At 61.7% G+C, this 115343-nt stretch carries 105 protein-coding genes, 1 tRNA gene and 1 pseudogene; 65 read left to right on the top strand and 42 right to left on the bottom strand.

What is annotated here, in order from left to right:
- The first annotated feature begins 3 nt into the window (after positions 1 to 3).
- Together G3N95_RS04895 and G3N95_RS04890 are read left to right on the top strand one after the other, a co-directional pair.
- The gene (locus G3N95_RS04895; RefSeq protein WP_205968866.1) at positions 4 to 498 is read left to right on the top strand and encodes a hypothetical protein; all 495 of its coding nucleotides are present in this window, start codon (positions 4 to 6) and stop codon (positions 496 to 498) included.
- 1 nt (position 499) lies between these two features.
- Positions 500 to 1246: a beta-ketoacyl-ACP reductase gene (locus G3N95_RS04890; protein ID WP_205968865.1), complete on the top strand. Its 747-nt coding sequence runs from the start codon at positions 500 to 502 to the stop codon at positions 1244 to 1246.
- Between the two features lie 320 nt (positions 1247 to 1566).
- Here G3N95_RS04890 and G3N95_RS04885 read toward each other — a convergent pair whose 3' ends face one another.
- A complete protein-coding gene (locus G3N95_RS04885) occupies positions 1567 to 2181 on the bottom strand; it encodes a LemA family protein (RefSeq protein WP_205968864.1) in 615 nt (204 codons plus the stop codon).
- Between the two features lie 219 nt (positions 2182 to 2400).
- Here G3N95_RS04885 and atpD point away from each other — a divergent pair, with 219 nt between their 5' ends.
- The 12 genes from atpD to G3N95_RS04825 all read left to right on the top strand — a co-directional run bounded on the left by atpD (position 2401) and on the right by G3N95_RS04825 (position 10956).
- Entirely contained in the window at positions 2401 to 3876 is a 1476-nt protein-coding gene (gene atpD, locus G3N95_RS04880) for a F0F1 ATP synthase subunit beta (protein ID WP_205968863.1), read from the top strand.
- A gap of 12 nt (positions 3877 to 3888) precedes the next feature.
- Positions 3889 to 4320, top strand: a complete 432-nt coding sequence (locus G3N95_RS04875; RefSeq protein ID WP_205968862.1) for a F0F1 ATP synthase subunit epsilon — start codon at positions 3889 to 3891, stop codon at positions 4318 to 4320.
- Positions 4317 to 4631: an AtpZ/AtpI family protein gene (locus G3N95_RS04870; protein ID WP_205968861.1), complete on the top strand. Its 315-nt coding sequence runs from the start codon at positions 4317 to 4319 to the stop codon at positions 4629 to 4631. Before G3N95_RS04875 ends, G3N95_RS04870 begins: the two co-directional genes overlap by 4 nt.
- Complete coding sequence (locus tag G3N95_RS04865; protein ID WP_205968860.1) at positions 4624 to 4917, top strand: ATP synthase subunit I; 294 nt, start codon at positions 4624 to 4626, stop codon at positions 4915 to 4917. The genes G3N95_RS04870 and G3N95_RS04865 overlap by 8 nt, the downstream gene beginning before the upstream one ends.
- Positions 4914 to 5612, top strand: a complete 699-nt coding sequence (locus G3N95_RS04860; RefSeq protein WP_205968859.1) for a F0F1 ATP synthase subunit A — start codon at positions 4914 to 4916, stop codon at positions 5610 to 5612. Before G3N95_RS04865 ends, G3N95_RS04860 begins: the two co-directional genes overlap by 4 nt.
- The gene (locus G3N95_RS04855; RefSeq protein ID WP_205968858.1) at positions 5609 to 5854 is read left to right on the top strand and encodes a F0F1 ATP synthase subunit C; all 246 of its coding nucleotides are present in this window, start codon (positions 5609 to 5611) and stop codon (positions 5852 to 5854) included. The genes G3N95_RS04860 and G3N95_RS04855 overlap by 4 nt, the downstream gene beginning before the upstream one ends.
- A 7-nt stretch (positions 5855 to 5861) precedes the next feature.
- Positions 5862 to 6605, top strand: a complete 744-nt coding sequence (locus tag G3N95_RS04850) for a F0F1 ATP synthase subunit B (RefSeq protein WP_205968857.1) — start codon at positions 5862 to 5864, stop codon at positions 6603 to 6605.
- Positions 6592 to 8169, top strand: coding sequence for a F0F1 ATP synthase subunit alpha (locus G3N95_RS04845; RefSeq protein ID WP_205968856.1), 1578 nt, complete (start codon positions 6592 to 6594; stop codon positions 8167 to 8169). The genes G3N95_RS04850 and G3N95_RS04845 overlap by 14 nt, the downstream gene beginning before the upstream one ends.
- The gene (locus G3N95_RS04840; RefSeq protein ID WP_205968855.1) at positions 8150 to 9031 is read left to right on the top strand and encodes a FoF1 ATP synthase subunit gamma; all 882 of its coding nucleotides are present in this window, start codon (positions 8150 to 8152) and stop codon (positions 9029 to 9031) included. The genes G3N95_RS04845 and G3N95_RS04840 overlap by 20 nt, the downstream gene beginning before the upstream one ends.
- Positions 9028 to 9480 carry a hypothetical protein gene (locus tag G3N95_RS04835; RefSeq protein ID WP_205968854.1) on the top strand — a complete coding sequence of 151 codons (453 nt, stop codon included), beginning with the start codon at positions 9028 to 9030 and terminating at the stop codon, positions 9478 to 9480. The genes G3N95_RS04840 and G3N95_RS04835 overlap by 4 nt, the downstream gene beginning before the upstream one ends.
- Positions 9481 to 9689: 209 nt before the next feature.
- Positions 9690 to 9938, top strand: coding sequence for a hypothetical protein (locus G3N95_RS04830; RefSeq protein WP_205968853.1), 249 nt, complete (start codon positions 9690 to 9692; stop codon positions 9936 to 9938).
- 178 nt (positions 9939 to 10116) lie between these two features.
- Entirely contained in the window at positions 10117 to 10956 is an 840-nt protein-coding gene (locus tag G3N95_RS04825) for a potassium channel family protein (RefSeq protein ID WP_205968852.1), read from the top strand.
- Positions 10957 to 10969: 13 nt separating this feature from the next.
- Here G3N95_RS04825 and G3N95_RS04820 read toward each other — a convergent pair whose 3' ends face one another.
- Positions 10970 to 11386: a hypothetical protein gene (locus tag G3N95_RS04820; RefSeq protein ID WP_205968851.1), complete on the bottom strand. Its 417-nt coding sequence runs from the start codon at positions 11384 to 11386 to the stop codon at positions 10970 to 10972.
- A gap of 250 nt (positions 11387 to 11636) precedes the next feature.
- On the opposite strand from G3N95_RS04820, the gene G3N95_RS04815 reads away from it, so the two are divergent.
- From G3N95_RS04815 to G3N95_RS04795, 5 genes are all read left to right on the top strand, one after another.
- On the top strand, positions 11637 to 12107 hold the full coding sequence (locus G3N95_RS04815) for a universal stress protein (RefSeq protein ID WP_205968850.1): 471 nt from the start codon (positions 11637 to 11639) through the stop codon (positions 12105 to 12107).
- Between the two features lie 68 nt (positions 12108 to 12175).
- Positions 12176 to 13312, top strand: a complete 1137-nt coding sequence (locus G3N95_RS04810; protein ID WP_205968849.1) for an ABC transporter permease — start codon at positions 12176 to 12178, stop codon at positions 13310 to 13312.
- A 2-nt stretch (positions 13313 to 13314) separates the two neighbouring features.
- On the top strand, positions 13315 to 14013 hold the full coding sequence (locus tag G3N95_RS04805; RefSeq protein ID WP_205968848.1) for an ABC transporter ATP-binding protein: 699 nt from the start codon (positions 13315 to 13317) through the stop codon (positions 14011 to 14013).
- Positions 14010 to 15095, top strand: a complete 1086-nt coding sequence (locus G3N95_RS04800; RefSeq protein WP_205968847.1) for a biotin/lipoyl-binding protein — start codon at positions 14010 to 14012, stop codon at positions 15093 to 15095. The genes G3N95_RS04805 and G3N95_RS04800 overlap by 4 nt, the downstream gene beginning before the upstream one ends.
- Positions 15073 to 16554: an efflux transporter outer membrane subunit gene (locus G3N95_RS04795; RefSeq protein ID WP_205968846.1), complete on the top strand. Its 1482-nt coding sequence runs from the start codon at positions 15073 to 15075 to the stop codon at positions 16552 to 16554. The genes G3N95_RS04800 and G3N95_RS04795 overlap by 23 nt, the downstream gene beginning before the upstream one ends.
- Before the next feature lie 48 nt (positions 16555 to 16602).
- On the opposite strand, the gene G3N95_RS04790 is transcribed toward G3N95_RS04795, so the two are convergent.
- Positions 16603 to 17046, bottom strand: coding sequence for a hypothetical protein (locus tag G3N95_RS04790; protein WP_205968845.1), 444 nt, complete (start codon positions 17044 to 17046; stop codon positions 16603 to 16605).
- Positions 17047 to 17257: 211 nt separating this feature from the next.
- Here G3N95_RS04790 and G3N95_RS04785 point away from each other — a divergent pair, with 211 nt between their 5' ends.
- Positions 17258 to 17533, top strand: a complete 276-nt coding sequence (locus G3N95_RS04785; protein WP_205968844.1) for a DUF1488 domain-containing protein — start codon at positions 17258 to 17260, stop codon at positions 17531 to 17533.
- On the opposite strand, the gene G3N95_RS04780 is transcribed toward G3N95_RS04785, so the two are convergent.
- The 3 genes from G3N95_RS04780 to groL all read right to left on the bottom strand — a co-directional run bounded on the left by G3N95_RS04780 (position 17427) and on the right by groL (position 22344).
- A complete protein-coding gene (locus tag G3N95_RS04780) occupies positions 17427 to 19211 on the bottom strand; it encodes a bifunctional aminoglycoside phosphotransferase/ATP-binding protein (RefSeq protein WP_205968843.1) in 1785 nt (594 codons plus the stop codon). The genes G3N95_RS04785 and G3N95_RS04780 overlap by 107 nt on opposite strands.
- Positions 19208 to 20425, bottom strand: coding sequence for a polyhydroxyalkanoate depolymerase (gene phaZ / locus G3N95_RS04775; protein ID WP_346778354.1), 1218 nt, complete (start codon positions 20423 to 20425; stop codon positions 19208 to 19210). The genes G3N95_RS04780 and phaZ overlap by 4 nt, the downstream gene beginning before the upstream one ends.
- 296 nt (positions 20426 to 20721) lie before the next feature.
- Positions 20722 to 22344, bottom strand: coding sequence for a chaperonin GroEL (groL, locus tag G3N95_RS04770; RefSeq protein WP_205968842.1), 1623 nt, complete (start codon positions 22342 to 22344; stop codon positions 20722 to 20724).
- A 254-nt stretch (positions 22345 to 22598) separates the two neighbouring features.
- On the opposite strand from groL, the gene ftsH reads away from it, so the two are divergent.
- Positions 22599 to 24482 (top strand): ATP-dependent zinc metalloprotease FtsH, encoded by a 1884-nt coding sequence (ftsH, locus tag G3N95_RS04765; protein ID WP_241018265.1) that lies wholly within the window; start codon positions 22599 to 22601, stop codon positions 24480 to 24482.
- A 353-nt stretch (positions 24483 to 24835) separates the two neighbouring features.
- Complete coding sequence (locus G3N95_RS04760) at positions 24836 to 25273, top strand: Hsp20/alpha crystallin family protein (protein ID WP_205968840.1); 438 nt, start codon at positions 24836 to 24838, stop codon at positions 25271 to 25273.
- A gap of 206 nt (positions 25274 to 25479) precedes the next feature.
- Here G3N95_RS04760 and G3N95_RS04755 read toward each other — a convergent pair whose 3' ends face one another.
- Positions 25480 to 26148, bottom strand: a complete 669-nt coding sequence (locus G3N95_RS04755) for a SagB/ThcOx family dehydrogenase (protein ID WP_205968839.1) — start codon at positions 26146 to 26148, stop codon at positions 25480 to 25482.
- Positions 26149 to 26430: 282 nt separating this feature from the next.
- Here G3N95_RS04755 and G3N95_RS04750 point away from each other — a divergent pair, with 282 nt between their 5' ends.
- The 3 genes from G3N95_RS04750 to G3N95_RS04740 all read left to right on the top strand — a co-directional run bounded on the left by G3N95_RS04750 (position 26431) and on the right by G3N95_RS04740 (position 29339).
- The gene (locus G3N95_RS04750) at positions 26431 to 27081 is read left to right on the top strand and encodes a BON domain-containing protein (protein WP_205968838.1); all 651 of its coding nucleotides are present in this window, start codon (positions 26431 to 26433) and stop codon (positions 27079 to 27081) included.
- Between the two features lie 63 nt (positions 27082 to 27144).
- Entirely contained in the window at positions 27145 to 27384 is a 240-nt protein-coding gene (locus tag G3N95_RS04745) for a hypothetical protein (protein ID WP_205968837.1), read from the top strand.
- Between the two features lie 98 nt (positions 27385 to 27482).
- Complete coding sequence (locus G3N95_RS04740) at positions 27483 to 29339, top strand: alpha/beta fold hydrolase (protein WP_205968836.1); 1857 nt, start codon at positions 27483 to 27485, stop codon at positions 29337 to 29339.
- Between the two features lie 31 nt (positions 29340 to 29370).
- Here the strand turns inward: G3N95_RS04740 and G3N95_RS04735 are convergent, their stop codons facing one another.
- Positions 29371 to 30735, bottom strand: a complete 1365-nt coding sequence (locus G3N95_RS04735) for an MBL fold metallo-hydrolase (RefSeq protein WP_205968835.1) — start codon at positions 30733 to 30735, stop codon at positions 29371 to 29373.
- A gap of 347 nt (positions 30736 to 31082) precedes the next feature.
- Between G3N95_RS04735 and G3N95_RS04730 the strand changes: the two genes are divergently transcribed.
- On the top strand, positions 31083 to 31571 hold the full coding sequence (locus G3N95_RS04730; protein WP_241018245.1) for a FimB/Mfa2 family fimbrial subunit: 489 nt from the start codon (positions 31083 to 31085) through the stop codon (positions 31569 to 31571).
- A 4-nt stretch (positions 31572 to 31575) separates the two neighbouring features.
- Entirely contained in the window at positions 31576 to 34026 is a 2451-nt protein-coding gene (locus G3N95_RS04725; protein WP_241018244.1) for a cation-translocating P-type ATPase, read from the top strand.
- 89 nt (positions 34027 to 34115) lie between these two features.
- Here G3N95_RS04725 and G3N95_RS04720 read toward each other — a convergent pair whose 3' ends face one another.
- Entirely contained in the window at positions 34116 to 35081 is a 966-nt protein-coding gene (locus tag G3N95_RS04720) for a universal stress protein (RefSeq protein ID WP_205968834.1), read from the bottom strand.
- A 226-nt stretch (positions 35082 to 35307) separates the two neighbouring features.
- On the opposite strand from G3N95_RS04720, the gene G3N95_RS04715 reads away from it, so the two are divergent.
- The 4 genes from G3N95_RS04715 to G3N95_RS04700 are packed head-to-tail and all read left to right on the top strand — an operon-like array spanning position 35308 to position 39973.
- Complete coding sequence (locus G3N95_RS04715) at positions 35308 to 35958, top strand: BON domain-containing protein (protein WP_205969045.1); 651 nt, start codon at positions 35308 to 35310, stop codon at positions 35956 to 35958.
- Between the two features lie 52 nt (positions 35959 to 36010).
- Entirely contained in the window at positions 36011 to 36481 is a 471-nt protein-coding gene (locus G3N95_RS04710) for a hypothetical protein (RefSeq protein ID WP_205968833.1), read from the top strand.
- Positions 36482 to 36523: 42 nt separating this feature from the next.
- Positions 36524 to 38962 carry a phosphoenolpyruvate synthase gene (ppsA, locus tag G3N95_RS04705; protein ID WP_205968832.1) on the top strand — a complete coding sequence of 813 codons (2439 nt, stop codon included), beginning with the start codon at positions 36524 to 36526 and terminating at the stop codon, positions 38960 to 38962.
- Between the two features lie 9 nt (positions 38963 to 38971).
- Positions 38972 to 39973 (top strand): 1-phosphofructokinase family hexose kinase, encoded by a 1002-nt coding sequence (locus G3N95_RS04700; RefSeq protein WP_205968831.1) that lies wholly within the window; start codon positions 38972 to 38974, stop codon positions 39971 to 39973.
- Positions 39974 to 40035: 62 nt separating this feature from the next.
- Here G3N95_RS04700 and mgtA read toward each other — a convergent pair whose 3' ends face one another.
- The 4 genes from mgtA to G3N95_RS04680 all read right to left on the bottom strand — a co-directional run bounded on the left by mgtA (position 40036) and on the right by G3N95_RS04680 (position 44812).
- A complete protein-coding gene (mgtA, locus tag G3N95_RS04695; protein ID WP_205968830.1) occupies positions 40036 to 42705 on the bottom strand; it encodes a magnesium-translocating P-type ATPase in 2670 nt (889 codons plus the stop codon).
- Positions 42706 to 42839: 134 nt separating this feature from the next.
- Positions 42840 to 43082, bottom strand: coding sequence for a hypothetical protein (locus tag G3N95_RS04690; protein ID WP_346778362.1), 243 nt, complete (start codon positions 43080 to 43082; stop codon positions 42840 to 42842).
- Positions 43083 to 43302: 220 nt separating this feature from the next.
- Positions 43303 to 44130: an LOG family protein gene (locus tag G3N95_RS04685; protein WP_205968828.1), complete on the bottom strand. Its 828-nt coding sequence runs from the start codon at positions 44128 to 44130 to the stop codon at positions 43303 to 43305.
- A 154-nt stretch (positions 44131 to 44284) separates the two neighbouring features.
- Positions 44285 to 44812, bottom strand: coding sequence for a hypothetical protein (locus G3N95_RS04680; RefSeq protein WP_205968827.1), 528 nt, complete (start codon positions 44810 to 44812; stop codon positions 44285 to 44287).
- A gap of 323 nt (positions 44813 to 45135) precedes the next feature.
- Between G3N95_RS04680 and G3N95_RS04675 the strand changes: the two genes are divergently transcribed.
- The 3 genes from G3N95_RS04675 to G3N95_RS04665 all read left to right on the top strand — a co-directional run bounded on the left by G3N95_RS04675 (position 45136) and on the right by G3N95_RS04665 (position 47886).
- On the top strand, positions 45136 to 45828 hold the full coding sequence (locus tag G3N95_RS04675) for a CBS domain-containing protein (RefSeq protein ID WP_205968826.1): 693 nt from the start codon (positions 45136 to 45138) through the stop codon (positions 45826 to 45828).
- A 216-nt stretch (positions 45829 to 46044) separates the two neighbouring features.
- Positions 46045 to 46308, top strand: coding sequence for a hypothetical protein (locus tag G3N95_RS04670; protein WP_205968825.1), 264 nt, complete (start codon positions 46045 to 46047; stop codon positions 46306 to 46308).
- A 96-nt stretch (positions 46309 to 46404) separates the two neighbouring features.
- On the top strand, positions 46405 to 47886 hold the full coding sequence (locus G3N95_RS04665) for a PAS domain S-box protein (protein WP_241018264.1): 1482 nt from the start codon (positions 46405 to 46407) through the stop codon (positions 47884 to 47886).
- Between the two features lie 383 nt (positions 47887 to 48269).
- Here G3N95_RS04665 and arcA read toward each other — a convergent pair whose 3' ends face one another.
- From arcA to G3N95_RS04650, 3 genes are all read right to left on the bottom strand, one after another.
- Positions 48270 to 49526: an arginine deiminase gene (arcA, locus tag G3N95_RS04660; protein WP_205969044.1), complete on the bottom strand. Its 1257-nt coding sequence runs from the start codon at positions 49524 to 49526 to the stop codon at positions 48270 to 48272.
- Between the two features lie 16 nt (positions 49527 to 49542).
- Positions 49543 to 51024, bottom strand: a complete 1482-nt coding sequence (gene arcD, locus G3N95_RS04655; protein ID WP_277397988.1) for an arginine-ornithine antiporter — start codon at positions 51022 to 51024, stop codon at positions 49543 to 49545.
- 278 nt (positions 51025 to 51302) lie between these two features.
- Complete coding sequence (locus G3N95_RS04650) at positions 51303 to 52109, bottom strand: transporter (RefSeq protein WP_346778353.1); 807 nt, start codon at positions 52107 to 52109, stop codon at positions 51303 to 51305.
- 367 nt (positions 52110 to 52476) lie between these two features.
- On the opposite strand from G3N95_RS04650, the gene G3N95_RS04645 reads away from it, so the two are divergent.
- The 8 genes from G3N95_RS04645 to G3N95_RS04610 all read left to right on the top strand — a co-directional run bounded on the left by G3N95_RS04645 (position 52477) and on the right by G3N95_RS04610 (position 62413).
- Positions 52477 to 53898, top strand: a complete 1422-nt coding sequence (locus G3N95_RS04645; protein WP_205968823.1) for a DUF2252 domain-containing protein — start codon at positions 52477 to 52479, stop codon at positions 53896 to 53898.
- Positions 53899 to 53982: 84 nt separating this feature from the next.
- Entirely contained in the window at positions 53983 to 54714 is a 732-nt protein-coding gene (locus tag G3N95_RS04640; RefSeq protein ID WP_205968822.1) for a carboxypeptidase-like regulatory domain-containing protein, read from the top strand.
- 78 nt (positions 54715 to 54792) lie between these two features.
- Positions 54793 to 56583: a SulP family inorganic anion transporter gene (locus G3N95_RS04635; protein ID WP_205968821.1), complete on the top strand. Its 1791-nt coding sequence runs from the start codon at positions 54793 to 54795 to the stop codon at positions 56581 to 56583.
- A 65-nt stretch (positions 56584 to 56648) separates the two neighbouring features.
- On the top strand, positions 56649 to 58085 hold the full coding sequence (locus tag G3N95_RS04630) for a DUF2254 domain-containing protein (protein ID WP_205968820.1): 1437 nt from the start codon (positions 56649 to 56651) through the stop codon (positions 58083 to 58085).
- A 422-nt stretch (positions 58086 to 58507) separates the two neighbouring features.
- On the top strand, positions 58508 to 59221 hold the full coding sequence (locus G3N95_RS04625; RefSeq protein ID WP_241018243.1) for a hypothetical protein: 714 nt from the start codon (positions 58508 to 58510) through the stop codon (positions 59219 to 59221).
- Between the two features lie 420 nt (positions 59222 to 59641).
- Positions 59642 to 60247 (top strand): hypothetical protein, encoded by a 606-nt coding sequence (locus G3N95_RS04620; protein ID WP_205968819.1) that lies wholly within the window; start codon positions 59642 to 59644, stop codon positions 60245 to 60247.
- A 217-nt stretch (positions 60248 to 60464) separates the two neighbouring features.
- Positions 60465 to 61709 (top strand): hypothetical protein, encoded by a 1245-nt coding sequence (locus tag G3N95_RS04615; RefSeq protein ID WP_205968818.1) that lies wholly within the window; start codon positions 60465 to 60467, stop codon positions 61707 to 61709.
- 47 nt (positions 61710 to 61756) lie between these two features.
- Entirely contained in the window at positions 61757 to 62413 is a 657-nt protein-coding gene (locus G3N95_RS04610) for a hypothetical protein (RefSeq protein WP_205968817.1), read from the top strand.
- 682 nt (positions 62414 to 63095) lie between these two features.
- On the opposite strand, the gene G3N95_RS04605 is transcribed toward G3N95_RS04610, so the two are convergent.
- Both G3N95_RS04605 and G3N95_RS04600 read right to left on the bottom strand, forming a co-directional pair.
- The gene (locus G3N95_RS04605) at positions 63096 to 63815 is read right to left on the bottom strand and encodes an anti-sigma factor (RefSeq protein ID WP_205968816.1); all 720 of its coding nucleotides are present in this window, start codon (positions 63813 to 63815) and stop codon (positions 63096 to 63098) included.
- Positions 63812 to 64414, bottom strand: a complete 603-nt coding sequence (locus G3N95_RS04600) for a sigma-70 family RNA polymerase sigma factor (RefSeq protein ID WP_205968815.1) — start codon at positions 64412 to 64414, stop codon at positions 63812 to 63814. The genes G3N95_RS04605 and G3N95_RS04600 overlap by 4 nt, the downstream gene beginning before the upstream one ends.
- 443 nt (positions 64415 to 64857) lie before the next feature.
- Here G3N95_RS04600 and G3N95_RS04595 point away from each other — a divergent pair, with 443 nt between their 5' ends.
- The 5 genes from G3N95_RS04595 (at position 64858) to G3N95_RS04575 (ending at position 69947) form a co-directional block, all read left to right on the top strand.
- Entirely contained in the window at positions 64858 to 65823 is a 966-nt protein-coding gene (locus G3N95_RS04595; protein WP_205968814.1) for a ferritin-like domain-containing protein, read from the top strand.
- A 98-nt stretch (positions 65824 to 65921) separates the two neighbouring features.
- Positions 65922 to 67220 (top strand): Nramp family divalent metal transporter, encoded by a 1299-nt coding sequence (locus G3N95_RS04590; RefSeq protein WP_205968813.1) that lies wholly within the window; start codon positions 65922 to 65924, stop codon positions 67218 to 67220.
- Between the two features lie 184 nt (positions 67221 to 67404).
- Positions 67405 to 68184: a DUF1295 domain-containing protein gene (locus G3N95_RS04585; protein WP_205968812.1), complete on the top strand. Its 780-nt coding sequence runs from the start codon at positions 67405 to 67407 to the stop codon at positions 68182 to 68184.
- A 49-nt stretch (positions 68185 to 68233) separates the two neighbouring features.
- Positions 68234 to 69331 carry a cyclopropane-fatty-acyl-phospholipid synthase family protein gene (locus G3N95_RS04580; protein WP_205968811.1) on the top strand — a complete coding sequence of 366 codons (1098 nt, stop codon included), beginning with the start codon at positions 68234 to 68236 and terminating at the stop codon, positions 69329 to 69331.
- Between the two features lie 73 nt (positions 69332 to 69404).
- Entirely contained in the window at positions 69405 to 69947 is a 543-nt protein-coding gene (locus tag G3N95_RS04575; protein WP_241018242.1) for a lipocalin family protein, read from the top strand.
- A 31-nt stretch (positions 69948 to 69978) separates the two neighbouring features.
- Here G3N95_RS04575 and G3N95_RS04570 read toward each other — a convergent pair whose 3' ends face one another.
- From G3N95_RS04570 to G3N95_RS04545, 7 genes are all read right to left on the bottom strand, one after another.
- Positions 69979 to 71190, bottom strand: coding sequence for a cyclopropane-fatty-acyl-phospholipid synthase family protein (locus G3N95_RS04570; protein ID WP_205969039.1), 1212 nt, complete (start codon positions 71188 to 71190; stop codon positions 69979 to 69981).
- Positions 71191 to 71192: 2 nt separating this feature from the next.
- Positions 71193 to 71990, bottom strand: a complete 798-nt coding sequence (locus G3N95_RS04565; RefSeq protein ID WP_205968810.1) for a DUF1365 domain-containing protein — start codon at positions 71988 to 71990, stop codon at positions 71193 to 71195.
- Positions 71987 to 73285, bottom strand: coding sequence for an FAD-dependent oxidoreductase (locus tag G3N95_RS04560; RefSeq protein WP_205968809.1), 1299 nt, complete (start codon positions 73283 to 73285; stop codon positions 71987 to 71989). Before G3N95_RS04560 ends, G3N95_RS04565 begins: the two co-directional genes overlap by 4 nt.
- Before the next feature lie 558 nt (positions 73286 to 73843).
- Positions 73844 to 74140, bottom strand: a complete 297-nt coding sequence (locus tag G3N95_RS40995; RefSeq protein ID WP_346778361.1) for an Arm DNA-binding domain-containing protein — start codon at positions 74138 to 74140, stop codon at positions 73844 to 73846.
- Between the two features lie 260 nt (positions 74141 to 74400).
- Positions 74401 to 74485 (bottom strand) — tRNA-Leu (locus G3N95_RS04555).
- A gap of 148 nt (positions 74486 to 74633) precedes the next feature.
- On the bottom strand, positions 74634 to 75629 hold the full coding sequence (locus G3N95_RS04550; RefSeq protein ID WP_205968808.1) for a 2-hydroxyacid dehydrogenase: 996 nt from the start codon (positions 75627 to 75629) through the stop codon (positions 74634 to 74636).
- A gap of 91 nt (positions 75630 to 75720) precedes the next feature.
- Positions 75721 to 77076, bottom strand: coding sequence for an MFS transporter (locus tag G3N95_RS04545; RefSeq protein WP_205968807.1), 1356 nt, complete (start codon positions 77074 to 77076; stop codon positions 75721 to 75723).
- A gap of 170 nt (positions 77077 to 77246) precedes the next feature.
- Between G3N95_RS04545 and G3N95_RS04540 the strand changes: the two genes are divergently transcribed.
- Positions 77247 to 78398: a citrate synthase family protein gene (locus G3N95_RS04540; RefSeq protein WP_205969038.1), complete on the top strand. Its 1152-nt coding sequence runs from the start codon at positions 77247 to 77249 to the stop codon at positions 78396 to 78398.
- 4 nt (positions 78399 to 78402) lie between these two features.
- On the opposite strand, the gene G3N95_RS04535 is transcribed toward G3N95_RS04540, so the two are convergent.
- Complete coding sequence (locus G3N95_RS04535; protein WP_205968806.1) at positions 78403 to 80805, bottom strand: glucose/quinate/shikimate family membrane-bound PQQ-dependent dehydrogenase; 2403 nt, start codon at positions 80803 to 80805, stop codon at positions 78403 to 78405.
- Positions 80806 to 81179: 374 nt separating this feature from the next.
- On the opposite strand from G3N95_RS04535, the gene G3N95_RS04530 reads away from it, so the two are divergent.
- From G3N95_RS04530 to G3N95_RS04520, 3 genes are read left to right on the top strand one after another with little or no spacing between them, the layout of a single operon-like run.
- Positions 81180 to 82022 carry a DUF4118 domain-containing protein gene (locus G3N95_RS04530; RefSeq protein ID WP_205968805.1) on the top strand — a complete coding sequence of 281 codons (843 nt, stop codon included), beginning with the start codon at positions 81180 to 81182 and terminating at the stop codon, positions 82020 to 82022.
- Positions 82023 to 82027: 5 nt separating this feature from the next.
- Positions 82028 to 82918 (top strand): alpha/beta fold hydrolase, encoded by an 891-nt coding sequence (locus G3N95_RS04525; protein WP_205968804.1) that lies wholly within the window; start codon positions 82028 to 82030, stop codon positions 82916 to 82918.
- Positions 82918 to 83775 carry a MipA/OmpV family protein gene (locus G3N95_RS04520; RefSeq protein ID WP_205968803.1) on the top strand — a complete coding sequence of 286 codons (858 nt, stop codon included), beginning with the start codon at positions 82918 to 82920 and terminating at the stop codon, positions 83773 to 83775. The genes G3N95_RS04525 and G3N95_RS04520 overlap by 1 nt, the downstream gene beginning before the upstream one ends.
- A gap of 65 nt (positions 83776 to 83840) precedes the next feature.
- Here G3N95_RS04520 and G3N95_RS04515 read toward each other — a convergent pair whose 3' ends face one another.
- The 5 genes from G3N95_RS04515 to G3N95_RS04495 all read right to left on the bottom strand — a co-directional run bounded on the left by G3N95_RS04515 (position 83841) and on the right by G3N95_RS04495 (position 90514).
- Entirely contained in the window at positions 83841 to 84746 is a 906-nt protein-coding gene (locus G3N95_RS04515; RefSeq protein ID WP_205968802.1) for a LysR family transcriptional regulator, read from the bottom strand.
- A 122-nt stretch (positions 84747 to 84868) separates the two neighbouring features.
- Complete coding sequence (locus tag G3N95_RS04510; protein ID WP_205968801.1) at positions 84869 to 86941, bottom strand: pyridoxamine 5'-phosphate oxidase family protein; 2073 nt, start codon at positions 86939 to 86941, stop codon at positions 84869 to 84871.
- A gap of 74 nt (positions 86942 to 87015) precedes the next feature.
- Complete coding sequence (locus G3N95_RS04505; RefSeq protein ID WP_205968800.1) at positions 87016 to 87633, bottom strand: glutathione S-transferase; 618 nt, start codon at positions 87631 to 87633, stop codon at positions 87016 to 87018.
- Positions 87634 to 87770: 137 nt separating this feature from the next.
- Positions 87771 to 89663, bottom strand: a complete 1893-nt coding sequence (locus G3N95_RS04500; RefSeq protein ID WP_205969037.1) for a methyl-accepting chemotaxis protein — start codon at positions 89661 to 89663, stop codon at positions 87771 to 87773.
- A gap of 233 nt (positions 89664 to 89896) precedes the next feature.
- A complete protein-coding gene (locus G3N95_RS04495; RefSeq protein ID WP_205968799.1) occupies positions 89897 to 90514 on the bottom strand; it encodes a DJ-1/PfpI family protein in 618 nt (205 codons plus the stop codon).
- A gap of 87 nt (positions 90515 to 90601) precedes the next feature.
- Here G3N95_RS04495 and G3N95_RS04490 point away from each other — a divergent pair, with 87 nt between their 5' ends.
- Positions 90602 to 91936 (top strand): PLP-dependent aminotransferase family protein, encoded by a 1335-nt coding sequence (locus tag G3N95_RS04490; RefSeq protein WP_205968798.1) that lies wholly within the window; start codon positions 90602 to 90604, stop codon positions 91934 to 91936.
- Positions 91937 to 91956: 20 nt separating this feature from the next.
- Here the strand turns inward: G3N95_RS04490 and proP are convergent, their stop codons facing one another.
- Positions 91957 to 93423 carry a glycine betaine/L-proline transporter ProP gene (gene proP / locus G3N95_RS04485; protein ID WP_205968797.1) on the bottom strand — a complete coding sequence of 489 codons (1467 nt, stop codon included), beginning with the start codon at positions 93421 to 93423 and terminating at the stop codon, positions 91957 to 91959.
- Between the two features lie 273 nt (positions 93424 to 93696).
- On the opposite strand from proP, the gene G3N95_RS04480 reads away from it, so the two are divergent.
- Together G3N95_RS04480 and G3N95_RS04475 are read left to right on the top strand one after the other, a co-directional pair.
- The gene (locus G3N95_RS04480) at positions 93697 to 94206 is read left to right on the top strand and encodes a GNAT family N-acetyltransferase (RefSeq protein ID WP_205968796.1); all 510 of its coding nucleotides are present in this window, start codon (positions 93697 to 93699) and stop codon (positions 94204 to 94206) included.
- Between the two features lie 148 nt (positions 94207 to 94354).
- Positions 94355 to 95008, top strand: coding sequence for a DUF4148 domain-containing protein (locus tag G3N95_RS04475; RefSeq protein ID WP_205968795.1), 654 nt, complete (start codon positions 94355 to 94357; stop codon positions 95006 to 95008).
- Positions 95009 to 95041: 33 nt separating this feature from the next.
- On the opposite strand, the pseudogene G3N95_RS04470 reads toward G3N95_RS04475, so the two are convergent.
- The 5 genes and pseudogenes from G3N95_RS04470 to G3N95_RS04450 all read right to left on the bottom strand — a co-directional run.
- Positions 95042 to 95406: pseudogene (locus G3N95_RS04470) on the bottom strand (thiamine pyrophosphate-dependent enzyme); the annotation flags it as partial.
- Between the two features lie 64 nt (positions 95407 to 95470).
- Positions 95471 to 95896, bottom strand: coding sequence for an SRPBCC family protein (locus G3N95_RS04465; RefSeq protein ID WP_205968794.1), 426 nt, complete (start codon positions 95894 to 95896; stop codon positions 95471 to 95473).
- Between the two features lie 16 nt (positions 95897 to 95912).
- The gene (locus tag G3N95_RS04460; RefSeq protein ID WP_205968793.1) at positions 95913 to 96911 is read right to left on the bottom strand and encodes an aldo/keto reductase; all 999 of its coding nucleotides are present in this window, start codon (positions 96909 to 96911) and stop codon (positions 95913 to 95915) included.
- A 38-nt stretch (positions 96912 to 96949) separates the two neighbouring features.
- Positions 96950 to 97756, bottom strand: coding sequence for a 2,5-didehydrogluconate reductase DkgB (gene dkgB / locus G3N95_RS04455; RefSeq protein WP_205969036.1), 807 nt, complete (start codon positions 97754 to 97756; stop codon positions 96950 to 96952).
- A gap of 37 nt (positions 97757 to 97793) precedes the next feature.
- Positions 97794 to 98996 carry an MFS transporter gene (locus G3N95_RS04450; RefSeq protein ID WP_205968792.1) on the bottom strand — a complete coding sequence of 401 codons (1203 nt, stop codon included), beginning with the start codon at positions 98994 to 98996 and terminating at the stop codon, positions 97794 to 97796.
- 102 nt (positions 98997 to 99098) lie between these two features.
- On the opposite strand from G3N95_RS04450, the gene G3N95_RS04445 reads away from it, so the two are divergent.
- Both G3N95_RS04445 and G3N95_RS04440 read left to right on the top strand, forming a co-directional pair.
- Complete coding sequence (locus G3N95_RS04445) at positions 99099 to 100001, top strand: LysR substrate-binding domain-containing protein (protein ID WP_205968791.1); 903 nt, start codon at positions 99099 to 99101, stop codon at positions 99999 to 100001.
- Between the two features lie 253 nt (positions 100002 to 100254).
- Positions 100255 to 101460 (top strand): FAD-dependent oxidoreductase, encoded by a 1206-nt coding sequence (locus tag G3N95_RS04440; RefSeq protein ID WP_205968790.1) that lies wholly within the window; start codon positions 100255 to 100257, stop codon positions 101458 to 101460.
- Positions 101461 to 101675: 215 nt separating this feature from the next.
- Here the strand turns inward: G3N95_RS04440 and G3N95_RS04435 are convergent, their stop codons facing one another.
- On the bottom strand, positions 101676 to 102026 hold the full coding sequence (locus G3N95_RS04435; RefSeq protein WP_205968789.1) for a DUF3331 domain-containing protein: 351 nt from the start codon (positions 102024 to 102026) through the stop codon (positions 101676 to 101678).
- Between the two features lie 268 nt (positions 102027 to 102294).
- On the opposite strand from G3N95_RS04435, the gene G3N95_RS04430 reads away from it, so the two are divergent.
- Positions 102295 to 103050: an SDR family oxidoreductase gene (locus G3N95_RS04430; RefSeq protein ID WP_205968788.1), complete on the top strand. Its 756-nt coding sequence runs from the start codon at positions 102295 to 102297 to the stop codon at positions 103048 to 103050.
- A gap of 13 nt (positions 103051 to 103063) precedes the next feature.
- Here G3N95_RS04430 and G3N95_RS04425 read toward each other — a convergent pair whose 3' ends face one another.
- The gene (locus tag G3N95_RS04425) at positions 103064 to 103981 is read right to left on the bottom strand and encodes a LysR substrate-binding domain-containing protein (RefSeq protein ID WP_205968787.1); all 918 of its coding nucleotides are present in this window, start codon (positions 103979 to 103981) and stop codon (positions 103064 to 103066) included.
- A 134-nt stretch (positions 103982 to 104115) separates the two neighbouring features.
- Here G3N95_RS04425 and G3N95_RS04420 point away from each other — a divergent pair, with 134 nt between their 5' ends.
- Both G3N95_RS04420 and G3N95_RS04415 read left to right on the top strand, forming a co-directional pair.
- The gene (locus G3N95_RS04420; protein ID WP_205968786.1) at positions 104116 to 104949 is read left to right on the top strand and encodes an amidohydrolase family protein; all 834 of its coding nucleotides are present in this window, start codon (positions 104116 to 104118) and stop codon (positions 104947 to 104949) included.
- Positions 104950 to 105006: 57 nt separating this feature from the next.
- Positions 105007 to 105837: an aldo/keto reductase gene (locus G3N95_RS04415; RefSeq protein ID WP_205968785.1), complete on the top strand. Its 831-nt coding sequence runs from the start codon at positions 105007 to 105009 to the stop codon at positions 105835 to 105837.
- Positions 105838 to 105844: 7 nt separating this feature from the next.
- Here the strand turns inward: G3N95_RS04415 and G3N95_RS04410 are convergent, their stop codons facing one another.
- Complete coding sequence (locus G3N95_RS04410; protein ID WP_205968784.1) at positions 105845 to 106858, bottom strand: porin; 1014 nt, start codon at positions 106856 to 106858, stop codon at positions 105845 to 105847.
- Positions 106859 to 106981: 123 nt separating this feature from the next.
- Entirely contained in the window at positions 106982 to 109402 is a 2421-nt protein-coding gene (locus tag G3N95_RS04405; protein WP_205968783.1) for a membrane-bound PQQ-dependent dehydrogenase, glucose/quinate/shikimate family, read from the bottom strand.
- Between the two features lie 770 nt (positions 109403 to 110172).
- Between G3N95_RS04405 and G3N95_RS04400 the strand changes: the two genes are divergently transcribed.
- From G3N95_RS04400 to G3N95_RS04380, 5 genes are all read left to right on the top strand, one after another.
- Positions 110173 to 111414 (top strand): SpoIIE family protein phosphatase, encoded by a 1242-nt coding sequence (locus G3N95_RS04400; RefSeq protein ID WP_205968782.1) that lies wholly within the window; start codon positions 110173 to 110175, stop codon positions 111412 to 111414.
- A 2-nt stretch (positions 111415 to 111416) separates the two neighbouring features.
- Complete coding sequence (locus G3N95_RS04395; RefSeq protein ID WP_205968781.1) at positions 111417 to 111980, top strand: SiaB family protein kinase; 564 nt, start codon at positions 111417 to 111419, stop codon at positions 111978 to 111980.
- A gap of 18 nt (positions 111981 to 111998) precedes the next feature.
- Positions 111999 to 112394 carry a DUF1987 domain-containing protein gene (locus G3N95_RS04390; RefSeq protein ID WP_205968780.1) on the top strand — a complete coding sequence of 132 codons (396 nt, stop codon included), beginning with the start codon at positions 111999 to 112001 and terminating at the stop codon, positions 112392 to 112394.
- Between the two features lies 1 nt (position 112395).
- Positions 112396 to 113121, top strand: a complete 726-nt coding sequence (locus G3N95_RS04385; protein WP_205968779.1) for a GGDEF domain-containing protein — start codon at positions 112396 to 112398, stop codon at positions 113119 to 113121.
- Between the two features lie 284 nt (positions 113122 to 113405).
- Positions 113406 to 113987, top strand: a complete 582-nt coding sequence (locus G3N95_RS04380) for an NnrU family protein (protein WP_205968778.1) — start codon at positions 113406 to 113408, stop codon at positions 113985 to 113987.
- A gap of 1 nt (position 113988) precedes the next feature.
- Here the strand turns inward: G3N95_RS04380 and G3N95_RS04375 are convergent, their stop codons facing one another.
- On the bottom strand, positions 113989 to 114885 hold the full coding sequence (locus tag G3N95_RS04375; RefSeq protein WP_205968777.1) for a LysR family transcriptional regulator: 897 nt from the start codon (positions 114883 to 114885) through the stop codon (positions 113989 to 113991).
- A gap of 199 nt (positions 114886 to 115084) precedes the next feature.
- Between G3N95_RS04375 and sdhC the strand changes: the two genes are divergently transcribed.
- A partial coding sequence (gene sdhC / locus G3N95_RS04370) for a succinate dehydrogenase, cytochrome b556 subunit (protein ID WP_205968776.1) occupies positions 115085 to 115343 on the top strand: 259 nt, incomplete at its 3' end.

Raw genomic sequence — 115343 nt, 5'->3', positions numbered from 1 at the left:
ATCATGAACCGCTTACCGGACGCTGCTGCACCGTTAGAGATTTGCCGGGCCGAACTCGCTGAGCCGATCCGGCTGACGGAACTCGCGGAAGACTGGCGGCGTGATCTGAACGCATTGGAGAGCCGTAGCATCAGACGGGATCGTGATGCCGTACGTCGCATCGAGGCGGCGCTGGCGCAATCGGGCGACTTGTATGCGTTTACGTCCGCCCTGCAGTGCGCGATGCAGGCCTATGCGAACGAGACCCTTTCAATCTGGGGCGACGCTGCGTTGAACACCGCACAGCATCAGGCTCGACTGATCGACGAACTCACGCAACTTTCGGGCGCATGGCGGGTGTTCTGTTTCGCTCCGCTGCAAAAGCTGCCCGGTGCCGATGCCCCTCCGGGAACTTTCAGCGCATGGCTGCGTGCCTGTCAGGACGAAATGCTGAGCGTCGTGCGCTCGTCTGCGGCGCAGTCGCGCGTGCCGGCCAGTACGGTAACGACAGGAGGCTGAGATGAAAACAGACCGTGTGGCGTTCGTCACGGGTGGCATGGGCGGCCTGGGCGCAGCGATCAGCAAGGCGCTTCACGACGCGGGAATCAACGTGGCGATGTCATATTCGGCACGAAACGATCACGTCGCGACATGGCTGATGAAGGAGCGCGACGCTGGCCGCAACTTTCATGCATACGAAGCCGACGTTGCCGACTTCGATTCATGCGAGCGCTGCGCGCGCCGCGTGCTCGACGAACTCGGTTCGGTCGACATCCTCGTCAACAATGCGGGCATCACGCGTGACACGACCTTCGCGCGCATGAGCAAGACCGATTGGGACAGCGTGCTGCGAACGGATCTTGACGGTTTGTTCAACATGACGAAGCCGTTCTTGCCGGGCATGGTCGAACGCGGGTTTGGACGTATCGTCAACATCGGATCGGTGAACGGGTCGCGGGGTGCGTTCGGACAGACTAACTATTCGGCGGCCAAGGCGGGTGTTCATGGTTTTACGAAGGCGCTCGCGCTGGAAGTCGCAAAGCGCGGCGTCACGGTCAACACCGTATCGCCGGGCTATCTCGCAACGGCGATGGTCGAAGCGGTGCCGCGCGAGATCATGGAAGCGAAAATCTTGCCGCAGATTCCCGTTGGGCGTCTTGGACGGCCGGAGGAAGTGGCTGCTCTCGTCGCGTTTCTATGTTCCGATAGCGCGGCTTTCATCACAGGAGCCGACCTGGCCATCAACGGCGGCATGCACATGGAATGACGGCTTCGGGCTCATCGGATTGCACGGTGGCTTCCAGATGGAGATGACACGCATGTCGGAGGCTCGCAGCGCATTTCTTGTCGTGTGCTACTCGCCGCGCAGCAGCAGGGCCTGACGTATCGCCGCCGAAATGCTGGCCTCGGAAGTCGGTGCTCCGGACTCTCGAACGACAGCGGTTTTCAGGTAGGTCGCGGGTCGTGTGATGCTCCTCGGAGAAGGGTACGTGCCGTGTTGTGCAAGCGGACAGCGCGCGATCGATTCAGATCGACGGGTTTCGTCCGCAGAGCCGGAAAATCGGCGTGCCCGTTTGCCTTGCCCGATCAGACACGCAGCGAGCCGCGCAGCGTACCGAAGTCTGTGCGCGGACGGCGATGCACTGGCGAGCTGTCCGGGGTGGAGAAGGTGGGTTTGTCCTGATCGGCATGAAGGGCTTCAGCCAGATCGAGCGGAAAGCGATGCAGCGACGCATTGTATTGAAGCGCCGCATCGTCGTAGCGCTCTCGCGCAGCCGCGATGCGGGCCGCCGACGCCGCAAGCCGCATTTGCAGCGTCCGGAAGCGGGGCGATGTGTCGAGCCGGCGCACGGACTCGCACACGACCATGAGTTGCGAGATCGCCTCCGTCATCTGACGTTGCGCGACATCGAAGCGTTCGAACAACGCGGGCTCGTCCACGACAGCAGGTGTCGCATGCAAGGCTTCGATGGCTGAACGGGCGTCGACTATGTCTTTGAGTGTGGATGCCTCTGCGGGCAGATAGTGGCGGGCGAGGGCGGTGGCCTCGTCGGCCAGGCCGAGACGTTCGTCATAGATCGCGATGACATCGGAGAAAGCTGCCCTGACCTGGTCATCCGCATGGAGCGACGGAGCAATTCCACAGCCTGCCAGTGCATGGAGGGCAAACAGGACGGGGATGATCAGGATGGCTTTCATCATGTCGACCGTGCTCCCGGTGTGTTGTCCATCAGATCGAGCGTAGACGGGTCCGCACATATCGGATTGATCGCTGTCAATCGACTCACATTTTCAGAGGGACATGCTGGATGTCGTTCGCGCGATGCGGACCATGCGTGCAGTCATTGATCAGGATCAGTTGTGACAAGGCGCCGGCCGTTATCTTGAAAGGGTTCAGGAATTCGGTGTGGAGCATAAGACGTGTCGATTCGCGACAGTGGGGAAGCCAGCCAGGCCGCAAGCAACGTTGCGACGGGACGCGTGATTGCAGCGCGCGGCGCCGTTGTCGATGTCGATTTCGCCGGCGATGTGCTGCCGCCCGTCGACACGGCCATGTTCATCTCGACGCGCGATGGCCGACAGCCGATTCTCGCGGAAGTACAGGCACACGTCAGCGACACGGTGGTGCGTGCGCTCGCGCTGCAATCCACGGCAGGGGTTGCGCGCGGCATGCCTGTGCATGCGACTGGCCGGCCGATCGAGGTTCCCGTGGGCCCCTTGACGCTCGGGCGGCTATTCGACGTGTCGGGATCTGTCCGGGATTCGGGCGCCCCGCTGCCGCGAAGCGTCGAGCGTCGTCCGATTCACCGTGCACCGCCGGCGCTGTCCGCGCAACGCGGCGCGACTCGGGTGTTTGCGACCGGGATCAAGATGATCGATCTGCTCACACCGCTCGCGCATGGCGGCAAGGCGGCGATGTTCGGCGGTGCCGGTGTGGGAAAGACCGTGCTGGTGATGGAACTGATTCATGCGATGGCCGAGCAGCACAGCGGGATCTCTGTTTTTGCAGGCGTCGGCGAGCGCTCGCGCGAAGGCCACGAGATGCTTTCTGACATGCGCAGTTCGGGCGTGCTGCCGCGCGCCGTGCTGGTCTACGGACAGATGAACGAGCCGCCGGGGGCTCGCTGGCGAGTGCCGCTGACGGCGCTGACGATCGCCGAGTACTTCCGCGACGAACGCCATCAGAACGTGCTGCTGCTGATGGACAACGTGTTCCGGTTCGTGCAGGCGGGGGCGGAAGTTTCAGGGCTGCTAGGGCGCATGCCGTCGCGGGTTGGCTATCAGCCGACGCTCGCGAGCGAGGTTGCCGCGCTGCAGGAGCGGATCGCGTCGGTGGGCGAGGCGGCCGTGACGGCGATCGAAGCTGTCTACGTTCCCGCCGACGATTTCACCGATCCTGCCGTGACGACGATTTCGTCGCACGTCGACAGCATGGTGGTGCTGTCGCGTGCGCAGGCGGCCGAAGGCATGTACCCCGCAATCGATCCGATCGCCTCGACGTCGATCCTGCTCGATCCGCTTGTGGTCGGCGATGAGCACGCAAACGTCGCCAATGCCGTGCGACGTGTGATCGAGCATCAGCGCGAACTGCAGGACGTGATCGCGCTGCTCGGCATCGAGGAGCTCGGTGCGGACGACCGCCGGATCGTGACGCGGGCTCGCCGTCTGCAGCGCTTCCTGACGCAGCCGTTCTCGGTGACGGAGGCGTTCTCCGGGCAGCCCGGCCGGTCGGTTGCGTTGACGGACACCATCGCCGGCTGCAAGGCGATTCTCGACGGCGAGTGCGATGACTGGCAGGAGAGCTCGCTTTACATGATCGGTGCACTCGACGAGGCGCGTGCGAAGGAAACGCACGGCAGGCAGACAAGGGCCGCCGCCGCTGCCGCTGCGGGCTAAGGAGGTGCGCCCATGACGGACGTATCGCTCAATTTGACCATCGCGACACCGGCGCAGGTCGTGGTCGATGGCTTGCCGATCGCCTCGTTGCGCGCGGAAGACGAAGGCGGAGGATTCGGCATTCACGTCGGACATGAGGACATGGTGACGCTCCTCAGCGCTTCCGTCGTGAGGTGGATCACGCCGGATGGCATCGCGCATTTTTGCGCCGTGGATGGCGGCGTGCTGATCGTGTCGAACGGCGCGGCCGTGTCGATCGCATGCCGGGAAGCGGTGCCGGGCGAGTCGCTTCCACGGCTGGAGGCTGAGGTGCACGACGTACGTGCGGCACAACTGGATGCGATGCGGCGAGCACGTGTCGAGCAGACACGCCTGCACGCTCATGCTGTTCGGCAGATGTTGCGTTACCTGCGTCCACAAATGGCGCGCGGAGTACCCGAATGACGAGGCAGCGGAACGGACACGCCACACCGGACGATCCCGTCGCCAAAGCAGCCCGGCGCGCCGCGAATCGCGACGCGATGGGACGCGAAGACCGGGAACCGTCTCTCGCCGCGCGGCTCGGGCAGATCGGCATTCTGGGTTGGACGATCGTGTTGCCGACGCTTGTCGGCCTCGCGCTGGGTCGCTGGCTTGACCGGCTGATGGGAACGCGAGTGTTTTTCTCAGCGCCGCTTCTGATGCTCGGCGCAGCGATCGGATTCTGGTCGGCATGGAAATGGATGCATCGGCAGCAAAGGAGAGATCGTGATTGATGCCGCTTTCGCTCATCTGCACAGTGCACTGGCGCTGTTCGTCGCCGGGCTCGCAGTCGGGCTGCTGGTGGGCGCAGTGCACTTCGCCTCGCTGCGCAGGAACGCCGCGCTCTTCGTTGCAGGGCGCCCGTTCGGTGCGCTGCTGCTGCAACTGTCGCGTTTCGCGCTGACGGCGGCCGTGTTCGTCGTATTGGCGAAGGCGGGCGTGCTGGTCTTGCTCGGCGGATCGGGCGGCTTCATGTGGACGCGCTGCATCGCGCTCACACTCCGGCGAGCCGAACCATGATCCATTCGCCATTGACCACCGAACCCCTTCTGCATGTCGGGCCGATCGCGATCAGCGCGCCCGTGATCGTCGGCTGGGCGATCGTTGCGAGCCTCGCGATCGGCGCTGCGCTGCTGACGCGCAAGCTGGCCATCGCGCCCTCCAGAGTGCAGGTGGTACTCGAACTGCTGGTCGAAACCATCGATGCCCAGATTCGCGACACCATGCAAACCGATCCTGCCTCGTATCGCCCGCTGATCGGCACGCTCTTCCTGTTTGTGCTGGTCGCCAACTGGTCGTCGCTCGTGCCAGGCGTCGAGCCGCCTACGGCACATCTGGAAACCGATGCCGCGCTTGCCTTGCTCGTGCTGCTAGCGACAGTGGCGTACGGCGTTCGCTCGCGTGGCGTGCGCGGATACCTCGCTACCTTCGCCGAGCCGACGTGGGTGATGATCCCGTTGAATATCGTCGAACAGCTCACGCGAACCTTTTCGCTTGTCGTGCGCCTGTTCGGCAATGTGATGAGCGGTGTGTTCGTCATCGGCATCGTGTTGTCGCTCGCGGGCCTGCTCGTGCCGATTCCGCTGATGGCGCTCGATCTGCTGACGGGCGCCGTGCAGGCTTACATCTTCGCCGTGCTCGCGATGGTGTTCATCGGCGCGGCCGTCGGCGACACGAGGCATCCGGCTGACAATAACCAGAAGGAGCATGCATGAATGTGATCGAAATCATCAGCATTGCCGCCGCGGCACTCGCTGTGTCGTTCGGCGCGATAGGTCCGGCGCTTGCGGAGGGCCGTGCTGTGGCGGCCGCGATGGACGCGATTGCGCGGCAGCCCGATGCTGCGGGCACGTTGTCCCGAACGCTGTTCGTGGGCCTCGCGATGATCGAGACGATGGCCATTTACTGCCTCGTGGTCGCGTTGCTTCTGCTGTTCGCCAATCCTTTCGTGAAGTGACGCGGCGATGAAGATCGACTGGTCGACGCTGGCGTTGCAGACGGTCAATCTGCTGGTGCTGCTGTGGCTGCTGCAGCGCTACCTGTTCCGTCCCGTCGCCAGAATCATAGCGGAGCGCCAGGCCGCGGCGCGGGCACTCATCGGCGATGCGGAAGCCGCGAAGCTCGCTGCCCGCAAGGAACTCGACTCGATGACGGCCGAGCGTGCGCAGCTTGCCGCGCGAAGAGCCGACGCCCTTGCGCAGATCGAACACGACGCGAGCGAGCAGCGCGACGCGCTGCTCGCGGCGGCGCATGAAGACGCCGACAGACTGCGCGCCGAGGCCATCGTTGAAATACAACGCGACCGTGCCGCGTTGGCCGACGAGGCATCCGCGCGTGCTGTCCGGCTGGCCGTCGACATCGCGTGCAAGCTGCTGGCGCGCATGCCCGATTCGATACGGGTAGAGCCTTTCATCGACGGACTCGTAGACGGCGTGAACCGGCTTTCTTCGGCGGCGCGACAGGAGTTGACCGGGGACGCTTCGCTTGAATTGACGGCGCCGCGCGCACTGACGGCCGACGAGCAGCGCGCGTGCGAGGTCGCGCTTTCCGCCGCGTTCGGACATGCTGTCGCGTGGCACACGCGAATCGACGGCACGCTGGTCGCGGGACTCGAACTGGGCGGCCGGCATGGCATCGTGCGCAACAGCTGGCGCGATCAACTGCAGCAGGTTCACAACGGGTTGCTGAACGACGATGCACACGCTTGACGACACGAACGATGGCTGGCTGGCCTGCAAGCGCAGCGCGCTCGCGGCGATCGAGCTGGAAACGCCCGCGATCGCGATGGGCCGCGTGGAGCGCATCGCCGACGGCATCGCTTTCGTGTCGGGCCTGCCCGACGTCGCGCTCGATGAACTGGTCGACATCGAGAGTGGCGTCACGGGCTACGTGCATTCGCTCGACGTGGACGTCGCGAGTGTCGTCATGCTCGATAGCAGCGGCTCCGTGCAGGCGGGCATGCGCGTGACGCCCCGCCATACCGTGCTCGACGTGTCCGTCGGCGATGCGTTGCTTGGTCGCGTGGTCGATCCACTGGGACGGCCGCTCGACGGCGGCGAACCGATCAGAACGGAAAGCCGGTTACCCATCGAACGCCCGGCGCCCGCCATCGTCGAGCGGGACTTCGTCAGCGAGCCGCTCGAAACAGGTGTGCTGGTCGTCGATGCGTTGTTTGCGATCGGGCGAGGACAGCGGGAACTGATTATCGGCGACCGCGCGACCGGCAAGACTTCGCTTGCAATCGAGACGATCGTCAATCAACGACATAGCGACGTGATCTGCATCTACGTCGCGATCGGTCAACGTGCGACGGCCGTTCAGCGCGCGATCGATGCGATACGGCAATACGGCGCGCCCGAGCGCTGCGTCTTCGTGGTGGCATCGTCGGCCTCGCCGCCTGGATTGCAATGGATCGCGCCGTTTGCCGGCTTCTCGATAGCGGAGTTCTTTCGGGATCGCGGGCAGCACGCATTGATCGTCATCGACGATCTGACCAAACACGCGGCCACGCATCGCGAACTCGCGTTGCTGACACGCGAGCCGCCGGGGCGCGAGGCCTATCCGGGCGATATCTTCTATCTGCATGCGCGTCTGCTCGAACGTGCGGCCCGGCTCTCTGCGGATCTGGGAGGCGGCTCGCTGACGGCGTTGCCGATTGCCGAAACCGACGCCGGCAATCTGTCCGCCTACATCCCGACCAACCTGATTTCGATTACGGATGGCCAGATCGTGCTCGACGCGGGCCTGTTCGCGGCCAATCAGCGACCTGCCGTCGACGTCGGCCTGAGCGTGAGCCGCGTGGGCGGGAAGGCGCAATATCCGGCGCTGCGCGATGTAGCGGGCCGCTTGCGGCTCGACTATGCGCAGTTTCTCGAACTGGAAGTGTTCAGCCGCTTCGGCGGGCTCGCCGACACCCGCGTGGTCGCGCAGGTCGAGCGAGGCAGACGCATCCGTGCGCTGTTCGCGCAGCCGCGCTTTAGCGCGCTACGTGGCATCGATCAGGTCGCGTTGCTCTCCGCGCTGGCTGACGGCCTGTTCGACGGCGTGTCCGTCGAGGCGATTGCACAGGTGCGGCAGCGACTCGTCGCATCCGGTACAGCGCATCGGCTGGCGGGTGACACACACGATGCCGAAGCGCTTTCGGCGCCGCTCGACGATGCGCTGCGTCAGCGCCTGATCGATCTCGTACGGGAAATCGTCGAACGCGCGAAACCGGGTTCGGCAGGCGACCTTGCCCGACAGGAGCACGCCGATGACCAGCCGGCTCAGTGAAATCGAAGGCCGGATGGCAACCGCCCATCAACTGGATGCCGTGATCGGCGCGATGCGAGGGATCGCAGCGGCGCGCGAGCGCGAGGCGCAGGCGCGGCTCGCCGGGATACGTTCTGTCGCGGCGACGGTTGGCGAGGCGATCGGCATGGTGCTCGCGGCAACTGCACATCAAGACCCCCACGATTCTCTGCGGGAGCGCCACCTGGCCCCCGTCCTGATCGTGCTTTGTACGGAGCAGGGCTTTGTCGGCGGATTCAACGAGCGGCTGCTGGAGCGCGTCGAAAGCTGGCCGTCGCGTGAGGCGGCTGCTCTGTTCGTGGTCGGCACGCGCGGTGCGGTGCTGGCTGATGAACGAGGACTCGCGTACGACTGGTCCGTGCCGATGGCCAGTCATGCCGACGACGTGATGCGTGTGGCCGGGCGCATCAGCGATGCCGTGTTTGCGCGCTTTGAAGCGCATCCCGCATCGGCGATATGGCTGATACATGCGTTGCCGGCGCAAGGGGCGCAGTTGGCGGTCGTGACGAGGCGGCTCGTGCCGTTCGATTTCGACCGTTTCAAGATTGCGTCACGTGTGCGGCCACCGTTGCTCATGTTGCCGATAGACAAGATGTTGACCGGGCTCGCCGAGCGTTACGTGTATGTCGAGCTATGCGAAGGTCTCATGTTGTCTTTTGCTGCGGAAAACGCGGCGCGCATGACGGCGATGCTCGCGGCGAGCGATCACGTCGGCGAAACATTGAAAGCGCTGACGCGCGAGGCTCGCATCGTCCGCCAGGACGAGATCACCACCGAAATCGTCGAACTCGCGGTCGCGGCGGCTCCGGTGCCGGGGAGCGCAAGCGGGAAGGATGTGTCATGACGCATGCTCCAGTCCTGCTGTGTGCCGCTCTGTCGGGTTCGATACTGCTGATCGCGTGCTCGACGGCATCCCGGGATGCGGCGTTCCGAAACGAGGAGGTCGAACTTTTCCGTGCTCGCCAGGAGGCCAGCATCGCGTGCGCAACGACGGCCGCTTGCGACGAGGCATGGGTGCGAACCCGGACGTTCGTCCAGACACACTCGGCAACGCGGATCGTGCAGGCAGATGACTCGGCGATCCAGACCGCATTTCCACATGCGTTTGGCTTCGTCTATCTCGCGGCCTCGAAAAGCGCCGACGATGCGGGCAATATCGTCATTCGTCTCAAGGCGATGTGCCGGGGCATGTATGACAGCGACGGCGGCGCGGGGCTGCTGTATTCGACCTGCGCCAGGTCGATCGAATCGGCCGAGGCGGAATTTCACGTATGGGTGAAAGGAAACCGCTGACGGTCCCTGCGGTGGCCGCGCGCGTCACCGGGCGGGATAAAACGGCGAACGCTGTTCGGAGTATTCCTACGTCATGACTTCATCGACTACCAACGTTTAAACCCGCGCCGATTTCAATCGAAGCAGGTGCCCTCAATAATGTACTTAACCCGCTGCCGACAAACAGACTCACGCTCGGTCATGGGTGCAGGACGAACGAGGAGCACGACATGAACGGCAATGGCATTTCCCTCAGAGATCTCGTCGACAAATGGCTCGCGCCGACGCGTTCCATTCCCGCGAGGGTGACCCAGATCGGGCGTTTCGGCGCCAGCGGCGTGCGATTCGTTCGTCTGGAGGGCGCGGTGTCGAATGGTCCATTGAGCATCGTTTTCTTCCGGCACGGTCAAGGCGCCTGGGATGTCTTTCCACCCGTGCCGCATACGCCTGCAATGGGAACACACCTTTTCGCTGCGTGATTCGTACGGGTAGCGGGAAGCGGGTGCGGTCGGCGGCTGATCTGTGTCAAGGCCTGCATCGAAACGTAGCATAGCCTGACAGGCGGAGACACCACTTCAACTTGTCCGCCGGACCGCTCTGTCTCGTTGACGGCGTACCGGCCCAGTGCATAGTCCGCTTCGTTCTTCCCATCGCACAATGGCCAATAGCCTCGGCTTCTTCTCAATCGGTGGCGTGGACTCGCACGACAATCCGCGGGCGGTTCGCGCGTGGCATCACATCCGCTGGTTCCTGTGCGCCTGGAGTCTGCTCGCCATCCCGGCTTTCTACGGCGAACTCACAGCAACCACCGATGCAGCGCTTTTCGCCGCTCGCTCGCTGTATTTGTGCATGTTCGCGGGCTTCGCTCTCTCTATCCTTCGTTTGCTGTATCTCAGCAAGAAGCGCAAGACGCTGCTTTTGCACAATCGCCTGGATGTTCTGATCGCCGCTGGCGCGGCGTTGAGTTCGGCTTGGGGCGCGCCGCCGTGGCAGACGGCCGAATGGGTGTTGCGGCTACTGTTCGTGAGCCTCGTTGCGGTGCGGATCGTGTTGTCCCTGCATGAGTTCTTTACGCCGAACCGGATCGTCTGGCTGTTGGCGGCAGGCGCTGCCGTCCTCGCATTGGCGGGCGGGGGCTTCATGTGGCTCGAGCCCAGAGTGCACACCTACGCCGAGGGCTTGTGGCTCGCATTCGAGAGTAGCGCAACGGTTGGGTACGGCGACATCGCACCGACTACACCCGCCTCGCGCGTGTTCGCTGTATTCGTCGTTCTGCTTGGGTACGGCATGCTGTCGCTGGTCTTTGCCAGTATCGCAGCGGCTTTCATCGGAAAAGAGGAACGCGCGCTGCGGCGTGAGATGCATCGGGACATCAAGCATCTGAATGATGAAATCGCCCGACTGCACGGTGAGCTTCATGCGTTGCGTGACACGCTGGCAAGCTCGGCTGTCGCAACTGGCCAGACAACCCGTCAAGGCCAGCGCGAGCAGGGATAAGGCGCGTCCTGAATCACTCGCCGCGAAAACGCGGTACGGGTATCGATCGTTTGGCAGCACCTCGGGTGGACGGCGTTTGCGCATGCGTGACGTCGGGAGAATCCGTCACGGTGGAGTTCGATAAGGTGCTTACTGGCACTTCGATGGCGGATGCGGGCGTAGAGATCCCCGGGGCAGGATGCGGCACGCTCGCCGCCTGCGCGCACGCCGCGATGTCCGAAATGCGCTTGCAATACAGCATCGCCTGGGACGCGCAGGCAGGCAACATCAAGCTTCCAATCGCGGCATATTCGAGCGGATTGCGAACGGCCGCCGCACGCACCCATGTTTCCTGGCAGAGCGCCATCCAGTTTGCGAACGCTTCGGTGTTGGCCAGCGCGAGCGCCTGCATCGTTGCGGAGCCGAAGGGCTCGGGCGAAAAGGTATCCATCCGTGTCTCCTGTTCGATTCGGGAACTGTGCTGTCCCGTTTGACTGTATGACGGCCACGCCTCAATCCGTTGAGGCACGTCAATCGACGGGACGATTCCAGCAAAACATACGCTGACCCTGCGAGACGTGGAGCCTTGATTCAAGTCAAGCGCGTATCCGCGCAAGCACCGAAGATAAGAAACATGCCATGCGACGCGTGATGGAGCGCGGCGAGTCGTGGTGCAGGAATATTTCAAGGAGGCTTTCACCATGTACAAGCAGATTCTGATTGCACTGGACGGTAGCAAGACGTCGGAGCGGGTGCTGAACGAGGCAGTGAAGATGGCGCGCCTCACGGGCGGGAAAATTCAGGCCGTGTACGTGGTCGACAAGACACCCCTGTTCAGTTACGCGGGGTACTACGATCCCATCGCACTCGTCGATGCATTGCGTAAAGATGGCCGCATCACGCTCGAGAAGGCGGAAGCAGCCTGCCGTCAGGCAGGTGTCGCTTGCGATGCGGAGATGGTCGAGACCGAGCGGCTGAACGAGGACGTCGCGACGACGTTGCAACATTGCGCCGAGCGCCTCGGTGCGGATCTCGTGATCCTGGGCACACACGGGCGGCGAGGCGTGCGCCGCATCGTGCTCGGTAGCGTAGCCGAGCGCTTTGTCCGGTTCGCGCAGTGTCCTGTGCTGCTGGTGCGTAGCACCGAGCCGGAACATGGGGAGCAGGGCTGACGCCTGAGGTCCGTCGGCGGTCGACGGCGCGGCAACGTCCTCGTCCGCCGCCCCTAAGAGGAAACGAGATGAAAGGCATCCTCAGGCTCGCGTTCAAGCTGCTCGTCAACGACAGCGCCAAGTTCACGGCGCTGATCGTCGGCATCACGTTCGCGGTGTTCCTGATGATCGAAATGACCTCGCTGTTCGCCGGCATCCTCAACAAGTCCTCGTCTACCGTGATCAACGTCGGCGCCAAGATGTGGGTGATGGATCCCGCCGTACAGACGATAGCGAGCAGCATCGGCATGCCGGACTACGTGCTCGACGCCGTGCGCAGCATCGACGGTGTCAAATATGCCGTGCCGCTCTACTCAGGTGTCGCGCTGGTGCGTCTGCGCGACGGCGCGTATCAGGCCGTCACGGTGATCGGCCTGGACGATGCGAGCCTGTTCGGCTGGCCCAAGATGAAAGCAGGCCGGATCGAAGACATCTACGCGGAGAACGGCTTTATTGCCATCGAAGACGCGGAATTCGTCAAGCTGCACAATCCCAGGCTCGGCACGGACTTCGAACTCAACGACCATCGCGGCGTCGTGGTCGGTATCGCGACCGTGACCAGCAGCGGCCTGTTCGGCACGCCGACGCTCTACACGACGTACAAGCGGGCAGTCGAATACATTCCGTCGACGCGCTACACCACGTCCTATATTCTCGTCGAGCCTAAATCGCTCGCGGACGTCGCACATATCAAGCAGGTTGTCGCCTCGCTCGGCTACGTTGCGTACACGAAGAAAGAGTTCATGCAGCGTATCTCGCACTTCTACAAATACGAAACCGGGTTGGGCACGAATATTCTGTTGATGACGGCGATCAGCTTCGTTGTGGGTCTGTCGATCTCCGGCCAAACCTTCTACACGTTCATCCTCGAAAACCTGGAGAAGTTCGGCGCACTGAAGGCGATCGGCGCAAAGGGCCACGAGCTGGTCGCGATGATCCTGTTTCAGGCAACGTTTACCGCATTGACGGGCTACGGACTCGGCGTGGGGCTGTGCGCGGCGTCGATCAGTCTCGTCCGGTTGCGGATACCGGACTACGCGGCAATGATCACCTTTGGCAATCTCGCGCTCGCGTTCGCGATGGTCGTGGTGATTGCAGCCTCGTCGAGCTACCTTGGTGTGCGCCGGGTGCTGCGCATCGAGCCGTTCGATATATTCCGGGGCTAGCCATGGCAGCCATTGCGATCGACGCGCGGGGGCTGAACAAGTGGTTCGGCGAAGGCGACGCGCGCACGCAAGCGCTGTCGGATGTGGCGATGCAGGCTCGCTTCGGCGAAATGCTTCTGATAGTCGGCCCGTCGGGCAGTGGCAAGACCACATTGCTGAGCGTGATCTCCGGCATTCTGCGGCCGGATTCAGGCGCGGTGTCGATCGAAGGCGTCGATCTCTGGCAACAGGACGACAACGCGATCGCGGACTTCCGTCTCAAGCGAATCGGGTTTGTATTTCAGGACTATCACCTGTTTCCTCGCCTTACCACGGTGGAGAACGTAGCCATTCCGCTGATCCTTCGACGTCGCGACTGGGACGATTCGATCACCGAGGCCATGACGTGGCTCGACGTGGTCGGCCTGCGCAACCGTGCTGCGTTGCCGCCTATGAAGCTCTCGGGCGGAGAGCAGCAGCGTGTTGCGATTGCGCGCGCGATCGTCAGCCAGCCCGACATCCTGATTCTCGATGAACCGACGGCGTCGCTCGACGGCGAAACCGGGCGTTCGATCATCGATTTCGTCAAGCACAAGGTTCTCAACGACCATCGCTGCATCGTGATCGTGACGCACGACAGCCGGATTTTCGACTACGCCGATCGCGTCATGCACATGGAGGATGGCAAGCTCAAGACCATCGACGCGGGAGGCGGGAAATGAAACAGCGTCTCCTGTTTCTGCTCGCGTTCGCGGGCTTCGCCGCGAGCATCGTGGCAGCGTGGGTCTACGGTATCCAGCAACCGCCCCAGCCGCCCGTGTTCGATCCCGCGTCGAACCCTTATGCACACGGCGTGTACGCGACGGGCATCGTGGAGAGCGATCAACCCGCCGGCGCGAACATCAATATTTACCCGGATGTGTCCGGTGCGGTGACCAGGCTGGTCGTGCACGACGGCGACACCGTTCACCGTGGAGACGTGTTGCTGGTCATCGATGACGCCGTGCAGCGGGCGACGGTCGCGCAACTCGAAGCGCAGGCGGAGGCAGCGCAATCTCTGCTGGACGAACTGCGCGCGCAGCCGCGTCCCGAAACGCTTGAAGTGGCGAGCGCGCAGGTCGGCGCGGCGGCAGCCAGCCTCAAGATGGCGCAGGATCAGTTCGACAAACAGAAGCATGCATACGAGATCGACCCGAAGGCCGTCAGCCGCGACACGCTCGACAATGCCGCGAATGGAGTCGCCGTTGCGCGCGCCAATCTGGACGTGGTCACGCGGCAGTACCGGTTAATCCGCGCGGGCGCGTGGACATACGACGTGCACAACCAGGAGCGCCAGGTCGAAGCGCTGCGCAAGGCCGCCGAATCTGCATCGGCGCAGCTCGATCGATACACGTTGCGTGCGCCAGCCGACGGCGTGGTGCTGTCGGTGAACGCGGCGCCCGGCGCGTATCTGTCGCCTCAGGGCGTGTATGACACGTATGCGCAAGGCAGCGCACCCGTGCTGGTGCTTGGCACGCCGTCGGACCGGCTGGCCGTGCGCTGCTATGTCGACGAGATTCTGATCAGCCGGTTGCCGGATCTGCATGGATTGAAGGCGCGCATGTTCATACGCGGCACTTCGGTGCAGGCAGATCTGCAATTCATGCGTGTGCAGCCGTATGTGACGCCGAAAATCCAGTTGACGGACCAGCGTACGGAGCGTGTCGACGTGCGCGTCTTGCCCGTGCTTTTCCGGGTGGTCACGCAGCAGCCGACACGTCTGTTTCCAGGGCAGATCGTCGATGTCTACATTGCCGCCAGTTGAGCGCCGCGGGCACCGTACGGTCGCGCGCATTACGCGAGCCGTGGCATTGGCGGCGGGCGTCGTGCTCGCCGGGGCGTGCACGGTCGGCCCGAATTTTTCGCGACCCGCCACACCGCGTGTCGATCGCTACGACAGATCGGACGCGTTGAGCACGGCATCCGAAGGACAACAGCAGACCTTGTCACCCGCCGTTCAGTTGCGCGACGACTGGTGGACGGCGTTCGGCTGTCACGCGATCGACATGGCCGTCGACGAGGCACTGACAGGCAACGTCACGCTGGAACACGGGGAGGCGACGTTGCGGCGAAGCGAACACCTGTTGCGCGCAGGTGCTGGCGTCTTTTTCCCTCAGGTCGATGCACAGGGGGATGCGTCCCGTCAGCGGTTCTCGCCCTTGCGTACAGGCATCGATGCGCCGGCGTCGATCTTCAATCTGTTTACGCTGTCCGCGACTGTCAGTTACACACTCGACATCTGGGGCGGCGAGCGCAGACAGGTCGAGGCGCTCGCCGCACAAACGGAAACGCAACGGTATGCGCTCGTCGCGACCTACCTTACGCTGGCCGCGAATGTCGTCAATGCGATGATCGCCCGGGCCGCTTATAGCGACGAAATCAGCGCGACGCACGAAATGATCGAACTCGTGCGCGAGCAGGTCCACATTACGGAAGTCCAGGTTGCGGCGGGCGCGAGCGCGTGGTCGGCCGTGCTGTCGCTTGAGAACGAACTGGCGACGCTCGAGGCGTCGCTGCCCGGACTCGAGCAGAAGCGCATCGAAACCGAGCATCTGCTTGCGCTGCTTGCGGGGATGTATCCGGAGCAGTGGAGCGCATCGGCATTGTCGCTCGGTGAGATCGCATTGCCGGGCGTATTGCCGCAGACGCTGCCATCTTCGCTCGTCCGGCGGCGCCCCGACATCTTGCAGGCGGAAGCCGCACTGCATGTGGCGAGCGCCGATATCGGCGTGGCTACGGCGGCAATGTTCCCTCAGATCACGTTGTCCGCTTCGGGTGGTTTCGAAAGCGCGGTGCTTCATTCCCTCGGAACACCGGCTGGACAAGTCTGGAGCGTTGCTGCGGGTGTGACGGCGCCTGTGTTTCATGGGGGCGCATTGTGGTTCCAGCGTAAGGCCGCAGTGGAAGCCTACAACGAGTCGAGCGCCGCGTATCGCGAAGTCGTGCTCTCGGCGTTTGCACAGGTCGCCGACGCGCTGCAGGCGCTCGAACACGATGCACAGACGGTCGAGGCGCAGACCCGCGCAGTCCAGGCCGCCGGCGAGGCGCTGCGGCTGATCAAGGAGTCGTATCGCGCGGGGACCGTTGGCTATCTGCAAATCCTCGTCGCCGATGGTCAATATCATCAGGCCCGGATTGCGTGGCTACAGGCCATCGCCCAGCGCCTGCAGGACACGGTTGCACTCTATGCGGCGTTGGGCGGCGGTCTGATTTCCGACTCCTGATCGCTGCCTGCAACGCCCGCGCCACAAGTCAGTGATATCGCGATGTGATTACACCGCCTTCTCGGAGAGGGGCGCGGAGGCGGTGGGCAACTCGCCCCAGCCAATTGGCGCAAAAACGGTGCCGCCCGCCAGTTCGATCAGCTCGGTGAACCGCAGCAGCGTAACGCCTGCCATGACATGAATCTGCGTCCCGTGAAAGTAGCTTTCGGTGCGCAGCCAGGGCGACGCGCCGGTGTTGAGTTCGAGCACGCTTAGCGAGCGACCATTGAGTCCGGACTCGGGCGGGAAAAGCGGGCCGTCGAAAGCGATCTTCAGGATCTGACCGGTGTTGTCACCGTAGGGCAGATGCGCATGAAATTGATACGGCGCCTTGTCCCAACCTTCACCCCACTGTTCATCGAGACCGATCCGGGTGAAATATGCCCACGGCCCGCGCACGAAGCACAGGCGGTAGACGTTGCCCACATCGTCGAGATCGACCCGCAATGTCATCTGTGCACCCCATCCGCCTATGGAACTCGTGAGCCTTCGACGTCTTGAAGACCTCACATCAATCGTTGCATGCGCCGGACAGACGGCATTGATGCAGGTCAACGGGCGCATGGTTGATGTCCGTCTTGCAGACGTTGACGTGTATCAAATGGACGGGCAAGCGTGGGGCTAATCTGGGGTTGTGCTTTTGCGTCCATGTGGAGTCGTTGCCATGCAAATATCGTTTCCTTGCTGTCGCCCTGACTATTGCGCGCGAGACCTCGTGTTGACGTTTCCTGCGCTCGTCGATCACCAGTCCGTGCAATGTGCGATTACGGCAGAAGCGCTCGAAGATCATTTTGGCGCGCGGTCGCTGCGAGAAGAAGACCTGTACGACGCGTTCACTGCGCATCGTCCTGATATCGAGGTTGCCGCCCGGCGGATGCTGAACGAGGTAGGTGGAAATCCGGTTCTGCTGCATAGCGGCTACTTTCGCTTTTGCACATGATGCGGCAGGTATCGGGTACAGATTCGCCGGCGGGCGAAGACATCAGATCAAGTACGGGTTTCCAGAAGGCGGGTTCGTCGAAGGCCTCCGCGGCAACGGTGGTGTCGAAGGCGAGGGTCCGCGCCATTTCGTCGGATCTCAAGGGCTCGGCAGTGTTGAGTTGCAGTGACAGCGTGGATGTATCGGCGTCGGAGGCATCGCGACGGTTGCGCTGACGTGTGACGATGCGCTCCGCCAGGATGTTGGGAGCGGCTTGAAAATCCAGCACGCGCGCCCGCACGCCAAGGCGTTCCGCCAGCGCGAAAAAGGCACTGCGATGGTCATGCTCAAGGAACGTCGCGTCGACGATCACACTGTAGCCCGCCTGTAGAACCGACGATGCGAGGCGAAGCAAGTGGTGGTAGACGGCGTGTCGCGCCTCGTGTGTGTAGTGCGTTGCGTCGAGGCGGGTATTCGCCGCGGGTGTGGACTCCAGACGCTTGCGTTCGACGTCGCTCGACAGACATACCGCGCCGCTCAGAGCGGCCAGAGCGCGGCTGGCGACGGATTTTCCCGATCCAGAGAAGCCATGACACAGCAGCAGGACGGGCGGCGGTTTACGCGTCTCGGCCGTGGCAATCTCTATGTAGCGTGCGGCGTCGCGCGCTGCGGCAGCGGCTTTTGGGTGCGAGCCGCACTGACCGTACAAAGAGGCCACGAGCGCACGAACCAGCGCACGATATACGACGTAGAGCGGCATCAGTTCGAGTGCCGCATAGTCGCCCGTTACCTCAAGCCACCTGTTCAGCAGCCGGTTCGACAGACGGGTTCCTGCCCGCATCCGCAGATCCATGACGAGGAATGCAATGTCGTTGGCGATATCGATCCAGCGCAGCGCGTCGTCGAAGTCGATGCAATCGAACATCGATACCTCGCCGCGCCAGCGCATCACGTTGTCGAGGTGCAGATCGCCATGACAGGCACGTACGAAGCCGTCGGCACGACGCCTGTCTATTGCGTCCGTGTGCTGCGCGAGTTGCCGTGCGCACCAGATGCCGATTTCACGCAGAGCCGGCTCATTGCAGCCTGCCTGAAGGGATGCATTGACCGCGTCGACTTGAGCCTTGAGTAACGCGGTGCCGCCGTACCGTACGAGAGGCGCGTCTCGCGGTGCGTGCCGATGCCAGGCAGCAAGCCTATCGGCCGCACGGTCGACATCGCGCGGCGACAGCGCTCCGCTTCGGGCGAGACTGGAAAAGAGCCCGGATTCGTCAAAGCGCCGCATCTTGACCGCGTGTTCGACGGCGCGGCCCCTCGATTCGAGCGTTAGCGAACGTCCGCGGCGCATGATCGGGTGCACGCCGAGATAAATCCCACGCGCGAGCGGTCGGTTCAGACTCAGCTGGGCTTCGCAGCAACGCCGCCGGGTTTCGGGCGACGTGAAATCGGCGAATCCCGGCGCGACGGGCTTGATGATCTTGTAAGCGAAGCGGCCCGCGAGATACACGATCGAGATATGCGTTTCTATTCTGGTGATCGCGCCGGCCGGATGGCGATAGATGCGCGCTCGCTGCATCGCCGAGTCGACTCCGCGAACCTGGCGTTGCGCGGCTCGAATGCGGTTTGCGCCATGCTGTGTGCTGGAATCCGTTGAACGGGTGCGCCGTCTAATCGGCCTGCGGCTGAACGGTTGGATCACGCCTGCCTCCTGCTACGGGTTGGCCTGTCTTTGTCTTGCCTGATAGGCATGCTCGACGCCGCGTCCTCGACCTGACACCAGAAGCCGCACAGAGCGGGATGGACGGCATCGCGCCAGCGCGGTCCGGTGAAGAGGTCATAGTGATTGCAAGCAGGAACGGTTATCTGCCGGTCGCGCGGTGGAGATGAAGTGCCGCACAATGTGTGCGCGCAGTGCGTCTGGCCGGCGCCGGTGATGTCGTCGAGTTCGCCTTCGACGGTGCACAACGGTATGCGGCAGAGCGCGTTCGGTTCGACGTGCCGGCCCTGAACCCACCATGTATTGCGCGGCAGCCAATGCGCCTGGAAGACGATGTGAAGGATGTCGAGGAAGTAGCGTTCCGCCATGTCGAGTACGGCTGCGTATTCGTTCAATGATCGCAGCGCCCGGGCGGCGGCGCGCATGTCACCTGTCAGCCAGTTTGTCCAATAGGCCGATTCAAGACGGACGTGCCGTTCCGGATGCGCCGCGAAGATGGCGCCCTGCTGGATGAATCCGGGATAGACGCGCCTTCCTGCGCCGCGATACAGCGGGGGAACGACGTCGATCACATGGTCGCGAAACCATGTGAGCGTGTGCGATGTGGCGAATCGATCGATGACGGTCGGGCTGATCCGGGTATCGATGGGCCCGCCGATCAGCGAGATGCTGGCGAAGGGCACAGCGCGCACGCTTGCGAGCAACGCCGCGGCGGCGAGTGCGGGTACGGCTGCCTGGCAAACGGCGACGAGGTGTATCGGAGGTCCGTGTGCACTGGCCGCAGTCATGAAGCGTTCGAGTGCAAGCACATAGTCGTCCAGCGACAAAGGACCGGCATCGATTGGCACATCGCGTGCGTCGGCCCAGTCGGTAACGAACACGTCGCGCTCCTGAAGCAGCGTCTCGACGGTTTCGCGCAACATGACGGCGTGATGACCCGCGAGCGGCGCGCAAAGCATGACGGGCCATTTGTCATCAGCGTGAGGCGCAGTACCGTTCCGCGTGAACTTGCGTAGCGTGCCCGTCGGCAGGGAATCGACAACGGTTTCTTCGATGTCTATCCTGTTTCCTCTGTGCGTCACAGCGCGAATTCCAAATGACGGAGCTTGCCCGTATGCGCATGTCGACCTGAGGAGCCAGTGACTGAACGCATTCACCGCGACACCTGGACCCGTCGCACGTGCTTGCGTCGCCATACTCCAGACTTCCCCGCACTGCATTTGACCCGCAATCGTGCGAGCGAGGCGCCGCTGTGCATCGATGAATGCGTACCACATCATCGCCTCCGTCTGCTGTCAGTAGCGCAGAGAACGCTGCCGCACCGGCCAGAACGCATCCGTATTCATGGCGGCCTCGCCCGATATCAGCCCAGATTTCAGTTGATCCTATCGCACTTCGCGTGGCGCAAAGGTCGAGAGCTTGCGGAGCGATTGCATGCGATCTGGCACAGCGAGGCATAACGGACGACGCGGAGCGCGCTGCGACACAACGCTCATGCAAACTCCCTGCTCCAGTCCCCGCGACCTGCACCATCGGCGCGATTCTTCGCAGGATGCACGATCATGCAATCGGTGGTCAGCAGGAGCGACGCGACCGAAATGGCGTTCTGCAAGGCGGTACGCGCCACCTTCACGGGATCGACGATGCCTCGCTCAATCATATCGCCATAGTCGCCGTGAGCGGCGTCGTAGCCGAACGCATCGCTCGCTTCGGCGACGGCGTGTACGACGGCCTGAGCATCCGCGCCGGCGTTTTGCGCGATTTGCCGCAGCGGCGAGGCAAGCGCGTCGTACACGATCCGTGCGCCGATTTTTTGCGGCTGTGTCTCGCCATAGTGTTCGAGCACCCGGCGCGCGCGCAGCAGCGCGACGCCTCCGCCCGGCACGAAGCCTTCCTCGACGGCGGCGCGCGTCGAATGAAGCGCGTCTTCGAAGCGGTTCTTCCGTTCGCGCAGCGCGGTTTCCGTTGCGGCGCCGACCCGGATCACGGCGACACCGCCAGAAAGCTTGGCGAGGCGCCGGTTGAGGTTCTCGCGCTCGTATCCGTCCGCGCTTGCGTCGATGCGTTTTTTCAGTCCGGCTATGCGATCCGCGACGCGCGCATGATCGCCGCTCCCTGCGACGATGGTCGTCGTGTCGCGCGTAATTTCAATGCGCCGTGCCGCACCGAGGTCCTCGAGGGTGGCGTTTTCGAGTGTGCGTCCCGCCTGCGCCGAGATGACGGTTGCCCCAGTCAGGGCGGCGAGATCCCCGAGTTGCTCGGTGCGGCTTTCGCCGAAGCCGGGCGAGCGGATTGCACAGGACTTGAACGTGCCGCGCAGATGATTGACGACGAGCGTTGCAAGGGCTTCGCCTTCGATCTCGTTGGCAATGACGAAAAGCGGTTTTCCTGTTCCCATGACGGCCTCGAGCATGGGCAGCAGTTGCGGGATCGACGAGATGTTCATATCGCACAGCAACACGCGCGGTTCTTCTAGCACTACGTTGCGTTGATCTTCGCTGAGAAAGAGGGGCGACACGAGACCCCGATCCAGCAGCGATCCGTCGACCGTCTCGAGTTCGTCGTCGAGTTTGGAGCCGTCCTCGATGCTGATCGCGCCTTCCTTGCCGACGCGTGCGACTGCGTTGGCTACCAGCGCGCCGATGGTCGCGTCGCCGCTCGCGGAAATCGTCGCGATCTGCCGCATTTCGTCGACGGTCGAACACGGTCGTGCGAGCCTGTGGAGTTCCGCGACGACCTCTTTGCCTGCGTCCTCGATGGCGCGCTTGAGCGCCATCGGATCGTGCCCCGCCGTCACGCATTTATTGCCCTCGACGACGATCGCCTGTGCGAGTGTCGTGGCTGTCGTCGTGCCGTCGCCTGCGATTTCGCTCGTGCGGGTTGCGACCTCACGTAGCAGTTGCGCGCCCATTTCCTCGTACGGATCGGAGAGGTCGACGGATCCCGCAACCACCACACCGGAGTTTGCGACGAGCGGCGCGCCTGGAACGCGCTCGACGATCACATTGCGGCCGCCGGGGCCGAGCGTGACCTTGACAGCTTCAGCGAGCGCGTTCACGCCGTTGAGCAGCAACTGCCGCGCGTCCTGATGAAATACAAGCGTCCTGTGTGACACGGCAGACCTCCGCGAGCGTTGGCCGATAGCGCATTCAGTGCGCAACGGTGATGGACTGTCTGCCTATTTAAGTCGCCGCGGGCGGGAGGCCGATTGATCTGCATCAATCGCTCCGGGGCGATGGCGGCAGAACATCATGAAACCGGACACGCCACTCCTCGTCCCCGAGAGAGACCATGATGCCCACACAGCGTCCTTCGCGCGATGCGCGCAAATCGCCTCGATGGCTCGACCTGGTGAGTATCGCGCTCACGATGTTCTTCGTGATGGCCGTTGTGCTGCAGTTCCTGACGGTGCAAGGCATGACGACGGAGATCGCATATAGCGACTTTCAGCAGCTCGTTGCCGCTGGGCAGGTCGCCGACCTCGAAGTGACCCCCACGCGCATCACCGGTACGCTCAAAATGCCGGGCGCCGCTTCGCTACTGCCGGCCTCCGACGCCACAGCCGTGAACAGGAACGGCGAGCCGTGGCACTTCACGACGATGCGCGTCGCCGATGACCGCCTGGCTGGCACACTCACCGCAGCGGGCATCCGCTATTCGGGTGGTGTCGACAGTGCCTGGCCGGGCATGCTGCTTTCCTGGGTCGTGCCGTTGCTGATGATGTTCGTCGTGTGGAATCTGCTATCGCGGCGCGCGGGCGGCTTACAGCAGTACACGAAGATGGGCCGTGGCAACGGCCATATTCTCGTGCAGAACGAAACAGGCATTACCTTCGACGATATCGCTGGAATCGATGAAGCCAAAGCGGAGCTCAGACAGATCGTCGCGTTTCTGCGCGACGCCGAACGGTATCGTCGGCTCGGCGGCAAGATTCCGAAGGGTGTGCTGATCGTCGGCGCGCCGGGCACGGGCAAAACACTGCTTGCAAAAGCCGTTGCGGGCGAAGCAGGCGTGCCCTTCTATTCGGTGAGCGGCGCCGGATTTGTCGAGATGTTCGTCGGCGTGGGCGCGGCCCGCGTGCGGGATCTTTTCGAGCAGGCGCAAGCGGAAGCGCCTTGCATCATCTTCATTGACGAACTGGATGCGCTCGGCAAAGTGCGCGGAGCGGGCCTGACTTCCGGCAATGACGAGCGCGAGCAGACGCTCAACCAGTTGCTGATCGAAATGGACGGCTTCAATTCCAATTCGGGCGTGATCATCATGGCGGCGACGAACCGCCCCGAAACGCTCGATCCCGCATTGCTGCGCCCCGGCCGGTTCGACAGGCATATCGCCATCGACAGGCCCGACCTCAATGGCCGCCGTCAGATTCTCGCGGTGCACACGCGCCACGTGAAGCTGGCGGACGAAGTCGATCTGAGCGAACTCGCGTCTCGCACCCCGGGCTTCGTCGGCGCGGACCTCGCGAATGTCGTCAATGAAGCCGCGTTGCATGCCGCCGAAGCCGACAAGCAGGCCGTCGATATGTCCGACTTCGATGAAGCAATCGACCGCGCGATGACGGGCATGGAACGCAAGAGCCGCGTGATGAACGCGCAGGAAAAGATCACGATCGCGTATCACGAGGCCGGGCACGCGCTAGTCGCGCGTAGCCGCAAGCACTGCGATCCCGTCAAGAAGGTGTCGATCATTCCGCGCGGAGTCGCCGCGCTCGGTTACACGCAGCAGGTACCGACCGAAGACCGGTACGTGCTGCGCGAAAGCGAACTGCTCGACCGGCTCGATGCACTGCTCGGGGGCCGGGTCGCAGAAGAACTGGCCTTCGGAGATGTTTCGACTGGCGCGGAAAACGATCTGGATCGTGCGACGGCGATGGCCCGGCACATGGTGAGCCGCTACGGCATGAGCGGACGCATGGGGCTTGCGACGATCGGCGAATCCATGAACCAGTTCGCCGTGCCGGGTCTCGATGGCTGGCGTGGTTCGTCTTGCAGCGACGACACAGCGCGTCTTGTCGACGAGGAAATCCGCCGGATGCTCGACGATGCACATGAACGTGTCAAAGCCACGCTCTCTACCCAGCGCGCGACGCTCGAGCGCATCGCCCGGTTGCTGCTCGAGCGCGAAGTGCTCGATCACGAGATGCTGCAACGCGCGATCGACGGTGCCTCGAAGACGGGTGAGCCAACCGAGGTCAAGCCCACTGAAGCAGATGTCGATGCCGGACAGGACGAGGAATCGTGTTCGGGATGAAAGCCTTCACGCGCTTGGTGTCGACGGACGTCTTGCGCCGGAGGGGACAGTGCAGGCACTTTGCCTTGGGGGCGACGTTTCACGCTTGCATCACACAAGTGCGATTGACATGAATCAACGGCGCGGTGCCGGGTGCGGCTACGCTGAAAGCGTGACTTCACGATGCAGCAAATCGTGAAAGCGGGATGGCAGTCACCATCTTCCATCGGAGCAGGAGCGATTCGATGAAGAGTGACATGCGATTGAAGAATCGCGTTGCCGAGGCCGTTGGGCCTCAGACACGCTGTTAGCCGGCTATCGAGGTCGGACAAACGGGGCCATGTCCTGGCCTGCTTACCTGAAGGAGAAGTGCAATGAGCAATCTGACGCGTTTTGATCCGTTCTCGCTGGACCCGGTCGTTTCGGATCTGTTTCAGGGTTTCTTCCGGCCCATGCGGTCGATGGCGACTCCTCAGGACGCCGAGCTTGCGTCAATGAAGATCGACGTGACGGAAAACGATGGCGCCTATACGGTGAAGGCCGAGCTTCCGGGCCTCGACAAGAAGGATATCGACGTGCATATCGACGGGCGGATCGTGTCGATCAACGCGAAGGTCGAGCGGAACAAGGAAGAAAAGGAAGGCGAGCGTGTGATCCGGCGCGAGCGGTATTCGGGCGCGTTCAGCCGCTCGTTCTCGCTTGCGGGCGAGGTCGATGACGCCAATGCGACGGCCGAGTACAAGGACGGTGTCCTTTCGTTGAGACTGCCGAAAAAGGCGCCAACCGACCAGAAGCGCCTGACGATCGGCTAATGGGAGCAGGGTGCGTCCTGGCTGTCATGGCGCGCTTTCGACGGTCTTGGTGTCGCGAAAAAATACGCAGTGAACCGATCTACGGAGGCGTGGGGAGTGGGAGACGGGCCTGAATTTCAGGCCCGTTCCTTTGTTGGCGCTATGAGAGAGGATTCAGCAGGCCCGGACGCGCATGGTTATGCGCTGTCCGGCGAGAAGAAATGACGTCAGTCCGCGAGCGAGGTCAGCGTCGTGCCCGGCGCGCCGACCGTTTGCGCAAGAATGGGCAATTCGTCCTCGTTCAGCTTCAGCGCGTCGCTCAGCAGGCGATGATTGATCCAGCCGCGCACGACGCACCCCAGTCCTTCGGAGGCGCAATACAGCGACACGTTCTGTGCCATTGCGCCTGCCGCGACTGCGGAAAAGATATCGCGCTGCTGGGGCGCCATGTCGAGCAGACGCGACATGTTGACCACGTAGACCAGGTCGAGCGGTGCGGCACCGACGAAGTCCTGATACCCCGTCAGATTGCGCGCATCGCTTGCCTGTTTCAGGACGAGCCGATGCGCGGGCGCATCGTATCGATAGACACCATTCGGCATCACGGCGTAGAGGTCGATTTCATTGAATGCGTTCGCCGATGGCGCGGTACGGCCTCGTTTGAGCGGCCGATTGATGCCATCGGCAGCCCACAGCAGTGCGCCGAGCGTGGCCGGCGCAAGCGGCGCATCGGAGAACTCGCGCGTGCTGGCACGTAACGCAAGGGCTTTCATCAGCGGCGCGCCTGAGGACATGTCCGGTTTCGGCAGTTCGATAACGGCAGGGCTGTCGCCCCGGGCATGAGCCGGCGCACGACCGTGCGCAGGTTCGTAAGTCAGCAGTTGCGTGTCGCTCATGATCGACTCCTTCGTGGATGGATCGATGCATTCGCCCAGGCGGCGCAAGTGCATCGCTTCCAGGATAGAGGCGGCCTGAAGTGCGACCGTTGACTTCAGTCAAGCGCATTGCGATGTGGATTGTCTTGCGACTTTCCAGAGCGCGGGTCTGCGGAAAAGACGCGTGTCAGGTTAACGCGGGGAAGACCCGCACGCTTGATCTGTATCAGTCCCATCGTGCAACCGCTGGCCGAAGCTTCTTTGTGATGGCACGAGCCACGATTCACATCGAGGAGATGCGTGATGAAATCAGACCGCCAGTTGAGGAAGGAAGTCGAGGATGAACTCGAGTGGGACCCCGCCGTGACAGCGACGGACATCGGCGTGGAGGTGACGGATCGCGTGGTCACGCTCTCCGGTCATCCTCCCAGCTACGCCGAGAAGCTCGCCGCTGAAAAGGCGGCGCACCGTGTGGCGGGCGTCAAGGCTGTCGTGGTGGATATGCAGGTCCGGCTGCCGCAGAAGGACGAACGCACGGATGAAGACATCGCCAGTGCCGTACACGATATCGTGCACTGGACAGTCGGCCTGCCTGACGATTCCGTGAAGGTGCAGGTCGAACGAGGGTGGGTCACGTTGACGGGCACCGTGGACTGGGCGTACCAGGCTCACATCGTCGCGCGCGCGATCAGCCATATGCGCGGCGTGCTCGGCGTCATCAACCGCGTTGAAATGCGCGGCCATGTCGCGTCGGAAGACATCGGCGCGCAGATCGCGCAGGCGATGCAGCGCCATGCGGAGCGCGAAGTCAAACACATCGGTATCGAGGTCAAGGACGGAACCGTCACCCTGACAGGCAAGGTCGGCTCTTACGCTGAACGCGCCGTCGCGCGAGGGGCCGCGTGGAGCGCGCCGGGTGTTCGTGCCGTGGTCGACGATCTCGTTGTCGAATGACATACCGTCGCTCGCCGGCGCGCCTCTCCGTAGTCCGCGGCGGCGAAGCAAAAGGAGGCTGTGATGACCTTGTCGGGAAACGTGCAGGAAGGAGAATGGTCAGTGAACGTGCAGACGGAAGAAGCCGAAGACGGGGGATATCGGTCGACGATCCATGTCAGGCATTGGTCGCCGGACGGTGACTTCGAACGCACCTTTCGGCAGGGCAAGAAATGCAGCACGGAACGCGACGCCGTACTGGAGGGATTGCGCGAAGGAATGATGTGGATCGGTTTGAAGATGGCACGGACCATCAAGGTGTGAAAGTTGCGGGTCTTTTTCAGGCTTGACGCAGGTCAAGTGTTCGAGTCCATGCCCGCGTAACGTAGGCATGGGTCACTAGCGCGATCAACCGAACGACGATGGCAACACTACCTCTCACGGCCGACGACAAGCCTCAACCATTGCCGGAGCATACGGCTCGGCTCACGACGCCCACCTCTTCGATTGACCTTTCGCGAGCCAATGCACGGGGCCATGTCCCGATCGGTTGTCACGGAGAGGGCAGTTCTCACCCCGTGCTTACGCGCGACGCGCTTGACCGCGCGGCGCATGCAGGCGTAGCCGCTCTAACGGGCGGCCTGTCCCCGACGTCCGTGGCGCTTGCCTTCATGGACTGGGCGCTGCACATGGCAGTCGCGCCGGGAAGGCTACTGGAGCTTTCTAGCGAGGCCGTATTGGCGAGCGCCGAGGTTGTGCATGGCACGATGCGTACAAACGTGGCCCCTCCAAAGCATGGACACGCGCCCGAGGATCCGCGTTTCGCAGATGATGCATGGGCGGCCTGGCCGTTTCATGTGTATCGAGAAGGATTTCTTCGAATCCAGCACTGGTGGGAGACTGCGACAACGGCCATACCAGGCGTCGAACGACATCACGAGGAACTGGTGCGCTTCCTGGCTCGCCAATGGCTGGACGCGTGCGCTCCCAGCAATTTCATCGCCACCAATCCGGTGGTGCAGCGGGCAGCATGGTCGAGTGGGGGAACAAGCTTTGTCACGGGGACGCTGCACTGGCTCGCCGATCTGCGCGATCTCGTGCAGGGCCGTTCGGGCGACCAGCACGCGCATCCATCTGAATGGCTGCCAGGCAAGCACGTCGCGATCACACCCGGCAAGGTCGTCTGGCGCAGCGAGTTGTGCGAATTGCTGCAGTACGCACCGACGACACCAACGGTGGCGAAAGAGCCGATCCTGATCGTGCCGTCGTGGATCATGAAGTACTACATTCTCGATCTTCAGCCGCACGATTCGTTGATCCGCTATCTCGTCGACGGTGGCTATACCGTCTACGCGATTTCGTGGCGCAACCCCGGCGAGGCATTCCGTGACGTCGGACTCGAAGCATACCTGCGGGAAGGGCTGCTCGCAGCCCTCGCGCAAGTGCGCGAGCGTGACGCTCAGCGGGTACACCTGGTCGGTTATTGTCTTGGCGGAACCTTGCTCGCCATCGCGGCGGCGGCGCTCTTTCGCGACGGCAGAGGAGATGAACTGAAAACCGTGACGCTGCTTGCCGCGCAAACGGATTTCACCGAACCCGGAGAACTCGGGCTTTTCATCGATGCCAGCGAACTCGCGGCACTCGATGCGCTGATGTGGCGTCAAGGCTATCTCGACGGTTCGCAGATGTCGGCGGCGTTCCAGTTGCTCAAGGCGCGGGATCTGGTCTGGTCACGAATGATGAGCGAGTATCTGCTCGGCCGCCGTTCGCAACCGAACGACCTGATGGCATGGAACGCCGACACGACGCGTCTGCCGTACCGGATGCACAGCGAGTATCTGACATCGCTTTTTCTCAACAACGATCTTGCGGAAGGGCGCTATTGCGTCGGTGGACGGCCTGTTGCGCTGTCCGACATCGAAGCGCCGATGTTCGTCGTCGGCACCGAGCGCGACCATGTCTCGCCGTGGCGCTCCGTCTACAAGCTTCATCTGCTCACACACAACGATCTGACGTTCCTGCTGACGGCGGGCGGGCACAACGCCGGCATCGTCTCGCAGCCGGGCCATCCGGACCGGTATTACCGTTGCGCAACGAGAGCAGCCGGAGAGCCGTATCGCGGCAGACAGGAGTTCCTCTCAGCCACCGAACCCGTCGACGGCTCATGGTGGCCGAGGTGGAATGCGTGGCTGCGCGATCATTCCGACGGCGAGGTGGTGGGTCGCGCGATCGTCGACGGACTGGATGACGCGCCGGGGACGTACGTGTTCGAACGATAGCTGCCCGACTGCGCCGCCAGCGACGCGCACATCATAGCGCTTCGAGTTCGACCGTTTGTTGATAGACGGGCACCTCGCACGTCCATCCGAGTGTTTCGGAGATTCTTCGCCGCATCGCGTCCGCCGCTGCGGGCTCGCCGTGTGTCACGAAAGTGCGCACGGGCGGGTCGGTCAGATAAGACAGCCACTGCAGCAGTTCGCGGTAGTCGGCATGAGCCGAAAGCGACGCGATCGACTCGACGTTGGCCCGCACGCGTACATACTCGCCGTGCAACTTGATTGAACTCTCGTGAGCGGCGAGGGCGGCGCCGCGCGTGCCTGCCGCCTGGAAGCCCACCAGCGCGATCGTGTTGCGAGGATCCGGCGCGTACAGACCCAGATGATGGAGCACACGGCCGCCCGTCGCCATGCCGCTGCCCGCGATGATAACCATTGGACCGTGATGCGACGCGATCGCCTTCGACTGATCGACGGTTCGCGTCATGATCGCCACCTTGTCGATCGCCTGGGCCTCGGAGATGGTCAACCGATGTTCGTCGAGATGTTTCCGGTAAACCTCCGTGACGTTCGTCGCCATCGGGCTGTCCAGGTACACCGGGACGTTCGCCATGCGTCCCGTCTCTTTCAGCTTCGCGATGTAATAGAGAATCTCCTGCGCGCGCCCGACGGCGAAGCAAGGCATCACGACAACGCCGCCTTTCGCGAAGGTCCTGGCGAACATCTGCGCAAGCTCGTCCTCCGGATTCGACTCCGGGTGCAAGCGGTCGCCGTAAGTCGACTCGACGACGAGATAGTCCGCGTGCGCCAGCGGTGCGGGTGGACGCATGATGGGATCATGTGGCCGGCCCACGTCGCCTGAAAACGCGAGCACCTTGTGATGACGGCAGATGACGACGCTCGCCGCGCCGAGGATGTGACCGGCCGGCAGAAAACGAAAGCCCAGTCCGTGCTTCAGTTCGACGGGCTGGTCGAAAGCGCACGGCACGATCAGTCGCAGCGCACGCTCCGCGTCCTGCATCGTGTAGAGCGGCAGCGCCGGGTGATGCTTCGAAAACCCGTGCCGGTTCGCAAAGTCTGCTTGCTCTTCCTGCAGCCGTGCGCTGTCGCGCAGCATGATTTCGCAGAGTGCGGCGGTGCCTGGCGTGCAGTACACGCGACCGTTGAAGCCATTGCGCACTAGCAGCGGCAGATAGCCGCTGTGATCGATGTGCGCGTGCGTGAGTATCACCGTATCGATCGAATCGGCAGCGACAGGCAGCGGCGTCCAGTTACGCATCCGCAAATTCTTTACGCCCTGAAATAGTCCGCAATCGACCAGGATGCGGACACCGGGTTCCTCGAGCAGATATTTCGACCCGGTAACGGTCTCGCTCGCGCCAAGAAAGGTGAGTTTCATGAGGTCTCCATGCATGCCGACGTGTTCGTCAATTGCAACTGATTTGAGTTCGAGGCCATTGACTTAGGTCATTTGCCGTTCGGTCGAACTGGCGGCACGAGCGAAATCGCTATGCGCCGCTGCGCTACGGACGCGCTTGATCTGGGTCAATCGCATGCCCAATGCGAGTGTTAGCTTGATGTCAGTAAAAGTTGTCTGTGGAGTTGGCAATGGTCAGATTGATTGCACTGGGATGTGGCTTCATTGCATTACTGGCCGTCGCTGCACTTGCGGTGATGTACTACGTCATCTGGAAGAACGCCGACTGATCCGTCGCCGCTCCCGATTGGCAGGAGGCAAACGCCGATATGCAAATCCCAAAACAGATCATTCTTCGTCTGTCTATCGCTCTCACCTTCGGTGCGGCGGCCATTGCGGTCTCTGCGCAGTCACTGCCCGAGGCGGTCAGTACAAACGGGGTGTTGTACATGACGGGCGGAATCGGACAAGACGAGGCGAAGGCATTTCTGTCGCTCGCACCTCGCTACAGCCTGCGCATGATGTTCACGTCGGCAAACGGCGGCTATCTCGCGGATGTGGATGTCCGGATTGCACAGGCGAACGGAAAGCCGGTTCTCGATACGCGCACCGAGGGTCCGTTCCTGTACATCATGTTGCCCGCTGGGCGCTACCGTATCGTCGCCAATGCAGGGCGATCCGATGTGGGTAAGTGGGTGGATGTGCCGCGCCGTGGCGGCGTGGATCTGCACTTTTCGGTGGAAGAGCGCGCGCGACGCGACACGGACGCGAGCCGCGGAGATTGCCCCGTATCGACGTCTTCCCGGCCGTCTGCGTGAATCGATGAGACGCGAGGACACGGTATCGGGTCTGACGGCCGTCGAAGTGGCCGCGTTGCAGGCGAAGTACGGGCCGAACGTCGTCGCGTCGTCGTCGGACAGGCTGTGGTGGCGCACCGTGCATGATGTGCTCACGGAGCCGATGTTTCTTCTGTTGCTCATTGCCACCGCGCTGTATGGCCTGTTGGGCGATACACCACAGGCGGTGACGCTGCTCGCATTCGTCGTCGCGGTGGTGTTGCTGACCGCCTTTCAAAGTCATCGGACGGCGAGCGTGCTGCGCGCGCTGCGCGATTTGTCGGCGCCACGCGCCTACGTGTTGCGCGACGGAAAGCGTGATTCGGTGTCGGCGGCGCAACTTGTCCCGGGCGATATCGTGTTCGTCGAGGAAGGCGCGAAGGTGCCCGCCGATGGCACGCTGATGGAAGCGCACGAACTCAGCGTCGACGAATCGCTGCTGACGGGAGAGTCCATCGCAGTCGACAAGAGTCCCCACGGCACCGGCGGCATGCCGGAAGGCGCCACGTCCAGTCTGCTGTTTTCGGGGACCATGGTGGTCCGCGGCCAGGGCTGCATGACCGTCACTGCGATTGGGCCGCAAACGCAGCTCGGACGGATCGGCACGCAGCTTGCCGAAGTCAGGGAACCTCCCTCGCCGCTGCAGCTCGAAATCCGCACGTTTGTCAGGCGTTTTGCGACACTGGCGCTGATCATCTGCGCCATGTTGGTACTTGCGTATCGCTGGCGCACCGACGCATGGCTCCCCGGCCTGTTAGCGGGTATCACGCTTGCCATCAGCCTCCTGCCCGAGGAACTGCCCGTCATCATGACCGTTTTCATGGCGCTGGGTGCCCGCCGTATCGTGAATGAAGGCGTGTTGACGCGGCGGCTAAGCGCGATCGAGACGCTGGGCCAGACCTCCGTTCTGTGCGTCGACAAGACGGGCACGCTGACGCAGAACCGCATGTCGGTTCGCGCGCTCCATGCAAACGGCGAGGAGACGTGGCTGAAGGATGGCGAACGGTCCATCACGCAGGCGTTTCATGAATTGATCGAGTATCTCGTGCTGGCGAGCGAGATCGAGCCGCTCGATCCGATGGAGCGCGCCTTTCATGAAGCGGGCCACCAGTACCTGGCAAACACGGGCCGCTTGCATCGTCATTGGTCACTCGTGCAAGAGTATGCGTTGACGCCTGAGTTGCCGGCCATGTCGCATGTATGGCGAACGTCCGAACCTGGGGAAAGTCTGGTCGCATGCAAGGGGGCACCCGAAGCGATCTGTGCCTTGTGTGACATGCAGACCGAGGTCGTGGACGCGTTGATGGCGCGCGCGACGCGCATGGCCGGGCAAGGGTTGCGCGTGCTCGGTGTTGCAAAGGCGCGCCATGCCGGGGAAAGTTGGCCCGACGGACAGCGCGATTTCAATTTCACGTTCGTCGGCCTGGTTGGCCTGCTCGATCCCGTACGCCCGGATGTCACGGGTGCGATCGCCGAATGCAGGGCGGCAGGCGTGCGAGTGGTGATGATTACAGGCGACTATCCGTCGACCGCTCGTGCGATTGCCACGGAAGTCGGCATCGACGCAGCACGCGTCGTAACGGGTGCCGAACTCGCCGGAATGGACGATTCTGCGTTGCAGCGCGCGATACGCGACTCGAATGTGTTTGCACGCGTGACACCAGGACAGAAGTTGCGGCTCGTGGAGGCGTTCCGTGGCGCCGGCGAAGTCGTTGCGATGACGGGCGACGGCGTCAATGACGCGCCCGCGCTGAAGGCAGCACATATCGGCATCGCGATGGGTCGCCGCGGCGCCGAAGTGGCGCGCGAAGTCGCGTCGCTGGTGCTGCTTCGGGACGACTTCGCGCCGATCGTGTCGGCCATCCGGCTTGGCCGCCGAATCTACGATAACTTGAAACAGGCGCTCAGCTTTACCGTTGCCGCGCACATTCCGATGGTCGCCGCAGCAACCATTCCGATTCTTATGGATTGGCGGCCGATGCTCGGGCCCGTTCACATCGTCGCGCTCGAATTGATCATCACCCCGGTTTGTTCGATCGTGTTCGAGAACGAGCGGGAGAAGCCCACCGTGATGCAGGAACGGCCACGGCGCGTCGGCGAGAGGCTGATGACCAACCGGATGCTTGCAACCAGCGTGATGCTGGGATGTGCCGTCGGCAGTGTCGTCGTGGTCGCCTATGCGATGGCGTTCTCGCTCGGATTCGATGCCGTTGGCGCGCGCACGGTCGCCTTTCCGCTGCTCGTATTGGGTAACCTCGGCATCATGTTCGGCGTGCGCCTGCTCGCGACGGGCGCGACGTCGCGCCTTCCACGGGATGCGAACCCATACGGATGGGCTGTTGCCGGGTTTGCGGTCATTGCGTTAGCCCTGCTGCTGACAATACCCACGATCGCGACAGTATTCGGCGTGCGTGCGGTGCTGGCTGGCCTGATGTGACGTTAGGCGAGTGATGGAGAAGGCGCGACCGTCATGCAGTATCGGTGAGAAATGCGCCGTGGCAACCGCGACGTCGCCCTGTTCTGCTGTCAGGTCATGGCAGCAGCCGTTGTTCCACTGTCGCGCACGAGCAATACGGGCGTGTCGGCGAGCCGCACCGCGCGGGCCGCGACGCTGCCGACAAGCCAGCGCTCGAAGCCGCGCCGGCCGTGAGTGCCGAGAACGAGCAGGTCGCCTTTCCAGTCCTGAACGTCGCGTACGATTGCGTGAGGGATGTCGTCCCGGTGTATATGTGTCTTGAGCAGTGCCGTCTCCGCATAGCGCCCCTGTTCGGCGCATATCCGCGCCGCCCGATCAAGTGCTGTGCAACCCTCTTCGAGGTAGGCGCTCTCCAGTATGTTGATGGCGTCTCCGTCTATCACATTGCTCGCGCGATCTACGACAAAGATCGCGCGCAAACGGGTATCAGGCGTTGCCAACTGAAGGCCTGTCCGCAACGCCACGATGGAGCAGGCGCTGCCATCCAGCGCGAAGACCACACGTTGGGCGGGCTTGTCCGTTGGAACGCGACTCTCCTCGGGAACCAGCAGCAACGAGCAGTTCGCGCGGCGCGCAACAGGCTCGGACACAGTGCCTTCGACCCAGCGCAGCAGGCCCTGATGATGCCGCATGCCCATTACGATGAGATCGGCGTTCCAGTGCGACGCAGTGTCGAGCAAAGCGTCGGCCGTGTTTCCGCGGTGCATGGAAAGATCCACCAGGCCGAATTCAAGCTTCGTCCCGGCAAACATGGCCTCGATCCTCGCGAGCGCAGCGCGCGAATCGCCCACGATTTCATCTCTTGCAGAGGCGAGAAAGTCTTGCGTGGTTGCGCCGAGTGGAAATAGCGTGCGCGGGTTCTGTGCAACCGTGACGACCCTGATTGTCGCGCGATCGGCGAACAGGGCCTTCGTGTACTCGGCCGCCCGTGTCGTCGCTTCTGAATCGTCGACCGCCAACATGATGCGCTGGAACGCGCGGCCGACGGTTGACTCTACGCTGGATGCTTGCGCCATGATGCTTCTCCGTATCGGGCGAGAGGATTACATCGATTCTCCTTCGAAAAGAGCCCTTTCGATTGATCGTTATCAATTGAGAAGGACGCAGCCCTATCGTCCGATCCAGTGGCTGCACAGCGTCCTGATTGACTTCGATCAACCGCGCGGGATGTGTGCGGATTAGTCTGACCGTGTGAACTGGGTGTTCAGTTCGCGAACGGAAGCACATCAGGAGGACGTTGCCATGAAATCGGACAGTCAGCTGCGTCGCGAAGTGGAAGAAGACCTGGCGAACAATCCGGCTATCGACGCCAACCGCATAGGCGTTGCCGTCGCGGATGGCATCGTCACCCTCAGTGGTCACGTTTCGGACTATGCACAGAAGGTCGCCGCTGAAAAATCGGTACTGCGGATTGCAGGTGTGGTCGCGGTAGTCGCGCATATGGACGTGACGCTTCGCGAAACCGACCAAAGAACGGATGAAGACATCGCGTTGAGCGTGCGGGCCGTGCTCGACTGGATCTCGGGTCTTGAAGAGGATTCCATCAGGATCAAGGTGGAGCAAGGTTGGGTGACGTTGAGCGGTAACGTCAAGGATGGCTACCGCAGCCATATCGCGGAGAAACATATCGGGCATATGCGCGGCGTCACGGGCATCACGAACAACATCAGAATCTCGGGTTCCGCTTCTCCAACCGATATCGAGTGCAACATCCGCAAGGCCATCCAGCGTCATACGGATCGGGAAATGAAGCATCTCGACGTTCAGGTGGACGGGGGAAGCGTCACCCTGTCGGGCCATCTCAGTTCCACGGTCGAACGGACGATCGTGTGGGGTGCCGCGCGCGCTACGGCGGGCGTCAAGACCGTTGTCGATCGTCTTGTGATCGCTTGATGGAACACCGGCCCGGCATCGATGAAGTGACAGGCAATGATTGGAGGCACATATGAACTGGCTGACGGAATACTTCGCACAAGGGACCCGGAAATTGAATCTTTCCTTGTGGGCCTATCCACCGGCGGTGATGGGCCCCGATGGTCCCGTCGTTCAGTCGGCCGCGTTGTGCGCTCCGTATCCGGGTATCGAACTCGTGTTTTCACCTGCGGGGCAAGCCCGGCACGGCGATAGGGCCTACGAGCTTCCTGCACGATACGACAGCACAGGTCCGATCACCGAGACAGCGCCGGCGGCAGCAAAAGACGATGCGAACTTCTTTCGCGAGGTTTCCATTTTCGCGCCCTCGTATCTGAACGGCGAAGCCGTCATCGTGATCAACCGTGCATTCTCGTTCACGCCGCTGTTTGCTGCCGACGGCACGCCCGGTTTCGTCGGCGTGGCTATGCCGGACTCGGACGACTATTTCCGCGCCGGCCAGATGAAGCTTCCGTGGATGTTCGCGGGATACGTCAGCATCTGAGCGGACGGGAACACGCGTGAATCACCAGCGAGGAGTCAGTCCATGAGCAGCAATGAAACGGAGGTCGTCTGGTTCGACGTGTTGCGCCGTACCGATGTGCCGTCCGTAGGTGGCAAGAACGCGTCGCTCGGGGAGATGGTCGGTTGCCTCGCCGGCAAGGGCATCAGCGTTCCACCCGGGTTCGCGACGACAGCCGACGCGTATTGGCAGTTCATCGACGCGAACGGGTTACGCGAAAGCATCTCGACGGTGCTCGCGGAATTCCGCACCAATCGCCGCTCGCTTGCCGATACAGGGGAAACGATCCGCCGGGCAATCCTTCGGGGCGAATGGCCCGCCAACACGACGCACGCCATCTGCGACGCGTATGCCGAACTCGGACGCCGCGTCGGCGTCGATGATCCGGGTGTCGCGGTGCGCTCGAGCGCCACGGCCGAAGATTTACCCGATGCGAGCTTCGCGGGACAGCAGGAGACCTTGCTTGCCATTCATGGCACGCATGCGTTGATGGATGCGTGCCGCCGGTGCTATGCATCACTATTCACCGATCGCGCAATCAGTTATCGAGAAGCGCGAGGTTTCGACCATATGAAAGTTGCACTGTCGGTCGGGGTGCAGCAGATGGTGCGCTCGGATCTGGGTGGCGCGGGCGTCGCGTTTACTATCGATACCGAAACGGGCTTCGACAAGATCGTATTGATCAGCGCGGCGTGGGGACTCGGTGAGAACGTCGTGCAAGGTGCCGTCGATCCCGACGAATATGAAGTATTCAAACCGCTGTTGCAAAACGAAGCCTGTGCGCCGATTGTCGGCAAGAAGCGCGGCAGCAAGCTGAAAAAAATGGTGTATGCGAAAGGCGGCTCACATCCGACGAAGAATGTGCCGACCTCGAAAGCCGAGCGCGCTGCATTCGTCCTCTCCGACCGCGACGTGCTCACGATTTCGCGCTGGGCATGCGAAATCGAATCGCACTACGGGCAGCCGATGGATATCGAATGGGCAAAGGACGGACTGACGGGAAACATCTTCATCGTTCAGGCGCGGCCCGAGACCGTTCAGTCGAGGCGCGAGGCGACCGCCGTCAAGACCTTCCGGCTCAAATCGGCGGGACGCGAACTCGTCACGGGCGTGAGCGTCGGCCAGGCGATCGCTGCCGGGAACGTGTGCGTGATCGATAGCCCCATCGAGCGGGAGCGTTTCATCGACGGCTCGGTTCTCGTGACGGCCGCGACGGATCCCGACTGGGTGCCCGTAATGCGGCGCGCCGCCGGTATCGTGACGGACCACGGTGGCCGCACGTCGCACGCGGCCATCGTCAGCCGCGAACTCGGACTTCCTGCCATCGTCGGCACGGGTAACGCCACGCGGGTTTTGCACGACGAGCAGGAAGTGACGGTGTCGTGCGCGCAGGGCGAAGTCGGACGCGTATTCGAAGGCATTGCGGACTATCAGGTCGACGAGATCGACTTCGCGGCGATCCCGCATACGCGCACCCAGGTCATGTTAAATCTCGCGAACCCCGACGCCGCGCTGCGCTGGTGGCGCATGCCGGCGGACGGCATCGGACTGGCGAGAATGGAGTTCGTGATCAGCAATCACATCAAGATTCATCCGATGGCGCTTGCATGCTTTGACCAGTTGAACGATGCCGAAGCGGCCCGGACGATCGCTGCGATGACGGAAGGGTACGGCGACAAGACGGAATACTTCGTCGACCGGCTCGCCTGCGGACTCGGCCGCATAGCTGCCGTTTGTTATCCGCGGCCCGTGGTGGTGCGTCTGAGCGACTTCAAGACGAATGAATATGCTCACCTGACAGGTGGCAAGGCCTTCGAGCCGGTCGAGGAGAATCCGATGCTCGGCTTTCGCGGCGCGTCGCGCTATTACTCGCCGCGTTACGGCCCGGGCTTTGCACTCGAATGCCGCGCACTGCGCCGCCTGCGAATGGAAACGGGCCTGAACAATGTGATTGTCATGGTGCCGTTCTGCCGGACGCCGGACGAGGCAGATCGCGTCCTCGACGCGATGGCGGCCAATGGCCTCAGGCGTGGAGAGGACGGATTGCAGATCTACGTGATGTGCGAGATTCCGTCGAACGTCATCCTGGCCGAGGCCTTTGCGCAGCGGTTCGATGGGTTCTCGATCGGCAGCAACGATCTGACGCAACTCACGCTGGGCGTCGACCGTGACTCCGCAGAACTGGCATCCCTGTTCGACGAGCGCAACGAAGCCGTCCGGTGGATGATTCGCGAGGTCATCGAACGGGCACATCGTGCCGGAGCGAAAGTCAGCCTGTGTGGCGAAGCGCCGAGCGTGCATCCTGAGTATGCAAGCTTTCTCGTGGAATGCGGCATCGACTCGATATCGGTGAGTCCCGACAGTTTCATAGCAGTCAAGCGGCACGTCGCGCAGGCGGAAGCGGCGCATGGTTCGAGCGGCGACGAGACGCGCGGATCGATGCTTTCTGACATGGTGCGGTAGGGTCTTATCATGATCGACGTTCTTACAGTCACCCTGAATCCCGCGGTCGATTTATCGACGTCTGTCGACCGCATCGTCGGTACGCACAAGTTGCGATGCGAAGCCGCACAGCGCGATCCGGGCGGCGGCGGGATCAACGTTGCGCGGGTGCTGCATCGCCTCGGCAGCGAATGCGTTGCGCTGTTTGCCGTGGGTGGAGTGACGGGCCGCATGCTCACCGAAATGCTCGATAGCGAGAAACTTCGGACTCGCTGTATCGACATCGAGGGAGAGACGCGAGAGAACTTCTCGGTGATCGAAACGTCGACCCGGCGTGAGTTCCGTTTCGTGTTGCCCGGGCCGACTCTCACGCCCGCGGAGTGGCGTGATTGTCTGCGCAGCGTGTCTGCGCAGGTTGGCTCTGCGCGCTTTCTCGTGCTGAGCGGAAGCCTGCCCCCGGGCGCACCGCCGGACGCCTACGCTCAGATCGCCCACGCCGCCACCGTCGCGCGGCCGAACATCCGCGTCGCCGTGGATGCGTCGGGCCCCACGCTCGCAGCGGCACTCGATGGCGGGCACGTCGACATCGTCAAGCCGAGCCTGAACGAACTGCGCGAGCTCACGGCGCTGCCGTTGAACGACGTGGGGGAGCAGATCCAAGCCGCACGCATGTTGATCGCGGAGCGCAAGGCGAGGATGGTCGCGCTCACGCTGGCCGAACAAGGCGCCGTGCTCACGACGCACGACGAGACGTGGTTCATGCCCGCGCTGAAAACGGAAGTCCGAAGTGCAATCGGCGCGGGCGACAGCTTCCTCGCCGGATTGATCTGGTCGCTGGACCATGGAGCCGTCGCGAGCGAAGCGCTCGCATACGCGACAGCGGCCGCCGCCGCGACGATGAAGCAAACAGGTACGCGGCTTTGCGATGCACAAGACGTGGCGCGCGTGTATGCCGAGGGCGAGCGTGCTGTCCGGGCGCAAGATCCCGCAGGCCTTCGCATCGCGCACCGCGAGCCGGCATCGTCGAGGTAGTAAAGCGCTTCGTCGTCACGAACGCGTCGATCCTCGCGTAAAACCAGCCAGCATCGATTCCGTCAACCGAGTCCAAATCGCCGGACAAACCAGGTCTTGGTGAAATGCGTCAATGCGCCGTAGCTGAGCAGTATCAGGAGAAGGGCGGGCCAATATGTCCACGGCAATGGCGTGAATCCGAGCATCCTGCCGACGGAGCTAAAGGGCAGGCTGATTCCCGCGACGGCAACTGCGACGCTCGTCGCTATGAGAGCCGAACTTGCCCGACTTTCCACGAAGGGTACTTTGGCGGTGCGGATGATATGGATGATCAACGTCTGCGTGAGTAGCGATTCAACGAACCAGCCGGTCTGGAACAGGGCCGGCTTATCCCACGCGTCGAATATCTTCAGCATCATGAAGAAGGTCGCATAGTCGAACAGTGAACTGACGGGGCCGATCACAAGCATGAACTTCACGATATTGCCGAGATCCCAACGGCGTGGAACGGCAAGATATTCAGCATCGACGTTATCGGTCGGAATGCTGGTCTGCGAGAAATCGTAAAGCAGGTTGTTGGTGAGCACCTGGATCGGCGCCATCGGCAGAAATGGCAGCAATATGCTCGCGCCCAGCACACTGAACATGTTGCCGAAGTTCGAGCTTGCGCCCATCTTGATGTACTTGGTGATGTTGCCGAACACCTTGCGGCCTTCGAGAACCCCCTCGCCGAGTACCGCGAGGCTCTTTTCGAGCAGGATGATATCGGCGGAGTCTTTCGCGATGTCCACGGCGCTATCGACGGATACGCCCACGTCCGACGCCTTGAGGGCAGGTCCGTCGTTGATGCCGTCGCCCAGGAAGCCGACGACATGGCCCTTGCTATGCAAGGCATTCACGATGGATGCCTTCTGCGAAGGCGAGACTTTGGCGAACACGCACTCCTTTTCGGCCAGATCTGCGAGTTCGGCTGGAGTCAATGCTTCAAGCTCCTTGCCGAGCACGATCCGGTCCACTTCGATTCCCACGTCGTAACAGATCTTTCGGGTGACCCTGTCGTTGTCGCCCGTCAGGATCTTCACCTGCACGCCACTCGTCTTCAGTGCCGCAAGTGCCGCTGCCGCCGTTTCCTTGGGCGGATCGAGAAACGCGATGAATCCAAGCAGCGTCAATTCGCGCTCGTCGGCAACCGAATAAGCGGTCTGCTCGGGCGGCATCTCCTTGTATGCGACTGCGACAACGCGAAAACCGTCCGCGTTGAGCGCGTCGGTAATCTCTTTCGTTGCCGCATAGTGGCTTTTGTCGAGCGTGCCGGTGTCGCCGTCGATCGCGTAGCGCGTGCTGACCGAGAACATTTCCTCGACTGCGCCCTTCGAAATCATGATATGGGCGCCATCGTCCCTCGCGAGGACGACCGACATACGGCGGCGCTCGAAGTCGAAGGGCATCTCGTCGATTTTGGTGAAGTTCTCGTGTGCCTTGAGCTGCTCATGCAATTCAACGTGCTTCAACACGGCGACGTCGAGCAGATTCTTCAGTCCCGACTGGTGTGCGCTGTTCAGGTAGGCATATTCAAGCACCCGATCCGACTCGTTGCCGTGAATATCGAGGTGCCGCTTCAGAATGATCCGGTCTTGGGTAAGGGTTCCCGTCTTGTCGGTACACAACACGTCGAGCGCGCCGAAGTTCTGGATCGCATTCAAACGCTTCACGATTACCCGTTTGCGCGACATGTCGATCGCGCCTTTCGCAAGGTTGACAGTGACGATCATCGGTAACATTTCGGGCGTGAGTCCGACGCCCACGGCAACCGCGAAAAGAACGGCCTCGAACCAGTTCCCTTTCGTGAGACCATTGATCACGAAGACGAGAGGCACCATCACGAGAATGAAACGGATCATCAGCCAGGTGAACCGGGTGACGCCCTTGTCGAAGCTGGTTTGCACGCGCTGCGTCGCGACCACATCGGCGATCCCGCCGAATATCGTCGTCTTGCCGGTCGTTACCACAACCCCGCAGCCCACGCCGCTGATGATTGCGCTGCCCATGAAGCAGATGTTCGCGAGTTCGAATGGCGAGTCGACGGACGTTGTACTGGTATTCGCATTCTTTTCGCACGGCATCGATTCACCCGTCAGCGCCGACTGATTGACGAACAGGTCGCGCGCGGAAATCAATCGAAGGTCGGCGGGCACCATGTCGCCGGCGGAAAGCAGCACGACATCGCCGGGCACTATCTGTTCGATGGGAATGTCGACATGTGTGGGATCATCCCGGCCGATCCTGCGTACGACGGTCGCCGTCGTGCGCACCATTTTGCGCAGAGCGTCTGCCGCCTTGTTCGATCGATGCTCCTGCACGAAACTGAGCGAAGTGCTAAGGAAGACCATCACGCCGATCATGATCGCTGCACGCGGGTCTCCAAGGGCGTACGAGGCCGTGGCCAGCACCAGGAGCAGCAGATTGAGGGGATTCAGCGTTCTGTTAATGAGTTCGCCGATTACCGTGTGGTGCGCGTCGTGTACTACGCGGTTCGGACCCGAGACACGGAGCCGGAGTTCGGCTTCTTCGGCGGACAGCCCGCCTGCAGTGCTATGCAGCCGTGCCATCGCCTCGTCAGCAGACAGTCGAGCACAGTCGGCTAGCGAGCTGACATCCGTAGACTTCTGATGCGCTGCGCTACGCGAGGAACGCCAAAGGCGTTCCAGAAGCGTTGGGGGTGATCGAACGCTGTGTGTGTCGGTCGTCTGCATCGCGAGCACGCTTTCGTCATAGACAATTACAGAGCTTGGTGCACGCCAACCGCGAGCCATTGATATGCGTCAATCTCGATGAGGAGAAGGGCGCTTTTATCGAAGTGTTGAATGCGGGCTTGATGGGACGGTGGCTATTGCGGCGTCCCGTCAAGTATCAGGTTGTACATATCGGCTACGAAACGATGGAGTGACGACACCGAGCCAGTCACGCTCTGATAGGTTTCACGTCCGATCCGCCCATCGAGCATCACGAGCATGCCGGCGCGACGGGCGATAGCGAGGATGGTGTCGTCGGAAAGCACGGATGCCTCAGGCTTCGACGGGCGTCCGCAGGCGACGTTGCACGCGCACTCGCAAAGGTTTTCAGAACACATTTGTGCAACGGCGTCGGATGACATGATCGTTCTCCACAACAGGCCAGGCTCAGTGCGCTCGTCCTTCTGTTCCCGCGTACCTGAAAAGACTCGAAGTCCATGATTTCAGTATCGATGGTCGCGGGCAGAACGGCTATCAGCGCGGGATGAACATGGGTTAGGGATGTGGCGCCGAGCTATCAGAATTTTCCTAGGGGACGACGTCCGGCGTTACCAGCGGTCACGGTTGGGTTCCGTGATTTTCGTGCCAGTGGACGATCGCTTCCCATACGCCTTCAGCCGTCTCGCGGAAAACGAATAGCCGCATGTCGTCCTGCGAGATCATTCCTTCGCTGATCATGAAGTCGAAGTCGATCGCGCGCTTCCAGTACGACTCTCCGACGAGGACGACAGGCAAGGGCCGGATTTTCTGCGTTTGCAGCAGCGTCAAGACTTCGAACAGTTCGTCACACGTGCCGAATCCGCCGGGAAAGAACACAGCAGCGCGCGCCCGCTCCAGCAGATGGAGCTTGCGGATGGCGAAGTAATGCAGCCTGAAGCAGAGCTCAGGGGTGAGATACGGATTGGGCTCTTGTTCGCGAGGTAAGGAAATATTCAAACCAATACTCGGCGCCCCGGAATCGTAAGCGCCACGATTCGCAGCTTCCATAATCCCCGGACCGCCCCCCGTCACGAGCGCAAGGGACGACAGTACGCCGCCGCATCGCGCGGTACCTGCAATGCGGCCTAATTCTCGCGCTACGTCATAGTAGTGGCTTCGTTGAAGTTGAGCTTTCGCTACTTTCAGCGCGTCTAGTCCTTCCGTTTCGCCGGATTTTTCTCGGAGCAGGCGCCGGGCGTGCCGGATTCGCTGGCGCGCGACAGAGGGCGCGGGGATACGGGTGCTGCCGTACACGACTATCGTGTGGTCGATCGCATGGCGCTGCAGTGACTCCTCCGTTTTCCAGTAGTCGAGTTGCAACCGGACGCCGCACATCTCTGGACGTCTCAGGAAGGCGAGATCCTCGTCTGCCTGAAGATAGGTCGGACTTTCGATCAGACCGCGCACGCGCGAAGCGCGTCCCGTTGCGCTGTGCCTGGCGGGGCCCGGCTGGAGACGGCCCGACCCGACGTCCGACTCGACCTCAACGGACGCACTATCGTGAGGTAGGTGATCTTTCATGTAACGATCATGTCTGTGCGATAAGCCTTGGGGCTGCCTCTTATATGCTGCGCAACGGATAACGATGACGAGTACGCGCACGCGGCGAATGGCGTGCTGCGCAAAGACTTCCGCTGTAGTGGACGGAATCGATCGGACTCGCGCGCAGCGCCCTGGCTGGCGGCCAGGTACCGGAGGCTTTCCTTGCTTTTTCCTCGACGGGGCGCGCATGCAGACGTGTCGCTACCGTGGGCCGCAGGACATAGGGTCGCTTCAGACGAGCCGAAAACACGAGGCTGCCCGGCTCGACGCGGCTTCTGTCTTTTCTCGCCACCCGATCCACAAGTCCAAGCAAGGCGACAGCGCTTCCCAAGCGACGCGCGTTCAACGAGCCTGAGGTAAAAGGTTGCCGCTCTTCCACGAAACCACTGGCGTGGTGAATCTCGATGCGGCAATCCGCTTCCGGGCCGGCCAGTTCGATGAAAACATCATATGCGCGCGCGTGGTGCCGATGTTGTCGATAGCGAAAGCAGAACCTGGCTGGATCAGCGAGTCGGCGATGCGGATAACCGGAGTCGATAGGGTGCATGATGAGAGTGACCTTCGAAGGTTGCAAGACTCTGATCCGCCGCTCTACTTGCGGCCCCAGCTACTCATTAAGCGCGTGCGCCGCCTTTTGCGGTTGACGTGTGTCAACGATTAAAGCAAGTCGAGCGAAAGGTGCTCAGGAAGCTACAGGACGTGCGCCAGAAAGCCGTCCCTTGCACAAGAGTCTTCTATATCCGAACTCGCTTGATATCGATCAATTGAAAGCGGCCGCGCCAGTCGAAGATTCGCTTATGCGTTGACGGTTCATGGCGGCCGGATTTCCGGCTGCTTGCCGTTCACGTCACCCTCATGGAGGAAACAAGGATGCGCGCAATCGATGTCATGACCACGTCCGTCGTATTTGCACACCCCGATACGACGGTGCAGGAAGCAGCCAGGGCGTTGGTCGAGAAGCACATTAGCGGCATGCCTGTCGTCGACGACAAGGGCGAGCTGGTCGGCATGGTTACGGAGGGCGACCTGCTGCACCGCGCCGAGATTGGCACTGGGGTGGGCAAGCGTGCGTGGTGGCTGGATTTTCTGGCGTCGACTCGGGAACTGGCGAGCGAATATGTCAGGGAGCACTCGCACAAGGTGAGCGATCTGATGACGACGGACGTGATTACCATAACCGAAGACGCGCCCATTTCTGAAATCGCGGAGTTGCTCGAACGGCATCGGATCAAACGCGTGCCGGTGGTGAAGGACGGCAAGGTGACGGGTCTCGTGAGCCGCGCGAATCTGATCCGCGCGCTCGCCAGCATCATTACCGAGCCGAATGAATCCGCCGTGGCAGATGATCAGGCGATTCGAGAAGGCATCGTGATCGCCCTGAAGAATACCCGGTGGTCGCTGCCGCGCGAAAGCATTCTGGTCAGAGACGGGGTCGTGCACCTTTGGGGTGTCGTCACAAGTGATGAAGAAGGCAAAGCGATTCGCGTGGCAGCGGAAAACGTGCCCGGGGTGAAGGAGGTGAATAGTCACCTTGAATATCCGGCAGTGCTGCCGGGAATGTAGAACAAGTGCCGCGAAACGCTGTGCGACGGGGACCGTAATGAAACACGACCAGACATTGAAGAAAATGGTCGAGCGAATGTTCGGCGACAGTGCACGGATCGATTAGCGCCAAGCTGCCGTTCAGGCAGTTCAAGGCGTCGCCACGCTGTCGGGTTCGATACCCAAAGGCCGGCAAATACACCTCATAGAGGAAATTCTCGCCAAGGAGCGCAAATCATGAATGCATCATCCGAGCAAGTAGTGCCGGAAGCGGCGACGGCCAATGAAATCCGTGCGGTCATCGGGCCATTCGAAGACGACGTCGTGATGAAGATCATGCGGATCAAACCTACCGTCGACGACGTCGGTCGAGCCTATTCGTGGCTCAGGTCGGACGAGTACCTGCAGCGGCACCTCATACACAATTTGCCTGCACGAGCCGCCAATGTTTTCGACATTCTCGTTGCCGAATATCCTGAACTGGGCGACCCCGTGCTGTGAGTGGCTTCCTGCTGTGCCAACGCGAACCCGAACGGTTTTTCCGGCCGCTCGGAGAACCAGACTTGAAGTTGATGACGGGAGGCGCCTGTGAGCAGCATGAGCGCACCAGGCAGGAGTGACGCGAATCCGGTTTCCGGAGGCAATATATCCGGCGAACACCGCTATCATTTCGCCATCGATATCGACGGCGAATTCGCCATCTTTACGCTCGACACGCATGGTCAGGTCGAGACATGGAATACCTCAGCGGAACACATCACGGGATATGGTGCGGGTGAAATCCTTGGTAAGCCGTTTTCCGTACTCTATCCGACGGTTGCGGCTGACGTTCCTGTTCCGTCGGACATCCTGGCCCGAGCGGCGACGACTGGGCGGGCCTATTACGAGGGCTGGCACGCACGCAAGGACGGAACCCGGTTCTGGGCCAGCGTACTCGTCATTGCGCAGCGACGTGAGCAGGGCGATCTGGCTGGTTTTGCAGCCATTACGCACGATTTTTCGCAGCGTCATCTGATGGAGGCGAAGCTTCGCAGAAGCGAGCAGCGGTTACAGGCGATGATTGACAGCGTCGAAGACTACGCGATCTTCATGCTGAGTCCGACGGGTGACGTCACCTCCTGGAATACGGGAGCGCAGCGAATCAAGGGCTATTCCGCAGATGAAATCATCGGCCGCCATTTTTCTGTCTTCTATCCGCCAGAAGCACGGGCAGCGGGTCTGCCCGAACGCATGCTCGAGACAGCATCCACGCAGGGCCGGTCCGAAGCCGAAGGATGGCGTATCAGGAGCGATGGCTCGCGTTTCTGGGCAGACGCTATCATCAGTCCCATCCGCGACGAAAAGGGAGCGCTTCAGGGCTTCGCCAAAGTAACGCGTGATCTGACCGAGCATAAACGGCTGGAACAGCTCGAGCATGTCGGCGAACTCGCTGCGGCGACTGAACGGGCGCGGGAAGAGGAAAAGAAGCGAATCGCCAGGGAACTGCACGACGACCTCGGTCAGCAGTTGACCGCCTTGAAAATGAGCGCCGTCATCCTGCAGCAGGAAATCGAAGCAGGCCACCACACTTCGGAGACAGCTGCGAAGGCGCGTGGCCTGGTCATGCAGACCGACGATACGATGAGCGCGGTGCGACGCATCGCGTCGGATCTACGTCCCACGATGCTCGACGATCTGGGATTGCTGCCTGCCGTAGAGTGGCTGGCGGATGAGTTCAGTCGGCGCTACGGGATCAAGGTAAGCACCCGTTTGTCGGCGGGCGAACTGGAGTTCAGCGATACGGCGGCAACCGCGATCTTTCGCATCGTTCAGGAGGCGCTGACGAACGTGGCGCGTCATGCGTGCGCGACGGAAGTCGTCGTCACCATCGAGTTCGGAAATAACGAGTGTGAAGTCCGTATCGATGACAACGGACGCGGGGCCGCTCCCGCGTCCGGCGACAAGCCCAACTCATTTGGTCTGCTGGGCATACGCGAGCGCGTCCGGCAACTCAACGGTATCGCATGGCTGGGAAATAAACCGGACGGCGGATATCGAGTTGGGATCAAATTTCCGATCGACGCGATCGTTCGCCGCTGATGACTGTTGCATACAGGCAATCTCTGTTCTGCCACGATGGAAATTGAGCGAACCATTTCAATGCACGCGTGCATTCCGGCGACCTCGTATCCGCATTGATACAAGTCAAACGTGGCAGGCCTGCTTCCATGCAGAGATCGAGAACAATTCACGTGCACTTGCGAGCCTCAGAACGCCAGAGCAATCGCTCGAACTCGAACTGGAGAGCGTGTGCAACGTGTTCCTGAATCCAGCCGATCATCTGCATGTGAGGAGCAGACGCCTGCGGATCGACTCGATGCTGGCTCTGTGAAATAAAGCGCCGCGACCCATGAACAGCACCGAGCGTCCGCCGTTCAAGCGGCGGACGCTCGCCTGCCTGCCGCGCGGCAGGCGCCACTCATTCAATAGTCGATACGATCGCGCACGATCGGACAAGTCATGCAATGTCCGCCACCCCGGCCGCGGCCCAACTCGCTCGCCGTGATCGTGATTACCTCCACGCCGGCTTTGCGCAGCAAGGTGTTGGTGTAGGTGTTTCGGTCATAGCCGACCACGACGCCGGGTTCGATGCAGACTACATTGTTGCCGTCGTCCCACTGCTCGCGTTCCGCGGCGAAGGTGTTGCCGCCCGTCTCGACGACGCGCAATTTCGCAAGTCCCAGGGCGTCGGCCACGACATCCACGAATGGCTTGTCTTCGCGGCGGATATTGATCCGCGTCGCTCCCGAATCGCTGGGCCGCAAGGAGAACGCGACGATCTCGTCGACCACCTCGGGGAATACCGTGACGAGGTCCCGGTCGCAGAAAGTGAATACCGTATCCAGATGCATTGCGGCGCGAGACTTCGGCAGCCCCGCCACGATGATGCGCTCGACCGCTCCCTTCGCGAACAGATTCTGCGCGAGTTCTCCGATGGCTTGCCGCGATGTGCGTTCTCCCATCCCTATGAGCAGGAGTCCCTTTCCGATCGGCATGACGTCGCCGCCTTCGAGTGTGGCCATGCCATGATCGCGGTCCGGATCGCCGTACCAGACTTCGAATTCCTTGTGCGCGAAGTCAGGATGGAACCGGTAGATCGCCGTCGCCAGCAAGGTCTCCTGCCGGCGAGCCGGCCAGTACATCGGGTTGAGGCTCACGCCGCCATAGATCCAGCAGGTCGTGTCGCGCGTGAACAGCGTGTTGGGCAGAGGCGGCAATACAAAGCCGGAATAGCCCAGGTATTGCCGGTACATCTTCAGCGCGTTGGACTCGTCGGTATCGGGTATGTCCTCCGCCACGACGCCACCGATCAAAAACTCGGCCTGCTTGCGCGGTTCAAGGCCCTCGATCCATGCGCGCACTTCGTTGGCGAGTCCCACGCCTACGGTGTCGGGGCGGATCTTGCGGTCCAGAATCCACTTAAGCGCTTCGGGGACATGTACCGTCTCGGTCAGCAGATTGTGCATCTCCAGTACTTCGACTCCGCGCTCGCGCATCTTCGTGACGAAGTCGAAATGATCGCGTTTCGCCTGGCTGAGCCAGATGACGTCGTCGAAGAGCAGTTCGTCGCAATTGCTCGGCGTCAGTCGCTGGTGCGCAAGTCCTGGTGAGCAGACCATCACCTTGCGCAGTTTGCCCGCCTCCGAATGAACACCGTACTTCATGGTTTCCGTGGTCATCATGTGTCTCCTGTCATCAGAGCGTGAGGAAACCCTTGTAAAGGCCGAATGCCGCAACCAGTGCACCCATCACGACCGCCGCAAAGACCAGCTTTTCGACAAGGGTGAACACGCGTTGTCCAGTTTCGCGCTTTGCCTTGGCAAAAAGTACGGCGCCGGGCGCGTATAAAAGCGCCGACAACAACACGTACTTGAGTCCTCCGGCATAGAGCAGCCATACGGCATAGATCACTGCAATGGCAGCAATCATCAGGTCCTTGTTGCGTTGAACGGGCTCCTGCTCATAAGTTTCACGGCGCCATGCGACGAGCAACGCATAGGCCGCAGACCAGAAGTAAGGCAGCAGAATCATCGAGGTCGCCAGATAAATCAGCGAGAGGTAGGTCCCTTTCGAGAAAAGCGTGATGAGCAGGAAAGCCTGCGTCAGACCGTTGGTAAGCCACAGTGCATTCGCTGGAACCTTCTTCGCATTCTCCTTGCGAACGAAGCTCGGCATCGTGCTGTCCCGCGCAGCCGAAAAGATGATCTCGGCGCAAAGCAAGACCCACGAGAGCAGGGCGCCCAACAGCGAGATGACGAGGCCGACACTGATCAGAATTGCACCCCAGTGACCCACGACACGCTCGAGTACCCCGGCCATCGACGGGTTTTGCAGCGCGACAAGATCGGGGCGCGACATGATTCCGAGCGACAGCACGTTGACGAGTACGAGAACGAGCAGTACGCCGATGAATCCCATGATCGTCGCCTTGCCGACATCCGTCCGTTTTTCTGCGCGCGCAGAGAAGATGCTCGCGCCTTCGATGCCGATGAAAACCCAGACTGTCACGAGCATTGAGCCTCGTACCTGATTCGCTACGCTTCCAAGTTTTGGTGTATTCAAGCCGAAGAAGTCATTCGTGAAGAAGTGTGCGTTGAACGCAAATGCGCAGATCACGATAAACAGAACGATCGGTACAACCTTGGCGATGGTCGTGACCATGTTGACGAACGCCGCTTCCTTGATGCCCTGTAGAACGAGGAAATGAACGCCCCACAGCAACACGGAGGCGCAGGCAATCGCGACGGGTGTATTACCTTCGCCGAAGACCGGAAAGAAATAGCCGAAAGTGCCGAACAGCAGGACGAAGTAGCCGACGTTCCCGAGCCATGCGCTGATCCAGTAGCCCCAGGCCGACGAGAAACCCATATAGTCGCCAAAACCCTGCTTTGCATAGATATAGACGCCGCCATCCAGTTCTGGTTTTCGATTCGCGAGCGTCTGGAACACGAAGGCCAGCGTCAGCATGCCCACTGCGGTAATCGCCCATCCGATCAGCACCGCTCCCGCGCCGGCGCTGACAGCCATGTTTTGCGGCAATGAGAAGATGCCGCCTCCTATCATCGAGCCCACCACCAGCGCGGTCAGTGCACCGAGATGCAGTTTGGGAGCGGCGGCGGAAGTGATAGACGGACCCGCTTGCGAGCCGGATGCCGGTTGGGATACTGAATCAGACATGTAACCTCTCCTTCACCTGATTGGAATCCGCAACCAGGATCCGTGCTGTTCAACGAATTGAACAGCGACCGTCGTGTGCTGCGGACCAGAATGCGCGCCTGTTCGTCCGACTTATGCCGTCATTTACCGCCGACGGGATGGACTCTTCACGCATACTCAGCATAGGAACGGTCGAAGGTTGTCAGTTGACTTTGGTCAATGGATGGTCTGGGTTTCGAGGTTCAGAGATCGCGCGGAAGAAAGTAAAGCTGTGAATAGCGAGACTTTGCTACGAATGCCTAGTGGTTGAACCATCGATACTGCAATGTCAGTGAGATTGACTTGTAGTTTCCTCCGGCCCTGACCATGAATCCATTCGACACGGCGAGTTTGGCTGACCAGTCGCGCGTAACCGGAAGTGAAAGCGTAAGCCCATAGCGCGCATTGTTTTGAGAGTCGTCGTTCGTGATCCCGTTGACGGAAGTCGCACCGCCGGTATAGAAGCCCACATCGGCAGCCAACCACAGAGCAGGGCGGAACATGTATCCGCCATGCAACTGGAGCACGCCGAGCGGCGCCTGACCACGTCGCTTGCCACCGAGAAACGACGTGTTGTCCGTGAAAAACCAAACGCCTGCTGTTGCTTCCGCGAACCAGTTGCCGAGCGGCTGCGAAATGCCGAACTCCGGTTTGAACGCCCACCTATTGCTGCCAACATTCACGAGATGTGCCGATTCATATTGTCCCGTCGGCGCAATGACCATCAGGCTCGTGCCGACGATGGTGTCCGGTGTGCGGCGCGCGAATTCTTCCGGTGTCAGCGCAGGACCACCAAGAAGATCGATCGAAAGCCTGAAGCGGAGGTCGCCCAGACCGGCGCGATGCACCTGATTGGGTGCGTCGAAGACGTTGCCGGAGATGTCTCCGCTGATGAAAGGCGCACGCAGTGCAAGCGAAGCGGCGCGGCCGGCAAGATTGAATACGTGCACGTATCCAACGGACGCGGAATTGATGTGTGCATGGACATCGCTGATGGGAAGCGACGGATCGACGAGGACCTGCCCACCCAGCCACGAATAGGTGAGTCCAATAAAGTTGGTGCCCACCGGTGCGGGCGAATACGCGCGCGGCTCCAGTTCCTGAGCCGATACCTGTATGACGATGAGGAAAAAGCACGAAGCGACGGACGTTGCGCGCCAGTCGCGCGCGCGGAACGAACACGATGTACCACGAGTTGGGCTTGCGCGTGACTGCGCCGCGAATCGGTAATCAGCTGCCATGGGTATCCTCGGGTGAATCCAGTTTGATACCGACCGCATTCATTCACAACTGAGGCCATCGCGAAGAAATCCGCGCTTATGGTGAATCTTCAGGTTCTCGAAGCGTTGACCTGAGTCAATCTGACGGAGCGCCGCCCGGGTATGGTAAATCGCATACGGGTGGTAAAGCCTGATTGCCATTAGGAGCGATGTGATGGACAAAGCCGTTTCGCACAAGGCAACGCGCAATGCACATACAGCGCCTGTTTCGTATCGAACGCCCGACGAAAGGGCTGCACAAGGACGGCTTGTACGTGAAGCTGTGCCCAGGTCGTCGCAGGCCGGCTGGAAGGCTTCTGAGCGACGCCAGGATCCAATGGAACTTCTCGACATGTCTAACGTTGGACGACTGCCGAGCCTGATTCCTATTCGCTTCGGGCGAATGTCGACTTCTCCGTTTGCGTTCTATCGTGGCGCCGCCATTGTCATGGCGGCCGACCTCGCTGCAACGCCGACGAGCGGGTTGCGCGTGCAGGCGTGTGGTGACGCTCACCTGATGAACTTCGGTGGCTTTGCAACGCCTGAGCGCAACGTGATCTTCGATATCAACGACCTTGATGAAACGCTTCCTGCACCGTTCGAATGGGATCTGAAACGGCTCGCAACGAGTGTCGTTATCGCGGCGCAGCATCTGGAACTGCCGTATAGCGACGCAACCCGCGTAGCGACGGAACTCGTTCGCGAATACCGTGAGCGCATGCACGACTACGCATCCATGCGTGCGCTGGACGTCTGGTACGACAAAATCGATCTGCAGAAATACCAGGACCGCTCAGGCGATCCCGCTGTCATTGAAGCAGTCCGCAAGCGTATAGGAGAGCGGATCGAAGTCGAACGTCGCAAGACCATGCCCGATCATTTCTATCCGAAACTGGTTTCGGAGGAAGGCGGGCGGCCACGTATCAAAGACGAGCCGCCGCTCATCTTTCATCCCACTGAAGAGATCGCCCCGGGTCTTCAGTCGGGTTACGCGGAAGCGATCCATTCATACCGTGAGAGCCTCGCCGAGCATGTGCGCGTGCTGTTCGACAGATTCGAGTTCGTCGATCTTGCACTGAAGGTGGTCGGCGTCGGCAGCGTCGGCACGATGTGCGCTGTCGGTCTGTTCATGGCCTCGGACAACGACCCTCTCTTCTTGCAGGTCAAGGAAGCGCGAACGTCGGTGCTTGAGCCGTATGCGGGCAAGAGCCTGCATGTGAATCACGGAGAGCGCGTCATTGCTGGCCAGCGCATCATGCAGGCGGCCAGCGATGTCTTTCTCGGCTGGAGCCGCGGATCAAACGGACGCGACTTCTATATCCGCCAGTTGCGGGACATGAAGATGTCGGTGGTCATCGAATCACTGGATACCGGCTTGCTCAGGCAATACGCGCGTATGTGTGCGCATGCCCTCGCGCGCGCTCACGCGCGTTCGGGGGATGCGGCAATGATCGCAGCCTATATGGGTTCGGGCCAAACGTTCGATGACGCGATCACCGAATTTGCGACGGAGTATAGCTCCCAAAACCGGCGTGACTATCGTGCGTTCATTCAGGCGATTCGCGAAGGCCGGATCCAGGCGACGACAGTGGAATAGGGATGTGCTAACGCAATGGCGTAGAGGTATGCATCCCTCGTCTCGACGAATCGGATGCGGCAGACAGATTGGTGGAGACATTTCATGTGCACGGTTTTCTCAGTGACGCACAGGACCATAGTAGGCGCACTGCTATGTCTGGTCATCGTCGTTCCGCTCGAAGGATTCACACAGCCCGCTCGCACTGTCACGCCGGGCGACCTGACTACGCCCTCGGAGCGCGCCGAGTTCTGTACAAAAATGCGCGAGGCGCCGACCCATGCGGAACGTCGGGCTGTCGCGCAGAAATGGCACGAACTGCTGGTCTCGCGAGCGAAGGAGCAGGGCGCCGACTTGCCCTACAGCATGGGCAGCCACCATTCGATGATGGGCCATGACGGCGACATGCCGATGGGCATGGGTATGGGCACAACATGTAGCGGTACGGGAACCGGTGCGCAGCTTCCCTCCGCAGCGGGAGGGCCGCCCGTCGAGCGCAGTCTGGGTATCGCATACGTAACGGGTGGCGTGGGCGTTGATGAAGCCGCCGCGATGCGTGCCATGGCGGACCGCTACAGCATGCGCGCCCGCTTCACCGCGAACGGCGGTGAATTCGTCTCGGGTGTCGACGTGCGCATATTGAGCACCGATGGCCGTTTGATCTTCACAGCCACTTCGGACGGCCCCTATCTCTACGCGCAAGTTCCACCGGGACGATACCGGCTCGTCGCGAAGCTGAACGGACTTGAACGTTCGCGAAGCCTCGATATTCCCCGGCGCGGGGGCACTTTCGTTTCGTTGACGTGGCCCAACATGCGACCCGCTAGCGGCGGTTGATGTGTTGCGTGACAGCGGCTCGAAACGGGCTGGCCGGATGGTTGTATTTACGGATCGACCGACCGGGAGGAGAGTGAAATGGCTAAGCAACAAGTCTCAGGCGCCACAACCGTAATCGAGACTCCCGCTACAGGCTGGCGTGCGATCGTTCCGCCAGCACAATGGCTCTTTAACTATCAGTGGCGTTGGCTTCCCGACGATGCAGTCGCCGGTGTGACGCTTGCCGCCTATGGCATACCTGTCTCGCTCGCCTATGCGACGCTCGCAGGGTTGCCGCCGCAATACGGCATCTACTGCTACCTGGCGGGCGGCCTGTTCTATGCGGTGTTCGGATCGTCGCGCCAACTGGCCATCGGCCCCACGTCGGCGATTTCGATGCTCGTTGGTGTAACTGTCGCCGACATGGCAGGCGGCGACCCAGCGAGGTTCGCATCCATCGCAGCCCTGACCGCTGTTCTGGTCGCCGTGATGTGCGTGCTGGCGTGGATTTTCAGGTTGAGTTCGCTGGTGAACTTCATCAGCGAAACGATATTGCTCGGCTTCAAGGCGGGGGCGGCGCTGACCATCGCGTTGACACAATTGCCGAAGCTGTTCGGCGTCAAGGGAGGCGGTGAGCAGTTCTTCGAGCGCGTCGCGATTCTCGTCGGACAGCTTCCCGATACGCATCTCGTGGTACTGATCTTCGGCATCGGTGCGCTCGCTCTTCTACTATTGGGCGAAAAGTTTCTTCCCGGCCGCCCCGTTGCATTGTTCGTCGTGGTGTTGTCGATCGTGCTGCTGACGGTCACGCCGCTTCGCGAGATGGGATTCAAGATCGTCGGCACGTTGCCGACCGGTTTGCCTGATTTCCACTTTCCGGCGCTGCGCGTGCGCGATGTCGACGGCATCATTCCGTTGGCGTTTGCATGCCTGTTGCTGTCGTATGTCGAAAGCGTTTCTGCCGCGCGGGCGATTGCACAAAAGAACGGCTATGAAATCGATCCACGCCAGGAACTGCTGGGATTGGGCGCGGCCAATCTCGCGGCAGGGCTTTTCCAGGGCTATCCGGTGGCGGGCGGCTTGTCGCAGTCATCCGTCAACGACAAGGCGGGTGCAAAGACGCCGCTTTCGCTCGTATTCGCTTCGATCGCAATCGGAGTGTGTCTGCTGTTCCTCACGGGACTGCTCACCAATCTGCCCAACGTGGTGCTTGCCGCGATCGTGCTTGTTGCGGTCAAGGGACTCGTGGACATCCGCGAACTGCGTCATGTATGGCGGGTGAGCCGTTATGAGTTCCTCGTGTCGATGCTCGCGTTTGCCGCAGTCCTGCAGCTTGGCATCCTGAAGGGCGTGATATTCGCAGTTCTCGCATCGATGCTGTTGCTCATCAGGCGCGCCGCACATCCTCACGTAGCGATGCTGGGGCGCATTCCCGGTACGCAACGCTATTCAGATGTCGAACGTCACCCCGACAACGAGTCGGTGCCTGGCGTGTTGATGTTTCGCGTGGAGGCGTCGCTGCTTTACTTCAACACCGAACATGTACGGGCGACGGTATGGGAGAAGATCCGCTCAAATGAGACTCCGATCAAACTGGTGATCTGCGACCTCTCCAGTTCTCCAGCAGTCGACCTGGCGGGCGCACGAATGCTGGCGGCACTGCAAGCGGACCTTGCCAGGAGAGGAATGCTTCTTCGGATCGTGATGGCCCATGCAGGTGCGCGCGACATCCTGCGAGCGGAAGGTCTTGAGGAGCGGGTTGGCCATCTAGGGCGGCGTGTCACTGTGAGCGACGTAGTCGATGCGTTCCTGCGAGGCGTCGACACAACGTCCGTCACGCTGGAGGACACAGGAAAAGGAACGTTGCCGGACGCCACCAGGCTGGCATAGCCCGTGATCGAGCGCGCATCGGGCGCTCGATGTTCCCCATGTGGTAACTGGCGAGGGAGGCTTGCATGGCCTGGAACCGACGATACAGCGTGATCAGCTATGTCCGGTCCTCGCTGTGGATCGTGCCTATTCTTGCAGTGATTGCCGGCATTGTGCTGAAGCGCATTGCCGAATACGTGGGCGCCTGGTTGACTACGTATCATGCGTACGATCTGCAGCACGGATTCCTTGCCGTCAATGCCGACGAGGCACATTCGATACTCGATCGAATTTTTACGCTGAACCTCTCCTGTCTGGTTTTCAGCTTCGGTTCTTTGCTCGTTGCCATTCAGGTGGCGGGTGGACAATACACACCGCGCATCATCGCCACCACCCTGTTGCGCGACAACGTTATCCGATGGATCGTGGGGCTATTCGTATTTTCGCTTCTCTGGACGCACAGGACGATGGCGGAACTGGGTCAATCCGTCGTTGTGCCTCAACTGCAGGTATTTCTGGCAACGATTATCGGTCTTGCTTCGCTGGTCGCATTTATTCTGCTGATCGATTACTCGGCGCGATTGTTGAGACCAGTGAGCCTCATAGGGCGCGTCGCCGATCAGGGATTCGCCGTCATTCGCCACATCTATCCATACGCATTCGATGAAGCCCGGCGGCAATGGGTCTCGGGATCGCAAAAAATCGAGCGTGCAGCGATACAGGAGTCGGCCTCAGCGGCAAACGGCGATCGCGCTTCAAAGGGCGGCGCGAAAAGTCGGCGAGTGGTCGCCTACCGCGGACGTTCCGGCGTTGTCCTAGCCGCTAACCTGCACGGTCTGGCACGGGAGGCTCAACGTCTCGATTGCCTCATTGAGTTCGCAGTTCAGGTCGGCGATTTCATCGCTACCGACGAGCCACTCTTCTACCTGCACGGTGGGAGCGTTGCGGTTCGCGAAACTGACGATCGGCGACTACAAAGCCTCGTTGCACTCGGCTCGGAACGAACGATGGAGCAGGATCCGATGTTCGCATTCCGGATCGAGGTCGATATCGCCCTGAAGGCATTATCGGCTGCGATCAATGACCCTACGACGGCTGTACTGGCGATCGATCAGTTGCATAGGCTATTGCGCGTGGTGGGCAAGCGATCTCTCGCGGACCGGACGGTTAGGGACGACCGCGGGCAAGCACGCGTGCTTTTTCGCACGCCCCAATGGCGCGACTATGTGCATATCAGCATCAGGGAAATTCGCCAATGTGGCGCGGGCAGCATGCAAATCGACAGGCGGCTGCGCGCGATGATCGAAAACCTGATGAAAACGTTGCCCGTATCGCGTCATGAGGCGTTGCTCCGCGAGCTCGAGTTACTGGATGCCGCGATTGTGCGGGAACATATGTTCGATGAGGATAGGGCGCTGGCCAGGATTCCCGACACCCAAGGGCTGGGCGGAGCATCGGAAATGACATCGGGAATCGACAACGAGCATGCGAAAACGAGCGACGTTGGCAGTATCGACGAATGATCTATCGTCGCGACGGACTTAAGGTTCGTCACATGCGGATCGGTTCGCTGCGGCAAGGAAGCGACGATCTCCCTGGCATTCCTTGCGAATGCGACGAAGGGATTCCCTCTATGTCTCGGTTCCCGAGGCCGTTGACCTGAATCAAGCCGCTAGATGTTCGCGTGCGTATCGTCAATGGCAGGTGGCAAGTGACAAAGCAACTGTGTTGCGTGCGCCTTCGAGTCAATGTTTTACCGGAGCATGAAGTGATTCTACGGATCTTCGCGATGGCGAAGAGACACAGCTTGCTGGTCCTCGCCTGGCTAGCGGTACTGCCTTCATTGAGTGCGAACGCTGCTTTTCAGCCCCCTCGCGTCGGCCTACCCGAAACGGGGGCGACCGTGATAGCCCGGTCGACCTCCCGAGGGGACAGTCTGGACGACATGCTGAGTCAAAACGGAATCGTTCCGGGCTCTGAGAAAGCGCGAGTGCTGACGGCGTGGTTCGACGTGATCCTGCGAGATCCCGTTATCCAAACCCGTTTTCCTGGTGGTGCGCGAGCGCTTCAGAAAGTCTTTTTCGACGAAGGCAAGCGGGAAGCGCTGATGTCGAGCGGGCTTGCGCGCCTGACGCCGAACGAGCGTCTGGATTACCTGCAACTGTTCACGCGACTGCTCGACGAATTGGTTCCCGTCAATTGCTTTGGTCTTGTCGATATGACCGCGGTGATGAATCGCATCACGCTGGCCCAGATGTCCGATACAGATACCGCGCTCTATCTGCGACTGCTTTATAGAGTGTTGGTGAGTAGTGGCTCGGACATTCCCGTACGACTTCCGACGCAAGAGGAATACGACGCGGCCGTGGAGGAACTGTCCCGCGCGATCGTCATCGAGCTGGATGCGGATCCCGCGAGCATGGATCGGTATGAGCTGTACATGGTGCATCCGTCTCAGGCGACGCCATCGGATGTGTGCTGGACCACAAGGGTCACGTTGCATGCGATCGCAAAGATGTCTGAAACAGAGCGGGACTTCGTACTGCTGCCTGCTATAAGCGGGGCCACTGTGGAACCATTCAAGAATCCAGCCGCCGAGCAACCCGCACAATCGCCGCTTCCTTTTCGGAACCGACCAACTGAAAAGTCGATACATTGAATTGCGACGGGGGCCCAATCAGGGCAAACAACCGAGGCACTCATGCAATGACGATACGTTGCGACCGAAGTTCTTGAAGGGCGACTACGAATATTAGTGAGGCACAACATGGAATTCCTGCTTCTAGCCGCGATCTTCCTCACATCGAGTGGATTTCTCATCGGCGCCGCTGTGGCGCCGGCCCCGCAAGCCGCCATGGTACAACCAACCGCTGCCGTGCCGGCAGAGGGCGCCACCATGACACCACAGCCGGGCCCGCACTTGTCGGGGCCGAACTCTGAATCCGGTCAACGGAAAGGCGAGTGACCGGGACAGCCGCATAAACGCGTGGATGCGTTTGAGTGGTGAGATGGCTCGATGTAGCGTGGAGTGGGTCAACCAACCAGTGGGGCTATGGTCTGTTCGAACGGAGGTTGAGCCATGAGCATCCAATGGTCAGTAAGGTCTTTTATCGGCATTACTGTTCTGTTGTCGACAATGGGCGCGACAGCGCATATCTATGGGCAGAGTCAGCCGCCTCCCGCTCTCGAACAATCAAGACAATTCTCCGGCAGTAGTGTGACTAGGGCGAGAGCTATCGTCTTCGGGATCGATGCCTTACGCAATAGCGTTACTCTCGTTCAAGAGAACGGTGATCCGGTGGACGTCGTGGTGGATCCGTCAGTAGGCGATGTGACTTCGCTGAAGACGGGCGATGCAGTCGCGATCACATACAGCCGGGCTCTTCTGCTTCGCGCGGTAACGACGTCGTCGAATGGTATTCGAGAGCGGATAGACAGTGGATTCAGCACCGCTCAATCTGTAGGGTCGTCGCTGGCGGTGCATCGGGTTGAAGTGGTGGCGACTGTCGAAAAGATTGATTACACAAAGCGCCAGTTGACGCTGCGCGGTCCAACCCGGACAGTGACGTTGGAAGCCTCATCCGACGGTCTTCTGAATGGGCTCAACGTAGGCGACAGTGTACGTGTCGATTTCGTCGAGGCTACGGCGATTCGAATCTCTCGCGATGGCGTGCCGCTGCAGTGATCGATCGATTGGTCCGATTGCTCTTTCCCGCTGAAGCTGCCACATACAAGCTTCGCAAGGTGACGGAACGAGCAAACATGACGTGGATCAATTTGCATGTTGAGTCCGCTCGTACGATGAGTGCTAAGTCGAAGATGAATGTGCGACTGTCGATCCGCCGATCTCCGGATTTCTCGAAGTAGCGGCCGAATCAATCCCGAGAAAGAGGCACCAAACCATGAGTCACTACCTGGGCCTGGGACCGAAGAGGACCGATCATGCGGTCCCGTCCGCTGACGATATCCTGCGAGATACCCAGAATTTCTCGCTGGTTCTGGGAGGGCCGCTCTTTCAGCTTCTGCGCCGCACGCACATGGCTGACGATGCACTGGAGCTGGTGCGCCAACGCGTTCTCGTCATCACACTCGTGGCCTGGCTGCCGTTACTGGTGCTCGCAACACTCGAGGGGCATCTGCTTGGTCACAGCGTGGCCGTACCGTTCCTGCTGGATCTGGAAGTTCACATTCGCTTCCTTGTCGCTGTGCCGGTTTTAATCATCGCCGAGCTTATCGTGCATCGCCGCCTGCGCCCGATCGCACGTGCGTTCCTCGACCGGAAGATCATTCCTGATGTCTCGGTAACGCGGTTCGATGAGGCGATCAGGTCGGCGTTCCGTCTGCGCAATTCAGTCGTTGGAGAACTGCTTCTGATCGCTCTGGTGTACGGCGTCGGTGTCCTCGTCGTCTGGCGCCAATACACCGCCCTTCAAACGACGGCGACGTGGTACGCAATACCAGGTGCCGGCGGCTTGACGCTCTCGCTCGCCGGATTCTGGTATGGCTACGTCAGCGTGCCGATATTTCAGTTTCTGCTGATCCGTTGGTACTTCCGGTTGTTTATCTGGACGAGGTTTCTCTGGCAGGTATCGCGTATCGAGTTGAACCTGGTTCCCACTCATCCCGATCGTGTCGGTGGCCTTGGGTTTCTCGCCAACACCGTCTATGCGTTCATGGCCCTTCTTGTCGCGCACGGAGCAATGCTGGCTGCTCAAATCGCAAATCGCATCTTCTTCGCGGGGGCCGCATTGACGGAATTCAAGGCGGAGACGGGGGCAATGGTTTGCTTTCTGCTGTGCCTGGTGTTTGGTCCGTTGCTGGTCTTCGCGCCTCAGTTGGCTCAGGCGAAGCGGAGGGGCCTGAGTGAATACGGAGCACTGGCGCAACGATACGTGCGCGAGTTCGACGACAAATGGCTGCGAGGCGGTGCCTCCGCCGGCGAGGCCTTGGTAGGGAGTGGCGACATCCAGTCGCTCGCGGATCTCGCCAACAGTTTCGATGTAGTGCGCAACATGCGAATTGCGCCCATTACCCGGGATGCCATCGTGCGCCTTGCGGCCGCAGTACTTGTGCCGATCGTACCGCTGGCGCTGACCATGATGTCACTGGAAGAGTTGCTGAAGAAACTGTTCGGGCTGGTCTTTTAAGCTTTTGCCCGGATTATCATGCGTCGCCATATCTTGCGGGACCTGCCATGAAGCGTGCACTTGCCTGGGACGAGGTCGAGGCTCGTCAAGCGATCCGACTGGCTGCTTACGACCTCTCACGAAGTGGTATGTGCGAGGGATGGCGTGACGTATGCCGTGTGCTTCGTGTGCGCTTTGACGCCGAACAGTTGGCAATGATGTTCGAGAACCCTCTCAGCCGACTCGATATTGATCAGCGTTGTTACCGCGCGCGAAATCCCGGCAGCGCCGACAACGCGTTACCAGCCGATACATCACTCATCGGGAGAGGTGCAGAGAAACCGCGCTGGGCACGGAAGCATCGGGCGGCAGATCGAGAGACGCAAGAAGGGGGGCATCTGGCGGCGCGAATCCTGGAGGTACTGGGAGGCGATAGCGAACGCACCGCAATGGAACTCGCTGAAGGCCTCGGAGTGCGCCGTAATGAAGTGTTTATCGCCGTACGGAGAATGTTAGCCGACGGGGATCTACAGATCACGAGATACGTAGCCGCGAAGCGTGGCGGTCGGGGGGCGCGAGTGTTCGCGTTAGCTGCCGGCATCGCGCGGAGAAAGGATGACGAACATCTCGCACACATGCCTTTGTGGCCGGCCGATCCTGTCGTAGCGACAGCACTTGACGAATCGTTCGCCGTAGATGACCGTGCGGCCGATCTGACGGGCTGACATCCACGGTTTTGCACCTGAGAGCAAGCGTCAAAGGTTATTCTCGGCGGCAGAGCAGACGATTCACTCAGGCGGAGTATCGATTCAGCTGGTCGTGTTCGTGATGCCTGTTGAAGGGACGAGCGGGCATGTGATGGATAGAAAAACCCCGCGAGACCTTGATCTGGCGGGGTTTCCCGGAATGAAGCGGCAATTGCCGGAATATCTTTTGGTGCTAGGGCGGGAATGAAAAAATCCTTGCTTTCGCGTGCCAACAGGTGAACGGGCGGCCGTTGGTAAAGAGCGGACCCGAGAGATTGATTCGGGGGAAGTCGGCCAGTCTCCCTCGTTTGCCTCCCGACTGAATAGGGAGCACTCCGCATTGGAACTACAGACATCGCGAGAGCATCGAGCAACGTTATGCCTTTTGTGCGGCGAAATCTAACCCACGCTCGCGAACGGCATCGAGGCTATTTCTGCATAGCTCATCGCGATGAGCGGTAGCGCTGCCTCGTCTTGCGCTTGGACAACAGTGCTGGCTCACGGCGAGCGGCTAGACCGCAGGTTGAATCCTGCTTCGGAATTCGCCGATGCGCTCTCCTTTGTCGCGACAGGCGCCACACTCCCGCGATTGATCACAGGTCATCGCATTTGAGCGAGCACGGAAAAGCTGATCTCGTCAATGCACATTAGCGGATGCGGTTCAGATTCCCTCTATGTGCCCGGCAGCGAGCACTGGTCCGGTGGGTTGCCCAGTTGGAGATCCGCCATGGGGCTCGAGTGACACGGCAAGCGAGGTCTGCGGCCCGAGATTCTGAAGCTGCGCCTGCGCGACATGCACGACCGTTGGGCGCTGCGTGTCGATCACACCGAGCGAGATTGGCTTCGAGCCTTGCGGAATCATCCACAATTGCGTCGACTTGGTTGCCGCAATCGCAATGCCACGCAGCGGCACGACGACGATCTGCGCATTTTGCGAATCCACGGTGGCAGTCCAGCTTGGGCCCACACCCTGAGGCTCCAGCGTTGCGACGAGGTATTGCGCGCCCGCTGCGGGAGCGGCGGCGTTGTGCAATTGCACGGTACGCGTCAGCACGATCGCCAGCGCGCACGCCGCGACGACCGACGTCAACCCCGTCCAGCGCCAGAACGACAGGCTGTGCCACAATCCGGCGCGACGCCCGGCCCGTGCCCATCCCAGCTGAGATTGCATACGATCCCAGACGTGGGCCGGCGGGACCACGTCTTCCAGATCCTCCGTCAAAGGCATCAGACGCGATTGCCAGCGCGCCAGCGATGCCGCCATGCCCGGTTCCTGCTGCAGCGCAAGTTCGATCTCGCGGCGCTCGCTCTCGCCGAGCACGCCTAGTACGTACTCCGCGCAGCGCAGATCGTTTTCGTCGGAAGAGTGGGGTGTATTCATCGTTCAAGACACGCTTTCAGTTGCATCAGGCTGCGCCGGATCCAGCTTTTCATGGTGCCCAGAGGAACGCTCATGCGTGTGGCAAGTTCAGCGTAAGAAGACCCCGTAAAGAACGCTTCCCTGACGGCATGCCGCTGCGCGTCCGGCAGGGCTTGCAGACAGCGTTCGAGCCGCTGCCTCTCCTGGCTGAGTTGCGCGAGGGCGGCAGGTGTCGGTGATTCGTCGACGATCTCTTCAGCAGAGGTTTCATCGAGCGGTTGCGTGTGGCGGCGCCTGATGCGATCGATTGCGCGATTTCTGGCTATCGTGCCAAGCCAGGTGAGTGTGCTCGAAAGTTGCGGATTGAACGTTGCCGCCTGGTTCCATGCCGTGACATACACGTCCTGGAGTGTGTCTTCCGCCTCTGATCGGTCACGCAGTATCTTGATGCAAATGGCGAAGATTTTCGGGGACGTCCGGCGATAAAGCGTTTCGAACGCAGCCCGATCGCGCAAAGCGACGGCGGACAGCATACCGTTCAGATCGTCGCGCGCGGCGGTATCCGCGGACTTGGGCGCGCCCGATGGTTCACGTAAATCCTTTGGCTGCCTTGAGGACATGTTCCACCCGGGCTGACTGTGCGACGTACGCCTTCGTGCGCGTAGTGTATCAGCGCAATGAGTGGCGAACGTCCTGTTACCAGCGAATAGTTGCAAGAGCATCAGGACCTCGGATCGTCTCGATCGTCGAATTGCTTTCCTTTTTACGCGCCTGCACGTGTCGTGGATGCAAAAACGGTCAGGGATACGGGAATTTTGCCCAACAGCCTGGACTGATGATAGTCAGAATTGCAGCATTCGATGCGGACGAAGCATGTCTTGCCAAGACGATCGGACTGCAGATGATCCCGGCAAAAAATATAGTTGTAGCGCGCTGCATCCGCCCGCGAGTTCGCGTCGTATTGCAGTTGAAGACGCGACCGTTGCCTGCCAGTGACAAGTCCGTGTCTCCGTTCATGCCGTGATTTGCATGAGTTGATCTGAACATCGAAAGGAGCAGGGTCATGTCAGAAGCGAAAGCACTTCTCGATACGTTCGACCGGCGTGCCGAGCGTCGCCGGAACCGCCGACAGTTCTTCAGAAACGCCGGTGGTCTTGGTCTGGGGCTGGTGGGCGGCACGATCATCAGCGCATGTGGTGGGGGATCGGGCAACAACGCCGGTGCGGCCGCCGCGCCTACCGATGCAGAGATTCTCAACTTTGCGCTCAACCTCGAATATCTTGAATCGCAGTTCTACAGTTACGCGACCACGGGTGCTGGCTTGCCCGCCTCAATGACCACGGGCGTCGGGACAATGGGGAGTGTGATTGCCGGCCAGCAGGTACCGTTTCAGGATCCTGTTGTCAAAGCCTACGCGAACGAGATCGCAAAGGACGAGCGCGAGCATGTCACGTTTCTGCGTAGTGCGTTGGGCTCGGCGGCTGTCGCGCAGCCTGCAATCGACATCGGCGGCACGGACCCGAACGGCGCGTTCTCGAACGCGGCGCGTGCTGCGGGACTCGTCGGCGCAGGAGCCGCATTCAACCCCTACGCTAGCGACAACAACTTCCTGCTGGGCGCATTCATCTTCGAAGACGTGGGCGTGACTGCCTACAAGGGCGCATCGCCGTTGATCACGAACAAGACGTTTCTCGAAGCGGCGGCGGGCATACTTGCGGCCGAGGCGTATCACGCGGGCCTCGTGCGCACGACGTTATATGCAAGAGGTATCGACATGACGAGCCTGGTGTCGGCGGCCAACGCGATTTCGGCAGCACGCGACGCCATTGACAACAATGGCCACGATGATCAGGGCATTTCCGGCGCCACAGCCGATACATCGAACATCGTCCCGTTAGACAGCAATGGCCTTGCGTTCAGCCGCAACTACGCGAACGTGCTGAATATCGTGTATCTGACGAGCTCCGCGGCCATGAAGGGAGGGTTCTTTCCGAACGGTGTGAATGGCACGCTCAATATGAGCGCGTGATTTCGCATTGCGTCGGCTGGCGCAGCGGGCGGTGTGCAGCGTTTCGCCCGCTGTTTTTTGCACGCCGTCTTGCGCGCAACAACGACCAGGGACCATCCATGAACAGAATCGCTGTACGCACCGCAGTGCCCGCATCGCTCTCCGAGCGCTCGCGAACGACGATGCGTGCGGCGCTCGACGGTGCACGCGGCGGTCCCCGCACAATGCTCGCATTTGCCGGTCCTGCCATCGTCGCCTCGGTCGCCTATATCGATCCCGGCAATTTTGCCACCAACATCCAGGCGGGTGCGGGCTATGGTTACGCGCTCCTGTGGGTCGTCGTGCTGTCAAATATGATTGCCATGCTGTTTCAGTCGCTGTCGGCAAAACTGGGTCTGGTCACCGGGCGCAATCTCGCGGAGTTGTGCCGTGACCACCTGCCGCACCGTTGTGTGATCGCCATGTGGATGGTCAGTGAACTGGCTGCGATGGCGACAGATCTTGCCGAATTCACGGGCGGTTCGATCGGCGTGTCGCTGCTCTGCAGGCTGCCCATGTTGCCGGCGATGGGTATCACGGCCGCTGTTACTTACAGCCTGTTGCAGTTCGAGAAGCGCGGCTTTCGTCCACTGGAGCTCACGATCGCGGCGCTCGTGGGCGTGATCGGGTTATCGTACCTCGCGGAACTGACGTTGACGCAAGTAAGCTGGCGCGCGGTCGCACATCACGTCGTTACGCCCGCCATTCCCGACAACAATGCGTTGACGCTCGCGGTGGGGATCGTCGGTGCGACCGTGATGCCGCATGTGCTGTTTCTGCATTCCGGGCTGATGCAAAGTCGCGTGTCGGCGCGCAACGACCGCGAGCGTTCGACGTTGCTGAAGTTTTCGAATCTCGAGGTGGTCGCAGCACTCGGCGTGGCAGGTCTCATCAACATGGCGATGGTGATCATGGCATCGGGCGCGTTTCATCAGGGAAACCCGGACATTGTCAGGATCGAGACGGCGTGGCACACGCTCACGCCACTGCTCGGAAGCGCCGCAGCAGGATTGTTCCTCGCCGCGTTGATTGCCTCCGGCATATCGAGTTCGGTGGTCGGGACGATGGCAGGGCAGATGATCATGCAGGGCTTCGTGCGTTTTCATACTCCGCTCTGCGTTCGAAGGCTGGTGACGATGACGCCCGCGTTTGTCGTGGTCGCATGCGGAGTGGACGCAACACGCGCGCTGGTATTGAGCCAGGTCGTGCTGAGTGTCGCGTTGCCCGTTCCGATGATCGCATTGGTGTGGTTCACCTCGCGTACAGCGGTGATGGGGCGTTTTCGCAATCGCATGGTCACAAACGCGGGTGCGCTGATTTGCACGGCAGTCGTGCTGGGCCTGAACATCGTGCTGATCGTGCAGTCATTTCGCGGCTGAACGCAACAGTCTTGCACGGGCTAACGACGCGGCAAACCGCGCCGAATCGATTCAATTCCGCGACATGGCCTCCGCAACGGCATATGGTTTGCGGCACATTTGCCGCAATGCATCCACGCGCCTTCTTGGCGCGTATAACCTGCCAAATAGAAGTCTTGCCAGCTCGCGTTACAAGGAGTCGTCGATGTCGCCCGTCGTCGCTGCGTCTATTGCGTTCGTGTTGCTCGTCGCGCTGTTCGCGGCCTTCTGGGTGTGGCAGCGGACGAGCGCGAACGCCGGCATGATCGATCCGATATGGGCTTTCTCGCTGGGCACGATCGCGCTGTTCTATGGGATCGCGGGCAACGGCGATCCGCTTGCCCGCGTGCTCGTCGCGATCGGCGGCGGCATCTGGGGCGCACGCCTCGGCTGGCATTTGTGGCGGCGTAACGCGGGCAAGCCGGAAGACCCGCGCTATCACCAATACCGCGAGCAGTGGGGCGCGGACGCGGGGCGCAAGATGTTCTGGTTTCTCGAACTGCAAACTGTCATCTCTCTCGTGCTGTCGCTTGCGTTCGCTGTGCCTGCGTGGCGGGCGGACAGACCTTCCGCCGCATGGGTCGCGATAGCGGCGCTGATCTGGTTCGCGTCGGTCGGCGGCGAGGCGATTGCGGACAGCCAGCTCAGGCGCTTCGTCGCCGATCCGGCGAATAGGGGAAAGGTGTGCCGCGCCGGCCTGTGGCGCTACTCGCGGCATCCGAATTACTTTTTTGAATGCCTGCACTGGGTAGCGTATGTCGCGCTTTCGGTCGGCTCGCCCTGGGTATGGTTGACGCTGATTCCACCCGTGCTGATGGCATGGCTGCTGATGAAGCTGTCCGGCGTGCCGATGCTCGAAGCGCATCTGGTCCATTCGCGTCCTGGCTACGCCGAGTACATGCGTGAGACCAGCGCGTTGATACCGTGGCCGCCGCGTCGCGGCTGAGTACTACTGATTCCCGGCACGCATTCCACTCAAGCGAACGGTGCACGCCATGTCATTCACGGTAACCCGGCCTTCAATCGACAACCCGAAAAACGCCTGCGAAGACTGGCTGATCCATGCGTGCGAGCGCGGCTGGGTGCCGGATCGTCTGATTCGCCTCGGCATGCGCCGGCTGATGCGGCAGCGTCTGATCGAAGAAGGTGCGTTCGATCATGCGCTTCGTTCGCAACGGTTCAGCGCGCTCATCGACGAGTTGCGCGCAAGTCCCGTCGCAATCGAGACCGACGCCGCGAACACGCAACACTACGAGTTGCCGTCGTCGTTTTTCGAGGCACATCTGGGTCCGCGGCTGAAGTATTCGTGCTGCCTCTACCCACGCGGCGACGAGACGCTCGAACAGGCGGAGCAGGCAATGCTCGCGCTCTACGCAGAGCGCGCGCAGATCGAAGACGGTCAGACCATACTTGACCTCGGTTGCGGGTGGGGATCGCTCGCGTTGTGGCTGGGGATGCGTTACCCGCGAGCGCGGATCGTGGCCCTGTCGAACTCGCGCGGTCAACGTGAATTCATCGAGGCGCGAGCAGCGTCGGCCGGCATCACGAATCTGCGCGTCGTAACGGGCAACGTCGTGCAGTTCGAATTCGAAGATGGGTTGCGCACCGGCTATTTCGACCGCGTGCTATCCGTCGAGATGTTCGAGCATATGAAGAACTATGGGTTGCTGCTCGAACGTATTGCGCGCTGGATGCGCCCCGACGGCAAGCTCTTCGTCCATATCTTCGCGCATCGGACGATGGCCTGGCATTTTCAGACCCGCGATGCGACGGACTGGATGTCGACGTACTTCTTCACGGGCGGCACGATGCCTTCGGAAGCGCTGTTGCAGCACTTTCAGAATGACCTGCGCATCGACCGGCAATGGTGGATCGGCGGCGCGCATTACGCGCGCACGGCAGAGCACTGGCTGGCGAATCTCGACGCGGGGCGCGCACAGGTGATGCCCGAGCTCGGCCTGGCCTATGGTGTGGAGAGCGCGGCACTGTGGTTTCAGCGCTGGCGGATGTTTTACATGAGCGTGGCCGAACTCTTCGGCTACGCAAACGGCAACGAGTGGGGCGTAGCCCACTACCTGTTCGAGAAGCGGTGATGGGATGAAAATGCCGACGTGGAATACGCGAGCTGTATGTTCACTGGTTGCTGTCGCGGCGGCGGCCTTTGCGATGTCGGCATGTTCGCAATCGCCGGCAAATCCCAATCCGCGTGCCGACGCGCCGCTGAGGCCCGCGAACGTCAATCTGCCGCGCTACATGGGCCGCTGGTATGTGATCGCGATCATTCCGTATTTCCTCGAAAGCAAATACGTCGGCAGCTATACGGACTGGTCGCTGCGCGAAGACGGCAAGATCGACGACCGCTACACCGCGCATGCGAAGACGTTCGACGCGTCGCCGTCGAAGTTTCATTTCGTCGACAGCGTGGTGCCGGGCAGTGGCAACGGCGAGTGGAAGGTGCGTATCGTCTGGCCGGTTCACGTGACGCAACTGACGCTTTACGTCGATGACGATTATCGCTATACGCTGCTCGGCGTTCGTGACAAAAGCCTTGGCTGGATTTTCGCGCGTGAACCGGATGTCAGCGACGACGTCTATCGTTCACTGCTCGCGCGCCTCGATGCGTTGGGCTTCGACGCGTCGCGTTTTCGACGTGTGCCGCAGCATCCGCAGCAGATCGGCAAGCCCGGCTTTCTGCCGCCGGCTAAGTGACGCCTGAAGCGGGCCGCATTCTGAACGCGGCTCACGCGGCGGCAGTGAGCACGAACTGCCTGACGTCCGTGCGCTGTTCGGCGAAACCTGCCTCGCAATACGCAAAATAGAGCCGCCAGGTGCGAATGAAAAGATCGTCGAAGCCGAGCGCGCGCACGGCTTCGAGGTTCGCCTCGAAGCGCTCATGCCAGCATCGCAGCGTGCGCGCATAGTCGCTTCCGAACGATAGCGACTCGACCGACTCCATGCCCGCGCGTTTCGCCGCGAGCCGAAAGTGTTCGGCGCCCGGCAGCATGCCGCCCGGAAAGATGTATTCGCGGATGAAGTCGCTGGAAGAACGATAAGCGGCGAAGTGCGAGTCGTCGATCGTGATCGACTGGACGAGCGCGCGCGCGTCTTGCTTCAACAGGCGTTTCAGCGCAGTGAAGAAGGTGTGCCAGTAGCGTTCTCCCACGGCCTCGAACATTTCGATCGACACTACCGCGTCATAGATACCACGCAAGTCCCGATAATCGCGCAACTCGATCGAGACGAGATCGCCGAGTCCGGCTTGCGCCACGCGCTCGCGCGCCCATTCGTACTGTGCCCCGGAAATCGTCACGCCATGCACGCGGATACCCAGACGGCCGGCGTGCAGCGCGAAGCCGCCCCAGCCGCAGCCGATCTCCAGCACGCGCATTCCGGCACGCAACTGCAACACGTCGACGATGCGCTGATATTTTGCCGCCTGGGCATCGTCGAGCGTCAGGTCGGCATCGCCCCCGAACAGCGCGCTCGAATAGGTCATGCTCGGGTCGAGCCACAGTGCGTAGAACGGATTGCCGAGATCGTAGTGCGCGTGCACGTTACGCTGGCTGCCACGCCGCGTATTCGGGCGCAGCCAGTGCCGCAATCCATAGAAAAGCCGTGCCGGCATGCTGCCCGCCACGGTGCGCGGCAACGCAGCCTCATTGCGGATGCCGAGCCTCAGCAGCGCGACGATGTCGGGCGTGTCGAGCCACCGCGCACGGTACGCTTCGGCAAAACCGATGTCGCCTGCCAAAAGGATTGCGCGACACGCGCGCCAGTCTCGCAGGATGAGTTGCGCGCCCGGATGAGCATGCGGGTCGCCGAATACGCGTTGCTGGCCGCCGGGCGTCGTCAGAACGAGATGGCCGACGCACACGCGGCTCAGCAACGCGAGAAACAGCCGGGCAAAAGCAGACGCACCGCCCGCGGCATAGAAGGCGCGCTGAAGCGTCATGGTCACGATTCCTCGTTGGTTGTTGTTTGATGAGAGTGAGGCGATGGCGGTTGTCTGCCGTGAAAGGGCACCTTTCTGAGCCACAGGTGCAGCGCCTGCCAATGAATGCGCACGATCACGCCGACCGTGAGAAGCGGTTGCCGTGCGAGCGCGCGCAACGCACTGGCGCGTGTAAGAGGGTGTTTGTCGAGCGAAATGGCCGTGCGGATCAGGAGCCCTTGCGCATCGTGATAGTCGATGGAGATCGAGGATGCGTGCGCACTCTCGCGGATGCGGAAGACATAGTGGCCTTCGACGCGACAAAACGGAGACACGTGCAGCGTCTTCGTGCAAACGAGTTGGGTATTCGCGTCGACAGGACGGTTGTCCGCTGCTTTGAGCACATACGAATGGCGCTCGCCGAATGTGTTGCGCACCTCGGCGAGCAAGACGCGCAGATTGCCGTCACGGTCGTGACAGAGCCAGAAGCTGACCGGGTTGAACGCGTAGCCGAATATGCGTGGAAAGGTTTGCAGCCAGATAGAGCCGCCGTCGAGGTCGACGCCTGCGTCTGCGAACTTGCCGTGTATCCACGCGAGCGGATCGGTGCCGTCGCATGCGCCATAGTCGCGCCTCATCAGACTCAGCGGTCGAAGACGATCGACGCCCAGCCACCAGCAATCCAGTTCCGGAAGCCTCGCGAGATCGCATCGAATGCAGAACACGGGATAGACGAAACGGTGACGCACGGGGTGCATCCGTTCGTGAGCAACGTGACCAGACAGCAGCCATGCTGCCTGATTGGATGATGTCCCGTTCATCGCACGGACCATGCGGGTTCGACGCCGAAGTCGCACGCAACGCGCAGCGCCGACTTCAGCCCGTCCTCATGAAAGCCATAGCCCGCCCATGCGCCCGCGAACCACGTGCGCCGCACGCCCTGCAACGAAGGGAGGTGAGTTTGAGCAGCAACGGCCGCGCTGTCGAGCAGCGGATGATCGTAGTCGAAGCGCTTAAGGATCGTTTCGTGTGAAGGCGGTCGTGAAGGATTGAGCGTCACGATTACGGGGCTCCTGAACTGCAACGGCTGCAGACGGTTGATCAGATAGCTCACGCAGACCGGCCGCATGCTGTTTGCGCCTTGCGACACATAGTTCCACGCGGACCATACCCGCTCGCGGCGCGGGAGCAATGCCGCGTCGGTGTGCAGCCACGCGACATTGGGTTGATAGCGAATCGCACCGAGCACACCACGTTCGTCCTCGCCGGGGTCTTCGAGAAGACGCAGCGTATCGGGCGCGTGCGTGGCGAGAACGACGGCGTCGTAGCGCTCCCATCCTGATCCACTCGCGATCAGGACGCCATCCTGCGTGCGGCGCACCGCGAAGACGGGCGCGTTCGTCCGAACGTCGTCCAGTGTGGCGACGATCCTGCGCACGTACTCGCGTGCGCCGCCTGCGACTGTTTTCCAGCGTGGACGGCGATTGACCTGCAGCAGTGCATGGTTCAGGCAGAAGCGCAAAAAGGTCGCGGCGGGGAAGCGCAGCACGTCGGACGTCGCACACGACCAGATCGCGGCTGCCATCGGCAACAGGTAGTGCTGCCGGAACGGTGCGCCGTAACGTCCTTCCGTCAGCAGGTCGTCCACCGAGCATCCGCTGGCGGCCGCCGCTGCGAGATGCGTTTCAGCCGCCGAGTTGAAACGCATGATGTCGCGCAACATGGCCAGGAAGCTGGGCGAGAGCATATTGCGCCGCTGCGCGAACACGGTGTTCAGATTGGTGCCGGCCCATTCGAGCCGGCCATGATCGAGCGAGACGGAAAATGTCATGTCGCTTTCGTGTGACTCGACGCCAAGCTCGTCGAAGAGGGCGATCAGGTTGGGATAGGTGCGATCGTTAAAGACGAGAAAGCCGGCATCGACGGGATGGGTGAGGCCGTCCAGTTCGACGTCGACGGTATTCGTGTGGCCGCCGGCATAGCCCGACGCTTCGAAAAGGGTCACGCGATGGCGGCGGGCGAGCAGATACGCACTCGCGAGCCCGGCAATACCGGCGCCCACGACAGCGACGCGACTGCCGGGCGAAACTGGACAGGTGGCCGTCTGCACATCCATTGCGCGATCTCCCTCAGCGACGGGCCGATAGCGGACGATGAGACCGGCGGCGCGTCATACCCTTTGTACGCACGGCGACAGCCGACGGATGCAGCCGCGCGGCGGGATCTCCCTGATCTGCTGCCATTGATGCGAGTCGCGCCGGGTGCAAGGTGTCGCGCTGACATTAAGACTCTTTGAACCGTGAAAAATATAGCCGGATATAAGGGCTGGAAACGGGACAGAAATAGGACGCTGACTGATAAACCGCCGGTTCAGTCAACCATAATCAGCTTCGGCCCAGCAGGGGGAATCGGTCAACAGACGTTGAAAGGTTTGAATACCAATGGCGCGTAGAGTGTGAGCATCATGCGATGCACACGGCGGTAGATGGGCAGAGTCGCATTAACTGAGTTGTTTCTCGTACCTCATCCGGCACACTGGTTCGATCGACTTCGCTGTAGCCGCGATGTTCGAAAAGCGCTGCGCGGTCGTTGGCAAGAGCCACAAGGCCGCATAGATGCGCGCCTCGGCTTCCCGTTCGATCGCATGAAGCAGAGACGTGCCGAAACCCGTTGCTCACAGATGCAAATCGACAGCCAGCGACCTGAGCAACGCATCCATTCGCAAAGGTTCCAGACAGACGCTTCCCGCGATGGCACCCCCTTCGTCGGTGGCAACGAGAAACCTGGATAGCAGTACAGCCGTGACGTCGAGGGCTTGCGAGGAGGACGAGTTTGAACTTGCCGACCGTTGACGGCATAACGCGCAGGAAAGCGAGACGTTCGGATAAATGCCGAGCGCTAAAGTCTTGTCTTTGCCAGCGAACCGGTAGTTCATGCGCCAGCATTTCGCGCCGGACTTACCGAGTTGCAGCTACATGCGTCCGCCGTCAGCCAGGCGGTTACCGACTCCCTGCGGGTTATAGCGGGCATTTCTGACTTGGGCGTCGGTAAGCGGCTGGTGGTATCTCCAAGGCGGAAGGAGCGGAATCTCGCCCGATACCAACAAAAAATACCACCAGAAACCCGCGGCTGTCGAAGGGACGAGCGGGCATGTGACGGAAAGAAAAACCCCGCGAGACCTTAATCTGGCGGGGTTTCTTGGAATGAAGCGGCAATTGCCGGAATATCCTTTGGTGCCCAGGGCGGGACTCGAACCCGCACGCCTTTCAGCGCTACCCCCTCAAGATAGTGCGTCTACCAATTCCGCCACCTGGGCAAGGGGACGCAATTGTAGCGACTAACCGAACGGTTTTGAAGAGGTGTCGATTGGAAGTTGTAGCCTTGCAGGTTCGACGGCTACGAGCGCTTGCGCGTAGAACCTGCATTGCCTCATCCCGTTCGCTTCGTGCGTTCTCGCGCTTCTTTCAGCCGATGTTCTCGACGGCCACGTCAGCCCGATCGCTTTGCGCGGCGTGGCTGCGAGGTCCTGTGATCCCAAAGTGCTGCGCGAGCGTATCGACGACGTTCTCCGCCATGCTTCGGCGCGTTTCGTTCGTTGCGGAGCCGATATGCGGCGTCAGCACCACTCTACGATCGCGGATCAGCGCGTCGGGAACAAGCGGTTCGTGTTCGAAGACATCGAGCGCGGCGCCCGCGATTTTGTTGTCCGCCAGCGCGGCGATCAGTGCGGGTTCATCCACCACGGGACCGCGAGCGATGTTCACGAGAAACCCGCGCGGCCCCAGCGCATCGAGCACGGCCGCATTGACGAGATGATGCGTCGCCGGAGACAGCGGACAGGTCAGGATCAGCATGTCGCAATCGTGGGCGAGGCGGACGATGTCGTCGTAGTAGGGCATCTCGACGGGTTTGCGCGAAGGGCCGAAATACGCCAGCTTCGAGCCGAATGCTTGCAGCCGATAAGCGATCGCCGAGCCGATCGTGCCTAGTCCGACGATGCCGATCTTCATGCGCGAGATCGACCGTCCGAGAGGATACTGTCCCTGCTCGGGCCAGACACCCGCGCGAACGAAGGCGTCGGCGTTGACGAAATCTCGCGTGACGGCAAGCGCCAGACCGACGGCCGCATTGGCGACGTCTTCGGCAAGAATGTGCGAGGTGTTTTCGATCCGGATGCCACGCGTCCTGGCGGCTTTCACATCCAGGTTGTCGAGGCCGGCGCTATAGCTGGAAATGATCTCCAGGGAAGGCAAGGCATCGAGGAACGCGGCATCGATCTTCGTCTTGCGCAACGCGATGCCGCGTACCCGATGGCCGTGTTCCGCAAGAAACGCAGACGCGGCGTCAGGATCTTTCGGCAGTTCGAGCACGTTGAAGAGCGCGCGGAGTTCGGCCTGGGTCCACTCCGGCAATTCGGCTGCGTTGAGGATGACTGGCTTGAGCGTGTCGGCTTGTTGCATAAGCTGTGTTCCATGAAGAGCGCCCGGCGTATCGGCACGCCGGGCCTGGTATGTTGCATCGATTACGGCATGATCGAATGTCGATCCTGCTTCAGTTCATCTTCACGCGCTGGATGTTGCCCATGAACAGCAGATAGACGACGGCAGCGACAAGGCAATGCGCGGCCACGAAGTAGAGTCCGACCGTGTAGCCACCCGTCGCCTGCACGATGTAGCCGAAAGCGATCGGCGTGACGATACCGCCGATGTTGCCCACGCAATTGAAGATCGCGCCCGCAAGGCCCACTGCTTCGCGCGGTGCGGTATCGCTGACGATGGCCCAGGTGCCCGCACCCGCAGCCGCGCCTTTGCCGAAGAAGGCCAGCGTCATGAGTCCGACGATCACGGCATTGCTTTCGGTGAAAGCCGACAGCACGAGGCAGCAACCCACCAGCATGCCGACGATATACGGCGTCTTGCGCGCCCACGATACGCTCCAGCCGTGGCGGATCAGCATGTCGGAAATCACGCCGCCGGCGATACCGCCGAGAAAGCCGGACACGGCGGGAATCATCGTCGCAAAGCCTGCTTCCATCACGTTCATGCCGCGTGCCTGGACCAGGTAGATTGGAAACCACGTGATGAAGAAATAGCTGAGCGCGATCGTGCAGTACTGGCCGATGTACGAACACCACAGCATCCGGTTGCCGAGCAGCGTGCGCGCCATCGCCCACGATACAGCGGGTCGCGATTGCAGTTCGTGTTTCGAGTCGATATCGATCATTGCGCCGCCGGCGACGATGTGATCGAGTTCGGCACTGGAGACGCGCGGATGATTGCGCGGCTCGTGCATCACGACAGCCCACAGTCCTGCCGCAGCAATGCCGATCAGGCCGAGCGCAATGAACGGCGCGGGCCAGCCGTATTTTGCCGTGAGCCAGCCCGCGAACGGCGAGAAGATCGCGACGGCGAAGTAGGACGCCGACGCGAACAACGACGTCGCAAGCCCCCGCTCTTCCTTGGGAAACCACATGACGGCGACGCGCCCGTTGGCGGGAAAGCTTGGCGCTTCGATCAGGCCGAGCGCGAAGCGCAACGCGAACAGCAGCGCGAGCGCAACGGAGAGATCCGACGTGACGTTGCCGATGAAGCCGACCAGCATCGTTGCGATCGACCACAGAATCAGCGTTGCACCATACATCTTCTTGGTGCCGAGCCGGTCGAGCAGCAGGCCGCCGGGAATCTGCCCGACCACGTACGCCCAGCTGAACGCCGACAGCACGTAGCCCAGCTGCACGTGGTTCAGTCCGAATTGCTTCGAAATGCCCGGACCCGCGATCGACAGGATCGCGCGGTCCGCATAGGCGACCGTCGCGAGCAACAGGATCGTCGCGAGGATCGAGTAGCGGGTGCGCGTCATGCGTTCCGACGCGGTGGATATATACTCACTCGTTCGGTGTGAAGCCATCGATATCTCCTCCTTGGTGCCCCTGAACAGGTCGCAAGAATGGGAACGCGAACGACATGCAGCATGTGCGAATGCCTGTCCGGTTCTTTTAGGTGTGTTTGTGTTTTGCATTAAACCGGCGGCACCCAAGACCGTCAACCTTGATTGAGTCAATCAACGTGAAGAACTGGATGACACAGGAGGAGGCGTGCGAGGCGCTCGGCGTGCGCAAACAGACGCTGTACGCCTATGTCAGCCGCGGGCAGATCGAAGTGCGCTGGGACCCCGATCACACGAGCCGCAAGCTCTACCGTTCGTCGGATATATCGGCGCTGATGAAAAAGCGCGACCTGGGGCGGGCGCGTAAGAACATCGCGGCAAGCACGATGGCGTGGGGCGAGCCGATCATCAATACGCACATCTCGACGATCGTTCGCGGACGTCTCTATTACCGAGGAAAAGACGCAATTCATCTGGCGGCGACGGCGACGCTGGAAGAGGCCGCCCAACTCTTGTGGGACTCGCTCGAACCGCCTTGCTTTCCCGCGTTCGAGGCGTTGGAGATCGACGGCCCTGCCAGAGCCCGCGTCTTCGCAGCGATGAGTATGGCGGCGGCTCGAAGCTGTTCAGGCAGTGCGCGCGATGTCGCCGGCATGCATGCCGAAGCGGCTGAACTCGTGGGCCGTCTTGCCAGCGGCTTCGTCGAGCTTCCAGCGGATGAAGGGCCGCTGCATCTGCGTATCGCGGGGGCATGGCGTGCCGGGAAACATGCGGATCTGCTGCGTCAGACGCTGGTGCTGCTTGCCGATCAGGAACTGACGAGTTCGTCCTTCGCCGCGCGTGTGGCTGCGTCGACGGGCGCGTCGCTCGGCGCCTGCGTACTGGCGGGTCTTGCCGCGTTTTCCGGACCATTGCACGGCGACGCAATCGCGCGCGTGTATCGGCTGCTCGACGATGCGCATCGCGCGGGGATCGAGCAGACAGTGCGAAGCAGGCTGGCCGAGAGCGCTTCGTTGCCTGGCTTCGGACATGAACTCTATCCGCAGGGCGATCCGCGAGCGGCTTATCTGCTGTCGATGTTGACGCCTTCGGAAACGACGGGCGAGCTGATCCGTTGCGTCGATCGGCTGACGGGCAAGCAGCCGACCATCGATGTGGCGCTTGCCGCGCTCGTCGAGCATTGTCAGCTGCAACGAGACGCGGCGTTCGCGTTGTTCGCTGTTGCGAGGAGCGTCGGTTGGGCCGCGCATTCGATCGAACAGATGATGGGCGGAACGCTGCTGCGGCCTCGCGCGCATTATGTCGGTCCCGCTGTCGACGAAGGTGAAGGCGTCGAAGGTTGAAGCATCATTTGTTCGGCAACGCATAGGCGATCACGTAATCGCCGAGCTTCGTGCCGAACGAACCATGTCCGCCCGCCGCGATCACCACATACTGTTTGCCGTTCGCTTCGTAGGTCATCGGGGTGGCCTGGCCGCCGGCGGGAAGCCGCGCGCGCCATAGTTCTTCACCCGTGTCGGTGCTGTACGCGCGCAGGTAGTTGTCGGCCGTCGCGCCGATGAAGAACACGTGTCCCGCTGTCGTCATCGGACCACCGAGCATCGGCATGCCCATCTTGAACGGCAGGGGAACGGGCGCGCTGTCGCGCACCGTGCCGATGCGCTTCTTCCACACCACCTGGTTCGTCTTCAGATCGAGCGCGGCAACGTAGCCCCATGCCGGTTGCTTGCACGGCAAGCCGACGGGAGACAGAAACGGATTCAACGTCACGCCAAAGGGCACGCCGTATTGAGGCTGGATGCCTGTCTCCGTCCCTGTGCCGCCTGAGCCGCTAGCGGGCGGCTCGATCGGATTGTTCGGCCCGCGCGGGATGAGCCTCGACACGAACGGCAACGCGATAGGATTGGCAATCGCAAGCTGCCGGTCGGTATCGACGGCGAGGCCACCCCATTCGAACATGCCCAGATTGCCGGGGAAAACGAGCGTGCCCTGCTCGGACGGCGGCGTGAACGTACCTTCGTAGCGCAGCCGGTGAAACATCACGCGGCACGCGAGCTGGTCGTACATCGTTGCGCCCCACATGTCGGCGTCCGTGAGGTTCTTCTGCGGACGGAATGTGAGCTGCGAGAACGGCTGCGTCGGCGACACGTGGTCGCCTTTGGCCGCGCCTTGCGGTACGGGCTGTTCGGGCGCGGGTACGATCGGGGTGCCCGTGCGGCGGTCGAGCACGAAGATGTTGCCCGTCTTCGCTGGCGTGTAGATCGCGGGCACGACGTTGCCGCTGCGATCGGTGATATCGGCGATCGTCGGTTGCGCGGGCAGATCCATGTCCCACAGATCGTGATGGACGGTCTGATAGAACCACGCGAGCTTGCCCGTCGACGCATGCAGCGCGAGCAGGCCGCTCGCGTAGCGCTCGTACTCCGGTGTGCGATCGCCGCCCCAGATGTCAGGCGTCTTCACGCCCATCGGCAGATAGACGAGGTCGAGCTTCGCGTCATAAGCAGCGGGCGCCCACGAATTCGGCGAGTTCAGAGTGAACGCGTGCTGGTCGTCGGGAATGGCGTTCGGCGTGTCCGAGCCCGGATCGAAGGCCCATACGAGGCGTCCCGTTTCGACGTCGAAGCCGCGTATCGCGCCCGACGGCTCGTGGTTCGAATAGTTGTCGGTCACGGCGCCCGCCATGACGATGATCTTGTCGGTCACGACGGGCGGCGACGTCGGTTCATATTGACCCGGCGTCTTTACCGGTTGCAGATGCTGCAGATCGAGATCGCCGTTGTTCCCGAAGCCGGCGCAACGCTGTCCCGTCACAGCATCCAGTTCGAACAGGTGGCCGTCGTTGACGGGCAGGATCACGCGGCGCGAACACGCGGACAGCGCGCTTTGCGCGGCTGCGCCTTTCGCCGCGGCGGCGGCCGCTGTCTCGTGATACGACACGCCCCGGCAGGTCACGTGCTGGAAGCTCGGGTCGGGCTTCAGGCCGGGATCGAAACGCCACTTTTCCTTTCCTGTGGCGGCATCCAGTGCGAACAGAAGCTGATGCGGCGAGCACAGATAAAGCATGTCGCCGACTTTCAACGGCGTCACTTCGTTGGTGATCTCAACGGGATCGTTGGGGCCTTTCTTGTCGCCCGTCTGGAACGTCCACGCGACCTGCAGATCCTTCGCGTTGTCCTGGTTGATCTGCGTGAGGGGCGAATAGCGCGTGCCCGCTTGCGTGCGGCCGTATGCCGTCCAGTCGCCGGGATGCGAGTCCGCCTGCGTCAGCGACACGGCCGCGTTTTCCGCGACCTTGCCGTTGATTTCCTGTGGATCGTTGAACGCGGCATAGGCGAGCGCAACGCCCGTGAGAACAAGGCACACGACGAGCGCAGCGGCCCCGCGTCGCGCCGATGCATCGAACAGCCGGTACACGAACGGCAGCAGTAGCCAGATGCCGAATAGAACGAGAATGTCGGTGCGTGGCGCGAGCGCCCAGAAATCGAAGCCTGCTTCGAATACGGCCCATATGACAGTGCCGATCAATAGCAGCGCATAGAGCAGCAACGCGAGCCCATTACCGCGATGAATCATCCAGGCGACAGCAAGAAGAATGATCCCGGCAACAATGTAATAAGGCGACCCGCCTATCGCGACGAGCCAGACACCGCCGATCAGCAGATAAAGCCCTGACAGCATGGCAAACAGAACGCTGAGCCATCGTCCGATACCCGATGGTGACGTATGCGCTTTGCTCTTGTCGTTCATGGTGTAAGCCTCCTGTTACCTGCTTCACTGCGTCGAACGTGCGTTTGCGATGCTTAAACCCTTAAGGCAGTAGCAACGCGCGGGCCTGATCGCGGTGCAATCCGGCTTGCAAACGCCGAATGGAAAAGCGAATTCGCGGCTTGGAGCACTTGCGCCTTTAATGATGGTTCATGTCCCTTAAATCACGCAAACGTTAGCGCGCATAAAATGCGCGCGGCGACGTCGGATTCCTGTCGAAATCGGAAAAACCCAAGTATTACAGCGGATTACATGTGATATCGTTCGGACCTCGCGCGTTCGATACTCGCGCATCATTTCACCCTGGCCCTAAAGGCCGCAGTTGAATCGGCCGGATCTCCGGCGAACGCAAATTAATGCAAGTCCAAAATGCCCGTCGCTGGGCGCCCCGAGGGCCTCGGCGATGGATTGCCGCCATTGCCGCGCTATTCATAGCGAGTGGTCTGCGTCTTCTGTTGCATCCGTTGCTCGGCCCTGTGATGCCGGGTACTGCATTCGCCATCGCGGCAGTGCTGATCGAGTATTACTTTGGCCTTGCACCGGCGTTGACGGTGATGCTGTCCGGCCTATGCATTGCCGACTATCTGTTCGTGCCGCCTTATGCCGTTGTGAGCGTCGTCGATCGCTCCGACGTGCTGTTCGTCATCTCGTATCCGCTCGTTGCGCTCGTCGTCATCACGCTGGTGGAGCGGTTGAGGCGCGCGCAGTTTCGCGCCGAACTGGTCACGTCGGTTGCACAGTCGCGCTATGAGATGCTGCTGCGCCACGACAACGACCGGATGCTCGCGCGCCGCGCCGTCGATGAAACCCACCGCTTGTTGCGTCATCTGTCGCAACACAGCAATTCGTTCGTGCTGATCCAGGCACTCGAGCGCACGCCGGACTGGTCCGGAAGCGCCGATGCCGGTGCCGCGACGGCTGCTGCAAGCGCGGCACATGTCTTCGCGCTGCCGCCTGCGGAGATCGCGCCCGGTCCCCGCTTCGACGACGTCGAACCGGAAGATGCACGTCGGCTCTCGAAGGCATTGCGGCCGGGCCGGCATCGCGTGCGGCTGCGCAGGTCTGCCGCGAACGCGCATGCCATGCCGTCGGGCGCGCACGGTGCAACGGGCGACGGCGCCACGCAGCTCGTCGACTGTGTGTGCGAACGATTCACGACGCACGCGGGCGATTTCCTCGTGCTGCGCATCGGCGACTGATACACATGAAAACCTCAGTCCAAACGATCTTCAACGAAGGCGATAGCCACGCTGTGCTGATGTTGCACGGCCTTTCCAGCTCGCCGCTGGAGTTGCGGTACCTCGCACGCTTTCTGAGCGACGAAGGCTTCACCACTTGCGTGCCCGTGCTCGAAGGCTATACGGCCGGCTCGCGGGAACAGGCGATGGAGCAATGGCTCGACGCGGCAACGCGCGAATACGACGCGCTGGCCGAGCGCTACGAACGGGTGTCGATCTGCGGGCTGTCGATCGGTGCGGCGCTCGCACTCGCGCTCGTGCATCGCCGCCCGCAGGCGCAGGCCGTCGCGCTCCTGTCGTTGACGCTCGCCTACGATGGCTGGGCGATTCCGTGGTATCGCTTCCTGCTGAACTGGGCGTACTACTCGCCGCTGCGTTCGCGCTACCGCTATCGCGAGTCGGCGCCTTATGGGCTGCGCAACGACGCGCTGCGCGCCAAGATCGCGCGTGCGATGGAGCGCGACGACTTCAGCGAAGTCGGCCCGTCTACTATCTCGCTGCCCGCCTTGCACGAGGCGAGCCGGCTTGCAGCATGCGTGCGTTCGCAAGTGCGCGGCATCCGTAACGACTGCCTGATCGTTCACGCCATCGATGACGAAACATCGAGCCCGCGCAATCCGCGCTTCGTTGCGTCGTCGATCGGCTCGACCTTCTTGCGCACGATCTGGCTCGACGATTCGTATCACATGATCACTTCCGACAACGAGCGCGAGATCGTTGCGCGCGAAACAGCGTTGTTTCTGCGCGAAAGCGAAATAACGAGCCGCACTGGCGACGCGGGCGGCAAGCCCGTCGTTTCGAAGGCGCTCGCGCGGCGCCTTCGGCAGCTTGCGGCAATGGGCAAAGGACGCGCGTAATGACGAAGCCGGTAATGTTCAACGCGGCAAGGGGCGTATGCGCGGCGGCTGCGCTTGCGCTGGCTGTTCAATCGAGCGGCGCACTGGCGGACGATCTGCCCGACACGACGGTTTCGCCTGCTTCGTCGGCTACGGATTCGCCGGATAGCACTGCTCAAACGAAGCCTGCCAGCAAGTGGAAGATCGCATTCGGGCCGGGCGTCGTGATTACGCCGCTGTATCCGGGCTCGCGCGAACTGCGTGTGTTTCCTTATCCGGCGCTGGACATCTCCTACGATGACCGCGTCTTCTCGCAAGGCCCGGACGTGCTGGGCGTGAACGTGATCCGCAGCGAGAACTATCACGTCGGCGCTTCGCTGAGCTTCGATTTCCAGTCGCGCCAGGAAAAGGACGATCCGCATCTGCATGGCTTGGGCAACGTCGACGGTGGCCCTAAACTCAGGCTGTTTGCCGACTACACGGTCTGGGCGTTCACCGGCTCCGTCGCGCTGTATCAGGACATCGCCGGGCATGGTCAGGGCAAGACGGTCGTGACGGATCTGTACGCGTCGCTTCCCACAGGCGGTTGGCTGTTTTCCTTCGGCCCCGGCTTCACCTGGGCGGACGCGCTGTACACGCGCACCTTCTTCGGCGTGTCTAGCCAGCAAAGCACGGCCTCGGGCCTGCCCGCGTACAACACGGGCGCAGGTATCCGCGACGTGCATCTGAACGGCTACGTGAGCTACGACTTTTCGAAGCACTGGGTCGGCTCCGTTGCGGTGACGCTGGGCCGTTTGCAGCACTATGCCGCCGCAAGTCCCATCACCGAACGCAGAAGCGAACTGAATACGCTCGCGTCCCTGAACTATCGATTCTGATCGTATGTGCTGAGGCAGGCGCGGACGCATAGCGCTCGTATGCAGCGATTCGCGGCACGCTGCCGCTATGCACGCCAGAGCGAAGCCTTTGTCCTGAGCGTTTCGATCGCGAGATCGAGGAACGCGCGCACTTTCTGATTCGCGTGCTTGCCTTCGCGATGTACCACATGAACGGGCAGCGTCGCTTGCTCGTAATCGGCGAGGACGACACGCAACGAGCCGTTCGCCAGTTCCTGCGCGATCTGATAGGACAGCACCCGCAACATCCCCAGGCCCGCCACTGCCGCCGCGATCGCCGAGTCGTTGGTGGTGGTCACGAGGCGCGGCTGGATCGGCATGATCAACGGCTTGCCGTCGACACGGAAGCGCCATTCCGGCGCAGGCGTGAGGCCGGTCGCCTGAATCGCGACGTGCGATGTGAGATCGTCGGGATGTTGCGGCACGCCGTGCGTTTCCAGATAGGCGGGTGATGCGCACAGCACGCGCCGAACGTGGCCGACGGCGATCGCCTGCAATGAAGAACTCGGCAGCTCGCCGATTCGGATTGCCACATCCGCGCCTTCGTCGACGAGATTCACGATGCGGTCCATGAACCAGCAATGCATGCTGACGGAGGGATAGCGCGTCAGATAGTCCTGAACGATGGGCGTGATGTAGATCTTGCCGAACAGGACGGGCGCCGTCACCGTCAACTGACCGCGCGGCGTGGTGTTGGCGCCGGCGGCGGAAAGCTCGGCGGCTTCGACCTCTGCGAGGATGCGGCGGCAATCTTCGAAGAACGTCGCGCCTGCATCGGTCATCCGCACGACGCGCGTCGTACGCGTCAACAGACGCACGCCCAGATGTTCTTCGAGTTCCGTCACCACGCGGCTGATGACCGATGGCGACACGTTGAGCTTGCGCGCCGCAGACGCGAAGCCTTCCGTCTCCACCACGGTCACGAAAGTGGTCATTGCCTGGAGCCTGTCCATATCTGAAGAGATGAACGCAGATGTCACAGAAGAAGCCTGTCGACGGACCGCGGATGAAGCCTCGGCAGGCAAGGTGGCGTCAAGCATAGCAGCGTTCCGCGCAGTATCGTGTGCAGCGGTCCTCACAGATCGAGCAGCAGACGATCGCCGCCGCCCGTTTCGGGACTGGCGGGAACGGCGCAACAGATCAGTGCTTCATCGTCGGGCACCTGGAACTCAGGCGCGATAGCGTATGCCACGGCGCCTTCGACGATGCGCGTGCGGCACGTGCCGCAACTGCCGCCTCGGCAGCCGAACTCGGGATTCAGTCCGCGCGCTTCCGCCAGATCCAGCAACGATCCGCTGTCGGGGCTCCAGCGCGCTTCCTTGCCCGACTTCACAAACGCAACGGGCACAGGCTGGTCCGCCGCGACGCGTACGGGGTCCGTCGCCGCAGCGGCGTCTTTCCTGCGTTGCAACCCGGAAGGACCGAACGCCTCGGCGTGAATGCGGTTGTCGGCGACATTGAGATCGCGCAAGCCGTCGTACATCGACTGCATGAATGCCGTCGGTCCGCAGAGATAGAAGTCGTAGTCGTCGAAAGGCAAGGTCGCGCGCAAGAGGTCGATATCGATCCGGCCCGCGACGTCGAAGTCTTTCTCTTCGCGCGCACCGTCGGTATCGGTCAGCGCACGCACCACTGTCACTGCGCCATTCGCGGACACGGCGAGCCGTTCGATCTCTCGGCTGAACGCACGCTCCTTCAGCGAGCGCGCCGAATGGAAGAACCATGTCGGACGCACACGCCGCTTGCGGAGCCCTTCGTAGACGACATGCCTGAGCATCGCGAGCATCGGCGTCACGCCGACGCCGGCCGCAAGCAGCACGGCAGGGCGGCGCGAAGCGGCGTCGATTGTGAACTGGCCTGCGGGCGCGCGCGCTTCGACGATGCTGCCGATCTTCAGCGTGTCGTGCAGATGCGAAGACACCGATCCTTCGCGCTTCACGCTGATCCGATAGAGGCCGTCGGCGGGCGCGGTCGACAGCGTGTAGGTTCGGATGCAAGGCTTGTCGTGAGCGGGCAGCGTCACGCGTATGGGCAGATGCTGACCGGCTTCGTGTGCAACGAGGCCCGCGCCGTCCGCCGGTTCGAGATGGAACGAACGGATCACCGAACTTTCGTCGACGACGTTCGTCACCTTGAACGGCCTCCACGCATTCGCGAGTTCGGCGGCCTTCAGGCGGCTGGCTGCTTCGTCCCAGCTGCCCGTCATCAGCGAATTCGGCGACCAGCCGTTTGCCTGAAACTTCCAACGCAGCGGCAGCGCGCCTGCGCGATAGACGATGCGCCTCGGCGTGAAATGCCACAACCGTTCCGCGCCCTGAAACGCCGCGATTTCCGGGGATTCCAGATCGACGGACGCATCGCCCGTCAATTGCAGCACGTCGCCCGTTTCGAAGTCGGCGAATACGAGTCCGGCGCGCGGGTTGACGAGGAAGTTGCCGAGCGTGGCGAAGAACAGGTTGCCCGCAAAGTCGGGGACGGTCAGCCTGCCGTCGTCGCCGATGCGTACGAAGCCCGCCTTGCCGCCGCGATGCGATACATCGACCTGACGGTGCTCGCCATCGCCCACGTACGACGCGACGAAAAACGTGTCCGCTGATTCGATCATCGCGCGCGCACGACCGCTCAAACCGTCGACTGCAGTGGGTGCGATATCGGAGAACACAGCGGGATCGCGAATGAATTCGAAATCGCGAGCCTGAATGTACTGCGGGCAATTGCCGAAGCTTTGCGCGACGGCGACGTCGAAACCCTGCGCCGTCCGGTTTCGCACGAAGCCGTTCATGCGATTGCGCCGACGCGTATGCAGCTCGATGCCGAGCAGACCGATGGCCGCGCCTTCATCCAATCCCGATGCGGCGGGGTCGTGCGGATCGACGGCAAGGTCGACGTGCAGGACCTTGCCGGTCGGCGAGTGCATGAAGCCGGGCTGGCCCGCAACGAACGTCGCCCACGCATCGCCGTCATCGGCGACCGCGCCGGCAACGATGAACGGCAACTGCCGATAGAACGTGCGATGCTGGTCCGGCATATAGTCGCGCACCACCCGGCGTCCGACCTCCCGCATCTTCTCGACCACGCCGACCTTTTCCTGCAGCGCGACTTCGCCCGCATGCCAGAGCGACCCATGGTCCGTCGATACCGTGTTCATGATCCGTCTCCCGAGCTTGGGGAAGAGGGAAGCCACGCATTGCGCTTCCCGACGACTACGGTTGATTCACGCGATCAGCCGTTGGCGGCGAGTCCGACAGGCGTCTTCTGGAACTCGACAAAGCCCGGCAGCGCTTCGATACGGCGCAGCCACGCGTCGACGTTCGGGTAGAAGGACAGATCGACGTTGCCTTCGGGCGCACGCGCGATGTAGCTGTAGAGCGCGACGTCGGCAATCGTCGGATGATCCTGCGCGATGTATTCGCGCCCGGCCAGCTCTTCGTCGATCAGCTTGAGGATGCGATGCGCGCGCGCAATCAGTTCCTCGGCGTTGTATTTTGCGCCGAATACCGTGATGAGTCGCGCGGCGGCCGGGCCGAACGCGATCTCGCCCGCCGCGACGGACAGCCAGCGTTGCACGGCCGCTTCGAGCGCGGGCGTTTGCGGCAGCCATTCGGTCTTGCCGAACTTGCGGGCGACGTACACCAGAATCGCGTTCGAATCGGCGATATTGATGTCGCCGTCGACCAGGACGGGCAGCTGTCCGAAGCGGTTCAACTGCAAGAATTCGGCCGATTTGTGCTCGGCAGCGGCCAGGTCGACTTCGACCAGTTGATGCTCGATGCCGAGCAGCGACAGAAACAGCCGCGCACGATGCGAGTGGCCGGACAGCGGATGGTAGTACAGCTTCATGGCGATTTCCTTCGGTCGGATGTGACTGGGATATCCAGATCACTCGAGAACGAAGTCTAGGGATGTGCCGCTTGCAGCAGAATCCCTCGCCAGGTCAATTCATACTTCTCGAAACGAGAACGGTGACCACCGTGGCCTCAGGCGCCCAGCTTGAAGAACCCGACCGTCGCGTTCAGATCCTTGCCCTGCGTGCTGAGCGATTCGGAGGCCGCGGCGATTTCTTCCACGAGCGCCGCGTTCTGCTGGGTCGATTGATCCATCAGCGAGACCGCCTGATTGACCTCGCCGATCGCCCGGCTTTGCTCGCGAGCGGAATCGGCGATTTCGCTGGTGATGGTGGCGACGTTGGAAATCGCGTCGGTCAGTTCGGCGATCGTCTTGCCCGCGAGGTTGACCTGTTCGGCGCCTGCCTCGACGTTGCCGACGGACGCTTCCAGCAAAGCCTTGATCTCTTTGGCCGCGCTCGTCGAACGCTGGGCGAGGTTGCGCACTTCGGCTGCGACCACGGCGAAGCCCCGGCCGCTCTCGCCCGCACGCGCGGATTCGACGGCGGCGTTCAACGCCAGAATGTTGGTCTGGAACGCGATGCCTTCGATCATGCCGACGATGCCGACAATGCGCCCCGACTGCTCGACGGCGGTATTCATCGTTTTCGCCGCCGCCGACACGGCGTCGTTGCCGCGCCGCGCCACTTCCACGGCGCCCGAAGCGACGGCGTTGGCGTTCTTCGCCTGATCGGCGGTGCCGCGCACGGTGCCCGCCAGTTCTTCCATGCTGGCCGCCGTTTGCTGGATCGATGCCGCCTGTTGCTCGGTTCGGGACGACAGATCGAGATTGCCCGCCGACACTTCGCTTGCGGCGAGTTCGAGATGACGGCTGTTGGTCATCACTTTCAGCAGAACGCCATGCAGCTTTTCGACGAACGCGTTGAACTGCTTCGCGAGATGACCGACTTCGTCGTTGCTCAACTGCGGCAGACGACGCGTCATGTCGCCGTCGCCGGCTGCGATTTCATGCATCGAGTTGGCGAGATTACGGATCGGATCGGTCATCCTGCGTCCCAATGCGACCATGATCAGCACGGCCACGACGAGCACCAGCAGTCCCATCGCGATCAGCGTCCATGTGAGGCGATTGGCAGCCGCCATCATTTCCGACGCGGGTACGAGCGCATAGTACTTCCAGCCATTTTTTGGCGACGTATAGACGAACGACTGATACTCGACGCCGTCCATCTGGATGCGGACGAGTCCGTCGGCAGCGCTCGACAGTTGTTCGTAGCCGCCGCCCAGGCCCTTCAGTTCCTTGAACTCGTGTTTCTTCTCGCGCGGATCGATGAGCACTTTGCCGCTGCTGTCCGTCACGAGCAGATAACCTGATTTGCCGAACTGGATGCCACTGGTGAGCCGCGCAAAGTCGTCGAGTGAAATGTCGCCTTCGAGTACGCCGAGAATCTCGCCCTTGCTGTCCTTCACGACGCGCGCGAACGAAATGATTGCGCCGCCCGAACCCGCCGCACTGAGATACGGCGCAGGACGCACGACGCGGTCGGGTGCCGTCATCGCCAGCTGATACCAAGGACGCACGCGCGGATCGTAGTGCTCGCCGTTGAGGCTTTCGATCGGCCATTGCACGTAACCGCCCCAACGCGTGCCGATGTCCAGATAGCGCATGTTGGGATGCGTATCGCCGAAATCCTTGAGCAACGCGAAGATCGTCTTTTCGATTTCGCCGTTCTTGTCCGGCGTCATCTGGCCGCCGTGATTCAGATAGTCGGTGATGCTCTGATCGGCTGCTTTCAGTTGGGCGGTTTGCGTGAGATACGTGAGGTTCTGTTCGACATCCTTGAAGTTCACATCGAGCGATTCGTCTGCCTGGACGATGCGCGCGTGACTGGACTGCTCGAACTCGTCGACAGCCTGGTGACGCACGTTCAGTGCCCCGACCGAAGTGAGAAGGAGAACCGTGACTGCGAGTGCAGCGCCCGATGCCGCGCTGAACTTGAAAGCGATCGAACCCGTAAGCTTCACCATGACCTCTGCCAATGTCGAACTGCGTCCCGATAACGTCTCGCTTGCGTGCTGAAAATCAGTCGATGCGCGCCGAGGATTACGTTGGTTGTCGGCTGATATCGTGCCGCCTTGAGCAGTTCCGGCGAGGGAATCGATAAATATTTTTCGCGACTTTTCCGGTGTCGTTTGAGGTCGAAAACGTGTCGCTATTCCGATGATGCACACGCAACGAGTGGTTTAGAAAATGCGCCTCAAACGGCTGCGCTCGCTTCGTGCAGAAACGGCGTGATGTTGCGCATCGCGCGCGCGACGTAGTCCTCTTTTTCGCCGACGGGTGCGACGTAGTGAATGGCGTTCGCCGCCGCGTCGATACCTTCGAGGCGCGCAATCACCCATGCCGCAAGATAGTGCGAAGCAAGACATCCGCCGGCCGTCGCGACGTTGCCACGCGCAACGAACGGCTGATTCAGCACGTCCACGCCGGCTTCTTCGACCCAAGGTTTCGTGGTGAGATCGGTGCAGGCGGACACACCATCGAGCAGCCCCAGTTTCGCCAGCACGAGCGTGCCGGAACACTGCGCGCCCAACAGCTGACGCGACGGATCGAACTGCATCTGCGACATCAATGCGGGATCGGCGACGACATCTCGCGTCAGCTTCCCGCTGCCGACGAGCACGGCATCCGCTGCATTCGCTTCACGCAAGGAAATCTGCCCTTCAATGGTCACGCCATTCATCGATGTGACACGCGTTGCCGGCGTTGCAATCGACACGCGCCAGTCCGGCTTTCTGATGCGGTTGAGAACGCCGAGTGCAATGAACGAATCGAGTTCATTGAAGCCTTCGAACGTCAGAATGGCGATATGCATGATGGTCCTCCCGATGAGGTGTGGGGTGAACAGATGCTAGGCGCAGGCAGCATTACAATCAAATAATTGTCATGGATACATCTGCGTATGGCTCAACTCCGGTACAAGGCGCTCGTCGATGCGTATGCCGCGGATATCCGCTCGGGCAGGCTGCCTGCGGGCACGCGTCTGCCGACGCATCGTGAGCTTGCTGCGAAGAATGGCCTCGCGCTCGTCACGGCGACGCGCGTCTATGCCGAACTCGCGGCGATGGGCCTCGTCAGCGGCGAGACGGGACGCGGTACGTTCGTTCGCGAGATTTCTTTGCCGCCCAGGCAAGGCATCGATCAGTTCGTGCTCGCGGCGGGCATGGTCGATCTCAACTTCAACTATCCGGCGCTGCCCGGTCAGGCCGATCTGTTGCGCGCGGCGTTGCGGCAACTCGCTGCATCCGGCGATCTGGAAAGCCTGCTGCGCTATCAGCCCCACGGCGGACGTCAGCACGAGCGCGCGGCTGTTGCCCGGCATCTGGCGTGCCGTGGGCTCGACGTGGGTTGGGAGCGGGTGTCGCTCGTGAACGGCGCGCAGGCCGGGCTGGCTGCGACGGTGATGGCGTTGCTGCGTCCCGGCGACGTGGTAGCCGTGGACGCATTGACCTATCCTGGCTTCAAGGTGCTGGCCGACACGTTCGGCCTTGAATTGGCGTCTGTTCCAGCCGCCGCACAAGGACCCGATCTCGATGCACTCGAACGTCTGTGCAAAAGCCGCCGCGTACGAGCCGTGTATGTGATGCCCACGATGCACAATCCGCTCGGCTGGGTGATGAGCGCGCATCGTCGCAAGCAACTGGTGTCGATTGCGCGCCGGCACGGGCTGCTGATCATCGAGGATGCGGCTTACGCGTTCCTCGTCGACAAGCCGCCTGCACCGCTGGCCGCGCTTGCGCCTGAGACGACCGTCTACGTGTCGGGATTATCGAAGAACGTGGCGACCGGGTTGCGCGTCGGGTTCGTCGTTGCGCCGCCGGAGTCGATGAAGGCGATCGAACAGGCGATCCGCGCGACGACCTGGAACACGCCGGGCGTGATGACCGCGATCGCCTGCGCGTGGCTGGACGATGGAACCGTCAAGCGGCTGGAAACGGAGAAGCGTCGTGACGCGAAGATCCGCCAGGCGATGGCCGCCGACGTGCTTGCCGGCCTGCGCTGCGTTCGTCATCCCGCATCGTATTTCGTGTGGCTTCCGCTGTCGGAAGAAGTGCGCGCCGATCAGGTTGCCGCAGCACTGATGCGCGAGCACATCTCCGTTTCGACTGCCGAGCCATATGCGACTTCGCATCATGTGCCGCATGCGGTGCGCCTCGCGTTGGGTTCCGTCGAACTCGATGTGCTTCGCGAATCGCTGAGAAAGGTCCGGCAGGTGATCGGCAGCTACACGTATTGACGACCGGCGTGCCGCTTTCGCTATGCACGTTCCCGGACTAGCGCCAGACGCTTCTTCGACGGTTGGGTATTTCCGGCCGCACGTATCAGGCTCAGCGCTTCAGCGCGCGTCGCGACGCACGGGCCCGAGCCGAGCAGGGGCTTGCGAGCCGTCTCGCGCAATGCGAGCACGGAGACGATGCCGATTATCGACGCGCCCATCAGGTAGTACGCAGGCATCATCGCGTTGCCGGTGCGGTCGACGAGCCACGCGGCGACGAGCGGCGTCGTGCCGCCGAACAGCGATACCGACACGTTGAAGCCGATCGCCAGCGCGCCGTAGCGGATCTTCGTCGGGAAGAGGGCGGGCAGCGACGACGGCATCACACCCGTGAACGTCGACAACAATGCGCCGAGAATCAGCAGGCCGCTGAACACGGGCAGCACGGCGCCCGTACGGATTAGCAGCAGCGCCGGAATCGACAGCACGAACAGACCCACGCAGCCGAGCAGCATCACAGGCTTGCGGCCGATCTTGTCCGACAGATGGCCCGCGTAGAGCGTCATCGGCATCATCAGCACCATCACAGCCAGCACGAGGAACAGACCGTGCGATTCGTTGAAGTGCAGTGTCGCCGACAGATAGCTCGGCAGATACGACAGCGCCATGTAGTCGGTCACGTTGAAGATCAGCACGAGGCCGACGCATTGCAGCAGCGGCTTCCACTGCTGCGCGAGCAGTTCCATGAAGCTCTGCTTCGGACGCGACTTCTCGTCGGCTTCACGCGCTTCCGCTTCTTTCTTGAACGCAGGCGTTTCTTCGAGCTTCATCCGGATGTACAGGCCGACCAGACCCAGTGGACCCGCGATGAAGAACGGCACACGCCAGCCCCACGACAGCAGTGCTTCCTGCGACAGCGAAGCCGTCAACACGGCCACCGTACCCGCACCGAGGATATAACCGACCAGCGTGCCGAACTCGAGGAAGCTGCCCGCGAAGCCGCGACGGCGGTCCGTCGCGAACTCGGCAATGAAGGTCGCCGCACCGCCGTATTCGCCACCTGTCGAAAAGCCCTGCACGAGACGCGCGACAAGCAGCAGCGCGGGCGCGAAAATGCCGATCGAGCCGTAGCTCGGAATCAGACCGATCGCGAACGTGCCGACGGCCATCATGATCATCGTCATCGCGAGTACGCGTTGCCGGCCGATCCGGTCGCCGAGCGGCCCGAACACCATGCCGCCGATCGGGCGCACGAGGAACGCGGCCGCGAACGTGCCGAAGGTCGCGATCAACTGCGCCGACGGGCTGCTCGACGGGAAGAACACTTTGCCGAGGGTGACGGCGATGTAGCTGTACACGCCGAAGTCGAACCATTCCATCGCGTTGCCGAGCGCCATGGCGCCGACGGCACGCTTGAGCAGTGAGTGATCAACGATCGTAATGTCGTCAAGCGTGAGGGATGCGCTCGAAGAATGGCGCCGTGTGGTGCGCGCTTTCGACTGGCTCAATTGACACACTCCTGAGTGCTTGGCGGACCCGCGACATGCGACAGGCATCAGACCGGGCATAGGCCGGTCAGGTCATCGGGCGCCAGTGGGCTTCGGAACGCCGCGTCATCGAACGATGCGGACACGAACCGCAAGCGGCCGCGCGACGTCAGGCAAAATCATCGAGTAGAGTGTGCTGATATGCGGGGCGCCGGGTTGTCGCTCATGCGCCTGGAAACCGGCGGAAAACGACAGCGCTTGTATTTCAAGGCCAAAACGTAGGTGTCGAATCATATGCATATCAGACTTGCGACAGCCGACGACGCAGATGGAATCGCCACGGTTCACGTCGCAGCCTGGCGAGCCGCCTACGAAGCGTTGCTGCCGGTCGCGTACCTCGCCAGGCTCGATCCGCACTCCCGTGCGGAAAAGTGGAGAAGCGCGCTGCTTGCCGGTGCGCCGCGCGTGCTCGTTGCCATTGTGAACGACGCAATAGCGGGCTGGGTCGCGTTCGGTCCTGCACGCGACGCAGACCTCGATGCGCGTTGCGCGGAAATCGAGGCGATCTACGTTGCATCGGCATGCTGGAATCGTGGTATCGGCACTGCGCTGATGACGGCCGCGTGCGAAATGCTTCACGTCGAAGGTTATGCGCATATCGCCCTCTGGGTGCTGAATGACAACGCGGCAGCATGCGCCTTCTATGCACGGCGAGGATTCGCGCGCGATGGCTTCGCCAGGAACATCGAGATTGGCGGCGTATCGCTGATGGAAGTGCGCTTGACGCGCGATATCGTCATCTGACTTGCGAACTCATCTCATGTCGCGATTCGCGAGAGACGCGCATGCTGGCATCGCTCTTGCTCGCGATTTCGTTTCGGAGGCTCGTTCTTAGACCGCGCCCCTTGGATCAGCACGTATGCGCCTTTCGATCATGTAAAGGAGGGAAACGGTGAATGGTCGTTTCGACAAAAGGGCGCTGGCGGGCTGCATCGTGATGGGCGGTCTGGCGCTCGGGGCAGTCGTGCTGCATATCGAGTCGAACGCGCTATCCGACCTCTGGCCGTTCCATCACGATGACGTTTCGGCGACGGACGATCCGCAGAACGCGCCGCCTCCCGTCAATGATGTGCCGTCTGTCGTCGCGTCTCGCGACGACACATCCGACGCCGACATCGCCTTCGTCCTTCAGTCGGTCAGCGACAATCTGCAACGCAACGATCTGACGGCTGCAAAGGTTCTGCTCGATGAAGTGCTCGCGGTCCACAGCGATCTTCCGCAGGCTTTGGCGCTTCAGCAGGAATTGCGTGCGCGCGAATTGAAAGCGGCGCACACGACGATGCTTGCTGCCGTTGCCGACAACGTCAATACGCAGCCTTCCGTCGCGGGGGAGACAGGCGGAACGGATCGTACTCAGGAAAGAACCGCCCGAACCAGGCAGGTTGCTTCGCACGGAACGAGTCATGTGAAATCGCTGCGGGGTCAGCGCAAACATATGGCCGTCGTTTCGAACGGACGGCCGAAGACGCGCGCCGAGGTCGTCGCCGAATTGCGGCGTGCTCGCGTCAATGGAACGATGCCGAACTTCGGTGGCCGCCAGCGTTAGCATGCGAAGGGCGGCGCGCCGAAGCTCGCTGCGTCAGCGGAAGTTGGTCCGCGCGAGTTCGACGATTTCGTCGCCGCGTCCGTTGAGAATCGCGGAAGCCCTGGGCGGGGGCCAGCTCGATCTTGGGCGGCATAGCGAGCCTGCTTCGCTGTCACGACATCGACGACGGCCCGTGAGTCGTGCGCGAACGCTGCCTTCAGTGCAGCGCCCACCTGCTCCGAGATCTCGACACGAATGCTGAAGATGCCCGCACCGTTGGCAATTGCGGCGAAATCGGTCTTGCTGAGATCGACGTTCGTGTCGAGATAGCCGCTCGCCTTCAGTTCCATCGATACAAAACCGAGCACGCTGTTGTCGAAGACGACGACCTTGACCGGCAGCCTTAGCTTGCGCGCCGAGCGCCTGCGGCATTTCGAAAAATGCACGCGCCATTCGAATTGGCACATGCATACATGGCGCGTTTCAGCGACGGGGCGTCTCCAGAAGTTCCTTGAGGCGAGTCAGTCCGGCGCGGTAAAGCGCTTCATAATGCGCGGCGAGCGAGTCCGCTTCGTTCGGATCATTCGGCTCGAAACGGCTTGCCCATGTCACCGTCGTCCGATGCGCGTCGAGTTCGCGCAACGACAGCGAGGCCGTGTAATCCGTCACAGGATCGGGGCCTTCCAGAATCGTGTAGAGATACTGCATGCGCTCGTCGCTGTGATCGAGCAGTCTTTCGACGATCGATGCGCCATTGATGGCTTCGAGATGCCGAACGCGTCCGTCGTCCGTCAGTCGCGATGCGGGGACGAGTTCGAGCCAGCGGGGCAAGCCGTTGAAGTCGCCGACCACCGACCACACCGCTTGCGCAGACGCCGCAATTTCCACTGATACGCTGACGTTGGTCATATGCGTCTCCGCAGCATCAGATAACGGGCGTCGGCGCGTACTGACCGATGACACCCGCCGACTTCAACGCGCTCCACAGTTCGCCGGGAATCGTCTGCGCGGCAAGTGCGCGATTTTCCGCGATGCGCTCGGGTCGGCTCGCACCTGGAATGATGCCCGCCACGGCGGGATGCGCCAGCGAGAACTGCAATGCGACGGCGCGAATGTCCACGCCGAAGCGGGCGCAGATGGCCTTGATCCGCTCGACGCGCTCGATCATGGTCTGCGGCGCCTTCTGATACTCGTAATGCGTGCCGCCCGCCAGCAGGCCCGAGTTGTACGGGCCGCCGATCACGATCCCGAGCCCACGCTCGGCTGAAGCGGGCATCAGCTTTTCGAGCGCCGCGGCGTGATCGAGCAACGTATAGCGGCCCGCCAGAAGAAAGCCATCGGGATCGGCCTGTTCGAGTGCAAGCACGCACGGGTCAACACGATTCACACCGAGTCCCCACGCCTTGATGACGCCTTCTTCACGCAGACGCGTGAGCGCTTTCGCCGCGCCCGACATCGCGACGGCGAACACATCGCGCCATTGCTCGCCGTGGAAATCGACGGCCGGGTCGTGGATCCACACATAGTCGAGGCGATCAGTGCGCAGACGTGCGAGGCTCTCTTCGATCGAACGCAGCGTGCCCGATTCCGTGTAGTCGTAGACGATCCGGTTCGGCAGCCCATGCTCGAAGAGACCGCCTTTTTCGCCGAGATCGCGCTGTGCGGTCGATTCGTGCTCGTCGAGGATCAGGCGTCCGACCTTGGTGCCGATCAGGTACGCATCGCGCGGAAAAGCCGACAGCGCTTCGCCGAGCCGAAGCTCTGCCAGGCCGGCGCCATAGAGCGGCGCGGCGTCGAAATAGCGGATGCCGCTGTCCCAGGCGGCGCGTACCGTGGCGATGGCTTCATCGTTCGGGATGTCGCGATACATGTTGCCGAGCGGCGCAGTGCCGAAGCCGATGTGTGAGGGGATGTCGATTCGCATGATGTTCCTTTGTTGCATGTTGCGTTTGCAGCGTCCGTTCAGTCCCATACGGGGGCAAGACCTTCGGGACTCACTTCGCGTCCGTTGCGCTCCAGCGCGGCGATTTGCGCCATGTCGTCGGCCGTCAGCACGAGTTGTTGCGCGAGCAGGTTGCTCGCGAGGTTCTCGCGCTTCGTCGACGACGGGATCACCGAGTAGCCCCGTTGCAGCGCCCAGGCGAGCGCGACTTGCGCGGGTGTCGCCTCGTGACGCTTCGCGATCTGTCCGATGACGGGATCGTTCAGCACCTTGCCGTACGCGAGCGTCATGTACGACGTGACGTGAATGCCCTGTTCAGCGAGGAATTCGACAAGCTTGCGGTTCTGCAGATACGGGCTCAGTTCGATCTGATTGGTCGCGATGTTCTCTTTGCCGACGACGGCGATGGCTTGCTTCGTCAGATCGATATTGAAGTTCGAAATGCCGATCTGGCGCGTGAGCCCTTGCGCCTTCGCATCCGCGAGTGCGCTCATGAATTCTTCGAGCGGCACGCCGTTGTCAGGCGCGGGCCAGTGAATCAGCGTGAGGTCGACGCGATCCGTGCGCAGTTTCGTCAGGCTCTCCTTGAGGCTCGGAACGAGCTTGCTGCGTGAGTAGTTGTCGACCCAGATCTTCGTCGTCAGGAACAGCTCGTCGCGCGCGACGCCCGATGCAGCGATCGCTTCGCCGACTTCGGCTTCATTGCCGTAGATCTGCGCAGTGTCGATGGTGCGATAGCCCAGTTCGAGACCGCTGCGCACGGAGCCGATAACGACCTGGCCTTGCAGGCGAAACGTGCCGAGGCCGAATGCGGGAATGGAATGCATGGTCATGTTCTCCAGTTTGAATGCGTTCGAATGCGAGTTAGTGCGTCACTGCGATGGCTTCGGCCGTGCGCTCGGGTATGCCCGCACGGCGATCGAGGCGGCCGCTCAAGGCTGTCAGCGCGAAAGCGAGCAGCGTGACGACGGCGGCGATCCATGGCGTGTGGTGCAGTCCGAGATGCGCGACGATCACGCCGCCGAGCGATGAGCCGCCCGCAACGCCAAGGTTGAACGCAGCGATGTTGAAGCCCGATGCGACATCCGTTGCCTGCGGCGCGACCTGCTGCGCCTGCTTGACCACATAGACCTGAAGGCCGGGCACGTTGCCGAACGCGACAGCGCCCCACGCGAGCATCGTCAGGACCGCGAGCCATGCGTTGTGCGACGTGAACGTGAACACGAGCAGCACGGCCGCGAGCAGCAGGAAGATGCGTTTAAGCGCCTTGATGGGGCCGAGCGCATCGGCGAGCTTGCCGCCATACACGTTGCCGACAGCAACGGACACGCCATACGCAACGAGCACCAGGCTGACCTGCGACGGCGTGAATCCCGCGATCTGTTCGAGAATCGGCGCCATGAACGTGAAGGCGATCAGCGAGCCGCCATAACCGACGGCCGTCATCGCGTACACCAGCAGCAGGCGAGGATGCGCAATCACGCGAGCCTGCTGAAGCAGCGGCGCAGGGCGTTTGTGCGGCAGGTTGTTCGGCATGAAGAGCAGCGCGCCGAGCATCGCGATCACGCCGAACAGCGCCACTACGAGGAACGTCGCGCGCCATCCGAAGTGCTGACCGATGAACGTGCCCAGCGGAATGCCGGCGACGAACGCGACGGTCATGCCGCTGAACATCGTCGCAATGGCGCTCGCGGACTTGTCTTTCGGCACGAGCGTCGTCGCGATGATCGAACCGACCGAGAAGAACACGCCGTGTGCGAGCCCCGTCAGAATGCGGGCAATCACGAGCGATTCGTACGAAGGCGCGCGCCACGCAACCAGATTGCCGATCGTGAAAAGCGCCATCAGCGCAATCAGCAAGGTCTTGCGCGGCACGCGTCCCGTGAGGGCAGTCAGGAGCGGCGCGCCGACGGCGACGCTCAACGCGTACAGACTGACGAGCAGTCCCGCAGAAGGAAGATTGACGCCGAGGTCGGCGGCGATCGTCGGGATGAGTCCGACGATCACGAATTCGGTCGTACCGATTGCAAAGGCGCTGAGCGTGAGCGCAAATAGGGCAAGTGGCATGGTCGTCTATCAGGAAGCTTGAACGGATGGACGCAGTGTGCCGGCTTTACTTTTGCAGAAAAACTGGTCTATAAAGGAAACACTTTTGATTTCAGATCAAGTATGAAAGTTACCCTCGACGAATTGCAGACCTTTGCGACGGTGGTCGATACGGGCTCGATCACGGCCGCAGCCGAACAGCTGGAGCAGACCGTGTCGGGTGCGAGCCGCACGCTGGGCCGGCTGGAGGAGAAGCTGCAGACCACGCTGTTACGCCGGACCACGCGACGGCTGGAACTGACGGAAGAAGGCAAGGCATTTCTGCAGAATGCGCGCGAGATCATCGACGCCGTGGAGAACGCCGAAGAACAACTCGCGGCGCGGCGCGAGCGGCCTTCGGGGCGTTTGCGCGTCGATGCCGCCACGCCGTTCATGCTTCACGTGATCGTGCCGCTCGTAGCGGGTTATCGCGAGCGTTATCCGCAGGTCGAACTGGAGTTGAACAGCAACGAAGGCATCATCGATCTGCTCGAACGGCGTACCGACGTCGCCATCCGCATCGGCAGACTCAAGGATTCGACGCTGCACAGCCGTCCGGTGGGCAGCAGCCGTATCCGCGTGCTGGCGACGCCGGAATATCTGAAGGCGCACAGTCATCCGAAACGTGTAGAGGATCTCGAGCGACACTCGCTGCTCGGATTCACGCAGCCCGAGTCGCTCAATATATGGCCGCTGGTGGGTGCGGACAACGAGCCGTATCGGATCAATCCGTCCGTCGCGTCGTCGAGCGGCGAAACGCTGCGGCAGCTCGCGCTTGAGAGCACGGGTATCGTTTGCCTGTCGGACTTCATGACAGGCCGCGACCGTCGCGAAGGCAGGCTCGTGCAGCTCTTCGCGCGTCAGACGCAGGACGTGCGGCAACCCATCAATGCGGTCTACTATCGCAACACGGCGATATCGGCGCGTATTGCTTCGTTCGTCGACTATCTGGCCGAGGCCGCGAAGACCACCGAATTCGCGCGCTAGGCTGCAACGCCGGCTCGAACGCCGCTTCGGGTTCGGCGCACTTCCACTATCTCCTCTTCATCCATTGCCGATTGTTGTCCTGCGGACAACACGGTGAACGCATGCGCAGTGCTTCTGGCGTGCAGTGCCGCTACCTACAATCCGTTGCGTCGATAGCCGTACAAGCGATGTTTCCAGCGTCGAACGGATGCGGCTCGCTACGAGCCGGGCGCCCGTCGTCGACTTCGCAACTCTCGAATTGAAGGCAAATATCATGTCGCAGAAGATCTTGATTGTGGGTGCCGGCTTTGCCGGCGTGTGGGGCGCGCTAGGCGCGGCTCGCGTACTCGACGGCGCCGGCGTGCGGAGCAGCGACGTCGAAATCACGCTGATCTCGCCGAAGCCAGAATTGCAGATTCGTCCGCGGATGTATGAAGCCGAGCCGCAGAACATGGCTGCACCGCTGCTGCCGCTGTTCGACGCGATTGGTGTGAAGTATGTCGAGGGCAGCGTCGACGCAATTTCCGTTCAGGACAAGACGGTCAGCGTCGTGGCCGCCAATGGGCAGACGCACTCGCTCGCATATGACCGTCTGTTGCTGACGAGCGGCAGCAAGCTGAGCCGCCCGCCGATTCCGGGTCTTGAGCATGCATTCTCTGTAGATCGCATCGAGGACGCAGTGGAACTCGACGCGCATCTCGACGCGTTGGCGAAGCTGCCGGCGTCGACGGCACGCAATACGGTCGCCGTGGTCGGCTGCGGCTTTACGGGCATCGAAGTCGCAACGGAATTGCCGAAGCGCCTGCGTGAGAAGTTCGGCGACGACGCGAATGTGCGCGTCGTCGTGATCGGCTCGCAAGCCGAGATTGGTCCCGATCTCGGACCGAATCCGCGTCCATTCATCGCCGAGGCGTTCGAGTCGCTGGGCGTCGAGACCGTGCTCGGCTCCGGCGTGGTGTCCGTCGATGCGGAAGGCGTGCGCACTGCGTCGGGCCAGCGCATCGAAGCAGGCACGGTGATCTGGGCGGGCGGCATGCGCGCGAGCCCGTTGGCTGCACAGGTGTCGTCGCATATCGATCCGCTCGGCCGCGCCGAAGTGGCGGCGGATCTGCGCGTGCCGGAAGCGCCTCACGTGTTCATTGCGGGCGACGTCGCACGCGCACTGACCGACGACGACGGACACTACGCGCTGATGTCGTGCCAGCACGCGATGATCATGGGCCAATTCGGCGGGCACAACGTGGCTGCGGACCTGATCGGCCTTCCGACCTTGCCGTATCGTCAGCCGTTCTACGCAACGTGTGTCGATCTCGGCGAGTGGGGCGCCGTCTATTCGGAAGGCTGGGATCGGCAGATGAAGCTGACGCATGCCGAAGGGAAGGCGCGTAAGCAGATGATCAACACGAAGTGGATCTATCCGCCCGCACCGACTCGCGCAGAGGCATTGGCAGCGGGCAATCCGGAAGCATCGTTCGGCTAGGACGTTGCGTTGCATGCAGTGGTGGCGCGTGATCGTCTCAAGGGGCCATCACGCGCTGCTGCTCATTCATTTTCTCTCGGAACGCATCATGAGATTCAACGTCCTTTTACGAGCGGCGCTCTGCTCGTCGCTGTTGCTGTCTATCATGCCGTCCATCGCCGTTGCCGAGCCGTTCGCGATCAAGGTCGATGGCCTGAATCGCGGCTCGCTTCACATCATATCTGCAGCGCCCTTAACGTATTGGCGAGAATCATGTCGAGTGCGTTTCTCGGCATGACGCCACCTTTTTGCAGCGGCCGGAACACGGGGTCGCCGCGCCGAACGGCCACGCCTGTGAGTCCGCAGATCCCGGACGTACGGGCAAAGCCGGCGCGCCATGTCTGATCCTCGAAACGGCCGAGCGTCGAATCGCTCCATGTAACCAGAATCGTGCAAGTGGTTTGCCATTCAATGCGCCGGATCGACGAGGCATTGGCCATCGCGGCCGTCGGGTTCGGCTGTACGACGAATCGCGGACGGTCATGCAACCTGCCGACAATCTGACTCCACGGATCGATTCTGTTCATCTTCAGCCTCTTTGCGTCTACGCAGGCTGAATCGTAGGGTGAAGCATGAGGGTGCAGAAGACTCGCGACGGGGAGCACGGTGTTGCATCGGGAACATCAATTGAACCGCCGTGCGTAGAGGGCAAATGCGACAAGAAGATGATTGCCTTCCAGAGCGACATTTCATTTTGCTGAATACCGTCTATGTTTTTATCGTGTGTTTTCCTTAATGCGCTTTCGCCTCGAAGCGCCCACGAGTTTTCAGTACATGCTTGAAGGAGACTGGGTTATGAAGATCGTCATCATCGGCGGCACGGGTCTGATCGGCTCGAAGACGGCCGCCATTTTGCGTCAGGCGGGGCACGACGTGGCTTCCGCCTCGCCCAGAAGCGGCGTCAACACCATCACGGGCGAAGGGCTCAACGAAGCTCTGGCGGGCACGGAGGTGGTGATCGACCTGTCCAATTCGCCGTCCTTCGAAGACAAGGCCGTGCTGGAATTCTTCGAAGCCTCCGGGCGCAACCTGCGTTCGGCGGAGGCCAATGCGGGCGTTCGGCATCATGTCGCGCTATCCATCGTCGGGACCGACCGCACACCGGAGAACGGCTACTTCCGCGCCAAGGTCGCACAGGAAAAACTCGTCGCGGCGTCGGGCATTCCGTACACGATCGTCCGCTCGACGCAGTTCTACGAATTCCTCGGCGGAATCGCCGATTCGAGCGTGGACGGCGATACCGTGAGGCTCTCGCCGGGCCTCTTCCAGCCGATCGCGGCCGATGACGTTGCCGGCTTCGTCGCCGACGCCGCACTCGCTGCGCCGCGCAACGGCACCGTCGATATTGCCGGTCCCGAACGCGCGCCGTTCGATGAAATCATCGCCCGCTATCTGAAGGCGGTCGGCGATACGCGTAGAGTCGTGCGGGATCCCGAAGCTCGCTATTTTGGCGGTCTCGTCGACGAGCATTCGCTCGTGCCGCTGGGCGAAGCGTTGATCGGGCGCATCGGGCTCGACGAGTGGCTGCGTCGCTCGCAAAGCAAGACGTGATGCCGTCGAACCGTCAGACCGGTTGGTCCGGCATGCTGCCGATCCGTCTGCCCAGTTCCTCCGCGCGCCGGCACACGGCTTCCATCAACGCCATCGCGCTGCGCGAAGGCGGCGAGAACTTCGAATAGACGAAGGTCGATACCATTTCGAGGTTCTCGACGAGCGGCCGCACGATGCAATCGACGTTGCGTGTCGCGAACTCGTCGACGATCGCAAGCCCGAGGCCGCCGCGCACGAGCGCGAGCGCCTGATCGGCGCGCGTCACGTCCACCACGGAGGTCAGTTCGACATCGGCCTGCTGGCACGCGCGAACGATCATCGTGCCAAACGGAATGTCGCGCCGGAACAGGATCATCGGCTCGTGCTTCAGGTCCGCTAGCGCGATGCGTTCGCGGCGGGCCAGCGGATGATCGGGCGGCAACGCGCACACCATGTGGCCGCGCATGAAGGGCACGGCTTCGAGATGCTCGTGCTCGATCGGCAGCGACGTCACGGCGACGTCGACGGTCTTGCTCAGCACTTCGAGCGGCATGTCGGCCATGAGCGCCGTATGCCAGTCGACGCTGAGTCCCGGCAACTGACGTTTCAGTTCGACGATGGCAGGCGCGACGACGGCGGGTGCAAGCGACGGGCTGCACGCGACGCGCAACAGACTCGCTGGTCCAAGCGCGAGAGCCCGCGCGAACTCGTCGACGCGCAACGCCGACTGATAGACCTGCTCGACTTCGCGAAACAGCGCCTGCGCTTCCGCCGTCGGGATCAGGCGGCCCTTGGCGCGTTCGAAGAGTCGCAGGCCAAGCGTCGTCTCGGTGTGCGCCACCAGCTTGCTGACGGCCGGCTGCGACACATACAGCATCTTGGCCGCCGCGTTGATCGAGCCCGTCAGCATCACCGCACGAAACACTTCCATCTGCCGCAGCTTGAAACGCATCGCTCTTCCGTGACCCTTGCCGGGTATTAACAAAAAGTTATAGGGTAGCGCAAACGGAGCATACGACAGCGAAACGTCGAGCCATTAGACTCTTCGTGCCGCAAGCCGCGGCGATCCGGACACGGAAACATCTGATGAGCGTATTCGACGAAGACAAGATCGACTGCCACTGCCATATCTTCGATCCTGTCCGCTTTCCCTACCGCGCGGACACGATGTACCGGCCCGCGCTTCAGGAGATCGGCACCGCCGCGCAGTTCGTTCGCGTGATGGACGCATACGGCGTGCGACATGCATTGCTCGTCGGGCCGACGAGCGGCTACCGGACCGACAACCGTTGCCTGCTCGATGCGCTGGAGCGCTACGAAGGCCGCTTTCGCGGCATTGCCGTCGTCGATAACGCGATCGGCCGGGGCGAACTCGAAGCGCTGCATCGCGCGGGTGTGGCAGGCGTGGCCTTCAATCCGGCGATGGAGGGCGTCGATCTCGTGCTCGACGCGGGCCCGCTCTTTGCGTCGCTGGCGGATCTCGGGATGATCGCGCAGATTCAGGTCTGCGGCGATCAGATGGTCGCGCTGGAACCGTGGCTCGCGCGGCAGGAAGCGCGACTCGTGATCGATCACGGCGGCCGGCCCGATATCGATGCGGGCATCCTGCAGCCCGGCTTCCAGGCGCTGCTGCGGCTCGCGGACAGCGGCCGCGCGAGCGTCAAGCTGTCGGGCTGGCAAAAGTATTCGCGGCACGCGCATCCGTATGAGGACGCATGGCCCTTTGCGCATGCGCTGCTTCGCGCATTCGGTCCGCAACGCTGCGTGTGGGGTTCCGACTGGCCGTTCTTGCGCGCGCCCGAGCGGCTCGACTATGGACCCTTGCTGACACTGTTCGAACAGATCGTGCCGGACGCGGCAGTCAGGCGTCAGATTCAGTGGGAAACGCCGCGACAGCTGTTCGGTTTCGCTGAGCAGTGATGTGCGCTGTGGTGCAGGCAGAACCATAAATTCAAATCCATGAGGGAGAACTCACGCTTGGAACACATCGTCAATCGACATGGCCTCGACATGCCGAAGCTCGGCCTCGGCACCTGGCCGATGCTCGGCGAGGACTGCACGCGCGCCGTCTTGCAGGCGCTCGAAGTCGGCTATCGTCATATCGACACGGCCACCGGCTATCAGAACGAAGATGCCGTCGGCGCCGCACTCGCCGCGACGTCCGTGCCGCGCGAACAGATCCACGTGACGACCAAGGTCTGGTGGGACCAACTCGAACCGCAGGCGCTGCGTGCGTCGTTCGAGCGGTCGCTGCGCGATCTGCGCAGCGATTACGTGGATCTGTTCCTGGTCCACTGGCCGACACCGGACATGAACCTGCGTCAAACGCTCGATGTGCTCGTCGATCTGAAAGAGCGCGGACTCGCGCGTGCCATCGGCGTGGCGAACTTTCCGTTGCCGCTGCTGCGCGAGGCCGTCGAAACGATCGGTGCGCCGCTTGCGGCCATTCAGGTCGAGTATCACGTGACGCTCGGTCAGCAGAAGCTGCTCGATTTCGTGCGGCAGCATGAGATGGCGCTGACGGCCTATAGCCCGTTGGCGCGCAACCGCGTGTCGGAGATTCCCGGGATCGTCGCGATTGCCCGCAAGCACGGCGTGCTGCCGACGCAGATCGCGCTTGCCTGGCTGCTCGAACAGCCAGGCGTTGCCGCCGTGCCGAAGGCGGCTGGCAAGGCGAATCAACTGTCGAACCTGGCGTCGCTCGATGTGCGGCTCGACGATGAAGATCGCGCGACCATCGCGGCGCTGCCGAAAAACGAGCGCCTCGTGAGCCCCGCGTTCGCGCCGCAATGGGACGAGGTGGCGTGATCGGCGGCTAGAAGCGGTCGATCATCCCGAACTGCACGCCTCGCACCGACGCGCCCGGCCATGACGGTGCGAGGCCCGTGACGTTCACGCCCTTGAGCGTGAACTCGGCCTCTCCGCGATTTCTCAACCAGCCTGCGCTCGCATAGAGCAACACGCGCTTCGATAGATCGTATTCGCAGGCGGCGCTGAACTGGTCCGCATTGTCGCCGCCGCCCGAGCGGTCCCGCAGATACGCGTAGCCGATCGACGCGCGAAAGCGTGCATTGACCGCATAGCGTGCCGAGACTGACACGCCGTCGTTGTGATAGCGCGGCGTGCCGCCATCGCCGTTGAAGAACGACACGAAGCCCGTGAGCGGTCCGTACACATACGACACGCCGCCGAGATTGGCACGCAATGCGCCGTCGCCATGCGTCTGCTGGTGTGCGTACGACACGCGCAACGGGCCGTCGTGCCACGCGAAGGTTTCGATATGACCCGCGAGGCCGTTGCCGTCGCCGTCGGCGGGATCGCGCAGCATCGCCATCACAGTCGTCGAGAAGCCGTGGAATTCGGGCGACAGATATGTGATCGCGTTGCTCGCGTACGGCGTGATCTTCGACAGATTGTTGAGCCCGGACGCGATCGTGCCCGCGCCGAACGCGTCGAGTTGTCCTTTGAACGGAATGTAGATGGGCGAATACTGACGGCCGATGCGCACGGTGCCATACGGCGTGCCGGCGCCGACCCATGCCTGGCGATTGAAGATCGTATTGGCGACGGCCAGTGAGCCGTTGCCCGAGCTGAATCCATTCTCCAGATCGAACAGGATCTTCACGCCGTTGCCGATATCTTCCGCACCGCGCACGCCCACACGCGAGCCGCGATAGGCACCCGAATCCATGCGCGCGACGTAGCCTGCGCCGGGGTTCGTGATTTCGATGCTGGTATCGAGCGCGCCATAGAGCGTGACGGACGATTGCGCGTGCGCATGCGTGGCAAACGCGGCCAGCGCGATGGACGCGAGTAGAGAACGTTTCATGAGGGAAGGGGAGAGCGGCAAGCGGCGCGCGTTTCGCGACGCGAGAACGCGCCGCTTGCCAGAAGATGATGCTGTGATGGAAACGCACCCGGACGGATGCGCTTCAGCGTCGTGCGATGAGCGTTACTGCGGCAGCGCGTAGGCGATCACGTAATCGCCGCGATCCGGCGACTGGCGTGCGCCGCCCGCCGAGATCACGATGTACTGCTTGCCGTTGATCACGTAGCTCATCGGCGTGCCCTGGCTGCCGACGGGCAGACGCGCCTTCCAGACTTCCTTGCCCGTCGAGCTGTCGAACGCACGCAGATAGTAGTCCTGGGTCGCAGCGAAGAAGACGAGGCCGCCGCCCGTGCTCAGCGAGCCGCCGATGGTCGGCATGCCGATCGGGGTGGGCATGTGCATCTGCACGCCCCACAGGCGCGTATCGCGAACCGTGCCGAGCGGCACTTGCCACGCGACGCTGCGCGTCTTCAGATCGATGGCCGTGAGGCTGCCGAACGGCGGCTTCTGACACGGAATGCCGAGCGGCGAGAAGAAGCGGTCCTTCGTCACCGAATAGGGCGTGCCGCCGAGCGGCACGGCGCCCATGCCTGCATTCACCGCTTCGTTGCCGTTCGACTGGCCGCCGCGTTTCTCTTCCTTCACGAGATGGACCCACAGCCCGAGGCGCATGTCGTTCGCGAAGATCATCTGCGAGTTCGGATCGTACGACAGACCGCCCCAGTTCATCCCGCCGAGCGAGCCGGGAAAGCTCAGCGACGTATCCGTATCGGGCGCGGTGAACAGGCCGTCATAGCGCATGCCGTGGAAGACGATGCGGCACATCATCTGGTCAATGGGCGTCATGCCCCACATGTCCGCGCCCGTCAGCACATTCGCGCCGATCTGCGGCATGCCGACCGACAGGGGCTGCGTCTTCGCATACGGCTCGCCGGGAATGGTCGCGGACTTGACGGGTTGTTCGACCACCTTCGTGAGCGGCTTGCCCGTCAGCCGGTCGAGCACGAACAGCTGGCCCATCTTCGTGCCGACGATCAGCGCGGGAATGTTCTTGCCGTCGACGGGGAAATCGACGAGCGTCGGTTGCATCGGCACGTCGTAGTCCCACAGGTCGTGATGGACCGTCTGGAAGTGCCACTTTTCAGCGCCCGTGGTCGCGTCGAGCGCGAGAATCGACGCGCCGTACTGCTCGTCGAGCTCAGTGCGCTTCACGCCCCACAAGTCGATCGCCGCGCTGCCGACCGGCATGTACACCGTATTCGAGGTGGCGTCGTACGACATCGGCGCCCACACGTTCGGCGTCGAGCGCACGAACGTCTTGCCGGGTGCGGGTGCATGCTTGTCCTGCGGATTGCCCGGATCGAATGCCCATTTCATTGCACCCGTCATCACGTCGAAGCCGCGAATCACCCCGCCGGGCATGTCGAGCGACACGTTGTCGGCGACCCGGCCGCCGACGACCACCGTCGTGCCCGCGACAGTCGGCGGCGATGTCAGTTCGTACAGCGGGCTTGCCGCGCTGCCGAGCCCCGCCTTGAGGTCGATGATGCCCTGCTCGCCGAAGTCCGCGCAGAGCTTGCCCGTGTCCGCGTCGAGGGCCACGAGCTTCGCGTCGATCGTATTCATGTAGATACGGCGACGGCATGCAGCGTGTTCGTCCGGCAGCGCGACGGGCGTGACGGGCGTCGAACCCGTGACTGCGGGCTGCTGAAGCGGCTTCGTTGCGTCGAAGTACGCGAGACCGCGGCAGCGCACCCAGACTGTCGTCTTCGTCGGGAATTCGTGGCGCCACTTTTCATGGCCGTTCGCAGCGTCGAGCGCGATCACCGTGTTGTGCGGCGAGCACACGTAGAGCGTGTCGCCGATCTGCAGCGGCGTCTCCTGGTCTTCCGCGCCGCCGCCCGACGGGCTGACAGGCACGTCGCCCGTATGGTAGGTCCACGCGACCTGCAGGTTCTTCACGTTGTCGCGATCGATCTGCGTCGCGCCTGCGAAGCGGTCGCCGCCGGCCGAGTGCCCATAGGCTGACCAGTCGCCCGTACCGGCATCGTGTTTGCCCAGCGCCGCCGCCGATTCCGTGCCGAACGTGCCGTGCGGAACGAACATGCCGTACACGAACAGCGCGTTGCACGCGAGCAGCACGAGACCCGCGGTCCACGCGGCGCCCTTCGCGGGGCGCAGACCTGCGAAGCCGCGCAGCATCGGATAAACGGGCGCGAGCAACATGCCGATCATCGTGAACATGAAGATGCGCGCCTGCAGCGGCCAGAAGTCGAAGCCACTTTCCCAGACGGCCCACAGCACGGTCGCCACGATCACGATCGCGAAGATCACGCAGGCGGCGGGTTTGCGGCGCGCGAGCTGAATGCCCGTTGCGCAGACCGCGAGGCCCATCAGCAGGTAGTACCACGTGCCTCCGCGGGCGATGAGCAGCGCACCGCCGATCGCGAAGTACAGGCCGAGCAGCAGGCCGATTGCGCCGGCAAGTATCAGGCCGACGCGGGCGGCCGTCGATATTGGCTTGGTTTCAGGTTGCTTGGACATTGCTTGTCTTGATGAATACGCAAAAGAGGGGCACATGCGAACAGTCCATCAGGGACTGCGCAAACGCGTGCACCAGATCGAGAAGTCGACGCACGATGGCGTCCATTCGTAATGGCTCGGGCTGCGGAGCCGTCCCGTCAGGGGTCGGTTGGGACGTTCGCCGGGCGGGGCGCGACGAATGCGAAGGGCGTAAACGCACCGATCGAGGCGCTGTGATTTGCACCGGACTAACCAGTTCGTACATTTTAACGCAAAACGCGGCAAGGTGACGCACAGGCCGGCACGGAGGTCGCGCGAGCTTGCAGGAGGCGTTGCTTTCCCAACGAGAATACCGCGCATGTCGAACGAGTGGAGTGGCTCGTCTGGTTGATTCAGGAAAGTAATTCTTCCGGGTCAGATAATGCGTCTTCGTTAGCTTGTAGTTAAGCAATCGTTTGCGCAGTATTTAAAGCGAAGCCAATCTAGTGATTCAGTCGGTTCAGCACATTTCTAACCGAATGTATTGCGTTGGTTTCAACGCGTCTGAAATCGCACAAAGGCTTGTCGATTAGAGGGTTACGTCCATATTCGGTGAGGCAAACGTTTGTCTTCGATGTGATTTCTAGCAATAGCGGACGAGCTTGGATCTTTTTAACTTTCAGTCCGAAAATTCGAATGAAAAGGATGAACAATTTCGTTGTGAATTATTCATCGAAAGTACTCACTGTCACGTAAAGTACACAGAGAAATATTAGCGTGCAGGGTTTCTTCATCGACTGGCTCGCTTCGCCATGCATCCAGCGTTTTCGCGCTTTAGCCGTTCGTCTGCACAAGGAGACCCGCGCTCTGCTGGCGACCTGTGTCAGGAGGTCCCCGCCGTCGATGCAGAGGATCCCAACTCGCGCGTGATGGAAATCTTCTCTGCGCGCAGCGATATGAAAAGCCTCGCGGTGATCGAGAGCGGCAGGCCGATCGGCCTGATCAACCGCGACATCTTTCTGTCCCAGATGAGCAAGCCGTTTCATCGCGAGCTATACGACAAGAAGAGCTGCATCGCTTTCATGGACAAGGAGCCGCTCGTCGTCGACGCCGGCATGAGCATCGAAGCGCTGACCTTCAAGACCGTCGAGGTCGGTGAAAAGGCGCTCGTCGATGGTTTCATCGTGACGCGCGACGGCCATTTCGCGGGTCTGGGCAGCGGTCTGCAACTACTGGGCGCGGTGGCCGAGATGCAGGCGGAGAAGAATCGCCAGATCATGCAGAGCATCGAATACGCGAGCGTGATCCAGCAAGCGATGCTGCGCGCGTCGCGCGAGACGCTGGCAGAACGTCTGCCCGAAGCGGCGCTCGTGTGGGAGCCGCGCGATGTGGTCGGCGGCGACTTCTATCATTTTGCTGCGTTTCCGCATGGCTGGTTCGGCGCGACAGCGGATTGCACCGGCCATGGCGTGCCGGGCGCCTTCATGACGCTGCTCGCATCGGCATCGTTGTCGCAAGCGCTCGAACAGATTGGTCCGCGCGACCCGGCTGCACTGCTCGCAGCCGTCAATCGCAACGTGAAGACCTTGCTGGGCCAGGTGCATAGCGCGGCTGAAGTGCCGCAATCGAACGATGGACTCGATGCCGCGTTCTTCTGGTTCGATGCCAGAGAAAACCAGTTGCATTTTGCCGGCGCGAGGATCGCGCTGCACATACTCGCGCCGGACTCGGACCAGTTCGAAACGATCGCGGCGGACCGCATGGGTGTCGGTTACGTTGACAGCCTCGCCGACTACACGTGGCAGTTGCGCAAGATCGCGGTGCCGCGCGGCAGCCTGCTGTTCATCTGCACGGACGGTCTCATCGATCAGATTGGCGGCCCGCGCAGTATTTCGTTCGGACGCCGCCGCGCGCTCGATCTGATCCTGGAGAACCGCGACGAATCGCCTGCCGCAATCTGCGAAAAGCTGCGGCGTGCGCTCGCCGAATGGCAAGGCGTGCAAGCACGCCGCGATGACCTCACCCTGTTTTGTGCCCGCATTACCGACCAATAAGCATGTCTCAACTACTCGAACAAGACCGCGCTTTTTTCGACCTGGCGCAGCGGCGTAACGTGCTCTTCTATCACAAGGGCTATTTCTCCCATAACATCGTCGCGGCGATGGGCGAGGTCGTCAAGTTGCAACTGGAAATTGCAGGCGTGAGCGGACCGACTCGCCGCAAACTGTTTTCGTCGTTCGTCGAACTGTCGCAGAACATCGTCCATTACTCGTCCGACTCGTTGCAGCCCGGCAACGAAGGCGGTGGCTCGATTCGCGAAGGCGCAGTGTGCATCACCACCGAAGGCGAACGGCATCTGATGATGTGCGTGAATCCTGTCGCGACGGATGACGTAGAAGGTCTGCGCAACAAGCTGGAGCCGCTGCGCAGCATGTCGGTCGAAGAAATCAAGCAGGCCTACAAGGTCTCGTTGCGAGCGGACACGCCCGAGGAGAGCAAGGGCGCGGGTCTCGGTTTCCTGACGATGGCGCGCGATGCCAGCGCGCCACTCGAATTCGCTTTTCATCCGCGTGCCGACGAACCCGGAACCACGCTGTTTTGCCTCAAGGCCATCATCTGAGTATAAAAGGCACGAGCTATGGACAATCTCTACATTGCCGCAACGGCGACGTCGCCGGAAGTCGATTTCAAATTCGACCAGCATCAGCTTTTGCTCAGGGGCGAGTCGTATCCCGAGAACGCGGCCGCGTTCTACGCGCCCATCATCGAACAGTTGCGCCAGTACCTTGGCGAATCGACGGGCGCCGTCATTACCGTCGACGTCGTGCTGACCTACTTCAACAGCTCCAGCACGAAGATGCTGTTCAGCGTGTTCGACGCGCTGGACGAGGCTGCGCAGTCGGGCAGCCGTGTGCTGATGAACTGGTATCGCGATGAAGAAGACGAAACGATTGCCGAATTCGGCGAAGAACTGAAAGCCGATTTCCACGCTATCGAATTCACTGACCGCCCTGTCTCTCACCAAGGACAATAAGGTGCCCCCGATCTCCACGTTGTACGCGCCTGTCAGCGACGCGCCCGATCTGTTCCAGAACGAGAACGAAGCGCTCGAGAAGGCGCGCGCGATCCATGCGGCTGCCGACGCGGATGCGGACGACTATCGTCAGTCATTGGCGGAACTCATTGGGCACTATGAACGCCTGATGCGCGAGACGCGCCGGTTGATCGGCCGCAGCGATCGGGCCGAACGCGAAATGCAGGCGCTTGCGCAGCAGCTTGCGCATCGTGCGACGCATGACGCGCTGACGGGCGTGTTCAACCGAAGTGCTGTGATCGAGCGGACGACGAAGGCCTTGCGCCACGACAGCGCCGTGATGATCATTCTCGACATCGACGAGTTCAAGCGGGTCAACGACGATTTCGGTCATCCGGCAGGCGATGCCGTCATCATGGGGATCGTCGAATGTCTGCGGCGTATCGTGGGCGAGCGGGGCTTTATCGGCCGCGTGGGTGGAGAAGAGTTCACTGTGCTGCTGCCCGCGCACGAACCCGCTGAAGCGCTGCGGCAAGCCGAGAAGATGCGCGAAGCGATCGGCCGTCAGGTTTTCGCATCGCCTGTGGATCGACGCATCACGGCCAGTTTCGGCGTCAGCGCGAATCCGCCCGGCACCGATTTCGACACCGCGTATGGTCTCGCGGATGCCGCGCTCTATCGCGCGAAGCGTGGCGGGCGCAACAGGGTGGAATTCGCCAATCCATAAAGTGTCGATGGCGAAAGCGCCCGCCTGCTTTTGCCTATGTCAGCGCGGGCTGTCGCTTGTAGTTGTTGGTTCTACGATGGCGCGGGCACGTCGCAAACCGCAAGCGAACCTGCCTTGCTGCTTTCTTTAAGGTGTGGTTTTAAGGCGTAATGCAGTAGCGTAAGAAAGCGCGCCATTGCCGCATGCGCGTGAGTGCAGTGCGCATGGCGTCGCGGTATTGGCACAAGTCGACATCATGCAGCACAATCGTGTCCATCCGGCGACATCTGTCACGAGGAGCCTTCATGTCGATATTGATACTGGGGTTGCTGATTTTCCTGGGCGGTCATTCGGTCCGCATCTTAGCCGAAGGGTGGCGCGAAGCGACCATCGCGCGAATGGGCGCGAAGAACTGGAAAGCGGCGTATTCGGTCGTGTCGCTGATCGGACTGGTGCTGATCATCTGGGGCTACGGAATCGCGCGACGCGAGCCCGTCGTGCTCTGGGCGCCGCCCGCATGGGCGCCGCATCTCGCGGGGCTCCTGACGCTGTTCGCGTTCATTCTCTTTCCCGCGGCGCATGCGCCGGGCAATCACTTCAAGTCGATCATCAAGCATCCGATGACGGCCGGCGTCGGCTTCTGGGCGCTCGCGCATCTGCTGGCAAACGGCACGTTGAACGCCGTCGTGCTGTTCGGCGCCTTTCTCGTTTGGGCAGTATTCGACTACGCGGCGGCTCGGCGAAGGGATCGCGCCGAAGGCGTGGTCTATCCGAATGGGGCGCTGTCACGCGACGTGATGCCCGTCGTCGCGGGTGCCGTCCTCTGGGTGGCGTTCGCTTTCTTTCTTCACGGCTGGCTGATCGGCGTGAAGCCGTTCGGATATTGATCTACTCGATCGGAGAAGCGAACACCAACGCCTTCTCGAGAAAGTTCGCGGTCTTAGCCGGCGTCGACTCGATGCGCGACGCCAGCGCGAGACGAATCGAAATGGGACTGCCGAGCACGTCGGTGTACACGACACCTTCGACCTGAATCTGGCACACGGAAGCCGGCACCAGCGACACACCGAATTCCGCCGCGACCAGATTCACGACGGACGACAACTGCGGCGCCTGCTGCCCGGCTATCGGCTCGAATCCCGCCTCTCTGCACGCGCCGACGATCACGTCGTGCAGCGTGGGGCTCGCTTCCCGCGGCAGCATCACGAAGGGATCTTCCGCGAGCGCGGACAGTGGGATCTTGCGTTTCTTCGCGAGACGGTGCGTGGCGGGCAGCACGATCTTCATCGGCTCGATTGCGATGTGATGGAACTGCACGCCGGCGGGCGACTGGCTGCCGAGACGCACGAAGGCGACATCCACGCGGCCGTTGTCGAGGTAGGAGAGCAGTTGCGCCGTGTTGCCTTCGGCCAGCGTGAGTGTGACGTTCGGATAGGCCTGCCGGTATGCGCGGATCAGCTTCGATACGACAGGATTGAAAGCCGCCGAGCCGGTGAAGCCGATATTGAACTGCCCGATTTCGCCGCGACCGGCGCTCTGCGCCTTTTCGACGGCGAGGCGCGTGTCGTGCAGGATGCGCTTGGCATCGGCGGCGAATGCCTCGCCCGCCTCCGTCAGGACGACGCCATGCCCCGTGCGGCGGAACAGGCGCACGCCCAGTTCGTCTTCGAGCGCGTGGATTTGCTGGCTGAGCGGCGGCTGGCCGATGCCCAGCCGCTCGGCCGCACGCGTGACATTGCGTTCTTCGGCGACGGCGAGAAAGTAGCGGATATGACGCAGTTCCATGCGATATCTGTAAAAGCTATTTCAGAAAGACGCGATAGATATTGGACAGTATAACAGTCCCGCGACAAAATATCGCTATCGCGCGGTCCGCCGCCTGGAAGTCTCCCCGGATAACGTCCCCTAACAAGCGTCAAGAGGAGAAAGCAGGACGCGTCGCGCCTGTGATCGTTTCTTTTGAAATGCCGAAAGGGGTCTATTTGTGGCTGACACTTTGAAAAAACCGAGGCCGGAATTCCGGAACATCGGTATCGGACAGATATTGACGGCATACCGTCTTCCGCTGGCGGGACGCGTGTCGATTCTGCACCGCGTGAGCGGCGGACTGATGTTCGTCTTCCTTCCGTTCCTGCTGTACCTCTTCGACCAGAGCCTGACCTCGGAACTGAGCTTCGAGGTGTTCAAGGGCTTCCTGTCCAACATCCTCGTCAAGCTGATCACGCTGGTGCTGGCGTGGGCGT

Origin of the sequence: Paraburkholderia sp. Tr-20389 (assembly GCF_017104565.1) — a bacterium.
In the GTDB taxonomy this organism is placed as follows: Bacteria; Pseudomonadota; Gammaproteobacteria; order Burkholderiales; family Burkholderiaceae; genus Paraburkholderia.
Note: the sequence above shows the minus strand (reverse complement) of the source record. Positions and strands in the feature narration are given on the sequence as shown.

Bases quoted from the DNA above. Each gene is read 5' to 3' on its own strand.
- G3N95_RS04895 (WP_205968866.1), top strand. From the start codon at position 4: ATGAACCGCTTACCGGACGCTGCTGCACCGTTAGAGATTTGCCGGGCC.
- G3N95_RS04890 (WP_205968865.1), top strand. From the start codon at position 500: ATGAAAACAGACCGTGTGGCGTTCGTCACGGGTGGCATGGGCGGCCTG.
- G3N95_RS04885 (WP_205968864.1), bottom strand. From the start codon at position 2,181: ATGATGAAAGCCATCCTGATCATCCCCGTCCTGTTTGCCCTCCATGCA.
- G3N95_RS04875 (WP_205968862.1), top strand. From the start codon at position 3,889: ATGACGGACGTATCGCTCAATTTGACCATCGCGACACCGGCGCAGGTC.
- G3N95_RS04870 (WP_205968861.1), top strand. From the start codon at position 4,317: ATGACGAGGCAGCGGAACGGACACGCCACACCGGACGATCCCGTCGCC.
- G3N95_RS04860 (WP_205968859.1), top strand. From the start codon at position 4,914: ATGATCCATTCGCCATTGACCACCGAACCCCTTCTGCATGTCGGGCCG.
- G3N95_RS04855 (WP_205968858.1), top strand. From the start codon at position 5,609: ATGAATGTGATCGAAATCATCAGCATTGCCGCCGCGGCACTCGCTGTG.
- G3N95_RS04850 (WP_205968857.1), top strand. From the start codon at position 5,862: ATGAAGATCGACTGGTCGACGCTGGCGTTGCAGACGGTCAATCTGCTG.
- G3N95_RS04845 (WP_205968856.1), top strand. From the start codon at position 6,592: ATGCACACGCTTGACGACACGAACGATGGCTGGCTGGCCTGCAAGCGC.
- G3N95_RS04840 (WP_205968855.1), top strand. From the start codon at position 8,150: ATGACCAGCCGGCTCAGTGAAATCGAAGGCCGGATGGCAACCGCCCAT.
- G3N95_RS04835 (WP_205968854.1), top strand. From the start codon at position 9,028: ATGACGCATGCTCCAGTCCTGCTGTGTGCCGCTCTGTCGGGTTCGATA.
- G3N95_RS04830 (WP_205968853.1), top strand. From the start codon at position 9,690: ATGAACGGCAATGGCATTTCCCTCAGAGATCTCGTCGACAAATGGCTC.
- G3N95_RS04825 (WP_205968852.1), top strand. From the start codon at position 10,117: ATGGCCAATAGCCTCGGCTTCTTCTCAATCGGTGGCGTGGACTCGCAC.
- G3N95_RS04820 (WP_205968851.1), bottom strand. From the start codon at position 11,386: ATGGATACCTTTTCGCCCGAGCCCTTCGGCTCCGCAACGATGCAGGCG.
- G3N95_RS04815 (WP_205968850.1), top strand. From the start codon at position 11,637: ATGTACAAGCAGATTCTGATTGCACTGGACGGTAGCAAGACGTCGGAG.
- G3N95_RS04810 (WP_205968849.1), top strand. From the start codon at position 12,176: ATGAAAGGCATCCTCAGGCTCGCGTTCAAGCTGCTCGTCAACGACAGC.
- G3N95_RS04805 (WP_205968848.1), top strand. From the start codon at position 13,315: ATGGCAGCCATTGCGATCGACGCGCGGGGGCTGAACAAGTGGTTCGGC.
- G3N95_RS04800 (WP_205968847.1), top strand. From the start codon at position 14,010: ATGAAACAGCGTCTCCTGTTTCTGCTCGCGTTCGCGGGCTTCGCCGCG.
- G3N95_RS04795 (WP_205968846.1), top strand. From the start codon at position 15,073: ATGTCTACATTGCCGCCAGTTGAGCGCCGCGGGCACCGTACGGTCGCG.
- G3N95_RS04790 (WP_205968845.1), bottom strand. From the start codon at position 17,046: ATGACATTGCGGGTCGATCTCGACGATGTGGGCAACGTCTACCGCCTG.
- G3N95_RS04785 (WP_205968844.1), top strand. From the start codon at position 17,258: ATGCAAATATCGTTTCCTTGCTGTCGCCCTGACTATTGCGCGCGAGAC.
- phaZ (WP_346778354.1), bottom strand. From the start codon at position 20,425: ATGGCGACGCAAGCACGTGCGACGGGTCCAGGTGTCGCGGTGAATGCG.
- ftsH (WP_241018265.1), top strand. From the start codon at position 22,599: ATGTTCTTCGTGATGGCCGTTGTGCTGCAGTTCCTGACGGTGCAAGGC.
- G3N95_RS04760 (WP_205968840.1), top strand. From the start codon at position 24,836: ATGAGCAATCTGACGCGTTTTGATCCGTTCTCGCTGGACCCGGTCGTT.
- G3N95_RS04755 (WP_205968839.1), bottom strand. From the start codon at position 26,148: ATGAGCGACACGCAACTGCTGACTTACGAACCTGCGCACGGTCGTGCG.
- G3N95_RS04750 (WP_205968838.1), top strand. From the start codon at position 26,431: ATGAAATCAGACCGCCAGTTGAGGAAGGAAGTCGAGGATGAACTCGAG.
- G3N95_RS04745 (WP_205968837.1), top strand. From the start codon at position 27,145: ATGACCTTGTCGGGAAACGTGCAGGAAGGAGAATGGTCAGTGAACGTG.
- G3N95_RS04740 (WP_205968836.1), top strand. From the start codon at position 27,483: ATGGCAACACTACCTCTCACGGCCGACGACAAGCCTCAACCATTGCCG.
- G3N95_RS04735 (WP_205968835.1), bottom strand. From the start codon at position 30,735: ATGAAACTCACCTTTCTTGGCGCGAGCGAGACCGTTACCGGGTCGAAA.
- G3N95_RS04730 (WP_241018245.1), top strand. From the start codon at position 31,083: ATGCAAATCCCAAAACAGATCATTCTTCGTCTGTCTATCGCTCTCACC.
- G3N95_RS04725 (WP_241018244.1), top strand. From the start codon at position 31,576: ATGAGACGCGAGGACACGGTATCGGGTCTGACGGCCGTCGAAGTGGCC.
- G3N95_RS04720 (WP_205968834.1), bottom strand. From the start codon at position 35,081: ATGGCGCAAGCATCCAGCGTAGAGTCAACCGTCGGCCGCGCGTTCCAG.
- G3N95_RS04715 (WP_205969045.1), top strand. From the start codon at position 35,308: ATGAAATCGGACAGTCAGCTGCGTCGCGAAGTGGAAGAAGACCTGGCG.
- G3N95_RS04710 (WP_205968833.1), top strand. From the start codon at position 36,011: ATGAACTGGCTGACGGAATACTTCGCACAAGGGACCCGGAAATTGAAT.
- ppsA (WP_205968832.1), top strand. From the start codon at position 36,524: ATGAGCAGCAATGAAACGGAGGTCGTCTGGTTCGACGTGTTGCGCCGT.
- G3N95_RS04700 (WP_205968831.1), top strand. From the start codon at position 38,972: ATGATCGACGTTCTTACAGTCACCCTGAATCCCGCGGTCGATTTATCG.
- mgtA (WP_205968830.1), bottom strand. From the start codon at position 42,705: ATGCAGACGACCGACACACACAGCGTTCGATCACCCCCAACGCTTCTG.
- G3N95_RS04690 (WP_346778362.1), bottom strand. From the start codon at position 43,082: ATGTGTTCTGAAAACCTTTGCGAGTGCGCGTGCAACGTCGCCTGCGGA.
- G3N95_RS04680 (WP_205968827.1), bottom strand. From the start codon at position 44,812: ATGCACCCTATCGACTCCGGTTATCCGCATCGCCGACTCGCTGATCCA.
- G3N95_RS04675 (WP_205968826.1), top strand. From the start codon at position 45,136: ATGCGCGCAATCGATGTCATGACCACGTCCGTCGTATTTGCACACCCC.
- G3N95_RS04670 (WP_205968825.1), top strand. From the start codon at position 46,045: ATGAATGCATCATCCGAGCAAGTAGTGCCGGAAGCGGCGACGGCCAAT.
- G3N95_RS04665 (WP_241018264.1), top strand. From the start codon at position 46,405: ATGAGCGCACCAGGCAGGAGTGACGCGAATCCGGTTTCCGGAGGCAAT.
- arcA (WP_205969044.1), bottom strand. From the start codon at position 49,526: ATGACCACGGAAACCATGAAGTACGGTGTTCATTCGGAGGCGGGCAAA.
- arcD (WP_277397988.1), bottom strand. From the start codon at position 51,024: ATGTCTGATTCAGTATCCCAACCGGCATCCGGCTCGCAAGCGGGTCCG.
- G3N95_RS04645 (WP_205968823.1), top strand. From the start codon at position 52,477: ATGGACAAAGCCGTTTCGCACAAGGCAACGCGCAATGCACATACAGCG.
- G3N95_RS04640 (WP_205968822.1), top strand. From the start codon at position 53,983: ATGTGCACGGTTTTCTCAGTGACGCACAGGACCATAGTAGGCGCACTG.
- G3N95_RS04635 (WP_205968821.1), top strand. From the start codon at position 54,793: ATGGCTAAGCAACAAGTCTCAGGCGCCACAACCGTAATCGAGACTCCC.
- G3N95_RS04630 (WP_205968820.1), top strand. From the start codon at position 56,649: ATGGCCTGGAACCGACGATACAGCGTGATCAGCTATGTCCGGTCCTCG.
- G3N95_RS04625 (WP_241018243.1), top strand. From the start codon at position 58,508: ATGCTGAGTCAAAACGGAATCGTTCCGGGCTCTGAGAAAGCGCGAGTG.
- G3N95_RS04620 (WP_205968819.1), top strand. From the start codon at position 59,642: ATGAGCATCCAATGGTCAGTAAGGTCTTTTATCGGCATTACTGTTCTG.
- G3N95_RS04615 (WP_205968818.1), top strand. From the start codon at position 60,465: ATGAGTCACTACCTGGGCCTGGGACCGAAGAGGACCGATCATGCGGTC.
- G3N95_RS04610 (WP_205968817.1), top strand. From the start codon at position 61,757: ATGAAGCGTGCACTTGCCTGGGACGAGGTCGAGGCTCGTCAAGCGATC.
- G3N95_RS04605 (WP_205968816.1), bottom strand. From the start codon at position 63,815: ATGAATACACCCCACTCTTCCGACGAAAACGATCTGCGCTGCGCGGAG.
- G3N95_RS04600 (WP_205968815.1), bottom strand. From the start codon at position 64,414: ATGTCCTCAAGGCAGCCAAAGGATTTACGTGAACCATCGGGCGCGCCC.
- G3N95_RS04595 (WP_205968814.1), top strand. From the start codon at position 64,858: ATGTCAGAAGCGAAAGCACTTCTCGATACGTTCGACCGGCGTGCCGAG.
- G3N95_RS04590 (WP_205968813.1), top strand. From the start codon at position 65,922: ATGAACAGAATCGCTGTACGCACCGCAGTGCCCGCATCGCTCTCCGAG.
- G3N95_RS04585 (WP_205968812.1), top strand. From the start codon at position 67,405: ATGTCGCCCGTCGTCGCTGCGTCTATTGCGTTCGTGTTGCTCGTCGCG.
- G3N95_RS04580 (WP_205968811.1), top strand. From the start codon at position 68,234: ATGTCATTCACGGTAACCCGGCCTTCAATCGACAACCCGAAAAACGCC.
- G3N95_RS04575 (WP_241018242.1), top strand. From the start codon at position 69,405: ATGTCGGCATGTTCGCAATCGCCGGCAAATCCCAATCCGCGTGCCGAC.
- G3N95_RS04570 (WP_205969039.1), bottom strand. From the start codon at position 71,190: ATGACGCTTCAGCGCGCCTTCTATGCCGCGGGCGGTGCGTCTGCTTTT.
- G3N95_RS04565 (WP_205968810.1), bottom strand. From the start codon at position 71,990: ATGAACGGGACATCATCCAATCAGGCAGCATGGCTGCTGTCTGGTCAC.
- G3N95_RS04560 (WP_205968809.1), bottom strand. From the start codon at position 73,285: ATGGATGTGCAGACGGCCACCTGTCCAGTTTCGCCCGGCAGTCGCGTC.
- G3N95_RS04550 (WP_205968808.1), bottom strand. From the start codon at position 75,629: ATGCAACAAGCCGACACGCTCAAGCCAGTCATCCTCAACGCAGCCGAA.
- G3N95_RS04545 (WP_205968807.1), bottom strand. From the start codon at position 77,076: ATGGCTTCACACCGAACGAGTGAGTATATATCCACCGCGTCGGAACGC.
- G3N95_RS04540 (WP_205969038.1), top strand. From the start codon at position 77,247: ATGACACAGGAGGAGGCGTGCGAGGCGCTCGGCGTGCGCAAACAGACG.
- G3N95_RS04535 (WP_205968806.1), bottom strand. From the start codon at position 80,805: ATGAACGACAAGAGCAAAGCGCATACGTCACCATCGGGTATCGGACGA.
- G3N95_RS04530 (WP_205968805.1), top strand. From the start codon at position 81,180: ATGCAAGTCCAAAATGCCCGTCGCTGGGCGCCCCGAGGGCCTCGGCGA.
- G3N95_RS04525 (WP_205968804.1), top strand. From the start codon at position 82,028: ATGAAAACCTCAGTCCAAACGATCTTCAACGAAGGCGATAGCCACGCT.
- G3N95_RS04520 (WP_205968803.1), top strand. From the start codon at position 82,918: ATGACGAAGCCGGTAATGTTCAACGCGGCAAGGGGCGTATGCGCGGCG.
- G3N95_RS04515 (WP_205968802.1), bottom strand. From the start codon at position 84,746: ATGGACAGGCTCCAGGCAATGACCACTTTCGTGACCGTGGTGGAGACG.
- G3N95_RS04510 (WP_205968801.1), bottom strand. From the start codon at position 86,941: ATGAACACGGTATCGACGGACCATGGGTCGCTCTGGCATGCGGGCGAA.
- G3N95_RS04505 (WP_205968800.1), bottom strand. From the start codon at position 87,633: ATGAAGCTGTACTACCATCCGCTGTCCGGCCACTCGCATCGTGCGCGG.
- G3N95_RS04495 (WP_205968799.1), bottom strand. From the start codon at position 90,514: ATGCATATCGCCATTCTGACGTTCGAAGGCTTCAATGAACTCGATTCG.
- G3N95_RS04490 (WP_205968798.1), top strand. From the start codon at position 90,602: ATGGCTCAACTCCGGTACAAGGCGCTCGTCGATGCGTATGCCGCGGAT.
- G3N95_RS04480 (WP_205968796.1), top strand. From the start codon at position 93,697: ATGCATATCAGACTTGCGACAGCCGACGACGCAGATGGAATCGCCACG.
- G3N95_RS04465 (WP_205968794.1), bottom strand. From the start codon at position 95,896: ATGACCAACGTCAGCGTATCAGTGGAAATTGCGGCGTCTGCGCAAGCG.
- G3N95_RS04460 (WP_205968793.1), bottom strand. From the start codon at position 96,911: ATGCGAATCGACATCCCCTCACACATCGGCTTCGGCACTGCGCCGCTC.
- dkgB (WP_205969036.1), bottom strand. From the start codon at position 97,756: ATGCATTCCATTCCCGCATTCGGCCTCGGCACGTTTCGCCTGCAAGGC.
- G3N95_RS04450 (WP_205968792.1), bottom strand. From the start codon at position 98,996: ATGCCACTTGCCCTATTTGCGCTCACGCTCAGCGCCTTTGCAATCGGT.
- G3N95_RS04445 (WP_205968791.1), top strand. From the start codon at position 99,099: ATGAAAGTTACCCTCGACGAATTGCAGACCTTTGCGACGGTGGTCGAT.
- G3N95_RS04440 (WP_205968790.1), top strand. From the start codon at position 100,255: ATGTCGCAGAAGATCTTGATTGTGGGTGCCGGCTTTGCCGGCGTGTGG.
- G3N95_RS04435 (WP_205968789.1), bottom strand. From the start codon at position 102,026: ATGAACAGAATCGATCCGTGGAGTCAGATTGTCGGCAGGTTGCATGAC.
- G3N95_RS04430 (WP_205968788.1), top strand. From the start codon at position 102,295: ATGAAGATCGTCATCATCGGCGGCACGGGTCTGATCGGCTCGAAGACG.
- G3N95_RS04425 (WP_205968787.1), bottom strand. From the start codon at position 103,981: ATGCGTTTCAAGCTGCGGCAGATGGAAGTGTTTCGTGCGGTGATGCTG.
- G3N95_RS04420 (WP_205968786.1), top strand. From the start codon at position 104,116: ATGAGCGTATTCGACGAAGACAAGATCGACTGCCACTGCCATATCTTC.
- G3N95_RS04410 (WP_205968784.1), bottom strand. From the start codon at position 106,858: ATGAAACGTTCTCTACTCGCGTCCATCGCGCTGGCCGCGTTTGCCACG.
- G3N95_RS04405 (WP_205968783.1), bottom strand. From the start codon at position 109,402: ATGTCCAAGCAACCTGAAACCAAGCCAATATCGACGGCCGCCCGCGTC.
- G3N95_RS04400 (WP_205968782.1), top strand. From the start codon at position 110,173: ATGCATCCAGCGTTTTCGCGCTTTAGCCGTTCGTCTGCACAAGGAGAC.
- G3N95_RS04395 (WP_205968781.1), top strand. From the start codon at position 111,417: ATGTCTCAACTACTCGAACAAGACCGCGCTTTTTTCGACCTGGCGCAG.
- G3N95_RS04390 (WP_205968780.1), top strand. From the start codon at position 111,999: ATGGACAATCTCTACATTGCCGCAACGGCGACGTCGCCGGAAGTCGAT.
- G3N95_RS04380 (WP_205968778.1), top strand. From the start codon at position 113,406: ATGTCGATATTGATACTGGGGTTGCTGATTTTCCTGGGCGGTCATTCG.
- G3N95_RS04375 (WP_205968777.1), bottom strand. From the start codon at position 114,885: ATGGAACTGCGTCATATCCGCTACTTTCTCGCCGTCGCCGAAGAACGC.